Origin of the sequence: Shinella sp. WSC3-e, assembly GCF_945994535.1 — a bacterium.
GTDB classification, from domain to species: domain Bacteria; phylum Pseudomonadota; class Alphaproteobacteria; order Rhizobiales; family Rhizobiaceae; genus Shinella; species Shinella yambaruensis.
The window spans coordinates 562620-674615 of record NZ_OZ000531.1 but is presented as its reverse complement, the minus strand read 5'-3'; the positions used below and the strand labels follow the sequence as shown (position 1 = coordinate 674615).

Below are 111996 nucleotides of genomic sequence, written 5' to 3'. Positions count from 1 at the left end.
ATGGTCTCGCGCTCGTTGTTCGTCACCGTTTCGCCGCCGATGGAAAGGTCGGTCTCGACGGCGTGGGTGAAGATCGCGGCATCGCCGGCGAACTGCACGTTGCGGTCCGTCGAGCGGCAGGCGAGCACGCGGAAACCGTCGCGCTCCTCCCACAGCGTCCATTCGGCTTCGTAGGCGGCGCGGCTTTCGAGGCGGCGGTCGAGATTGTAGAAGAGGAAGCTCGCCTCCTCGGCGAAGGCGGCGAAATAGGCCGTGCGGTCATGCCGCGCGAAGGCGGCGACCAGCGCGTCGGCGGCGGCGAGGACGGCGGATTGCGGTTCGGTCATGCGGGAGGCTTCCTGTCGCTCAGACGATCTTGATGCTGCTGATGAGGGCGGCGATGGGCTCGTGCTGGGCGTTGACGCGCGCCTTCAGCTCTTCCAGCGGCATGGCGTCCACCTTGCAGAACTCGATGAACATCATGTTGAGATTGTTGAAGAACACCTCGCCCATCGCCTTGGCGTCGACGCCGGCCTGGACGACGCCGCGGGCCTGCAATGTCTCCACCAGGCGGATGACCTGTGCGCAGAGCTGGCCGTCGAGCTCGGTATAGCGCCGGGAGAGCGGCGTGTCGGGCTGCTGGATGGAGATCGCCATGGCGGTGCGCCACATCTCCTTGGAGAGATAGTAGAGCGAGTGGTCATAATACTGCTCGATCAGCGTGCGCAGCGCCTCGGCCACGTTCAGCGGCGGGTTGGCGACGATGCGCGCGCCGCCCTCCAGCACCTCCGTCACCTCCATGGCGACGGTGGCGACGAGGATGTCGCCCTTGTTCTGGTAATAGTTGTAGAGTGTGCCGACGGAGACCTCCGCCATCTCGGCGATGTCCTCGATGCGCGCGCTGTCGTAGCCCTCGCGGCGGAACAGCGTGGTCGCGGCTTCGAGGATGCGGCGTGTCCTGTCCGCCTTCTGTTTCGCGCGCAATCCGGCCATGGAACCTCCGTTGGAATCTCCTCAAAAATGAGATTGACTTAAAAAATGAACTCGTTCAATCTTTTTCTCAAGGCACCGCCAATGAGTGTCATCCGCCAGGCCGAAAGCCTGCAGCCAGAGGGAAAGACGATGAAGACAACCGTTTCGGGCGGGCTCGTCCGCCGCATGCTCCTTGCCACCGCAGCCGCCATCACGCTGTCGCCGGCCGGCGCCCTGGCGCAGGACGAGCTGAACGCGCTCGTCTGGTGCGACCACACCGACCCCGCGCTGGTCGAGCCGTTCGAGAAAGCCAACAATGTCAAGGTCAACCTCAAGGAATACGAGGGCACGGGCGCGGCGATCTCGATCATCGAGCAGTCCCGTCCGGGCGACTGGGACGTGCTGGTCATCGACGCCGTCGACGTGCCGCGCGCCATCGACATGGAGATCCTCGGCGAGATGCCGGCCGATCAACTGCCGCTCGGCGACCTCTTCCCTGAAGTGCGCATGGAGGAAACGACCACCAAGGACGGCAAGGTCTACGCCGTCACGGAAAAGTTCGGCTACAACACGATCTCCTACGACAAGACGAAGGTCGATCCCGCCGACATGGACGATCTCTCGGTCATCTGGTCGGAGAAGTACAAGGGCCGCATCGCGCTCTATGACTACTACCTGCCGATGGTTGGCCTCACCGGCGTCGGCATCGGCAAGAAGACGGCGGACCTGACGCAGGGCGACCTGCCGGCGATCAAGGAAAAGCTGTTCGAGATGAAGAAGGTCGCCCGCCAGGTGAGCGACGTCGTCGCCTCGCAGACGGCGCTGGCGACCGGCGAGGTGGACATCGTCGTCGGGGGCGGCGAATGGCTGACGGCCGGCCTTTCGGCGGAAAAGCCGAACCTCGACTGGACGATCCCGAAGCAGGGCGCGCTGCGCTGGGCGCAGTCGATCGGCGTCTTCAAGGATTCCGAAAAGCAGGATCTCGCGCTGAAATTCGTGCAGTACATCGTCAGCCCCGAGGGGCAGGCCCGGCTTGCTACCTCCTCCTGCTACTGGGCGATGCCGGCGAACGCCAAGGCGGGCGAGCACCTGACCGACCAGCAGAAGACGGCGCTGCGCTGGGACAGGCAGCCGGACTACCTGAAGAACTCGCAGCTCTATCCGGTGGCGGACGCCGACATGGATGCGGCGATGCAGGATGTCTGGACGGAGATGCTGCAGCAGTAAGGGCTTGATGGAGCGCAGTCGTCCGCGCCCTCTGGGCGATTGCATTAGGTTCGCCCCTCACCCTAACCCTCTCCCCGCAAGCGGGGAGAGGGGACTTGCCCCACGAACCGGTCATTGGTTGAGGAAGCCAGCGAGGCATATCCCCTTCGCCCCGCTTGCGGGGAGAAGGTGCCGGCAGGCGGATGAGGGGCAGGCAACGAGCGCCTCGCCCAATATAGAGAGCGCGAACGGAGACCGACCCCATGACCGCCTCTGCCCTCGAACGCGCGGAGCGCCGCAAGGCCTGGGTCTTTGCCCTGCCGGCGCTTCTCTGGACGGGCTTCTTCTTCCTCGTGCCCTTCGCCTACATGGCCGCGATCAGCTTCTGGACGCGGCAGGGGCGGGAGATCGTCGCGACCTGGACGCTGGACAACTACATCGCCTTCTTCGAGAAGGCGCATCTCTTCAAGGGGCTGGTCGTCTCGCTGGAGATCACGGCGGCCGTCACCGTCATCTCCGTGCTGCTCGCCTATCCGCTCGCCTGGATCATCGCCGAGCGGGTGCCGAAGAAATGGCAGCGTTTTGCCCTCGTCATGGCGATCCTGCCTTTCTGGACCTCCTATGTCGTGCGCTCCTATTCCTGGCTGCTGGTGCTCTCCAAGGGCGGTGTCGTCAACCAGGCGCTTCTCGCCCTCGGCATCATCGCCGAGCCGCTGGAACTGTCGGCAAACCGTACCGGCACGATCATCGGCTTCGTGCATTTCTTCGTCATGCTGCTGACGCTGACGATCTATGCCAACCTCATCCAGCTTTCGCCGAACTATCGCCGCGCGGCGGCAGACCTTGGCGCGAACGCCTTCCAGACATTCTGGCATGTCGTGCTGCCGCTGACGCTGCCCGGCATCATGGTCGGCGCGTTCCTGACCTTCGTCCTGTGCATCGGCGACTACATCACGCCGCAGATCCTCGGCGGCAACAACGAGCTGGTCCTGCCGCAGGTCATCATGCTGCAGCTCGGCCGGCGGGCGGATTTCCCGATGGCGGCCGCGCTCTCGCTGGTGCTGATGGTCGTCGTCACGCTCGCCTACATCGCCTGCGCGCGCTGGCTGAAGATGGAGAGGACCTGACCATGCGGCATCTCACTACGGCGCTTGCCGCGCTCTATGCCGGCCTTCTCTATCTCTTCATCTTCCTGCCCGTCGTCGTGCTCGTGCTCTTTTCTTTCCAGGACGGCACGCTGCCCGTGCCGCCGCTGAACGGCCTGACGCTGCGCTGGTACGAGGCGGTCTTTTCCGACGGCAAGCTGATGGCCGCCCTCGGCAACTCGCTCGTCGTCGCCGTCGTCTCCTCGGCGATCGCCTGCCTGCTCGGCTTCCTCGCCGCCTATGCCTTCGCGCGCTACACGCTCCCCGCCTCCGCCCTCCTGCGCGGCCTCATCGTCGCGCCGATGACAGTGAGCACGCTGATCATCGGCCTCGGCCTGCTTTCGGTGCTGAACCTCACGGGCCTGCGCCTCTCGCTCGTCACGGTCGGCATCGGCCATGTGGTGATCAACCTGCCGCTCTGCTTTGCCATCATCTATGCCTCGATGGGCGGGCACCAGGTGAACATCGAGCGGGCGGCGCGCGATCTCGGCGCGAGGGACTGGCAGGTCATGCTGCTCGTCACGGCCCCCATGCTGCTGCCGTCGATCCTTGCGGCCTTCTTCCTCTCCGTCACCTTCAGCTGGGACGAGTTCATCGTCGCCTTCCTCCTGTCGCGCTTCGACGTGACGCTGCCGGTCGAGATCTGGAGCATGCTGCGCTCCGGCCTCGATCCCAGGACCAATGCCATCGGCTCCGTCGTCTTCCTCATCTCGGTCGCGTTCCTCATCGTCATGGAACTCGCCGTCTTCCGCAAAACCGGGAAATCCTCATGACCGCCGACGTCTCCATCCGCAATGCCACGAAGGTCTTCGGTGCTTTCCGGGCGCTCGACGACGTCTCGCTCGATATCGCCGCGGGCGAGTTCATCGTGCTGCTCGGCCCCTCCGGCTGCGGCAAGACCACCCTGCTCTCCATCCTCGGCGGCTTCGTCGAACCGACCTCGGGCACGATCGCGATCGGCGGGCGCGACATGACGCACGTCTCCCCCGCGAAACGGCCGACGACCACGATGTTCCAGGACTATGCGCTCTTCCCGCATATGTGCCTGCGCGACAATGTCGGCTTCGGGTTGCGCATGCGCGGCATGGGCAAGGCGGAACGCTACGAGAAGGCGTTTTCCTATCTCGATCTCGTCGGTCTCAGGGCCTCCTCGGCGAAGAAGCCGCACGAACTGTCGGGCGGCCAGCGGCAGCGTGTAGCGCTTGCCCGGGCGCTGGCGGTCGATCCCGACGTGCTGCTGCTCGACGAGCCGCTCGGGGCGCTCGACCTGAAGCTGCGCCGCCAGATGCAGGACGAGCTGAAGGCCATCCAGAAGCGCGTCGGCACGACCTTCGTGCACGTCACCCACGACCAGGAGGAGGCGATGGCGATCGCCGACCGCATCGTCGTGATGAACAAGGGCCGCATCGAGGATGTCGGCACGCCCGCCTCGATCTACATGCGGCCGCGCTCGCTGTTTTCCGCCGGCTTCATGGGCGAGGTGAATTTCCTGCCCGCCAGGATGCGCGGCGCGGCGGCCAACGAGGCGGAAGTGGAAACCGCCCTCGGCCGGGTCGCCCTGCCCGCGTCCGCCTTCGTGTCCGGCGTGCCGGCTGCGGGCCGCGACGTCACGCTCTGCATCCGCCCGGAACATTTCCGCGGTGCCGGTGCGTCGGTGCCGACCGTCTCGCTCGGGCGCGGCCGCATCACCGGCAGCGCCTTCTTCGGCACGCATCACCGCTGCCATGTCGCGGCGGACGGCACGGTGCTCACCGCCCACCTGCCGCAGACCGACAATCCGGAGGTCGGCACGGAGCTTGACCTTCGGCTGAAGGCGGATAGCATCGTCGTGCTTCAGGACGGAGCGGGAGTTTGAGGGTCACATGCAGCGCATCCGCCCGGAGGATTGGTACAGCGTGCGTCGCCTCGACGACGGCGTGACCGCTATAAGCGAGCCCTATATCCAGGAATTCTACCGCTGCAATGTCTGGCATGTGCGCGGCCGCGACCGGGACATGCTGGTCGACAGCGGCATGGGCGTCGTCTCCTTGCGCGAATGGGTGCCGCTCGTCACCGAGCGCGACCTGATCGCCGTGGCGAGCCATACGCATTTCGACCATATCGGCTGCCATCACGAATTCGAGTGCCGGGCCGTGCACGCCGCCGAGGCCGATCTCCTCGCCAGCCCGACACGACAGAACACGCTCGCAGACCCCTATGTCACCGACGAAATCTTCGATGCGCTGCCGCCCGAGCCCTATTGCTCGAAGTGCTATGCGGTGAAGAAGGCGCCGGCGACGCGGATCCTGGAGGACGGCGACGTCATCGATCTCGGCGACCGGCGGTTCGAGGTCATCCACACGCCGGGCCACTCCCCGGGGGGTATTGCGCTCCACGAGAAGGCGACCGAAATTCTCTTCTCGGGCGACATCGTCTACGATGGCCCGCTGATCGAGGATACCTACCATTCCGACGCGGCGGACTATCTCGCCTCGATGGAGCGCCTCCTGACCCTGCCGGTGCGGCTGGTGCATGGCGGCCATTTTCCAAGTTTCGGTGGCGATCGCTACCGCCAGCTCATCCGGGGCTGGCTCGATGAAAAACAGAAGTGACGGGAGAAAAGCATGCTCGACAAGCGCAAGTTCTACATCGACGGCCAGTGGGTGGACCCGCTGAAGCCCAACGACCTTCCGGTGATCAACCCGGCGACGGAACAGCCGATCGCGGTCATCTCCATGGGCACCGCCGCCGATATCGACCGCGCCGTTGCCGCTGCCAAGAAGGCTTTCGCGACCTACAGCCAGACCAGCGTCGAGGAGCGCCTGGCGCTGCTCGAAAAGCTGCTCGAGATCTACAAGCGCCGCTATGAGGAGATGGCGCGCACCATCACGCAGGAGCTCGGCGCGCCGATCACCATGAGCACCGAGCAGCAGGCAGATGTCGGCGTCGGCCACCTGCAGGGCTTCATCGACGGGCTGAAGCGGCTGAAGAGCCGCGAGGTGCTGGCGAACGGCGACGTGGTGCGCCGCGAGCCGATCGGCGTCTGCGGCCTCATCACGCCCTGGAACTGGCCGATCAACCAGATCGCGCTGAAGGTGGTTCCGGCGCTGGCGACGGGCTCGACCTGCGTGCTGAAGCCGTCCGAATTCACCCCGCTCAACGCCCTTCTCTATGCGGAGATGGTGCATGAGGCAGGCTTCCCGGCCGGCACGTTCAACCTCGTCAACGGCGACGGTCCCGAATGCGGCGCGGCGCTTTCCAGGCACAGGGACGTCGACATGATGTCCTTTACCGGCTCCACCCGTGCCGGCATCGCCGTCAGCAAGGACGCGGCCGATACGGTCAAGCGCGTGACGCTGGAGCTCGGCGGCAAGTCGCCGAACCTCGTCTTCGCCGATGCGGACCTCGAAGACCGCGTCGCCGGCAGCGTGCGCGAGTGCTTCAACAATTCCGGCCAGTCCTGCGATGCGCCGACCCGCATGCTGGTCGAGCGCTCGGTCTATGACAAGGTGGTCGAGATCGCCGAGCGTACGGGGAAGGAAGCCAAGGTCGGCAATCCGGAGGAGGAAGGCGAGCATATCGGCCCGCTCGTCTCGCACATCCAGTTCGGCCGCGTGCAGGCGCTGATCGAGGCGGGCGTTGCCGAGGGCGCGCGCGTGCTGGTCGGCGGCCCGGGCAAGCCGGAGGGCTTCGAGACCGGCTACTTCGTCAAGCCGACGATCTTCGCCGACGTCAACAACGACATGCGCATCGCGCGCGAGGAAGTGTTCGGCCCGGTGCTCTCGATCATGCCCTTCGACACGGAAGAAGAGGCGATCGCGATCGCCAACGACACCGCCTACGGCCTTGCCGCCTATCTCCAGACCGGCGATCCGGAGCGCGCCGAGCGCGTCGCCGCCCGCCTTCGCGCCGGCATGGTGCACATCAACGGGGGGCCGCACCGCTACGGCAGCCCGTTCGGCGGCTACAAGCAGTCCGGTAACGGCCGCGAGGGCGGTCTCTTCGGCCTGGAGGATTTCCTCGAGGTGAAGACGGTGCACCGGCCGGACGCGGCCTGAGGCGCGCGGCGGCGCCCACAAAGAAAGACGTCATCCTCGGGCTTGACCCGAGGATCCACCGGCGTGACCGGAGCGTGGATGGTCGGGTCAAGCCCGACCATGACGGAGGAGAGGCTGGGTGAGTATTGCCGGCTGAGAAAGCGGGTGGGCTTTGGCATTGCGGGGTGCCGAAAGGGCGCCGTCTTTTCACATGCCCCAAACTTTTCCTCTAAATTAGCGCTGCCCGTCTGGTTGAAGCGGAGGCGGTCTGATAGCTCGCTGCCACGACTGATATCCGGACCGCCGCCTTGTCGCCGATTACCGCCTCCCCGAAAAGCCGCCTTGCCCTGATCGCCCTCCTCGCCGGCGGGGTCGCCATCGGCGGTTCGCCGATCTTCGTGCGCCTCTCCGAAATCGGGCCGATGGCGACGGCCTTCTGGCGCGTCGCGCTGGCCCTGCTGCCGTTCGTGCTGCTCTGGCGGGCGACGAAGCAGGGCGAGGAGCGGCCGGCGGGGCCGCGCGACCACCTCTTCCTGCTGCTGCCGGGCGTGTTCCTCGCCGCCGACCTTGCCGCCTGGCACCTGTCGCTGCACATGACCTCCGTCGCCAATGCGACGCTCCTGGCCAATCTGGCGCCGGTCTTCGTGACGCTCGGCTCCTGGCTGCTCTTTCGCACGCGCATCACGCCGGTCTTCCTGGCGGGCCTCGGGCTGGCGCTGATCGGCGTGCTCGTCCTGAAGGGCGGGCCGTCGGCGCTCGGCGGCGGGCAACTCGCCGGCGATGCGACGTCCATCGTCGCGGCCTTCTTCTACGCCTGCTACATGCTGTCGCTCGGCCATGTCCGCTCGCGGTTCTCCACGCTGCGCATCATGGTCTGGACGACCCTTTCCGCGGTCATCTGCATCCTGCCTGTCGCATTGTTCTTCGAGGTCGACATGGTGCCCGCCACGCTCTTCGGCTGGGCCATGCTGTTCGGCCTTGCCTTCATCAGCCATGTCGGCGGGCAGGGCCTCGTCACCTATGCGCTCGCCTATCTGCCGACGGCCTTCTCCTCGCTGACGCTGCTGCTGCAGCCGGTCGTCGCCGCCATCCTCGCCTGGATCGTGCTCGCCGAGCCCGTCGGTGCGATGCAGGCGGTCGGCGGGGCGATCGTGCTTGCCGGCATCCTCGTCGCCCGCCGCGGATAGCGTTCGGCCTCCGGCCTGTCCGGCGACCGGATATGGTTAGTGATTGTGCCGCGGCGGCGTCTGGGCGATCCCGCGGAAATCGGCCGCGCCGTCGATGACCGCGCCGTCCGAGAGCTGGGTGACGGTCCTGCGGTAGATCCGCTGCCAGGGCGTCGCATCGGCCGGCACCGGCGGAATGCCGTCCGCCTTGCGCCGTTCGATCTCCGCCGCCTCCACCAGCATGTCGCACCGCCCCTGCGTGAGGTCGATGCGGATGACGTCGCCGGTGCGCAGGAAGGCGAGACCGCCGCCGGCGGCGCTTTCCGGCGAGGCGTTGAGGATCGACGGGCTGTCCGCCGTACCGGACTGGCGCCCGTCGCCGATCGTCGGCAGGCTGGTGATGCCGCGCTTGAGCAGATGGTCCGGCGGCTGCATGTTGACCACCTCGGCCGAGCCCGGCCAGCCGAGCGGCCCCGCGCCGCGGATGACGAGGATGGTGCGCTCGTCAATGCCGAGCGCCGGATCGTTGATGCGCCTGTGGTAGTCCTCCGAGCCGTCGAAGACAACCGCCCTCCCCTCGAAGATGCCCTCGCGGCCCGGCTCGCTCAGGTAGCGCGCGCGGAATTCCTGCGAGATGACCGAGGTCTTCATGATGGCGAAGTCGAAGAGGTTGCCCTTCAGGACGAGGAATCCCGCCCGCTCCCTCAGCGGCTCGCCATAGGGGCGGATGACCTCGCGGTCGCTGGCCGCGCGCCCTTCGAGGTTTTCCGCCATGCTGCGCCCCGTCACGGTCGGACAGTCGCCGTCGAGCTTTCCCGCATCGAGCAGCTCGCGCATGATCGCCGGCACGCCGCCGGCCCGGTGGAAGCGTTCGCCGAGGAAACGGCCGGCCGGCTGCACGTCGGCAAGCAGCGGGATGTCGTAGCCGTGCACCTGCCAGTCCTCGGGTTCCAGCTCCACGCCGGCATGTTTCGCCATCGCCATCAGATGCGGCTGGGCGTTGGTCGAGCCGCCGATGGCCGAGTTGACGCGGATCGCGTTGAGGAAGGCCTTCCGCGTCAGGATCGACGAGGGGCGGATATCCTCCAGCACCAGCTCCACCGCGCGCCGGCCGGTGCGATAGGCCATCTGGCCGCGTTCGCGGTACGCGGCGGGGATGGCCGCGCAGCCGGTCAGCGACATGCCGAGCGCCTCGGCGAGTGCGTTCATCGTCGAGGCGGTGCCCATCGTGTTGCAATGGCCGATGGAGGGTGCCGAGTCCATTGCCGACTGCAGGAATTCCTCCTCGTCGATCGTGCCGGCGGCGAGCTTGCGGCGCGCGCGCCAGATCACCGTGCCGGAGCCGACGAGGTCGCCCTCGTGCCAGCCGTCGAGCATCGGTCCGCCGGAGAGCACGATCGCGGGAATATCGACCGTGGAGGCGGCCATCAGCGCCGAGGGCGTGGTCTTGTCGCAGCCCGTCGTCAGGACGACGCCGTCGAGCGGGTAGCCGTAGAGGATCTCGACGAGGCCGAGATAGGCGAGGTTGCGGTCGAGCGCCGCCGTCGGCCGCTTGCAGTTCTCGAAGATCGGGTGGGTCGGGAATTCGATCGGGATGCCGCCGGCATCGCGGATGCCGTCGCGCACGCGCCGGGCGAGCTCGACATGGTGGCGGTTGCAGGGGGTCAGGTCGCTGCCGCTCTGGGCGATGCCGATCACCGGCTTGCCGGACCGCAGCTCCTCCGGCGTGATGCCGTAGTTCATGAAGCGCTCGAGATAGAGTGCCGCCATGTCGACATGCTCGCGGTTGTCGAACCAGTCCTGAGAGCGCAGCCGCCGTTTGCCCATCTTTTCGTCCGTCATGAAATGAACCTCGCCAAGAATATCGAGGCGCACTCTTCCACCGCCGCCTCGTGCAATCAACCGGCCGGCGATGCAGTGCGTTGCTTTATGCAGCTATCAATATTGCTGACTGGATCGGCCGGGCGGAATGTGTCACAGCCCTTCCATCTCAGTTCCCGGGTTCCCGTCATGACCGACATCACCGCCTCCTCCCCCGCTACGGGCACCGCCCGCCTCGGCGTGCTCCTGATGCTGCTCGGCATGGTGATGTTCTCGCTGAACGACGTGCTCGGCAAATGGCTCGTCGCGACCTATTCCGTCGGCCAGCTCATGCTGATCCGCAGCCTCGCCGCGATGGTGGTGCTCGCGCCGTTCTTCTGGAAGGTCGGCTGGCGCCGGCTAGTGGACGTAGAGCGGCCGAAGCTGCATCTCCTGCGGTCCGGCCTCTTCGCCTTCGAGGCCTCCGGCTTCTACTTCGCCGTCGCCTACATGCCGCTTGCCGACGCCATGACCTACTGGCTCGCCGCGCCGATCTACGTCGCCGCCATGTCGCCGCTTCTGCTCGGCGAAAAGGTGGGCTGGCGGCGCTGGACGGCGATCATCGTCGGCTTCGTCGGCGTGGTGATCGCGCTGGAGCCGTCGAAGGACACGTTCACCCTGCCGGCCCTCATCGCGCTTGCCGGCAGCCTCGCCTTCAGCTTCGCCATGGTGCTCGGCCGCACGCTGCGCGCGGCGCCGGACACGACGCTGGTCTTCTGGCAGGTGGCGGGCGCGGCGATCTTCGCCGGCGTCTGGTGCCTTGCCGACCCGACCGGCTGGGCGCCGGTCAGCGGCGTCGATTTCGGCCTCCTCAGCCTGCTCGGCATCGTGGCGATGAGCGCGCACATGCTGGTCAACCGCTCGCTGAAGCTGGCGGATGCGGCGACCGTCGTGCCGCTGCAATATTCGCTGCTGCTCTGGGCCGTCATCTTCGGCTGGATGTTCTTCGGCGACGCGCCGCGCCCGGCCATGCTGGTCGGCGCCGGCTTCATCGTCGCCTCCGGCCTCTTCATCTTCTTCCGCGAGCAGCATCTGAAGCGCCGCGGCCGCGCCTGAGCGGCCGACCCGTCACAGCGGCAGTTCCGTTGTGTATTTCACGCTCTTCAGCGCGAAATGCGAGGAGGAGTTTGCCACCGCCTCATGCGTCAGGATCGCCTGCATCAGCAATTGTTCGTAATCCCGCACGTCCTTGACCACGACGCGGATCAGGTAATCCCATTCGCCGGACATGGAATAGCATTCCAGCACCTCCTCATGGGTCTGCACGAAACGCTCGAAATCGCGCCGGGCCCCCGGATCGTGCGATTTCATGCGCACCTGGCAGAAGACGTTGAGGCCGCGGCCGATGCGGTCGGGATCGAGCAGCCGCACGGTCGGGCCGAGCACGCCAGCCTCCTCCAGCGCCTTGATGCGCCGCCAGCAGGAGGCGCTGGAAGCGCCCACCTCTTCGGCGAGCGCCGCATGGCTGATGTCGCCCCGCCGCTGCAGCACCTTCAGGATCTTCTTGTCGATGGCGTCAAGCTGAATGGAACTCATCGGAAATCCCATGAATGTGATGGGTATGTTTCATTTCTATCGCAAAAAACCACCTGTTTGAAACGATTTTTCGGCTGAAGCGGCCTATACTTTCCACCATTGTATATCTGCGGGAGGAAACCATGGCGCAGGTCGCACTCAAAACCGTCGTCAGGTCCGCTGCCAGGAATGCGCCGGACGATACCGTCGACTGGAAGCGCGTCGCCTATCTCTTGCATCTGTCGCGCGCGCTGGACGAGATGGAGGAAACCCGTCTCGTGCCGGAAAAGAAGGTGCTCTACCAGTTTTCCGCGCGCGGCCACGACATGGCGCAGATCATGCTCGGCTGCCTGCTGACCGACCGGCATGACGCGACCTGCGGCTATTACCGCTCCCGCCCGCTGCTGCTTTCGCTCGGCGTCGATCCCGCGGATGCGCTCGGTTCCGCCATGGGCCGGGCCGGCGGCTATTCCGACGGGCGCGACATCGGCGTCGTCTTCAACCATCCGAACCGCGACGGCGCCTCCGCCCTGCCGATGTGCGGCGGCGTCGGGGCGCAGTATACGCCGACGGCCGGCTGGGCACAGGCGGTGAAATATTATGCCGAGACGCTGGGCAAGACGGACTACGAACGGAGCATCGCCGTGGTGCTCGGCGGCGACGGCTCGGTCGCCTCGAACGGCTTCTGGTCGGCGCTGACCATCGCCACCACGCAGACCCTGCCGATGCTGTTCTACATCGAGGACAACGGCTACGGCATCTCCGTTCCCTCGACGATCCAGACGCCCGGCGGCAATATCGCGGCCAACCTTTCCGGCTGGCAGAACCTGACGATCTTCGAGGGCGACGGCACCGATCCGGCCGCTGCCGCCCGGCTGACCGCCGCTGCGGTCGAGCATGTGCGCGAGGCGCGCGCGCCGGCGCTGCTGCGCCTTACCGTGCCGCGCCTTCAGGGCCACAGTTTCCAGGATACGCAGGCCTACAAGAGCGAGGCGGTCGTGCGCAGCGAATGGGCGCGGGACCCGCTGCCGCGCCTGAAGGACTATGTCGTGCCGGCCGTGCTCAGCGAGGCGGAATGGGTGGCGGCCGATGCGGATGCAAGAAAGGCGGCGGAAACCGCGCGCATTGCTGCCGAGGCCCGCCCGGCCGCCGTTCCCGAGACGGTGACGCGGCATGTCTTCTTCGAGGGCGAGGTGCAGGTGATGGGCGGGCAGGTGTGCCATGGCTACACGCCGCCGCAAACCACCACGGTGGCGGCATCTGAAGGCCAGCGCATCAACATGGTCACCGCCATCCGCCGCACGCTCGACCACGAGCTTTCGATCAACGAGCGCGTCGTGCTGTTCGGCGAGGATATCGGCCTCAAGGGGGGCGTGCATGCGGTCACGCTCGGCCTCCAGGAAAAGTTCGGCCGCGCGCGGGTGTTCGATACGTCGCTCTCGGAGGAAGGCATTGTCGGCCGGGCGGTGGGCATGGCGCTGGCGGGGCTGATGCCGGTGCCGGAGATCCAGTTCCGCAAATATGCCGAGCCCGCCACCGAGCAGATCAACGATTGCGGCACGATCCGCTGGCGCACCAACAACCGCTTTGCCGCGCCGATGGTGCTGCGCATGCCCGGCGGCTATTTCAAATGCGGCGACCCCTGGCACAGCCAGACGAACGAGGTGGCCTTCGTGCACCAGCCCGGCTGGAAGGTGGCCGTCCCCTCCAATGCCGCCGATGCGGTCGGGCTGCTGCGCACCGGCCTTCGCGGCAACGATCCGGTGATCTTCTTCGAGCACCGCGCCATGCTGGATCATGCCTGGGCGCGGCGGCCCTATCCGGGCGACGATTTCGCGTTGCCCTTCGGCAAGGCGAGTTTCACGCGCCGCGGCGAGGCGATCACGCTTGTCACCTGGGGCGCCATGGTGCATCGCTGCGAGGACGCGGCGGAGGGTGTTTCCGCCGATGTCATCGACCTGCGCACCCTGATGCCTTGGGACAGGGAGGCGGTGCTGTCCTCCGTCCGGCGCACGCGCCGCTGCCTCATCGTGCACGAGGATCTCGGCACCGCCGGCTTCGGCGCGGAGATCGCCGCCGTCGTTGCCGACGAGGCCTTCATGGATCTCGATGCGCCCGTCTCGCGGCTGACGATGCCCGACATTCCGAGCCCGCACAATCCGGTCCTGCTCGACTGGGCGGTGCCCTCGGCGGGGCGGATCCGGGCCAAGATCGATGCCCTGCTGGAGTTCTGAACGATGGCGGGGGTGATGATCGACGTTCTCGCGCCTGTCGAGCAGGAGGGCACCAAGGCGGTCGTGCGCAACTGGCTGAAGGCGGTGGGCGAGAGGGTGGCGCCCGACGATCCGCTCGTGGAGCTCGAAACCGACAAGGTGACGCAGGAGATCCCCGCCCCCGTCGCCGGCATCCTTAGCGAGATCCTGATGCAGGGCGGCGAAAAGGCCGAACCCGGCGCCGTGCTCGGCCGGATCCGGCAGGAAGAGGCTGCAGCCTCCGAGCCCGTTGTCGCTGCCGCCCGGCCGGAACCCAGGAGGATGCCGGCGGCCGCGGCCCATTATTCACCGGCCGTGCGGCGTGCGGCGGAGGAATACGGCATCGACCCCGCGACGGTAGACGGCTCCGGCAAGGGCGGGCGGGTGACGCGGGCCGACATGGATGCCGCGCACGAGGCGGCGCGCGGGGCGCGGCCTTCGCCGGAGCCCGTCACGCCATCCAGGCCGGAGACGACGCCTGTCGAAGGAGGCTCGCGGGCGATCCGGCATTCGCCGATGCGGCTTGCCATCGCCGAGCACATGCAGATGTCCGTCTCCACCACGCCGCATGTCACGGCGGTGTTCGAGGCGGATTTCACCGCCGTCATGCGGCACCGCGAGATGAACCGGCAGGCCTTTGCCGCGTCCGGCGTGCCGCTCTCCTACACGGCCTACATCGTCTCGGCCTGCGTGGCGGCGATGAAGGCGGTGCCGGAGGTCAACAGCCGCTGGTTCGATGACCGCCTTGAGGTGTTCGACGACGTCAATATCGGCATCGGCACGGCGCTCGGCAATGACGGGCTGGTGGTGCCCGTCATCCGCGCGGCGCAGGACCTTTCGCTTTCAGGCATCGCGGCGCGCTTGCAGGACCTCACGGCCCGCGCCCGGGCGAAGACGCTGACGCCGGCCGACATGCGCGGCGGCACCTTCACCATCTCCAACCACGGTGTCTCCGGCTCGCTTCTCGCCACGCCCATCATCATCAACCAGCCGCAATCGGCGATCCTCGGCGTCGGCAAGCTGGAAAAGCGCGTGGTGGTGCGCGAGGTCGACGGCATCGATACGATCCAGATCCGGCCCATGGCCTATGTCTCGCTGACCATCGACCACCGCGCGCTCGACGGCCACCAGACCAATACATGGCTCACCCGCTTCGTCGCGGCGCTGGAAGGCTGGCCGCAATGAATGTTTCCGGCGACTATGACGTGCTGGTGATCGGCGGCGGTCCCGGCGGCTATGCCTGTGCGATCCGCGCTGCGCAACTCGGCCTGAAGGCGGCCTGCGTCGAGGCGCGGCCGACGCTCGGCGGCACCTGCCTCAATGTCGGCTGCATTCCCTCCAAGACGCTGCTGCATGCGACGCATCTGCTGGAGCTCGCCCGCGATGGCCATATGGCCGGCTTCGGCATCGACACCGGGCCGGTCTCCATCGACCTCGCACGGCTGATGGCGCGCAAGGAGGCGACCGTCGCCTCGCTGGCGGGCGGCATCGATTTCCTGTTCCGCAAGAACGGCGTCGCCCGCCTGCCGGGGCGCGCGCGCCTTGCCGGGCCGGGGCGCGTCGATATCGACGGCAGGATGTTCGCCGCGTCGGCGATCGTCATTGCCACGGGCTCGCTGCCGGCGGCGCTGGCCGGCGTGCCGGCGGACAACGAAGCCGGGGTCGTGGTCGATTCGTCCGGCGCGCTGTCCCTCCCCCGCATACCCGAACGGCTCGCCGTCATCGGCGGCGGGGTGATCGGCCTTGAGCTGGGCTCGGTCTGGCGGCGTCTTGGCGCTCAAGTGACGATCGTGGAAGTGGCCGACGGCATCCTGCCCGGCATGGATGCCGATATCCGCGCGACGATGACGCAGCTCCTGGCGCGCCAGGGCATGACGATCCTCGCCTCGACCGCCGTTGCCAGTGCCGATATCCGCGAGGACGGCGCCACCCTGCAGCTGAAGGGGGCGGACGGCAAGGCGTCGGCGCTGGCGGCCGACGTCGTGCTGGTCGCCACGGGGCGGCGGCCGAACACGGGCGATCTCGGGCTGGAGACGGTCGGCATCACCCCGGATGCGGGCGGTTTCATACCGGTCGATGCGTGTGGGCGGACGGGAGCGGACGGGATCCACGCGATCGGCGACGTGACGCGCGGGCCCATGCTGGCCCACCGGGCGGAGGACGAGGGCATCGCCGTTGCCGAGCGGCTCGCCGGCCGGCCCGGCATGGTCAATCCCGCCATCGTCCCGGTGGTCGTCTACACCGATCCGGAGGTGGCTTCCGTCGGCCGGACCGAGCAGATGCTGACGGCGGAGGGGATCGCCTATCACGCCTCGACCTTCCCGATGAGCGCCAACAGCCGGGCGAAGGCGAGCGGCGGCACGGAGGGGTTCGTCAAGCTGCTGGCAGAGGAGGCGAGCGGCGTCGTGCTCGGCGCCCATATGGTCGGGACGATGGCCGGCACGATGATCGCCGAGGTCGCCCAGGCGATGGAGTTCGGCGCGACGGCGGAGGATATCGCCTATACCTGCCACGCCCACCCGACGCACAGCGAGGCGGTCAAGGAGGCCGCCCTCGGCTTTTTCGGAGCGGCCATTCATCGTTGAGCGACGGCGCGGTCCTTGCCGAAAGCGTGCGGCGGCACGGCGAAATTTTCGGGAGGCGATCGCCTTGGTTCGTGATACCGTACGGTCCGCCGACGGGATCGTCGCGTGAAAATCAATCTATACAATCTCTATAGAATGTGATCTTTTTGACCGGTTAAGCCTGTGCGCCCTGAAACGCCAATCCGCGAGGAGCAGACGACATGGGTATGATTTCATCAGCGCTCGACCGTCCGTCGCGAACCGCCGCCGTCATCGGCAGCGAAGACGAGGCGTTGACCGTTGCCGGCACGATTGCCGGCATTTTCGCGAACGGGGATGCGGCGCAGACAGCGCAGGCCCGTCTCGATCTCCTCTCCCGTTCCGGCCTGTTCGGCATCTCCGTGCCGACCGAGCACGGCGGCATCGACGTTTCCAACACCGTGCTCGCGGATGTCTGTGCCGCCGCCGCCGCGCAGTCGACAACGCTGGCCGATATCCTGGCCGCCCATTTCGTGGCGCTGGAGCAGCTGCGCAGCTACGGCACGGACGGCCACCGCTCCGTGGTGTTTTCCGCCGCCCTTGCCGGTGCCCGGCTCTGCCGGGCGACAGCCCGGCGCAACGGGCAGGATGCCGACGCCCTGCCGCTTGCCGCAAGCGGCCTTGCCTGGCGTCTGAGCGGCGAAGCGCTCTGTACGCCCTGCACCCGCCATGCGGACTGGCTGCTCGTGCCGGCGCGTAGCGACGGCGGCCGGATGGCGGGCGTCCTGCTGGCGACGCGCATCGAGGGCCTGCACTATGTCGCCAACAGTTGCGAGCCGGTGGACAGGGCCGCCCCCTCCGCCGAGCACGTTCTCTTCAAGGACGTTGCCGTCGATGCGGACGCGGTGCTGCATCCGCCCGTCGAGGCGGCGGTGCCGCAGTCGCTCGAGCTTCTTCTCGAAGCCGCCCGGCAGCTCGGCGGCGGCCGGCGTGCATTCGAGCGCCGGCTGGCCTCAGACCACGACGATACCCGCGATATCGGGCTGCTGTCCGCCCGTCTCGCCGCCGCGCAGGCCATGATGGCCGAAGCCGGTCGCGCCATCGACGCGGCCCAGATCGGCCTTGCGGACCAGCACCGGACGAACGCCTTCCTCGCCGCCACCGCCGCCCTCGCCGTGGCGCACGAGGCCGCGGGCCATGTGCGCATGGCGGCGGACCGGAACGCGCAGCCGGCAGACTTGCCGCCGTCTCTGGCCGCCGCCCTGCGGGAAAGCGGCAGGCTGCGGCGCCAGGGGCATCCGCATCCGCCGGAGCAGGAAGGCTGAGGCACGTTGCGGAACGGCGTGCGGCGGTTTTGCAGCAGCCCCTCCGTGTGCTCGCGGCTCCCCATGAATCGCGAGACGTCCATCGCCTATGGAGGGAAAGCGCTGCCCCATCCCCTTCTCCCCTGCGAGGAGAAGGTGCCGGCAGGCGGATGAAGGGGGGGCTGAAGGCGCAACCGAACCGTCCGAGCCACCCCCTCATCCGACCCTTCGGGCCACCTTCTCCCCGCGGGGGAGAAGGAAGGAGCGGCAAAGTTGAATTCCATATGCGATTGCCCTCACGGATCGAGGGACGTCGCCCGCGCGATGCGAAAGGCTACCGTTTCGGTATCGTCTGAATGGGCGCCCGATGGCTTGGCACGATCTGGCGGAAGGTTCACCGTCGATGCGAGCGCCGCGAGGAAAAAGTTCCCCGCCCTGCCGCTGCAGCCCGGTCCGGTCGAGGGCGGTGAAAGCGCGCGGTTTATCCGACGCGCTTTTCCAGCTCTTCCTCTTCGATCATCGCGCTGGCACCGGGCACGGCGACGAACTGTTCGAGGGTCATCGTGTCGAGGATGGCGGCGATGGCGTCGCGCACGTCGGTCATGGCGCGGCGGACCTGACAGGCTTCCGGATCGGCGCAGTCCTCGCAGGCTTCATAGGCCGTGCGGCTCGCGCAACGGATCGGCGCCAAGGGACCGTCGAGCACGCGGATGGCGTGGCCGATGCGGATCTCCGACGCGGGATGCGAGAGCGAATAGCCGCCGCCCGGCCCCTTCTTGGAGCGAAGCATGCCGGCATTGCGCAGTTCCAGGAGGATCGTGTCGAGGAACTTCTTCGGAATGTTGTTGCGAAGCGCGATCTCGCTGACGAAAGCGGTTTGGCCAGGCGCCAGCCGGGCCAGGTCCACCAGGGCCTTCAGTCCATATTTTCCCTTTTTCGTCAGCATGTCGGCCTGCTTTCCATCAGCATATGTGCATCACCGGATATGCCCGGCTGCGCGAACGCGCATCGCGTCCCGCTCGGTTTCCGTCCGTCGTCCTCGGGAAGATCGATCGGTTCACCCATGACGGGTGATTCTGGCTCATTCTTGGCACCGAAGTGCGAAAAACATATAAAAACAATGTAATTTATTTATCAGCGTTACGGCAAGGAAATTGGGTATTTTTGCCAAGCGCTTATGCGGTTTTTCCGCCCGGGCGTGCCCATTTGGCACCATTTTTTGCTTCGATGGGCCTTTTCTGCCCGTCCTTCGTTTTGCGGAGCCTTGCGCTGACTTTCGGCGGGCATGCGACTCGTTTCAATCACACTGCCGGAAAACGCAAAACCAATCGCAAAGACGCCGCCAAATTGAGGCGAATATTTCTCTACTAAATTTATTGAATATATAGCCTTGAATCATCGGCCCGCGGCAGATCCCGGGCGACGGATTTTTGAGGAGAGACCCATGAGCACGACCCGCAGAACCCTGCTTGCCGCGACGGCCGCCCTTGCCCTTGCCGCATCCTTCACCACCGCTTTTGCCGAGGAGGTGACGCTGAACATCGGCTACCAGCCGATCGTAGAGCCCTCCCGCGTGCCGCAGGCCGACGGCACCTACGAGAAGGTGACGGGCGCCAAGATCAACTGGCAGAAATTCGACGGCGGCGCCGACGTGATCGCCGCCATCGCGTCGGGCTCGCTGGATATCGGCTATGTCGGCTCCTCGCCGCTGGCCGCCGCCTCCAGCCGCGAGCTGCCGATCGAGACGATCTTCGTCGTCGGCCTCATCAGCGAGGCCGAGGCGCTTGCCGTGAAATCCATCGAGAAGCCGGAGGATCTTGCCGGCAAGAAGATTGCGACGCCTTTCGTCTCCACCGCGCATTACAGCCTGCTGACGGCGCTGAAGCACTGGAAGGTCGATCCCAAGTCGGTGGAAATCCTCAACCTGCGTCCGCCGGAAATCGCGGCCGCCTGGGAGCGCGGCGACATCGACGGCGCCTATGTCTGGGATCCGGTGCTGGCGCAGCTGAAGAAGAGCGGCACGGTGCTCGCCACCTCGGCGGACGTCGCCGAATGGGGCGGCCCGACCTTCGACGCCTGGATCGTCAGCAAGACATTCGCCGAGGCGCATCCGGATGTCGTGACGGCCTTCGTGAAGGTGACGGGCGATGCGACGGCGGCCTATCGCGCCAATCCCGAGGACTGGAACGCCGCCTCGCCGGAAGCCGAGAAGATCGCGCGCCTGACCGGGGCCAAGCAGGACGAGGTGCCGGCGCTCCTCAAGGGCTACATCTTCCCGACGCTGGAAGAGCAGGCCGGCGAGGCGCTGCTCGGCGGCGGCACGGTGAAGGCGGTGGCCGATACGTCGGCCTTCCTGCTGGAGCAGGGCAAGATCCCGGCCGCGCTCTCCGACTACACGCCCTACGTCTCCACCCGCTGGGTGACGGACGCGACGAAGCTCGCCTACTGATCGGGCGAAACAATCCTGCGGCGGAAGGGCCCGGCAGCGTGATCCGCGCTGTCGGGCCATTGCCCGCCAGAGCAATTCCAGCAGAAGTGCGAAGCGGTTTTGCACCCGGAATTGCGGAAAAACAAAAGGTTGGAGTGTTTTCGCGCTTCGGGAAGCGGAACGTTCCAAGTGGCTCCACGCTCCTGGAGGTTTCATGAGCACGCTGACATTCCGCAATGTTTCGCTGCGTTATCCGCCGAGGGCGGGCCGCGCCGGCGCCGGCGAAAAACTGGTCCTCGACGGCATCAACCTGCAGGTCGCCTCGCACGAGCTGGTCGCCGTCATCGGGCGCTCCGGCTCCGGCAAGACGAGCCTGCTCAATCTCGCCGCCGGTTTCCTGGAACCGACCGCCGGCACCATTACCGTGGACGGCGTGCCCGTCGACGGGCCGAGCGCCGACCGCGCGGTCGTCTTCCAGGACGATGCGCTCTATCCCTGGCTCGACGCCAGGGACAATATCGCCCTTCCCTTCAAGCTGAAGGGCGTGCCGCTTGCCGAGCGCCGCGCGCGGGCGGAGCAGCTTCTCGCCCGCGTCGGCCTTGCGGATGCCGGCGACCGGCGCATCTGGGAGCTCTCCGGCGGCATGCGCCAGCGGGTCGGCATTGCGCGGGCGCTGGCCGCCGAACCGCGTTTCCTGTTGCTCGACGAGCCGCTCGGCGCGCTCGACGCCCTCACCCGCACGCGCATGCAGGAGTTCCTGCTGCGCATCAAGGCGGAAAGCGGGGCGGGCGCGCTGCTCATCACGCACAGCATCGAGGAGGCGCTGCTGCTCGGCACGCGCATCGTCGTGCTGTCGCCCAATCCGGGCCGCCTGACCGCCGAGATCGAGGCGGACTTCAATGCCGAAGTGTTGAACGGCGCCTCGGTCGCCGCCGTGAAGGCCTCGCCGATCTTCAAGCGCATGCATGCCGGCCTGACCGGCCTTATCCACGCCTCCGCGGAAGAGGAGATCGCCGCATGACACTTTCGACCGACATCGAGACCCTGCCGCAGGTGGCGGAAAAGGGGGAGGCGGAACGCCCGCTGAAAGCGCGGCCGCTGCCGGTCGCCGTCATCTCGGCCATCACCATCGGCGTGATCATCGCCGCCTGGGGGCTCGCCTCCGCCTATGCCCTCGTCTCGCCGGTCTTCCTGCCCTCGCCGCGCCAGGTCGTGCTCGCCCTCTACAATCTCGTCGTCACGGGCTTCGTCGATGCGACGCTGGCCGAGCATGTCGGCGCCAGCCTCTATCGCATCTTCGGCGCCCTCATCGCCTCCATCCTCATCGGCATTCCTGCCGGCATCGCCATCGGCACAAGCCGTCTCGGCCGCGGCATTCTCGACCCGATCGTGGAATTCCTGCGGCCGCTGCCGCCCCTCGCCTACCTGCCGCTGATCATCATCTGGGTCGGCATCGGCGAAGCCTCGAAGATCACGGTGATCGCGCTTTCCATGCTGCCCTCGATCATCCTGTCGACCTCAGCCGGCGTGCGCGGGGTCTCGAAGGACCATGTCAATGCCGCCCGTTCGCTCGGGGCGAGCCGGCGGCAGGTGCTGCGCGAGGTGGTGCTGCCGAGCGCCGTGCCGTCGATCCTCACCGGCGTGCGCATCGCGCTCGGCGCGGGCTGGACGACGCTGGTGGCGGCCGAACTGGTGGCCGCGACGAGCGGCATCGGCTTCATGATCCAGTCGGCGGCGCAGTTCCTCGTTACCGACATCGTGATCGCCGGCATCGTCGTCATCGCGCTGATCGCCATCCTGCTGGAATATGTCGCCCGGCAGATCGAGCGGCGCCTGGTGCCCTGGGCGGCGCATCGTTGAGGGATCGGGCGAGGCACGAAATCGAGACGGCCGCTTCGTGATTTGGAAGGGGTGCCGCCGGTTTGGTGACATGCATCGCCCCATCCGCCAATCGTCATCCTCGGGCTTGACCCGAGGATCCACGCGTCACGGTACATGTTGAGTTTGTGGCATGGCTCCTCGGGTCAAGCCCGAGGATGACGGAGGAGGACTTGGCCGCCCTCTGGCCTCATCCGCGATGATCGAGACGGGCCGTCAGGCGGTCGCCCAGCCACTGGATGCCGCAGACGAGCACGATCAGCACGGCGACCACAGCCACCATCACCGAGGTCTCGAAGCGCTGGTAGCCGTAGCGGATGGCCAGGTCGCCGAGGCCGCCCGCGCCGATGGCGCCGGCCATGGCGGAGGCGCCGATCAGCGTGACGAGCGTGACGGTGAAGCCCGCGACGATGCCGGGCAGCGCTTCGGGGATCAGCACCTCGCGCACGATGGTCCAGCGGTTGCCGCCCATCGCCCGCACCGCCTCGATCAGGCCGCGATCGACTTCACGCAGGGAAACCTCGGCGATGCGCGCATAGTAGGGCGTCGCGGCGATGGCGAGCGGCACGATGGCCGCCCAGGTGCCGATCGACGTGCCGACGATAAAACGCGTGACCGGAATGAGCGCCACCAGCAGGATGATGAAGGGCACGGAACGGAAACCGTTGATGACGGCGCCCAGCACACGGTTGATCCAGAGGTTTTCCGCAATGCCGCCGCGCGCGGTGGCGACCAGCGCAAGGCCGAGCGGCAGGCCGAAGACGAGCGAGATGACGCCGGAGGCGGCCGTCATGACGACGGTTTCCCACAGCGAGCGGACGAGAAGTTCAAGCATGACCGGCGACATGGCCGAGGACCTCCACCTGCGCGCCGAAGCGCTCTGCCAGGGTTGTGAAACGCGCGGCGGCCTCGGCCGGCACGGCGATGAAGAAACGGCCGACCGCCTGTTCCTGGATATGGTCGACGCCGCCATGGACCAGCCGGTAGCCATCCGGAAGTTCGGCGGAAAGCTGCTGGAAGAGCGGGCCGGTGGCCGCGGGGCCGGCAATGTCGACGCCAAGGATGGCCTCGCCTGTTACGTCCGCGACAAGCTTACGGGTGATATGGGTGGGCAGCTGCGGGCGAATGCCGCTGAGCAGGCTCTTCGTCGTCTGCGCCTGCGGCATCGCGAAGACCTGCCAGACCGGCCCCTCCTCGACGATGCGGCCGGCATCGAGCACCGTCACGCGGTCGGCGATGGAGCGCACCACCTCCATCTCGTGGGTGATGAGCAGGATGGTGAGACCGAGCTTGCGGTTGATGTCCTTCAGCAGCGTGAGGATCGCGCGGGTCGTTTCCGGGTCGAGGGCCGAGGTCGCCTCGTCGGAAAGCAGCAGCGCCGGGCTTGCGGCGAGCGCCCGGGCAATGCCGACGCGCTGCTTCTGGCCGCCGGATAGCTCCGACGGATAGGCCTTCGCCTTGCCCTTGAGGCCGACGAGGTCGATGAGTTCGGCCGCGCGCGCCAGACGCTTCGCCTTCGTCCAGCCCTCGATCTTCAGCGGCAGGGCGACATTCTCCTCGACGGTCTTGGCCGAGAGCAGGTTGAAATGCTGGAAGATCATGCCGATGCGGCGGCGCAGCGGCTGCAGCTCGGCCTCGCCAAGGCCGGTGATCTCGCGGCCTTCGATCGCGATGCTGCCGCTGTCCGGCCGTTCGAGGCCGTTGAGGCAGCGGATGAGCGTCGACTTGCCCGCGCCGCTGCGGCCGATGATGCCGAGGATCTCGCCGCGGCGCACCGTGAGCGAAACGCCGTCCAGCGCCGCGGTCGCGCCGAAGCGGCGGCGCACGTCGGCAAGACGGACGACATCGTCTTCCCGCGCGGCGGCCTCGGCCAGCTGTCTTGTCACATGGGTGTTCATTTGCGGTTCCATTCCGGAAACGGCGAGACAGCCCGCGGCGGCCGGAGGCGCATCGCGAGCTGTCTTGCTGGTTGGATGGCGGCCTTAGTAGGCGCTGATGCCCGTGCCCTTGTAGACCCGGTCGAACTCCGCCTTCACGACATCGTTCTGGTAGGCTTCGACCAGCGGCTTGACCCAGGGCTCGTCCTTCGATTCCTCGCGCACGGCGATGAAGTTGCGGTACGGGTTATCGTCGACCGGCTCCTGCGCGATGCGGTTTTCCGGGGTGAGACCGCTCTTCAGCGCCCAGTCGGTGTTGACGATCGCCGCGTCGAGGTCATCGACCGAGCGACCGACGATGCCGGCATCGAGTTCCTTGATCTCGAGGTTCTTCGGGTTTTCGGCGATGTCGGCGATCGTGGCGAGGATGCCGGTGCCGTCCTTCAGCTTGATCAGGCCTTCGTTCTGGAGAACGCGCAGCGCCCGGCCCTCGTTGGACGGGTCGTTCGGCACGCCGATGGCGGCGCCGTCCGGAAGGTCGGCGACCTTGGCGTGCTTCTTGGAGTAGAGGCCGATCGGCCAGACGGCCGTGTAGCCGACCGGAACGATCTTGTAGCCGTGCTGCTGGACCTGGTTTTCCAGATAGGGAAGATGCTGGAAGGCGTTGGCATCGATCTCGCCGCGGGCAAGCGCCTCGTTCGGCTGGGTATAGTCGTTGAAGACGACCGCCTCGATGGTGAGGCCCTTCTTGGCGGCTTCCGCGATCACGACGCGCCAGACATCCTCGTCCTCGCCGGAGATGATGCCGACCTTCAGCTCCTTCTTGTCCTCGGCAAGGCCGGGTGCGGGAAGCGAGAAGGTGGAGACGGCGGCGGCTGCCACCGCAAGGGCCGCAAGGGCGGCGCGGCGGGTGAAGAGAGTGCTTGCGAGAAGTTTCTTGTTGGTTTTCGACATGCTGGCCTGCTTTCGCGATTGGGAGGATCGGCTGCGAAACATCGCTGTTTCTGCCCGTAAAATCGCAAATGCCGCTTTTGTGGACAACGAATGGCGGTTTGTTGGGCAGGCGGAAACGGAAATTTTCGCTCCGGGAAATCGAGGCGAGGCGGAAAATATTTTCTACTGAAATTGTGAACTATGCCGGATGCCCAACGCAGCCTAGAAGGTCGGCGGCGTGTTGATCCAGATCAGCACGGTTTCGCCGTCGTGGCGGTTGCGCCAGGCGTGGCGGCGGCAGCTTTCGAAATAGAGGCTGTCACCGGGACCTAGATCGTGGAATTCGTGGCCGTCGAGGACCATTTCGATGCGGCCGGAGAGGACGTGGACGAATTCCTCGCCCTCATGCTTGTAGGCGCCGTCGGAGGAGGCGCCGGGCGCGAGCACGAAGCGGTGGCAGTCCATCATGTTGCGCCCGTCGGCCAGCACCTGGATGGTGACGCCGGGAGAGGTCTCGGGCCAGAACTTCCACTCCCCTGCCCGCACGACCGAACGGTTTTCCTGTTCCTCCTCGCCGGAAAGTTTCGAGACGGTCGTGCCGTAATAGTCGGCAAGGTCGTGCAGCACGCGAAAGGTCACGCCCTGCGAGGTGCGCTCGAAGGTGGAGAGCACCGACGTCGCGACGCCGATATCGCCCGCCACCTGGTCGAGCGTCTTGCCGGCGGCATGGCGCAGGCTCCGCAGCTTGCGCCCGACGCCCTGGTGCGCCTCGCCCTCGGAGGACGGAGTATCGTTGGCGGGTTCCTCTGCCTCGAGCGCCTCGCGGATGGCGGCCGGGTTGAGGCCGCGCTCGGTCCTGTACCAGGCAATGCGCTTCAGCCGCGCGACGTCGTCGGCGCTGTACTGGCGATGGCCGGTTTCGGAGCGCCCCGGAACGACGAGGCCCTGCGTTTCCCAAAGCCTGAGCGTGGAGGCCGAAACGCCGGCAAGCCGCGCGGCCTCCGCCACCTTGTAGTGCACCGGTTCTTGCGAACCCATCGCGCCAATCCCTGATTCTGTGTAGTGTTCTCTATAGCATTCCGACGACGGTGGCCGGCTCGAAAAACCGTCGCGTCGCCGCCGTAAAATGCCCGTTGCATTCTTGCAGAAAAAATGTAGGAATTCCACTTGAGACTTGCAGAAAAAATGCAAGTTAATGCGGTTCCGGCAAAGTGCGAGCGTCCGGAACTGCGTGAAAGCTCCATTATCAGAAGCCTCCAGATTCAGGATAGCGCCATGACCGCAACGCCCCTCACAGACCGCAAGAACGCCGCCATCTCGCGCGGCGTCGGCATGACCACGCAGATCTACGCCGACCGTGCGGAGAATGCGGAGATCTGGGACAAGGAAGGCAATCGCTATATCGACTTTGCCGCCGGCATCGCCGTCGTCAACACCGGCCACCGCCATCCGCGCGTCATCGAGGCCGTCAAGAACCAGCTCGACCGTTTCACCCACACCTGCCACCAGGTCGTGCCCTACGAGAACTATGTCGAGCTCGCCGAGCGCCTGAACGCCATCACCCCCGGCAACTTCGCCAAGAAGACGATCTTCGTCACGACCGGCGCGGAAGCTGTCGAGAACGCCGTGAAGATCGCCCGCGCCGCCACCGGCCGGCAGGCCGTCATCGCCTTTTCCGGCGGCTTCCACGGACGCACCTTCATGGGCATGGCGCTGACCGGCAAGGTCGTGCCCTACAAGGTCGGCTTCGGCGCCATGCCGGGCGACGTCTTCCATGCGCCCTTCCCGGTCGAGATGCACGGCACGACCGTCGAGCAGTCGCTCGGCGTGCTGAAGAAGCTCTTTGCCGCCGATGTCGATCCGAACCGCGTCGCGGCGATCATCGTCGAGCCGGTGCAGGGCGAAGGCGGCTTCTATCCGGTTCCCGTCAATTTCATGAAGGCGCTGCGCGAGATCTGCGACCAGCACGGCATCCTGCTCATCGCCGATGAGGTGCAGACCGGCTTTGCCCGCACCGGCAAGCTGTTCGCCATGGAGCACTACGGCATCGCGGCCGACATCATGACCATGGCCAAGGGCCTCGGCGGCGGCTTCCCGATCGCGGCCGTCACCGGCCGCGCGGAGATCATGGACGCGCCCGGCCCGGGCGGCCTCGGCGGCACCTATGCCGGCAGCCCGATCGGCGTTGCGGCGGCTCATGCCGTTCTCGACGTCATCAAGGACGAGGACCTCTGCAACCGCGCCGAAAACCTCGGTGCCCGCCTCAAGCAGCGCCTCGCCTCGCTGCAGGACAAGGTTCCCGAGATCGTCGACATCCGCGGCCCGGGCTTCATGAACGCCGTCGAGTTCAACGACGTTTCGACGAAGCAGCCGAGCGCCGAGTTCGCCAACAAGGTACGCCTGAAGGCCCTCGAAAAAGGCCTGATCCTCTTGACCTGCGGCGTGCACGGCAATGTCATCCGCTTCCTCGCGCCGATCACCATCCAGGACGAGGTGTTCGCCGAAGCGCTCGACATTCTCGAAAGCGCGATGATCGAAGCCCGCGCCGCCTGACCGGCGTCGCGCAACACCGATACACATCCTCCCAAGGCGACACCCGGAGCTCAGCTCCGGGTGAACGGCCTTCCATGTCCGAAAGGAAGGACACCATGGCTTTCTACGATGCGCTCACCCGGCACCTGAAGTCGACCGAATTCCTGCGCGATGCCGGCTATGTCAACGGCAACTGGATCGGCGGCAACGGCGCCGCGACCTTCGACGTCTTCAACCCGGCCACCGGCGAGAAACTCGCGACGCTGCCGGAAATGGGCGCCGGCGAAACGGCCGCGGCCATCGACGCCGCCCATGCGGCGCAGCAGGCCTGGGCCGCCCGCCCGGCCAAGGACCGCAGCACCCTCCTGCGCAAGTGGAACGACCTGATCGTCGCGAACGCGGACGAGCTGGCCGCGATCCTCACCGCCGAAATGGGCAAGCCGCTGCCGGAAGCCAAGGGCGAAATCCTCTACGCCGCCTCCTATGTCGAATGGTATGCGGAAGAGGCTAAGCGCATCAACGGCGAGACGATCCCCGCCCCGTCGATCGACAAGCGCATGCTGGTCATCAAGCAGCCGGTCGGCGTCGTCGGCACGATCACGCCGTGGAACTTCCCGGCCGCGATGATCGCCCGCAAGGTGGCGCCGGCGCTCGCCGTCGGCTGCACGGTGGTCTCCAAGCCGGCCGAGCAGACGCCGCTTTCCGCCATCGCCCTTGCCGTGCTCGCCGAAAAGGCCGGCCTTCCCGCAGGCGTCTTCAACATCATCCTCGGCACGGACGGCCCGGCGATCGGCAAGGAGCTCTGCTACAATCCGAAGGTCCGGAAAATCTCCTTCACGGGCTCGACGGAGGTCGGCCGCATCCTGATGCGCCAGTGCTCCGACCAGATCAAGAAGGTGAGCCTGGAACTCGGCGGCAATGCGCCCTTCATCGTCTTCGACGACGCGAATATCGACGCGGCCGTGGAAGGGGCCATGGCCTCGAAATATCGCAATGCGGGCCAGACCTGCGTGTGCGCCAACCGTCTCTATGTGCAGTCGAACGTCTATGACGTCTTTGCCGAGAAGCTGGCGAAGAAGGTCGCCGAGCTTTCGGTCGGCGACGGCTTCGACAAGGGCACGACCATCGGCCCGCTGATCGAGGAAGCCGCGATCGACAAGGTCGAGGCGCACATCGCCGATGCCGTCTCCAAGGGCGCCTCGGTGGTGGCCGGCGGCAAGCGCGTCGAGGGCAAGGGCACATTCTTCCAGCCGACCGTGCTGAAGAACGTCGCCCGCGGCATGACGGTCGCCCGCGAGGAGACCTTCGGTCCGGTCGCCCCGCTCTTCCGCTTCGATACCGTCGAGGACGTGATCGAGCAGGCGAACGACACCGAATTCGGCCTTGCCGCCTACTTCTTCGCCGGTGACCTCAAGAAGGTCTGGAAGGTGGCGGAAGCGCTGGAATACGGCATGGTCGGCGTCAATACCGGCCTCATCTCCTCCGAGGCCGCGCCCTTCGGCGGCATCAAGCAGTCCGGTCTCGGCCGCGAGGGCTCCGCCCATGGCGCCGACGATTATCTCGAACTGAAATATGTCTGCATGGGCGACGTCGCCTGATGACACCGGATCGCCCCGCGTCAGCGGGGCGGTCCTCATGCGGTCTCGATATCCGTCTGCGGAAAGTCGTCGCCCTTGTAGAGCAGCGGGACGTCGAACTGTCTTGCGCAGGCATAGGCAAAGCAGTCGCCGAAGTTGAGGCTTGCGGGATGGCGGCCCTTGCCGAAACGTTGATGGACGATGACCGCCAGATCCCCCACGCGTCGATCGATTGGCTCGACCGCGATGGAAAGCAGCGTGAGGAAATCTGTGACGAGCTGAAGCGCGTCGGTCGGCGCTATCTGACGTTCACGGGCCAGCGCGAGGGACGTCTCCCAAACCGCCATGGGTGATGTGTACCGGATGTCTGCCTGTTGAAGCCGCGCCAGAAGTGCATCGGCACCCTCTTCTGAAGCCAGGATCGCAACGAGCGCCGACGCATCGACGAACATCAATTGTCCTCATAGAGACTGTCGATGAAGGCCTTGTCCGCGGGCGGCCCTTTCTTGGGATATTTCGCATCCAGGTCGCGAACGAAGGCCTTGGCCTTCTCGACCAGCGTCGGCTCGCTTTCCGCGCGCTGCAATTCATGCACCAGCGCCTGCCGCACCGCCTCGGTCTTGCTGACCTTGCGCAGCGTGGACAGCCGTTCGGCAAGCCGGACGACCTCCTGGTCCTTGACATAGAGCGGCATGGTATATCCTTCCTCGTTCGAAGGTATATATACCACGCCGGCACCTTGCCTGAAAGATCAGGCCGGCTTCACCGCGTCAGGATGCGCGGCCTGGAAGGCCGGGAGGGCGCGGCAGGTTTCGGCGATGCGCCGCACCCGTTCGAGACCCGACAGGTCGACGCCCCAGCGCTCGGCATTGTAGACCTGCGGGACGAGGCAGAAATCCGCCATGGTGAGCGTGTCGCCATGGCAGAAGGCGCCGGTTGCCGGGGCGTCGAGGAGTTTCTCGACAGCGAGAAGACCCTCGCCGATGAATTTCTTCATCCAGTCGACGCGGGTCTCCTCCCCTCCCCCCGTGAGCGTCATGACATGGCCGATGACACCCGTGTTGCAGACGGCGTGGATTTCCATGGCGATGGCATAGGAGAGCGTGCGCACCCGCTGCCGGCCGAGCGGATCGGCGGGCAGGAAACGCGCCTCGGGGCGCGTTTCGGCGAGGTATTCGATGATCGCCAGCGACTGCGTCAGCGTGTGCCCGTCGATCGACAGCGCCGGCACGAGGCCCTGCGGGTTGCGGGCGCGGTGCTCCGGCGACCGTTGCTGTCCGGCCAGAAGGTCGATGGACTTGCGCCGATAGGCAAGACCGAGGCTTTCCAGCGCGATGCGCACGCGATAGCTGGCGGAGGACCGCCAGTAGTCGTAGAGGATGATCTCGTCCTGCACCGGCTCAGTCCTTCTCGTACCGTTCGACGGTCTGCTCGATCGCGCCGAAGATCGAATGGCCCGCCTTGTCCTTCATCTCGATGCGCACGGTGTCGCCGAACTTCATGAAGGGGGTCTTGGGCGCGCCGGACGTGATCGTCTCGATGGTGCGGATTTCGGCGATGCAGGAATAGCCCGCCCCGCCTTCGGCGACCGGCTTGCCGGGGCCGCCGTCGAGCTTGTTGGAAACGGTGCCGGAACCGATGATCGAGCCGGCGACGAGCGGCCGGGTCCTGGCGGCATGGGCAACGAGCTCGGCGAAATCGAAGGTCATGTCGACGCCGGCATCGGCCCTGCCGAAAGGCTTGCCGTTCAGCGAGACGAGGAGCGGCAGGTGCAGCCGGCCGCCGTCCCAGGCCTCGCCCAGTTCGTCGGGCGTGACCGCGACCGGCGAGAAGGCCGAGGAGGGTTTGGACTGGAAGAAGCCGAATCCCTTGGCGAGCTCGCCCGGGATGAGGCCGCGCAGCGAGACGTCGTTGACGAGCATGACGAGCTTGATCGCCTGCCGCGCCTCCTCGACGCTCGCTCCCATCGGCACGTCGTCAACGATGACGGCGATCTCGCCCTCCATGTCGATGCCGAAGGCTTCGTCCGCCGCAAGGATCGGGTCCCGCGGTCCGAGGAAGCTGTCGGAGCCGCCCTGGTACATCAGCGGATCGGTCCAGAAGCTTTCCGGCATCTCGGCATTGCGCGCCTTGCGCACCAGTTCGACATGGTTGACATAGGCCGAGCCGTCCGCCCACTGGTAGGCGCGCGGCAGCGGCGAGGCGGCGTCGTGCTCGTGGAAGCGGGCGGTCGGCTGCGAGCCGGTCTCAAGCCCCTCGGCGACCCTTTCCAGCCGCGGCGCGACGTGTTCCCAGTCATCCAGCGCATCCTGCAGGGTGCGGGCGATGTGCCCCACTTCCGAGCAGCGCGTCAGGTCGCGCGAGACGACGACCAGACGGCCGTCGCGGGTGGAATTTTTCAGTGTCGCAAGCTTCATGCGTCCTACTCCCGATCTTGTTTCCGGCCGTGCGATCGTGTCATCTACCGGCCGCCTGTCTCCACCCTCGTGCGCCGGTCGTGCCGGCGCATCGCATTTCCGAGGAAATCCCGTCTTGAACCGTACGGTGCTGAATTCCCTGCTGCTGGCCGCCGGCTTCATCGGCGCGACGGCCATCATCCTTTATACGATGGGTCAGCCGCTCATCTGCAAGTGCGGATATGTCAAACTCTGGCATGGCGTGGTGATTTCTTCGGAAAACTCGCAGCATCTGTCCGACTGGTACACGCCGAGCCATATTATCCACGGCATCCTGTTCTTCGGCCTCTTCACGCTGATCCTGAGGAAGGCGAGCCTCAACCTCCGGCTTGCCCTTTCGCTGGTGCTGGAATGCGCCTGGGAGATTCTCGAAAACACCGACATGATCATCAATCGCTATCGCGAATCGACGATCTCGCTCGACTATTTCGGCGACAGCGTGATCAATTCGAGCGCGGACATCCTCGCCATGGTGGTCGGCTTCTTCCTCGCCGCGCGCCTGCCCGTCTGGGCCAGCGTCGCGATCATCATCGTCTTCGAGGCGACAACCACCTGGCTCATCCGCGATGGCCTGGCGCTCAACATCCTGATGCTCGTCTGGCCGCTGGAGGCGGTGAAGGCCTGGCAGGGCGGGTGACGTCATTTGATGCCAGGCGTGCCGTCGAACCTGCGCTCCAGCCCATCCCAGCATTCGAGATAGTTGTCCTGCAGGGTCTCCAGCTCGGCCGCGAATCTCGTGAGCTGCTGGGGAAAGCGCGTCTCGAACATGAAGGCCATGGTGTGGTCGAGCTTCACGGGCTTCAGCTCGCTGTTCGAGGCCTTTTCGAAGCCCGTCGCATCCGGCCCGTGCGGCAGCATCATGTTGTGCAGGCTCATGCCGCCGGGCACGAAGCCCTCTTCCTTGGCGTCGTATTGACCATGGATCAACCCCATGAATTCGCTCATGATATTGCGGTGATACCACGGCGGGCGGAAGGTGTGTTCGGCCACCATCCAGCGCGGCGGGAAGATGACGAAATCGATGTTCGCCGTGCCGGCCTCCTCGGTCGGGGCCGTCAGCACGGTGAAGATCGACGGGTCGGGATGGTCGAAGAGGATCGCGCCGACCGGCGAATAGGTCCTGAGGTCGTATTTGAACGGCGTGTAGTTGCCGTGCCAGGCGACGACGTCGAGCGGGGAATGGCCGATCTCGGTGACATAGAACTTGCCGCACCATTTGACGTTGACCCGGCAGGGCGTCTCCTTGTCCTCGTAGGCGGCGACGGGCGTCTTGAAGTCGCGCGGGTTGGCAAGGCAGTTGGCGCCGATCGGCCCGCGGTCCGGCAGGGTGAATTTCGCGCCGTAGTTCTCGCAGACATAGCCGCGCCAGATGTCGCCCTCGCCGATGCGCGAGACCTTGAACATCATGCCGCGCGGGATGAGGCAGATCTCCAGCGGCTCGACATCCATGATGCCCATCTCGGTGAAGATGCGGACGGCGCCGAGCTGCGGCACGACCAGGAGCTCGCCGTCGGCATTGAAGAAGTAGTCGTCCACCATGTCGGCATTGAACGTATAGGCATGCGCGGCCATGCCGACCTGGGTCAGCACGTCGCCGGCCGTCGTCATGGTGCGGATCCCCTCAAGGAAGTTCTGCGTCTCGGCCGGTGCCGGCAGCGGATTCCAGCGCAGCTGGCCGAGCGGCAGGGAATGGTCGTCTAGGCAGGGCGCCGTCTTCCAGTGCGGGTAGCTGGCATTGGAGAAGCGACGGGTGTGGCGCACGCTCGGGCGGATGCGGTAGAGCCAGGAGCGTTCGTTGGTGCCGCGCGGGGCGGTGAAGGGCGAGCCGGAAAGCTGCTCGGCATAAAGGCCGTATTCGCATTTCTGGGGGCTGTTCTGGCCCTGCGGCAGGGCACCGGGGAGCGCTTCCGTCTCGAAGTCGTTGCCGAAGCCCGGCATGTATTTCAGGCTGTTGGCGGCGTGATCCGGCATGGCTAATCCTCCTCCTGCAAGGCGCTTGTCCTCAAGTGGTTGCAGATGTAACTGTCCATTTTGTAACCATCAAGGCATGCCATGGACTTCAAGCTCGAAACATTCCTGCCCTACCGGCTCAACCTCGCGGCCGAGCTGGTCAGCCAGCGCTTTGCCGCGCAATACCGCGCGCGCTATCGCATGACGCGGCCGGAATGGCGGGCGCTCGCCGCGCTCGGCTCCTACGGGCGCATGACGGCGACGGAGATCGGCGCCAATTCCAGCATGCACAAGACGAAGGTGTCGCGGGCCGTACGGGCGCTGGAGGAAAAGCGCTGGCTGAAGCGCAGCGAGGACCTGGACGACCGCCGGATCGAGCATCTGGAGCTGACGCCGGCGGGACGGCGCATCTATGGCGAGATGGTCGTGCTGGCGCACGACTACGAGCGGGACCTTGTCGGGCTTCTGGGAGCCGGCGGCCTGCGGCAACTGGAGGCGGGCCTTGCGGCCATCGAGGCGAAGCTGGCGGTACCGGCACGCCGCCGCGCGCCAAAGGACTGACGATCCATCAATCCCGTGAAACGATCGGGCAGGATCGATTCATATCTTTCGTTGGACGAGGATTCGCGGCTTCGGCAGACTCCTTCCATGCCGAAGATACCCCCTGCCCTGCTGCCCACCTATCGTTTTCGCCGCATCGATGCAGCGCGCAACATGGCACGCTTCTACATGCTGTCGCTGGAGCCGACGCTTTTCGGGGAAGTCGCGGTGCTGTGTCATTGGGGGCGCATCGGCAGCCGCGGCCGGCAGGCGCTGAGCCTCTATCCCACCCTGGTGGAGGCGGAGACGATGCTTGCCCGGCAGGTCGCGCTTCGGCGCAAGCGGGGCTACGTCGAGGCGTAACCGGCACGGTTCGGCAAAGCAGCACGCAAAAGAATGAACTTTCTTGGGTTTTCCCCAGCCGAATCGAGTGACGCCGATAGCCGGCAAATGGTCAATAGGGTAAAGTCCGGTTTATGTGGTGCCAGCCCCGTCCCGCGGCTGGCGCGTTAACCCTTTTTGCCTTGCCCTCGAATCAGAATCGCGTCTAAATGCGTTTTAAACCTGCAAATGGGTTTGAAATCGCATTTTGAGATTCTCGATATGAATATGGCCGCAACGTTCGGACGGGCAATTTCCGAGGTCGATCAACTGATCATCGGACAGGCGCACGAACTGTCAGACAAGCTGAAGCAGCACCGGCTGGAGATGTTTCCTCCCGTCGCACAGAAGAGCCTGCGCCAGTTCCAGCTGAGCGAGGCCGCCCGGTTCCTGGGCGTCACCAGCGGCTACCTGCGCAATCTCTCGCTGGAATCCAAGGGGCCTTTGCCGCAGGTCACGCCCTCCGGCCGCCGGTCCTATTCGGCCGAGCAGTTGCAGGAGATGCGCGAATATCTGGAGCAGAACGGGCGCGGCGGCCAGCGTTACGTGCCGCGCCGGCGCGGCGGCGAGCACCTTCAGGTCATCGCCGTCGTCAACTTCAAGGGCGGCTCCGGCAAGACGACGACGACGGCGCACCTTGCCCAGCATCTCGCGCTCACCGGGCACCGGGTCCTCGCGGTCGATCTCGACCCGCAGGCGAGCCTTTCTGCGGTGCACGGCTTCCAGCCGGAATTCGACGTCAACGAGAACGAGACGCTCTATGGCGCCATCCGCTACGACGACCAGCGGCGGCCGCTGAAGGAGATCATCCGCAAGACGAACTTCCCGGGGCTCGACATCGTGCCGGGCAATCTCGAGCTCATGGAGTTCGAGCACGATACGCCGCGTGTCCTGGCGCAGGGTGACCGGAGCGACTACGGCCGCATCTTCTTCGCGCGGCTCGACGAGGCGTTGTCGTCCGTGGCCGACGACTATGACGTGGTGGTGATCGACTGCCCGCCGCAGCTCGGCTTCCTGACGATGAGCGCGATCTGCGGCGCGACGGCGGTCCTGATCACGGTGCACCCGCAGATGCTGGACGTCATGTCCATGTGCCAGTTCCTGCAGATGCTGGGCGAGGTACTGAACACGCTGAAGAGCGCGGGCGGCAACATGAACCTCGACTGGCTGCGCTACCTCGTCACCCGCTATGACCCGGCCGACGGGCCGCAGACCCAGATGGTCGCCTTCATGCGCTCGCTGTTCAAGCAGCATGTCCTGACCAATCCGATGGTGCGAAGCGTCGCCATCGCCGATGCGGCGCTGACCAACCAGACGCTCTACGAGGTCGACCGGAGCCAGTTCACGCGTGCCACCTATGACCGAGCGCTCGAATCCCTGGAGGCGGTCAATGCGGAGATCGTCGAACTGATCCACAAGGCATGGGGGCGTTGACCATGGCGCGCAAGAACGTTCTTTCCAACCTGATGTCGCCGGCCTCGGAAAAGTTGACGCCGGTAAACCCCGTCAATGACGAGCCGCGCCAGCACGTGACCTACAAGGGCATCGGCGCGCTCGGCGCCGTCACGCGCAGCATCGATGCGCTGGCCGCCAAGGCGGATGCGGCGAAGGAAATCGAGGCGAAGCTGACGGCCGGCGAGGTCGTCATCGAGCTCGAGCCGGACCAGATCGAGGAATCCTTCATCTCCGACCGTCTCGTTCATTCGGACGAGCAGTTCCGCGAACTGGTCGAGGCGATGCGCGTGCGCGGGCAGGATTCGCCGATCCTCGTGCGTCCGCACCCGACGAAGAGCGGCATCTACCAGATCGCCTTCGGCCACCGCCGCGCCAAGGCCGCCCGCCTGCTCGGGCGGCCCGTCCGCGCTGTCGTCAAGGCACTCACCGACCGCGACCATGTCATCGCGCAGGGCCAGGAAAACAGTGCGCGCGCCGATCTTTCCTTCCTCGAACGGGCGACCTTTGCCGGCGAACTGGAGGCGCGCGGCTTCGACCGCGAGACGATCATGGCGGCGCTGAGCGCCGACAAGACGACCGTGTCCAAGATGCTCTCGGTGGTGAACCGCATTCCCAAGGCGGTGCGGGCCGGCATCGGCCCGGCGCTCGCCATCGGCCGCGACCGCTGGCACGAACTGGCAACCCGCTTCGACGCGCCCGAAAACGAGGACAAGGCGGTGGAATTCCTGGCACGCGAGCGGGTGAAGACCCGGGCGCCGGAGGATCGCTTCAACCTCGTCAGCAGCCATCTTGCCCGCAAGGAGGCGCCGGAGGCCGTTGCCAGGCCTGCGCCGGCCGAGTGGGTGCGCAAGGATGGCCCCGTGCGCGCCAGCATCAAGACCACCGGCCGCCAGTACACGATTGCGCTGAAATCCGCGGACGCCGCGGCATTCGGCGCCTACATAACCCAGAACCTGGACCGTCTCTACGAGGCGTTCCGGACGGAAAATGCACAGAAATCAGGAGATTGATCCGCAAAAGAAAAAGGCCCCCTCAACGTTACCGTCGCGGAAGCCCTTCTCATCGTTTAGCAGCCTGAGAATCGCACTTCCCCGAATCACAGTCAAGCCTTTTTGGCGCCGGTTCCGGTGATGGGGTCTCTTTTGCCTGTTGAAAGGTGAAGAGACATGGAGACGGACGGCATAACGACGCCCTTCGGGCGGCGGGCGATGACGCTTGGCATGCTCGCAAGCCAGGCGATCGCAAAGACAGTCCCGCCGGATGCGAGCGTGGACAAGTGGAAACTGTACCGCTGGCTTTGCGAAGCGCGGCCGAAGCTGGGCATCAGCGACCGGGCGCTTTCGGTGCTGAATGCGCTGATGAGCTTCTACCCGAAGGCCGATCTCCTCGGCAGCGACGGGCTGGTGGTGTTTCCCTCCAACGCCCAGCTCTCGCTGCGCACGCATGGCATGGCGGAGACGACGCTGCGCCGGCATCTCGCCGCGCTCGTGGAAAGCGGCCTCCTCACGCGACGCGACAGCCCGAACGGCAAGCGCTACGTGCGGCGCGACCAGCAGGGGTCGATCGACGAGGCCTTCGGCTTTTCGCTGGCCCCGCTGCTCGCCCGTGCCGAGGAAATCGAGCAGCTTGCCGCCGAGGTGGTCGCCGACCGCCTGTTGCTGCAACGGCTGCGCGAACGCGTGACGCTCATGCGCCGAGACATTGCCAAGCTGATCGAGACTGCGCTGGAAGACAGCCTTCCAGGCGACTGGATGCGGTATGAGACGGATTTCCGCGTGCTTGTCACCGCCCTGCCGCGCGTGCCGACGCCGGAAAATCTGACACCGGCCCTTTCTTCCCTCGAAGCGCTGCGTGCGGAAATCGTCAAGCATCTGGAACAACAGATTATTCTGCAAAAACCGGCGGGCAATGCCGGCCAAACTGAGCGGCACAAACAGAATTCAAAACCCGACTCATCTTCTGACTTTGAACCTAGCTTCGAAACGAAGCAGGGTCGCGATGGCGAGACCAGACGGGAAGAGCTGGCTGGGGACGACGGCAGTGGGGATGAAAAGAGGAACGGGCGCTATTCGCAATGGCCCGTGGACCTGCCGACCCCGGCAAAAGGGGTTCATCCACAGCCGGCGAATATTTCGGATGCGCTCAAACCCTATCCGCTGGGCCTTGTGCTGCAAGCCTGCCCGGAAATCGTGGCTTTCGGCCCGGGCGGCGCGATTTCAAGCTGGCGCGATCTGATGACGGCGGCCGTGGTGGTGCGCTCGATGCTGGCGGTCAGCGCCTCGGCCTATGAGAATGCCTGCGCGATCCTCGGGCCGGAGAATGCGGCGACGGTCATCGCCTGCATTCTCGAGCGGGCCGGGCATATCAACTCGGCGGGCGGTTATCTGCGCGACCTCACCCGCCGGGCGGAACGCGGCGAGTTTTCGCTCGGGCCGATGCTGATGGCGCTCGTCCGGGCAAATGAGAAACCGGCGCGGCAGGTGGGGTGACGATGTCATGGCGGCACAGGAAATTCACTTTGGAAACCGGGCATTAACCATGGCCTCCCTAATCATGGGGGAAAGACAAGGAAGCCCGAATCAATGCCCCCAGTTGCCGCGATCCAGCCGCGCCGCCGTTCCGTTGCCAACGAGAATGGACCGGTCGTCCCGTTTCCTGCCGAACGCCGTACGGCGCATGTTCGCCGCTGCGCCGGAGAACTGGACGGCCTGCATGGCGAGGAGGCACGGCTCTATTGGCTGAAGGTATGCCGTGAACTTGCGGTCGAACTGCAGAAGCTCGGATCGAGCGAAAACCAGGCCCGGGCCGCCGTCTTCGCCTTCCAGGACGAGGTGCAGCAGGAACTCATGCGCCTGCACCAGGCCGACGAGGCCTGATTTCAGATAAGCCCGGAAGCCGTTCCGGCAAGGCCGAGCGAGAAGACGCCGAGGCAGACCGCCGCAACGCGGTAGACCAGCTGCGGCGAGAGGACCGGCGCGCGGCCGATAAGACTGCCGAGAACGAGGAAGCTCGTGCCGGCGCCGGCAACCAGGAGGCTGAACAGCCCGATGGCCGGCGCGATCTGCGCGAGCGTACCATGCGGCATGATGACGAGACCGATGATCGGCGCCTTCGGATTGAGAACCGTCGTCAGGAAAACCTGGCCGACCGTCACCGGTGACGACGTGTTGCTGTTCTCCTGAACAGCCGAAACGCGCCAAAGCCGGACGGCGAGGAACAGCACCCACAAAGCGGCCGCAAGGCGGAGAGCATTGGCAAGAGCCGGCCTTCCCTCCAGGAGCGAAGCGGCAATGGTCGCCAGCGGCACGACGACCACGAGATAGCCCGCAAGCTCCCCGACGAGCAGCGGAAGGCTTGACCGGAACCCCCGGGCGGCGGCGCCGACCGTCAGCAATGTATTGGTCGGCCCGGGCGTGAGCAGGAGCGCGAGAATGGCGAAGACGAAAAAGCTGTCCGGCATGAGAATCCCACGGGCAGGAATGGTCTGGTCGGTTCCACCCTAGGGTCTTCCTGCACCGCGGCCTTGATCTCCGTCAAGAGCGGGGCATCTTTCCCGGCGGACGAAGTCCGGGTAAGGATCGTCCCTCAACCATGTGAGGGAGAGGACGATGACGGAGACGATCGCGGACGACATTCGCCGGCTGGAGGAGCAGGAACGTCTTCTTCGGTTCAGCCGGTTCAGCCCGGACGACGCCTGGGCGCTCGGCAACCGGCTGCGCGAAACGGCGCTTGCGCGCGGCGCCGGCATCGCTATCGACATTTCCCTGCGTGACCGGGCGCTGTTCCATTGCGCCCTCCCCGGCACCTCGACAGATAACGCCGAGTGGATCCGTCGCAAGCGCAACACCGTGCTGCGGCTCTGGCATTCCTCCTATCTCGTCGGCCGGCGGCTGGCCCTGTCCGGACGGGACCAGGGGGATGCGCACAATCTTTCCCTCGCCGACTTCGCGGTGCATGGCGGCGGCTTTCCGATCTTCGTCGCCGATCTCGGCTGCGTCGGCGCGGTCACCGTCTCCGGCGTGCCGCAGCGCATCGATCATGCCATCGTCACCGATGCGATCGCCGGCTTCCTGAACATCGACCTTGGCGACAGCCGGTTGCCGGACTAGCGACCCCTCCCCTCCCCTCTAGGAAAGACGCGCCCGGCTCAGTAGGATGGGCCGCGGCCATTCGGCCGCAGGGAAGCGGAGAGGAGCCGTCGTTCCGTGAAATTGCGTCATGCCCTGGCCTTCGTGATCCTGCCGATCCTCGTGGTGCTCACCATCCTGCAAGGCGGCGCGCTGCTGACCCGCAGCTATATGAACGAAGCCTCCTTGCAGGCCGGCACGACGCTTCGTCTTGCGGTTGCAGCGCTCGGCGGGCACCTCAGCCGCTACGAGCCCCTGCCCGCGCTGATCGCCGATCACGACGATATCGAAGCCTTGCTCCAATCGCCGGCCGACCCGGACCTGCACCGAACTGCCAACCAATATCTCAAGGAGATCAATGGCCTGCTGGAGTCGTCCGACATCTATGTCATGACACCGGACGGCAATACGATCGCCGCCAGCAATTACGAAGCGCCCGGCACCTTCATCGGCCAGAATTTCGACTATCGTCCTTATTTCCAGGAGGCGATCGCCGGCCAGCAGGCGCGGTTCTACGCGCTCGGCACGACATCGCTGAAGCGGGGCTACTATTTCTCCTCGCCGGTGGAAGTCGGCGGCACGATCCTTGGCGTCATCGTCTTCAAGGTCGACATCGACACCATCGAGGCCTCATGGCGCGGCGGTGAATACGAGATCTTCGTCGCCGATCCCGAGGGCATCATCTTCATGACGGGGAACGAGACATGGCTCTATAACGGCATTCTCCCGCTCGATGCCCCTCGCCTCGCCCGCACCCAGGCCTCCCGCCGCTATGCCGAGGCCGAATTGAAGCCGCTGCCCGTTGCCGAAAGTGTTTACTACGGTCAACATCTGATGCGGATCGCCAGCGAAGGCGCGACGCGGGAATATCTCCGGCTCTCGCACTACATGCCCGAGGCGGATTGGACCGTGAACGTGCTGCTCGACACGGCCTCGGTGCGCGCGCAGGCCCGCACCACCCTCATCGCCATCCTGCTGTTCATTTGCCTTGCCGGCCTGGGGCTTGCCGTGCTCTGGCAGCGCCGCGCCCGCGTCGTGGAGCGGCTGCGCCTGCAGGAGGAAGCCCGCAACGAGCTGGAGCATCGCGTCGCGGAGCGCACCGCCGACCTCGCCCGCGTCAATGAACAGATCGAGCTCGAAATCGCCGAGCGGCGGCTGACCGAGCAGGAACTGCGCAAGACCCAGGCCGACCTCATCCAGGCCGGAAAGCTTGCCGGCCTCGGCCAGATGTCGGCCGCCCTCTCCCACGAATTCAACCAGCCGCTCGCCGCGGCGAAAACCTATGCGGACAGCGCGGCCCTGCTGATCGATCGCGGCCGCGTGCCGGAGGCGCAGGACAATGTGCGCCGCATCTCCGCCCTCGTCGACCGCATGGCTTCCATAAGCCGCCACTTACGCAATTTCGCCCGCAAGCCGAATGAGAAACTCGGAGCGGTCCCCCTGCCCGACGTCATCGCGGACACGATGGAGATCGTCACTCCGCGGCTGAAGGCGGCGGATGCGGATCTGGCGATCGAGCTCGACGAACAGGCCTTCATCGTCCGTGCCGGCCCGGTCCGCCTGCAGCAGGTGCTTGTCAACATCATCAGCAACGCGGCCGACGCCGTCGAGGGGCTGGATGACCGGCGGATCCGGCTTTCCGCGCGGCGGGAGGGCGACCTGGTCGTCATCGAGGTGCGTGATCACGGGCCCGGCGTCCCGGCCGCAATCGCCGACCGCATCTTCGATCCCTTCTTCACGACCAAGGGCGTGGGCAAGGGACTCGGCTTGGGCCTTTCGATTTCCTACAATATTATCAAGGACTTCGGCGGAAACCTCTCCGTCACGAACCATCCTGACGGTGGCGCCGTCTTCCGCATCGTGCTCGACGTGGCGGCCCGTGCGCAGGAGGCGGCCGAATGAGCGGGCCGCGCATCCTGCTGATCGACGACGAAGAGGAGATGCGGCGGTCCTCGGCGCAGGCCCTGGAGCTGTTCGACCTGACGGTGGATACCTTCGCCAGTGCGGAGCCGGTGCTGGAGCTCATCGGCTATGCTTTCGATGGCGTGGTGGTCAGCGATATCCGCATGCCGGGCATGGACGGCATGACGCTGCTGCAGCGCATCCGCGAGGTGGACCCGGAGGTGCCGGTCATTCTGGTGACCGGGCATGCGGATGTGCAGCTCGCGGTCAGCGCCATGCGGGCCGGCGTCTACGACTTCCTGGAAAAGCCGTTCACGGCGCAGCACCTCGCCGGCATCATCCGCCGTGCGATGGACCGCCGCAGCCTGGTGCTGGAGAACCGCCGCCTGCGCGCGGTCGCCGGCAAGCGGGACGATATCGAGGCCCGGCTGCCGGGGCGGACGCAGGTCATGGTGGACCTGCGCTACAGGCTGCGGGCGATCGGCGCGACGGATGCCGACACGCTCATCATCGGCGAGACCGGCGTGGGCAAGGAGGTGGTGGCGCGCGCGCTGCACGATATCAGCGCCCGGGCGAACCGTCCCTTCATCGCCATCAACTGCGCGGCCCTGCCGGAGAACCTGATCGAGAGCGAGCTTTTCGGCCATGAGGCGGGGGCATTTCCCGGCGCCCTGCGGCCGCGGTTCGGCAAGTTCGAGCACGGGCGCGGCGGCACGATCCTGCTGGACGAGATCGGCTCCATGCCCTTCGACCTGCAGGCGAAGTTCCTGCGCGTGCTGCAGGAACGCGTCATCACCCGCCTCGGCTCCAACGAGCCCGTGCCGCTCGATGTTCGCTTCATCGCGACCAGCAAGGTGGACCTGGCGGCGGAGGTGGCGGCCGGGCGCTTCCGGGCGGACCTCCTCTACAGGCTCAATGTCGCGACGCTGCATGTGCCTTCGCTGGCGCAGCGCCGGGCCGACATCCCCCTGCTCTTCCTCCAGCTTGTGCGCGAGGCGGCGGCGCGTTACGGCCGCAGCGATATCGACGTGCCGCCGGAGTTGACGGCGGACATTGCCGGCCGGAGCTGGCCGGGCAATGTGCGGGAGCTGCGCAATTTCGCCGATCGCCTCGTGCTGGGGCTGGACACGGCGCCGGATGAAGCCGCTCCTGAAGCCGGCCCGCAACGCCTCGCGGACAAGGTCGCGGCCTATGAGCGGGGGCTGATCGCCTCGGCGCTGGCAGCCCACGGCGGTAGCTTGAAGCCGGTTTACGAGCAGCTTGGCGTCTCCCGCAAGACGCTTTACGAGAAGATGCAGAAGTACGGACTGGATAAAAACCTGGGTTCCAGCCTGCTTCAGGACGACTTTTGAGGGGCAGATGGGTGGAATTCCACCCATCGCTGCGCCACTTTGTTCCCGTCTCCACCCATCGAACCGAGTTTACCGCCGTAAACTCGCCCGGAAAGTCCCCTCGCCGCTTGCCGACTCGCGGTCGCGGAGGCCCTTCTAGGCCATCCAGGACCGGCGCGGGAGGAGCCACGCCGGCCGGGCATCTCATCGGGAGGATTTGATGAACACCTTGAAAGCCCTGTTCGGCGTTTCGGCCGCACTCGCCGTATCGCTGCTCGCCACGTCTGCGCTCGGCCAGACCTATCCGGAGCGCACCATCACCATGGTGGTGCCCTTCTCCGCCGGCGGCCCGACCGATACGGTGACCCGCCTCGTCGCCGAAGCCATGTCGAAGAATCTCGGCCAGCAGATCGTCGTCGAGAATGTCGGCGGCGCCGGCGGCACGCTCGGCGCAGGCCGCGTGGCGAGCGCCGACCCGGACGGCTACACGCTGCTGCTCCACCATATCGGCATGGCGACCAGCGCGACGCTCTATCGCAAGCTCGCCTATGACACGCTGAATGCCTTCGAATATGTCGGCCTCGTCACCGACGTGCCGATGACCATCGTCGCCCGCAAGGACCTCGAGCCGACGGACCTCAAGGGCCTGATCGACTACATGAAGGCGAACAAGGACACGGTGACCGTGGCCAATGCCGGCATCGGCGCGGCCTCGCATCTGTGCGGCATGCTCTTGATGAGCGCCATGGAGACGCAGTTCGTCACCGTTCCCTACAAGGGCACCGGCCCGGCGATGACCGACCTGCTCGGCGGACAGGTCGACGTCATGTGCGACCAGACGACCAACACGACGAAGCAGATCCAGGGCGGCACGATCAAGGCCTATGCGGTGACGTCCCCTGCCCGCCTCGACAACCTGCCGGACGTTCCGACGGCGGAAGAAGCCGGCCTGTCCGGCTTCCAGGTCGGCATCTGGCACGGCATCTATGCGCCGAAGGGCACGCCGGCAGACGTGACGGAGCGGCTTTCCAAGTCGCTGCAGGTCGCCCTGAAGGATCCCAACGTCGTCGCCCGCTTTGCCGAGCTCGGCACGGCGCCGTCAGCGGAAGAGGAGGCGACGCCGGCCGCCCTCAAGGCGAAGCTCGAAGGCGAGATCACGCGCTGGAAGCCCGTCATCGAGGCCGCCGGCCAGTACGCTGACTGAGGTCAACCCGTAAATGCCGCACGGCGTTTCCGTCGATAACGGCGGAAGCGGCCTGCCGGCGCACGGACCGGCACATGGCGGCATCGGCTGCCGCCATGTGCCCTGACCGCCCGCGCGGCCGTTCCGGCCGCTGGAAGAGGGGAACCCATGAAACAACTACAGTTCGACAGCACCAATGCGATCTGCGGCCTGACCTTTATCGCGCTCGGCGGCTTCTTTATCTATCAATGCCTTGATCTCGACCTCGGCACGGCCTTCCGCATGGGGCCGGGCTATTTCCCGCTGATCCTCGCCGCGATCCTGACGCTGCTCGGCGTCGTCGTGCTGGTGCAGGCGACGCGGGTGCAGGGCGAGCCCATGGGGCCGCTGGCGCTGCGCGGCATGCTGTTCATCCTGCCGGCTCCCGTCTTCTTCGGGCTGACGGTGCGCGGCCTCGGCTTCGTGCCGTCGCTGTTCTTCGCCGCGCTCATCGCCGCTTTCGCCTCCTCGCGCATGAAGCCGCTCTTGGCGGTGCTGCTGGCCGGGGCGATCACGCTCTTTTCCGTCCTGGTGTTCAGCTACGCCCTCGGGCTGCCGTTCGAGCGCTTCGGCCCCTGGACCCGGCTTTAGGAGGCGCGCATGGATCTTGTCAGCAATCTTGCGCTCGGCTTCTCCACGGCGCTCTCGCCGGAGAACCTTGCCTTCTGCCTCATCGGCGTGCTGCTCGGAACGCTGATCGGCGTTCTGCCCGGCATCGGCGCGACGGCAACCATCGCCATGCTCCTGCCGATCACTTTCAAGCTGGAGCCGGTCTCCTCGCTGATCATGCTCGCCGGCATCTATTACGGCGCGCAATATGGCGGCTCGACCACGGCGATCCTGATCAACATGCCGGGCGAATCCTCGTCCGCCGTGACCGCCATCGACGGCTACCAGATGGCGCGCAAGGGCAGGGCGGGGGCGGCGCTTTCCATTGCCGCGCTCGGCTCCTTCTTCGCCGGCACGGTCTCGACCTTCCTCGTCGCGATCTTCGCCATTCCCCTGACGGCCATCGCGCTCGAATTCGGCGCCGCCGAATATTTCTCGCTGATGGTCGTCGGCCTCGTCTCGTCCATCGCGCTGGCGCATGGCTCGATCGTCAAGGCGCTGGCCATGGTGGCGCTGGGGCTTTTGCTCGGCCTCGTCGGCACGGACATCTATACCGGTACGCCGCGCTTCACCCTCGGCATCCGCGAATATGCCGACGGGCTCAACTTCGTCGCGGTCGCCGTCGGCGTCTTCGGCATCGCCGAGATCCTGCGCAACCTCGAAGGCGAGAAGACGCGCAGCCTGCTGATGGCCAAGGTCTCCGGCCTTTGGCCGACGAAGGACGATTTCCGGCGCATGATGGGACCGGTGCTGCGCGGCACGGCCATCGGCTCGGCGCTCGGCATCCTGCCGGGGGGAGGGGCTATCCTTGCCGCCTTCGCCTCCTACACGGTGGAGAAGCGTGTCTCGGATAACCCCCGGGAGTTCGGCCAGGGTGCGGTCGCCGGTGTCGCGGGGCCGGAATCGGCCAACAATGCGGGCGCGCAGACCTCGTTCATCCCGCTGTTGACGCTCGGCATCCCGGCCAATCCGGTCATGGCGCTGATGGTGGGGGCGATGATCATCCAGGGCATCGTGCCCGGGCCGAATGTCGCGACCGAACAGCCGACGCTGTTCTGGGGCATCATCGCCTCGATGTGGATCGGCAACCTGATGCTCGTTGTGCTGAACCTGCCGCTGATCGGCCTCTGGGTGAAGCTGCTGACGGTGCCCTATTACGTGCTTTTCCCGATCATCATGGCCTTCTGCTCGATCGGCGTCTACAGCGTGAACTCGAATGTCTACGACCTCTATGCGGTCGCGCTGTTCGGCCTCGGCGGTTACCTGCTGGTGAAGCTGCGCTGCGAGCCGGCGCCGCTGCTGCTCGGCTTCGTGCTCGGGCCGCTGCTGGAGGAGAACCTGCGCCGCGCCATGATCCTGTCGCGCGGCGATCCGAGCACCTTCGTCACGCGTCCGATCAGCGCGTTCCTGCTGGCACTGGCGCTGGCGGTCCTCATCATCGTCTTCCTGCCTTCGGTCAAGAAGAAGCGTGAAGAGGTTTTCCAAGAAGAAGACTGAAAACAGGAAAACCTGCGGGGGAGGGGAGGAGCGGCGACGAACTGCTCCTCCCTTTATTTTAGTGATGTTGCATTGCGGCGGAAATCGGGGTAAAACTTGACAAAAAATAGAAGGAATAGTCGCAGGGCAAGATGACGTTCCAGCCGCGCATGCAGAACAGGATCGAGGGCTTCTCCGTCGTCGGCGGTCTCAACCGCCGGCACTGGAACGGCATTGTCGCCGATGTCTGGGACGTGGAATGCGCGGCCCGTGCCGGCGGTTATTATGTCGGGCGGGACCCGCGGCTCTTCATCCTGCTCGACAAGCGGGGACCGGGCGATTCCCGCATCCGCCTGGCACCGGGCGGGGCGGAGTCCGTCGAGGACTGGCGGCATTGCCCGATTGCCTATATCCCCGCGAATTTCGAGCTCTGGGCGGACCTGGCCGATCATCAGTTCCTGCGCCATCTCGATCTGCATTTCGACGTGGAGACGGTCAGCCGGCGGCTGGCGGAGGACCTCGACCCGGAGCGGCTTGCCACCCCGCAGCTGTTCTTCTCCGATAGCCGCCTGCTCTCGCTGGCGCAGCTGATCGCCGCCGAGTGCACCAATCCGCAGCCGCTGCACGATCTCTATGGCGACGGGCTGGCGCTGGCGCTGATCATCGACGTCATGAAGCTCGGCAAGGCGCCGGGCCGCAAGCGCGGCAAGCTGGCCGCCTGGCAGTTGCGCCGCGCGACCGATTTCATTGAAGAAAACTGCTTGCGCAACATCCGCCTCGAGGAGCTTGCCAACCTTATCGGCCTGTCGCAATCCCATTTCAGCCACGCCTTCAAGGCCTCGACCGGCGTCGCGCCCCATCAATGGCAGGTGAATGCCCGCCTGCGTCGTGCCAAGCAATTGCTTTTGCAGGGCAACCATCCTCTGACCGAGATCGCCGCCGAGACCGGATTTGCCGACCAGGCGCATTTCACCCGCGTCTTCCGCAAGAATTTCGGCACGACGCCCGCCCATTGGCAGAAGGCGCAGCTCGCCTGACGCCGGCGAACGGGCGATTGTTCATCGCACGGAAAATTGCCCAAGAACGTACAATTTTCGCGGAATGCGACAAGCCCGATCGTTAAAACTGAGTTAAGCACTCATCTTATTGTTGGAAGGCCGCTCAGGCAGGCGAGCGGGACGAGTGGGGTATGCGCAGATGATGATGAAGTCGAAGAACCAGCGGCGGCTGAGGTTGACGCTTGCGTGCGGCACGGCGGCAATCGGCCTGTTGGCGCCGCTTTCCACGTTCGCACAGGACGCGGAAGGCACGACACGGCTGGAAGAGGTCCGGGTCGAGCAGGGCGATCCCAACGCGGTCGCTGACACCGGTGTCGAACCCGTACGCGGCATCGTCGCAAAATCGACGCGTACCGGCAGCAAGGCGGCGACGGACCTCAACGAGATCCCGCAGTCGGTCTCCGTCGTCGGGCGCGAGCAGATGGACGATCAGAGCCCCCAGAAGATCGATGAGGCGCTGCGCTACGTCGCCGGGGTGAATGCATCCACCTACGGAACCGATTCCGACACCGACTGGCTCTTCATCCGCGGCTTCCAGGCCGAGCAGACCGGCGTCTTCCTCGACGGGCTTTCGCTGTTCCAGACCGGCTTCGGGACGTTCCTCGTCGATCCGTTCTTCCTGGAGCGCATCGAAGTCATCAAGGGACCGAGCTCCGCGCTCTACGGTGGCGCCAATCCGGGCGGCTTCGTCAATTTCGTCAGCAAGCGCCCCACCGATGAGCCGCTGCGTTACGTCGAGACGGGCATCAACAGCTTCGGCAACGGCTATCTGGGCGTGGATTTCAGCGACAAGCTCGGCAGCGACGACGTCCTGCGCTACCGCCTGACCGGGAAGATCTCCGGCGGCGGCTGGGAGACGGACAAGTCGGAGGATTTCCGCGGCACGATCGCGCCCAGCTTCACATGGAAGCCGGATGAGGGAACGAGCCTTACCTTCCTCAGCTCCTACCAGCATATCGACCTGACGCACACCAGCACGGGTTTCCTGCCGTATCTCGGCACGGTCGTCGATGCGCCCGGCGTGGGACGGATCCCGACCGACCTGTTCTACGGCGATAAGAGCCTTGACGAATACGATCGCCAGCAAGCCATGATCGGCTACGAGTTCGAACATACGTTCGACAACAACTGGACGGTTCGCCAGAACCTGCGCTACGCAAGCGTCTCGCTCAAGGAAGACGCGCTCTATGCCAACGGGTGGTCGCTGGCCGATCCCACGAAGCTGGCCCGTTATCGCTTCGCGCATGACACGGATGTCGATATCTTCACGGTCGACAACCAGCTCGAAGGGGAATTTGCGACAGGGGCGCTGGATCACAATCTTCTTCTTGGACTGGACTACCGGTACTACTCGATCGACCAGGCCCAGGCCGTCGGCTTCGGCAACCTGGATCTCGATCCGCTTAACCCGGTTTACGGTGTCGATATTCCGGCGCTCGGAAATCCGTATCTGGATCAGAACCTGCGCCGCGACCAGCTCGGCATTTATGCGCAGGACCAGATCAAGTTCGGCGGCGGGTGGATCGCCACGCTCAACGGCCGTTACGACTTCGTGAAGACCGAGCTTGACGACAATATCAACGCTGCCAACTCCACCGAGAGCGACGAAGGCGAATTCACCTGGCGCGCGGCACTCGCCTATGAATTCGCAAACGGCCTGACGCCCTATGTCAGTTATTCGACCTCGTTCAATCCGACGACCTCGACGGACAATGACGGCAACCTCTTGAAGTCGGAAACGGCAAAGCAGTGGGAAGTCGGCGTCAAGTATCAGCCGGACTTCATGGATGCCCTCATCACGGCCGCCTATTTCGACATCACGCGCGAGAACGTGCCCAGCACGATCACGGTCAACGGCATTCCCCAGACGGCCGCCATCGGCGAGGTGGAGGCCCGCGGCTTCGAAACGTCGATCCAGGCAAATGTCACGGAGGGGCTGAAGCTCATCGGTGCGCTGACCTATCTCGACATGGAAGTCACCAAGGCGACCGGCGGCGCATTCGACGGCACGCCTGCCGGCAACACGCCGATCCAGGTTCCGGAACTGACGGCTTCGCTCTGGGCGGACTATTCGTTCCAGAACGATATGCTTCAGGGCGTGAGCGTTGCAGCGGGCGTACGCCACATCGGCAAGTCCTGGGCGGACCGCGAGAACACGCTCCGCGTTCCTTCCGCCACGCTGGTCGATGCGGCCATCCGCTACGAGAAGGACAACTGGGGTGTCGCGCTGAACGTCTCCAACCTGTTCGACAAGGAATATGTTGCGACCTGCCAGGGCGCGAACTCCTGCGGCTACGGCGCGGGGCGCACGTTCATGCTGAAGGCAAGCACGTCCTTTTGATCCTGCCTGAGGAACAAAGACAAAAAGCGCGTCAGGGCGTCCCTGGCGCGCTTTCCTCATTTTATGTGGTATATCCGTGGCGCTCACAATGGAAAGCGCGCCTAGCGCCAGCCCAGGGCAGGTGCGACGTGTTTCAGGATCGCCTCGATGACATGGGCGTTGTATTCGACGCCCAGCTGGTTCGGTACGGTCAGAAGCAGCGTATCGGCCTCCCGGATCGCCTCGTCGGCGGCAAGCTGCTCGATGAGCTTGTCCGGCTCGTCGGCATAGGAACGGCCGAAGATCGCCCGCGTTCTGTCGTCGATGAAGCCGATCGAATCCGCTTCCTTGCCGCCGCGGCCGAAATAGGCCCGGTCGCGATCGTCGACGAGCGCGAAGATGCTGCGGCTGACCGAAACACGCGGCGTGCGGCTGTGGCCGGCCTCCTTCCAGGCCTCGCGGTAGGCGCGGATCTGCGCGGCCTGCTGGATATGGAACGGCTCGCCCGTCTCGTCGTTCTTCAGCGTCGAGCTCTGCAGGTTCATGCCGAGCTTCGCGGCCCAGACGGCCGTGGCATTCGAGCTCGCGCCCCACCAGATGCGCTCGCGCAGGCCCTCCGAATGAGGTTCGAGGCGCAGGAGGCCGGGCGGGTTGGGGAACATCGGTCGCGGGTTCGGTTGTGCGAAGCCTTCGCCCTTCAGGATGTCCAGGAACACCTCGGCATGCCTTCGGCCCATGTCGGCGTCGTTCATGCCCTCCTGCGGCTGGTAGCCGAAGTAGCGCCAGCCGTCGATGACCTGCTCGGGCGAGCCGCGGCTGATGCCGAGCTGCAGGCGCCCGCCGGAAATGAGGTCCGCGGCGCCGGCATCCTCGGCCATGTAGAGCGGGTTCTCGTAGCGCATGTCGATGACGGCCGTGCCGATCTCGATCGTCTTCGTCTTGGCGCCGGTGGCGGCGAGAAGCGGGAAGGGGGAGGCGAGCTGCCGGGCGAAATGATGCACCCGGAAATAGGCGCCGTCGGCGCCGAGCTCTTCGGCCGCGACGGCAAGGTCGATCGACTGGAGCAGCGTATCGCCGGCCGAGCGGGTCTCGGATTGCGGGGAGGGGGTCCAATGCCCGAAGGAAAGGAAACCGATTTTCTTCATGGATCTTTACCTCGACGCCGGGGCGTCCGTTGGGATGGGTGTCGCCGGCGAAGATGGGGTATCGGACAGGGCTTGGAAAGGTGTGGAACGAGAACGCAGCGTTCACCGTTTGGCGCTTTCACGCCGGTCGAGGCTGCGGCGCGCTATGCCCTGTCGCTTGCACGGACGGTTATTTGGATTTCAGGAAGGATAGCCTTGCCCTCGGCATTCCAAAGAAACTCTCTGCGCCCTGTGCGGTTTTTTGATCGTATGGGTATATAACCGCACGCTGGCGGATCCGTGATGGTTGGGAGCCGCTCCTTGTGGCGCCCCATGTCCCGGCTCTCTTCACGCGGCCGGGCGGATGCAATCGAGGGCATGGCGGGTGAAATTACCGCGTGAACGGGAAGGGGCGTCAGTGGTACTTTTCCCGCTCGCGCACGAGGATCGCCGGTGCGTTCAGCCCGGCGATCGGTTGGTTGACGTCCGCCGGGATGTCGCCGGTCAGCTGGAGATCGAGATAACGCGCGCAGCACACCCGCAGGAAGGACGTGAAGTTGCCGAGGTCGTGGCCTGCGTCGATCGATTCATGATGCAGCCTGGTGATCAGCTGCGTGACGTTCATGCGATCGCGGCGCGCGATCTCCTCGAGCTTCGACCAGAAGAAATTCTCCAGCCGCACGCTCGTCACCATGCCGTCGATCCGCAGCGAACGCGTGGTGCTCTCCCAGAGCCTCGCATCCGCCTTGATGAACAGTTCACACATCCCGGCCTCCCTTGCCTGTCTCCTCAGGCGGCGTCCGTTTGTAGCAGGGACGCGGCGTTCAGCACAGCCATGAACTGGCGCAGCCAGGAGGGGTGCGCCGGCCATGCGGGCGCGGTGACGAGATTGCCGTCCGAGACCGCGTCATCGATCGCGATATCCGCATAGATGCCGCCGGCAAGCTCCACTTCCGGGCGGCAGGCGGGATAGGCCGAGCAGGTGCGGCCCGTGAGGACGCCGGCCGCCGCGAGAAGCTGCGCGCCGTGGCAGATGGCCGCCACCGGCTTGCCGGCCTCGAAGAAGTGCCGCACGGCCTTGATGACATCAGGGTTGAGGCGCAGATATTCGGGCGCCCGGCCGCCGGGGATGACAAGCGCGTCGTAGTCCTCGGCGCGGATGCTGGAGAAGGTGGCGTTGAGCGTGAAATTGTGGCCGCGCTTTTCGGAATAGGTCTGGTCGCCCTCGAAATCATGGATGGCGGTCGCGACCGTCTGGCCTGCATTCTTGCCGGGGCAGGCGGCATGCACGGTATAGCCGCAGGCAAGCAGCGTCTGGAACGGGACCATGGTTTCATAGTCCTCGGTGAAGTCGCCGGTGATCATCAGAATTTTCGAAGCTGGCATCTGTTCCTCCCAAAACCAATGGGAGGAGTTTAGCAAGGACGGCATGCGAGCGGGTACTAAGGGGATACTACAGTGAAAATTCAGGGCAGGCGCCTTCAGACGCCCCTTGCCACCATCGTATAGATCTTGCGGGTCCGCTCGTGGATCGTCCATTCGCCGCGCCAGCCGAGCGGCAGGACGAACATCTCGCCCGGGCCGATCTGACGGCTCGTGCCGTCGCCGTTGTGCAGCGTCACGCGGCCAGAAAGGATATGGCAGATCTCCGCGATCTCGCTGCGGTCGGCGGTGAAGCGGCCGGGCGTGCATTCCCATATGCCGGTTTCCATCTTGCCGTCCGGGCTCGTCCAGAGGGGCAGGGTGGCCTCCTGCTGCTCGCCCTCGATGGAGGTCGGCTTGGGCGCGAAGGCGCCGATGTCGCGCTGGAGGAGGTCGCCGAAGTTTTCGAAGCTGATCATGGTCTGTCCCGTATCTGGCTCAGTGGCCGGTGATGCTGTCGGCGAGCGCCGCGAGTTTGGAGGTGCGCGAGAGGCCGGAAAACTCCCGGTCGTCCGCCATGCGGTAGAGCTGGTACATCGAATGCACGCCGAGCCAGCGGAAGGGCTCCGGCTCCCATTTGCGCACCGTGCGGTTGACCCAGGGCAGGCCGGTCAGTTCCGTCTTGCGGTCCAGCACCAGGTCGCAGAGCGTGCGGCCGGCCAGGTTCGAGCTGGAGACGCCGAGGCCGACATAGCCGCCGGCCCAGCCGATGCCCGTCGTTCGGTCGAAGCCCGCCGTCGTGCACCAGTCGCGCGGCACGCCGAGCACGCCGCACCAGGCATGGTCGATCTTCAGCGCTTTCGTCTGCGGCAGGAGGCGGGTCAGGATGGCATGGAGCGCATCGATCGTCGCCTGCTGCGTCTGGCCGTTGACGTCGGTCGCCGAGCCGTAGCGATAGGGCACGCCGCGTCCGCCCATGGTGATGCGGCCCTCGCGGGTGCGCTGGGCGTAGCAATAGGCATGCGCCGCATCGCCGAGCAGTTCATGGCCTTCCCAGCCGATCTCCTTCCACAATGCGTCCGGCACGGGCTCGGTGACGATCTGCGCGCTGTTCAGTGCCAGCCAGGTGCGCTCGAAGCCGGGCAGGCCGGCGGAAAACCCCTCCGTGGCGCGGATGATTTTTGGCGCACGCACCGTGCCGCGGTCGGTCGTAACGCGGCCCTGTTCGAAGCGGGTGACGGTCGTGCCCTCGCAGATCGACACGCCGAGGCCCTCGACCACCCTGGCGAGGCCGCGTACCAGCTTGGCCGGCTGCACGCGCGCCATGTTGCGGTAGAGCACGGCGCCCTTGAGATCGGCGATGCGGATGCGCTTTGCGGCATCCTCCGCCGAGAGCAGCTGCAGGCGCTCCGGCGGGATCTGCCAGTCGAGGCCGAACCGGTATTCCTCGCGCACCCGTTCGAGCTGGGCCGCATTGGTGGCGACGACGAGCTTGTCGACGCGGATGAGGTCCGCGTCGATGCCTTCGGCCTTGGTGACGCGCTCGACCTCGTCGACCGTGCCCGCCATGGCGTTCTGCAGATCGACGACCGCGCCGCGGCTGGAGGTCTTCTCGTATTTTTCCCGCGACCAGCTGAAGCCGCCGGAAAGCCAGCCGCCGTTGCGCCCGGAGGCGCCGAAGCCGGCGAACTCCCGTTCGAGCACGACGATGTTGAGCGAGGGGTCGGCCTTCTTCAGGTAGTAGGCCGTCCACAGGCCGGTATAGCCCGCGCCGATGATGCAGACATCGGCCTCGCGGTCGCCGGGCAGGGGAGGGCGCTTTTGCGGGATGCCGCCGATATCGGCATACCAGAAGGAAATGTCACCGTTGGTCTTGACGTCCATGGGAAAGGCTTTCGGGGTTCAGGTCAGCGTCACGTCGGCGCTGGCATCATCGGGGAGAAGGGTGAGGTCGGTGGGCAGGAAGGCGATGTCGACGGTATCGCCGATGGCAAAATCGGCCGCGCCGAGGGGGCTGCGCACCACGGCGACCGTTCCGTCCGCCAGCCGCACCTCGTATTTCGAGCCGGAGCCGAGATAGATCGCCTCGGTGACCGTGCCGGAAAGGCGGTTTTCGCCCGTCGCGGCGTCCGCGCCGGGGCGCTTCAGCCCCACGCGCTCAGGCCGGAGCAGGATGACCGGGCGGGCCTCGCCGGGAAGGCGGCCCTGGGCGAAGATCCTCTGGCCGCCGATGGTCATCGTCGTGCCGTCGCCGGCGGTTTCGGCCTTGCCGCGCAGGACGGTGGATTCGCCGATGAAGCGGCCGACGAAGAGCGTCGCGGGATGATCGTAGAGTTCGCGGCCCGTGCCGATCTGCTCGATGCGCCCGCCGTTGAAGACGGCGATGCGGTCGGAGAGGACGAGCGCTTCCTCCTGGTCGTGGGTGACGTAGACGAAGGTGGTGCCGAGCTCGCGGTGGATGCGCTTGATTTCGAGTTGCAGCCATTCGCGCAGCTTCTTGTCGAGCGCGCCGAGCGGTTCGTCCATCAGGAGCAGCGGCGGATCGAAGACGAGGGCGCGGGCGAGCGCCACGCGCTGCTGCTGGCCGCCGGAGAGTTCGTTCGGGTAGCGATGGGCGAAATCGGCCATCTTCACCATGTCGAGGGCGCGTTTCACCCGGCGGTCGCGTTCCTCGCCCCTTATGCCGCGCAGCGTCAGCGGATAGGCGACGTTCCTGCCGACCGTCATGTGCGGGAAGAGGGCGTAGTGCTGGAAGACGACGCCGATGTTGCGCTTGTGCGAGGGCAGGCCGGTGACGCTCCTGCCGCCGATTTCGAGCGTGCCGGAGCTGATGTCGGTGAAGCCGGCGATGAGGTTCAGCGTCGTCGTCTTGCCGGAGCCGGAGGGGCCGAGCAGCGTCATGAACTCGCCGGGGCGGATATGGAGGTCGATGTCGTTGAGGGCGGTGAACGCGCCGTAGCGTTTCGATGCCTTGCGGATTTCGATGGCGGCGCCAGCGGATGCGGTCATGGGTCAGGTCCTTGCGCGGCGCATGCCGAGAAGCAGGCCGGCGATGATGATGAGCGAGGTCGCGAGGAAGAGCAGCGTGCCGACGGCCGCGACGGTCGGGTCGGCGTCGCGGGTGATAGAGGTGTAGATCTGCACCGGCAGCGTCTTGAGATAGGGGCTGGTGATGAACAGCGCCACGATGATCTCGTCGAACGAGGTGATGAAGGCGAAGAGTGCGCCGGAGAGGATGCCGGGCAGGATGAGCGGCAGCGTCACGGTGCGGAAGACGGTCAGCCGGCCGGCGCCGAGGCTGGCGGCGGCGGTTTCGAGCCGCCGGTCGAAGACTTCGAGGCTTGCCTGCACGGCGATCAGCACGAAGGGAATGGCGAGCATGGTGTGCGCCAGCACGAAGCCGGTGACCGTGCCCACCAGATGCGTATCGAGGTAGACCGCGTAGATGCCGATCGCCAGCACCACGCCCGGCACGACCATCGGCGTGATGAGGAGGGCGCGCAGCAGGCCGCCGGTGCGCGCCGCCGCGCGGGAGACGCCGAAGGCGGCGAGCGTGCCGACCACCGTCGCCACCACCGCGACGATCAGCGCGATGATCAGCGAATTGGAAAAGCTCGTCGTCCAGTCGGGATTGCGGAAGAAGTTGTCGTACCATTGCCAGGAGAAGCCGACCGGCGGGAAGGCGAGCGACTTGTTGCCGTTGAACGACATCGGGATGACGACCAGTGTCGGCGCTAAGAGCAGCACCGCGACGAGCAGGCAGAACAGGCCGAGGACGACGCGGGGGAAGGAGGGCATTTTTACGCCTCCCTGCGGGTCGAGGAATGTTTCTGGCGCATCAGCGGGGCGGCGATGGCGAGAAGCACGAAGGTTGCGACGAGGAGAACGACGCCCATCGCGCCGCCGCGGCCCCAGTTGAGCAGGCTCAGCACCTGGTTCTGCACCAGCGAGGAGAGCAGGATGCTGCGCGGCCCGCCGAGCAGGGCCGGCGTGATGTAGAAGCCGAGCGACAGGATGAAGACGATGATCGCGCCGGCATAGACGCCGGGCAGCGACAGCGGCACGTAGATCTGCAGGAAGGCTCTCCAGGGTTTCGCGCCGAGGCTGCGGGCGGCCTGGAGCAGGCGCGTGTCGATGCCCTTCATCACGGAATAGATCGGCAGGATCATGAAGGGCAGCAGCACCTGCGTCATGCCGATGACGACGCCGGGGAGCGTGCGGATCAGCTTGACCGGGGGGAGGCCGAGGCCGCGCAGGAACGAGTTGATGACGCCGGAATCCTGCAGCAGGATGACCCAGGCGAGCGTGCGCACCACGCCGCTCAGCCAGAAGGGCACGAGAACGCAAAGGATGAGCGCCAGCCGCAGGTTCCTGCCGACGATGGTCATGGCATAGGCGTAGGGGTAGGCGCAGATGAGCGAGACGAGCGTCACCCAGGCGGCGACGACGAAGGTGCGTTGCAGGACGGTGCGGTTTACCGCGGACTGGAAGAACCAGACGTAGTTGTCGAGGCCGGGGGCGGGATCGGTGAAGCTGCGCACCACGACGATCGCCAGCGGATAGGCAAGCGCGAGGAGCAGCACCAGCACGGCGGGAGCGGCGAGCCAAACCGCACCGCGAGGTCGCCATCGCGTGAGGAGAGCGGGCCTGTCAGGCATGTCGGTCACGGTCGTCTCCTGTGGTTCGGTTGGGTTCTGGCATTTGCGCAGGGCGTCGCATTTGGAATTCGCCGTTGCCACGTTCCCTTCTCCCCCGCGGGGAGAAGGTGCCGGCAGGCGGATGAGGGGGAGGTCGAAGGCGCAAAAGATCGAAATGATCTATCCGCACAACCCCCTCATCCGACCCTTCGGGCCACCTTCTCCCCGCGGGGGAGAAGGGAGAAACGGCGACGTCGAATTTCATATGCGGTTGCCCTAGCCTACGGCGGGAGACCAGAGGGGAAAGGGACAGGAAGGCGACGTCTTGCCTTCCCTTCCCCTTTTCGGAAGACGCCTCAATTGCCGGAAAGCAGTGCGTTCCACTTCTCGGCGGCGAGGTCGAAATTCTTCACCCAGAACGGGATGTTCTGCTGGTAGCCCTGCGCGATGCGCTCGGGCGTCGAGGTGAGGAACGACGCGGTGATCTCGTCGACCTGCGGTTTGGCGTCCATGTGGATCGGCGTGTAGGAGGTCTTCTCGGTCAGGATCTCCTGCGAACGCTGGCCGAGATAGGCGTTGAGCAGCGCATAGGCCGCATCCGTGTCCTTGACGCCGACCGGGATGGTCATCTGGTCCATGACGACCAGCCAGTCCTGCCAGACGGGGGTATAGGCCGCGCCGTTCTTCGCGGCGGTCATCGCGCGGCCGGTCCACATCATGATCATGTCGGCCTCGCCGGATTCGGCGAGCTGCTGGGATTCGGCGCCGGTCTTCCAGTAGATCGTGTCGGGGCCGAGGTCGCGCAGCTTCTGGATGCCCTTCTCGATGTCGTCCGGCGTCATCGCCTTCGGGTCGCCGCCCGTCGCCTTGAAGGCCTGCTCGATCAGGCCGCCGGTCGGATCGCCGCTGCCGTCGATGGCGCGCGAGCCCGGGAATTTCTCCGTATCGAAGAAGTCCACCCAGTTCTGCGGCGGATTGTCCTTGTAGGTCTCGGTCTTGTACATGAAGATGACGCCATAGTTCATTGCCGGGACCGAGCACTCGCCGACCTGTCCGGGCGGGATTTTCGAGACGTCGAGCTTGGAGAAGTCGAGCTTCTGGAACAGCGTGCCGCAATGGACGTAGGGCGGCAGGTCGGCGGTGTCGACCACATCCCAGGTGACGTTGCCGGCATCGACCTGCGCCTTCAGCTTGGCGATCTCCGTCGGGCCGTCATTGAGCAGCGTCACGCCGGATTTCTCCACGAATTCCTGGAGGGCGGCCACCTGGCCGTCCTGGTAGATGCCGCCGTAGGAGACGAAGGTCAGCGTCTTGCCCTTGAGCGAGCCTTCCTCCACCGCGCCGGCGACCGGCTTTTCCTGTGCGAATACCGGCAAGGCCAGGGCGCACGTCATCGTCAGGGCGAAAGCCCCCGCAAATTTTTTCATCATCGATACTCCCAGTAGCGCTCGCGTGCGTTGTTCCTGCCGCGGTTACGAGCCCGCCCGTGGCAGGTATTTGTCGAGGTCGTCGGCGACGCTGGTCGGCGGCGCGATCATCCACAGGACTTCGGCCGGTTCCGCGCCGATATTCACGGTCTTGTGCGGAACCGAGGTCGGATATTCGATGCTGTCGCCGGCCGACAGCACATGGCGCTCCTCGCCGAGCGTGAGTTCCACCTCACCGCGCAGGACGAAGAAGAGTTCATGCGAATCCCCGTGGCTGTAGGGTTTTTCCCCCGTCGAGCCGCCCGGATCGAATTCGCCGATATAGACTTCCATGTCGCGGATCGGCCGCCGCGACAACAGCATCTTTCGATAGCCCTCGGCCGGCGGCAGCGCCGGGCGTTCATGCTTGCGCAGCACGCGTCCGACAGGCGGGGCCGCTTCCTCGAAGAGGTCCGTCAGGCTGATGCCGAGCGCGCCGGCAATGCGCATCAGCGTGCTGATATTGACCCCGCTGAGCCCGCGTTCCAGCTGGCTCAGGAAGCTTGCGGTCGTGCCGGTGGCCTCGCCCAGCGTGCGCAAAGACATGCGGCGGGCGGTGCGGAAGGCCTTCACCTTCTCGCCGACGGCAGCCTGATTCTTCGTCGCAACCGCGATGTCGTCCATGGCCTCGCTCCCTCACTTAACAAGGTATTAAGTGAACGACATTTTGGCAACCGCTAAAATCGACGGGCGACGATTTTTCTGTGGCCGTGCCGGATCCGTCTCCGGCAAGCTGAGGGCGCCTTACAGGGCGGTGCCCACCTTCAGCCCGTCATAGACCGCTTCTTCCGCGGTGCGTGGCGCCAGACAGTCGCCGATGAGATGAACCTCCGGCACCAGCCCGGCAAGCATCGCCCGCAGTTCGTCCGCCGGCGTATGCCCGAGACAGAGCACGAGCGTATCGATGCCTTCGAAGACGATCGGCTGCTCGCTGACGGTGTGTTGCAGGTAGACGGTGCCGCTGTCGCAGCCGTAGAGCCGGGCATAGGGCGTGATGCCGACACCCTTCCTGTGCAGTTCGGCGGCGATGTTGTCGCGCACGTAGAGCGGCAGCAGCTCGCCGGGATGGGTGCCGTTGACGGCGAGCTCGACGCTGCAGCCGTTGTCGACGAGCAACTCGGCGATGCCGGGGCCGATCCAGTCGCAGCGCCAGTCGGCGACGACGACGCGGCCGCCGGTCTTGACCTCCCGGCGCAGCACCTGCCAGGCATCGACCACCTGGACGCTGTCGTCGGCGGGGATTTCGGGCATGTAGGGCGTGGCACCGGTCGCGAGCACGACGGCATCGGGCTTTTCGCGCTCGACCAAGGCCGCATCGACGCGAACGCCCTTGACCACGCGCACCTGCGCCAGTTCCAGTTCACGCGAAAGATTGGTGATGATGCCGCCGAATTCGGCGCGGCGCGGCAATTGCTGGGCGAGCAGCGCCTGGCCGCCGAGCTGGTTCGCGGCTTCATAGAGCGTGACCTGATGGCCGCGGGCGGCGGCGATCGCGGCCGCCTTCATGCCGCCCGGCCCGCCGCCGATCACCATGACCTTCTTCGGTGCGGCCGCCGACACCAGCGTGCCGAAGGCCAGCTCGCGGCCGGTCTCCGGGTGCTGGATGCAGGAGATCGGCACGCCGCGGTGAAAGTGGCCGATGCAGGCCTGGTTGCAGGCGATGCAGGCGCGGATGTCGTCGGTGCGGCCCTCCTCGGCCTTTGCCGGCATCTCGGGATCGCAGATCAGCGCGCGCGTCATGCCGCAGACATCGGCCGCGCCCGCGGCGATGACCGCCTCGGCCTCGTGCGGCTGGTTGATGCGGCCGGCGACGAAGACCGGCACCTTCAGCGCTTGGCGGAAGCGGGCGGCGTCGCTGGAAAGGTAGGCGTTGCGATAGGCCATGGGCGGCACGATATGCACCGCGCCGCCGAGCGAGGCGGAGGTGCCGGCCGTGACGTTGACATAGTCGACCAGCGGTTCGAGCAGGCGACAGCCCTCCAGCGCCTCATCGGGCGTCAGGCCGTTCTCGTCGCGGTCCCCGGCACTGATGCGCAGGCCGACGACGAAATCCTCCGATGTCGCCGCACGGATCGCCTTCAGCGCTTCCGCGGCAAAACGCAGCCGGTTCTCCAGCGATCCGCCATAGCCGTCCGTCCGCCGGTTGACGCGCGGGTTCAGGAACTGGGCCGGCAGGTAGCCGTGGCTCGCCACCAGTTCCACGCCGTCGACACCGGCTTCATGCATGCGCCGGGCCGCCGCGCCGTAGCCGGCGACGATCTCGTCGATCATCGCCTGGTCGAGCGCGCGCGGCATCACGCGAAACCGCTCGTTGGGCGTGACGGAGGGCGCATAGGCGACCGTCAGCAGCCCGTCGCCGCCTTCCATGATCTCCCGGCCCGGATGGAAGAGCTGCGAGAAGAGCGCACAGCCATGGGCATGGCAGGTCTCCGCCAGCCTGCGGTAGCCGTCGATGCAGCCGTCGTCCGTCGCCATCAGCATATGCGAGGTGTAGCGGGCCGTCTCGTGCACGCCGGCCACCTGGCTGACGATGAGGCCGACGCCGCCCTTCGCCCGCGCCGCGTGATAGGCGATAAGGGCCTCGTTGACGCGCCCGTCCGTCGGCAGCGTCGTGTCGTGGCCGGTCGACATGATGCGGTTCTTCAGCCGCACGCCGCGGATCGTGAGGGGCTGGAACAGGTGCGGGAAGGCGGCGGGCGCGCTCATGCGGCGCTCCCGGTGTTGCGACAGTGGCGCATGGTATGCACGATCCCGATCATTCAGTCCTCCCATCCCGAGCGAGCGAAACGAGGTGCTTATATTTTATTCAAAGTAAAAAATCGACGAATTTTTTTACTGAAGGCAAAATATGTTGCCATGAGGCGCATTCTGGACAACCTTGTGAGCCGATGCGCCGGCGCGGCGCGGGAAGGAAGGCGGCGATGGTGGACGAGAACGTTTCGGGGGCGCATGGCGGCGGGGCCGCGGCCGGCGAGGATCCGGTGCTCGGCGAGCGCATCCGCGGCCTGCGCAAGCGGCGCGGGATGACGCTCGCCCAGCTGGCCGAAAGCTGCGACCTCTCGACCGGCTATATCAGCCAGATCGAACGCAACCTTGCCTATCCGTCCATTCCCGCGCTGGTCGGCATCGCCCGCAGCCTGGGAGTCACCGTGCAGTGGTTCTTCGGCGGCGCGGCGCCGGTGCCGCAGGCCGAGCAGGGCTATGTCATCCGCCACGGCAATCGCCTGCGCATCCAGTATGACGGCGGCATCGTCGACGAGCTGCTGACGCCGAAGATGAGCCTTCAGGTCGAGATGATCCACACGCGCCTGCCGTCGGGCAGCGAGAGCGCGGAGAGCTATAGCCATGCCGGCGATGCCGTGGGGATCGTCATGGCCGGCGAGCTGGAAATATGGGTGGGCGCGCGGCACTTCCACCTGCGCGAGGGCGACAGCTTCTCCTACTCCGCCGGCGAGCCGCATCGCTATCGCAATCCGGGAAGCCGCGATGCCGTCGTGCTCTGGGCGATCAGCCCGCCCAGCTTTTGACGTCAGCGCACGGTTTCGATTTCCCGGAGCAGCCAGTCGCGGAACCGGGCGAGGGCGGGGTTTGCCTCCATGCTCTCCTTCGGGCAGATGAACTTGTAGGATTCCTCCGGCTGGAAGGTTTCTTCCGAAAGCACGCACAGGGTGCCACGCGCAATGTCCGCCTCGACGAAGGCGCGGTGCGAGAAGCCGATGCCATGGCCGGAGCGCGCGGCGGCAAGCAGCGTGTGCTGGTCGTCGAAGAACAGGTTGGCGTTCGTCTGCGTTTCCTGCAGGTTGTTGTGGGTCAGCCAGTTCTTCCAGTCATCGGCATTGCGATAGTGCAGGCGCGCGACGCTGCGGCTGAAGAGCAGGTCGCTGGCCTGTTTCACGCTGGCGAGCATCGCCGGGCTGCACACCGGGACGAGGCGCTCGCGCAGCACCTCGACGGCGTAGTCTCCCGCCGGCGGATGGATGCAGTACTTGATCTGTGCGTCCTCGCGCTCGACCGCGCCGCTGCGCGCCTCCAGATTGCTGAGATGGAGCTGGATGCCGGGATTCTGCTCCAGGAAGCCGGCCATGCGGGGCACCAGCACCTCCATGGCGAAGAAGGGGCCGGTGCGGATGCGCAGGACCTTCGTCTCCGTCTCCTGGCCGATGAGCGAGAGCACATTGGCGACATCATCGAAGGCGCGGGCGCAGGCGTCGAGCAGCAGGCTGCCTTCCGCGGTGAGGCTGACGCCGCGCGAATTGCGCTCCAAGAGGCGCCGGCCGAGCCGTTCCTCGAGCTGCTTGACCTGATGGCTGACGGCGCCCTGGCTGACGGAGAGCTCGCTCGCCGCCGCCGTGAAGCTCCGGTGATGGCCCACGGCCTCGAAGGCGCGCAGCGCGCGCAGATTGGCCAAGTGTCGCCGATGGTGCCGGTCTGTCATCGAACCATGAGGAAAACTAATGATTGGGAATATATCTTTTGCATTGTTGCGCCGCCGGCTCAACGGTAATCCTACACGGGCAGAACGAAACCGACCGGATGCATCGTTCACCAAGACCCAGGAAATTCAGGTTATTTCTTTTGCCTTGGCGTTTTGCGCCGGAGGGCGGGGCTGTGGGCGAGGCAAGCCGGCGACACAAACACGATGAGGGAACGATGATGAGAAAAATGGCGCTCCATGCGTGCACGGCGGCCGCGATCATCCTGTCGGGAGTGGCGTCGGCCGCGGCCGAGACGATCCGCATGGGCGCGGAGGGGGCCTATCCGCCCTTCAACTACGTCGCCGAGGACGGCCAGCTCAAGGGCTTCGACATCGATATCGGCAATGCGATCTGCGCCGAGCTGAAGGCCGAATGCGAATGGAGCACCAACGAGTGGGACGGCATCATACCGGCGCTCCAGGCCGGCAAGTTCGATATCATCGCCTCCTCCATGGCGATCACCAAGGCGCGCATGGAGCAGGTGAGCTTTTCCGATCCCTACTATTTCAACGCCATGCGTTTCGTCGCCCTGAAGGAGCTGAACCTCCATGAGGTCAAGCCCGATGCCGTCAAGGACCTGGTGATCGGCACGCAATCCGGCTCGATCGCCACCGACATGCTGAAGGACTTCTTCCCGGACAACGAGGTCAAGCTTTATCCGACGCTCGGCGAAGCCTTCCTCGACATGAAGACCAGCCGCCTCGATCTCCTGGTCGAATCGAAGATCGCCATCGCCGACTGGCTGGCTGATGGCGAGGATTGTTGTGTCTTCGTCGGGGAGGAGTTCCTGCAGGACGGTACGCTCGGTGCGGGCCTCGCCTTCCGCAAGGATGACGATGCCCTGCGCGAGCGGGTGAATGCCGCCCTTGCCGAACTGGTGCGCAACGGCACCTATGAGACGATCCGCAAGACGTATTTCGACTTCGACATCCGCGAGAAGCCGAAGAATGCGAGCGCGCTCTTCGGCGGATAACCGGCTCTGACGGGACGAGGTCCGCCAGCGGGCCTCGTCCGCCGTCGCTGCCTGCCCGGATCGGGGCACGATCCGCTCTCTTATCTCTTTCATTGCCCGCCCGGCGAGGGCGGGAAGGATATTCATGTCCTATCGTGTCGCCATCATCGAGTTCATCAACGAATCCAACACCTTCACGCGGAAGCGGACCGGGATCGACGATTTCCATGCCTCGCATTATTTCAAGGGCGGCGAGATCCCGCTGAATTTCGAGGGTACGGGATCGGAAGTGGGCGGGGCGATCGAGGTTGCGCGTGCGAGGGGCTGGACGCCGGTCTACATCGTCGCCGCCCATGCCGAGCCGAACGGCATCATCCTTGAAGCGGCACGGGCGGAGATCACGCAGGAATGCCTGCGCCGGCTGAAGGAAAGCGGACCGTTCGACGGGATCTTCGTGGCGCTGCACGGTGCGATGGTGACGGAGACGGACGAGGACGGCGACTGCCAGTTCCTGCGCGAAATCCGTGCGGTGGCCGGGTATGCGGTGCCGGTCGCCATCACGCTGGACCTGCACGCCAATGTCTTCGACGAGCTGGCCGATCTCGCGCAGATCTCCGTCTCCTTCCGCACCTATCCGCATATCGACATGCGGGAGGTCGGCGTCGAGGCCTGCGACCTGCTGCACCGGGCGATGGCCGGCGAGATCGCGCCGAAGCTCGCCATCCGCCGCCCGCCCATGCTGCTCGGCTGCGACGACGGGCGCACGACGGACAACGGGCCGATGTGCCGCCTCCTGGAAAGGGCCGCGGCGGAAGCGGCCGCGCCGGGCATGCTCGCCGTCTCGATCAATGCCGGCTTCACCGATGCCGATGTCTGGGCCGCCGGGCCGAGCGTCGTCGTCACCTATGACAGCGCCATTGTGCCCGATACGGCGGCCGAGGGCGTCGGCGAAAGGCTCTGCGCGGCCATCTGGTCCTTCCGCAACGAATGGACGCAGCCGGTGCCGCTGGCCGAATGCATCGCGGCGCTGAAGGCCGCCGATCCCAGGGACGGCATCGTCGTGGTGGCGGATTTTTCCGACAATCCCGGGTCGGGCGCCTACAGCGACTGCACGGCGCTGATCGCCGCCATGCTGGAGGCGCGGCTCACCAATGCCGCGGCCGGGGCGCTGCTCGATCCGGAAGCGGTGCGCGAGATCGCGGCGGCCGGCGTCGGGGCCGAGGTCACGGTGACGATCGGCGGGCGCACGGATCCGGCGGTCGGCGGCGGTCCCCTGACGGTGACCGGCACGGTGATGGCGGTTACCGACGGCAGGTTCGTCTTCGAGGGGCCGATGTTCACCGGCCTGCCCGGCACCTGCGGCAGGAGCGTTTGCCTGCGCGTCGGCGGGCTCGACATCATGATCGTTTCCGAGCGCATGCAGATGCTGGACAAGAACATCTTCCGCGCCGTCGGCATCGAGCCGACCGAAAGGGCGATCCTCGCGGTGAAATCCATGCAGCACTTCAAGGGCGCGTTCGGGCCGATCGCCGCGCGCATGATCGTGACGGATGCCGGCGGGCTGAGTTCGCCGGATCTTGCACGCCGGACCTATACGCGTCTTCGCCGTCCGGTTTTTCCGCTGGATTCTGAAGGCCTTGCGGTGACGGGGACAATCTGAGCCCCCGGCCATCCGCCGGTGGCCCGCGTCGGCTGGGGTGCAAGCGAAGACTGTTTTCCACCGGCAGGAAACAGCGGCAATTGACAATGTTTTAAACTGTGCTAATGTGATTAAACGTTTAATCACATCGGTGAGCAGCCGTGAAGCCTTCGCGACCCAACCTTTCGGAACTGGCGCGCCACCTCGGGGTGTCGATCGCGACGGTATCGAATGCACTGTCGGGCAAGGGGCGCCTGTCGCCGGAACTCGCAAGGCGCATCCGCGATGCGGCGGATAAGCTCGGCTATGTGCCGAGTCAGGCGGGCAGGGCGCTACGCACCGGCCGCAGCGGCGTGCTCGGCCTCGTCCTGCCCGATATCGGCAATCCGCTCTATCCGGAGATCGCGCAGGAAATCGAGCGCGTGGCGACGGGGGCGGGCTACGGCGTGCTGATCGCCAATTCGCGCGACGAGATCGCCGCGCAGGACAAGGCGATCTTCCAGCTCATCGAGCGCGGCGTCGACGGCATCGTCATCGTTCCCCGCCGCGGCACGACGGTGCCGGAAACGCGCTGCCCCATCGCCATCATCGACACGCCGACGACGCCGCGCAACACCGTCTCGGCGGACCATTTCGCCGGCGGCGCCGAGGTCGCCGGCCACCTTGCGGCGCTCGGGCACGGCAAGGTCCTTCTGATCGGCGACGATCCGAGCTCGAATGTGCAGAACGCCCGCATCAGCGGCATGCACTCGAAGCTGTCGGGCGTCGAGACGGAAACCATCTGGATCGTCGAACTCGAGGCCCGGCACGGCAAGGGCTGCGCGCTCGGGCTCGCGGACTGGCGCAAGCGCGGCTTTACCGCCTTCGCCTGCGTTTCCGATCCCCATGCGCTGCGCGCGCTCACGGAGCTGCAATCGGCCGGCATCGCCATTCCGGCGGCGGCCAGCATCACCGGATTCGACAATCTGCAATGGTCGTCCTTCATCTCGCCGCCGCTGACGACCGTGAAGATGAACATGCCGGAAATCGCGACGCTGGCGCTCGATGCGCTGGTCGAGGCGATCCAGTCCCGCGAGACCTCGGACGACACGCCGAGCCCGCCCGTCACCGCTCGAAAGGCCGCCGTGCCGATGGAGCTTGTCATCCGCCGTTCCAGTGGTCCCGCGCCATCTGCCGGTTTTTCCCAGGAGGAGTCCAAGCATGCATAAGAAAGTACTGGCCGCCAGCGTCTTCTGGCTCATGAGCGGTGCGCTCGCATCCGCCGAGGAGCAGACGCTGACCATTTCCGTCTATGGCTTCGTCCAGGAGGAATTCACCGAAGCGCTCTACAAGCCCTTCGAGGCGGAATGCGGCTGCAAGCTGGTCGTGGAAACCGGCAACAGCATCGAACGCCTTGCCAAGCTCGAAGCCAACAAGGATGCCCCGGTCATCGACATGGCCGTCTTCTCGCTCGCCGACGCGCTTTCCGCCGCGCGCAAGGGCCTGACCGACAAGATCGATACGGCGAAGCTCTCCAACTACGACAAGCTCTACGATTTCGCCAAGGACCCGAACGGCGACGGCATGAGCGTCGGCTACACCATCTACAAGACCGGCATCGCCTATCGCACCGACAAGATGACGGTCGAATCCTGGGCGGACCTGCTGAAGGACGAATATGCCGATCACGTCGCCCTGCCGAACATCACCACCAACCAGGGCGGGCCGGTGCTGAACATGATCGGCAAGGCGCTCAGCAAGGACTCGCCCGACCTCAAGGACGCCATGGCCGCCGTCGGCGAGAAGCGCGACGCGTTCGTCACCTTCTACGTCAAGAGCTCGCAGCTCGTGCAGCTCATGCAGCAGGAAGAGATCTGGGCCGCGCCGATGGGCCACTTCTCCTGGGCCGGCATTTCCAAGCTGGACCTGCCGATCGGCTGGGCCGCCACCAAGGAAGGCGACGCGGGCGACATGAACGCCATGGTGCTCGTCAAGGGCTCGAAGAACCAGGAACTGGCGCTGAAGTTCATGGACTTCTGGCTCTCGACGCCGATGCAGACGAAGATCGCCGAAATGCTGATCGACAGCCCGGCGAACAAGGAAGTCGTGGTCGCGCCGGAAATCGCCGAGAAGCTTACCTACGGCGCCGACGTCGCCAACAAGCTGACCTTCCTGCCGGCCGCGACGACCCTCGACTACCGCGAGAAGTGGCTCGCCGAGTGGAACACGGCGGTCGCGCAGTAAAGGCGTCCTGAACCGAAGGCGATCGCATTAAATTGCCCCTCACCCTAACCCTCTCCCCGCAAGCGGGGAGAGGGGACTTGCCCCACGAACCGTTGAGGAACTGGGGAAACCGGTACGGCATATCTCCTTCGCCCCGCCTGCGGGGAGAAGGTGACCGGCAGGCCGGATGAGGGGCAATCTCCACATGCGATCGTTCCTGCGCTTCCCACCACCCCGAACGCTGCCCCCTTTCGGCAGGAGCACGCATGTTTCAAAATCGCGCTGAAGCCCTGGCGCTGGCCTTGCCGGCCGCCGTCTTCGCCACCGTCATCTTCCTGGTGCCGGTCGTCATCGTGCTGGCAGAGGGCTTCCGCAGCCCGGCCGGCTGGACGCTTTCCGCCTACACCAACTTCTTCTCCGAGCCGCTGAACCGGCTCGTGCTGGTGCGCACGTTCAAGCTCGGCATCGCTGTGACCGTGGTGTCCGCCATCATCGGCTATGCCGCCGCCTTCGCCATCGTCAATCTCAGCGCGTCCGGCAAGGGCCGCATGATCGGCCTCATCTCGCTGCCGCTGATGATCTCGCCGGTCGCGCGCACCTATGCCTGGATCGTCATCCTCGGCCGCACCGGCATCGTCAACCAGGCGCTGCAGGCCGTCGGCCTCAGCGACGAGCCGATCCGCCTGCTCTTCACCGAGACGGCGGTCTTCATCGGCCTCCTGCAGCTCTTCCTGCCGCTGATGATCCTGTCGCTGATCAGCGCGCTGGAAAACATGCCGAAGGATGCCATCCTCGCCGCCCGTGTGCTCGGCGCCAACTGGTTCCAGGTGTTCTGGAAGGTCATCCTGCCCTTGACGCGCGAAGGCCTCGTCGTCGGCGGCACCCTGGTCTTCACCGGCTCGCTGACGGCCTATATCACGCCTGCCATCCTCGGCGGCTCCAAGGTGCTGATGCTGGAGACGCTGCTCTTCCAGCGCGTCACCGTCGCCAACGATTTCGTCTCCGCAAGCGTCATCGCCTTCATCCTGATCGCCATGTGCTTTGCCGCGAACCTTCTCCTGAAACGGCTCGCCACCGCGAGGAACAAGCGATGAACCGCACGCTTTCCTTCTCCATCCTCACCGCGCTGATCGTCTTCCTGATCGGCCCGTTCCTGATCATCGTCGCCGCCTCGCTTTCGGCCGGCGATACGCTCGCCTTCCCGCCGCAGGGCCTGTCGCTGCGATGGATCGTCAAGGTCTTCACCGTCGAGAGCTTCCGCGACAGCTTCATCATGTCGATGATCCTTGCGGTCGGCGGCACCTTCGTCGCGCTCCTGCTCGGCGTGCCGGCGGCCTATGCGCTGTCGCGCTACAAGCTGCCCTTCGGCGAGGTGGTGAGCACCGTCGTCACCCTGCCGATCATCGTGCCGGGCATCATCGTGGGCCTCGCGCTCCTGCGCTACCTCGTCGTGCCCTTCAGCTTCTCGATCGGGGTCGCGCTGTTCCTTGCCCATACGGCCCTCGTGCTGCCCTATACGGTGCGCGTCGTCTCCTCTTCCTTCAACAACCTGCGCTCCGACATGGAGGAGGCGGCGGTGCTGCTCGGCGCCACCCGTCTCGGCGCGTTCTTCATGGTGGTGCTGCCGAATATCCGGGCGGGCATCCTTGCCGCCTTCATCCTCGGCTTCGTGACGAGCTTCAACCAGGTGCCCGTCTCGCTGTTCCTCTCGGGGCCCGGCGTGCGCACGCTGCCCATCGACATGCTCTCCTACATGGAAACCACCTACGATCCCTCCGTTGCTGCGCTGTCGGCGCTTCTCGCCCTGATGTCGATCGGCATCGTCTTCCTCGCAGAACGCTTCCTTGGATTCTCCCGCTATGTCTGATCGCGCCTTCCTCTCGCTTGAAAACCTGACGCTCTCCTACGGCAACTCGATCGCCGTCGATAAATTCAACCTGGATATCAGAAAGGGCGAGCTCGTCGCCTTCCTCGGCCCCTCCGGCTGCGGCAAGACGACGACCATGCGCTCGATCGCCGGCCTTCTCACGCCGACCTCCGGCCGCATCACGCTCGACGGCACGGACATCACCCGCGTCTCCGCCAACAAGCGCAATGTCGGGCTGGTCTTCCAGTCCTACGCGCTCTTCCCGCACCTGACGGTCTTCGAGAACGTCGCCTTCGGCCTGCGTTTGAAGCGCATGCCGGCCGCCGATATCGAGGCGCGCGTCACCGCCGGCTTGAAATCCGTCGGCCTTTCCGCCTTCTCCGGCCGCAAGCCCGCCGAACTCTCCGGCGGCCAGCAGCAGCGCGTGGCGCTCGCCCGCTCCATGGTGATGGAGCCGAAGGTGCTCTTGCTCGACGAACCGCTCTCCAACCTCGATGCGCGCCTGCGCGTCGAGATGCGCGCCGAACTGCAGCGCGTGCAGAAGGAGACCGGCGTCACCATGATCTTCGTCACCCACGACCAGGCCGAGGCCCTGTCGCTCGCCGACCGCATCGTGGTCATGCGCGAGGGCCTGATCGAGCAGATCGGCACGCCGGAGGAGATCTACAACACTCCCGTCTCCTCCTTCGTCGCCGATTTCGTCGGCTTCGAGAACGTGTTCGCGCTGAAGGACGGCAAGCTCGCCACCCCCGCCGGCGCGGTCGCCCTCCACGAGACACTGCCCCGGAACGCCGCCGGCTTCGCCTGGCGTCCCGCCGGCGTGGCGCTGGATACGGGCCCGTTCAAGGGCCGGGTGAAGAGCGTCTCCTTCACCGGGAATCTGCGCGAATACCTGCTCGACACGCCGCTCGGACCCATCACCGCCGAGGTCAGCGCCGCGCTGCCGGTCCATGAACTCGGCACGGAACTTTCCTTCGACCTGCCGCTGAAGGCGGCCGCGCCGCTCCAGCGCTTCGCGTGACCGCCATGGGCGTCTGGATCGATACGGATATGGGTTTCGACGACATCGCCGCCATCCTCGTGGTGGCGCACGCGAAGGAGCCCATCGACGGCGTTTCGCTGGTCTTCGGCAATTCCGGTTTTGCGCGGGTGCGCCAGAACGCGGCCTCGGCGGCCGCCGCCTTCGGCTGGACCTTTCCCATCCACGACGGCCGCGCCCTACCGGTCCTGGGCCGTCTCGAAACCGCGGAAAACATCCTCTCCGAAGCCGGCATGCTGACCGCCGGCCGCAGCCTGCCCGCCGCCCCGTTGTTGCCGGAAAGCGATGCCTTCACCGCCCTCTGCCATTGGCTGGAGACGGCGCAAAGCCCGCGCCGCATCCTCGCCCTCGGCCCGCTCACCAACATCGCCGCCCTGGCGCTCGCGCGGCCGGACCTTGCGAAGAAGATCGGCGATCTCACCTGGATGGGCGGCGGCGTCACCGCCGGCAACCACACGGCCTCTGCCGAATTCAATGCGTTCGCCGACCCGGAAGCGCTCGCCATCGTGCTCGCCCATGGCCTGCCGCTCCGCATGGTCGATCTCGACCTCTGCCGCAAGGTCATCGCCTATCTGGACGACGTCGCGCCCGTCCGTGCCGCGGGTGGCCGGAATGCCGAGCTGCTGGCCGACCTTCTCGCCGGATACATCTCCATAGGGACGAGCCGCGGCCGCCCCGGCATGGCGATCTACGATCCGTGCGCCGCTGTCGTTTTCGTGCGGCCGGAGGCCGTGACCTTCACCGCGGCCCGCATCGACGCGGAGCTTTCCGGCGCGCTGACCCGGGGCCGCACCGTGGTGGATGTCCGTGCACCCGAGGAAAGGCGCAACGCCGCCTTCGCCTCCGATATCGACGTGGACGCTGCCCGTGCCCTCATCCTCGGCGCGCTGATCGCGGAGGCGCGGCGATGACCGGCCGGACCGACGCCCGCGATCTCGACGACGAAACCTTGAGGGAAAACGCCGTCGCGGCCGCCCGTGGCGACCGCCCCTTCGACATCCTTATCCGTGGCGGCATGCTGGTCGACATGGTGACGGGCGAGCAACGTCCCGCCGATATCGGTCTCGTCGGCCCGCTGATCGCCAGCGTCCATGCGCCGGATGCCCGCCGGGATGCCGCGGAAACGATCGATGCCGTCGGGCTTTTCGTCTCGCCCGGCCTCATCGACACGCATATGCATGTCGAAAGCTCGATGATCACGCCCGCCCGCTATGCCGCGGCGATCCTGCCGCGCGGCGTCACGACGCTCGTCTGGGATCCGCACGAGCTCGGCAATGTGCACGGCGTCGCCGGCGTCGACTGGGCGGCGGAGGCGGCGCGCGTGCTGGCGCAGCGCCATGTGCTGCTCGCGCCCTCCTGCGTGCCGTCGGCGCCGGGCCTGGAACTGGCCGGCGCCGATCTTCCGGCCGAAACCATCGCCGCGCTGCTCGCCCGCCCGGAGATCGGCGGCATCGCCGAGGTCATGGACATGCGCGCCGTCATCGAGGGGCGGGCGCGCATGAGCGCCATCCTCGCCGCCGGCCGCCGCTCCGGCAAGCCGATCCACGGCCATGCCCGCAGCCTGGAAGGCGCCGACCTGCAGGCCTTCGTCACGTCGGGCATCAGCTCCGATCACGAGATCGTCTCGGGCGAGGACCTCCTGCAGAAGCTGCGTGCCGGCCTCACCATCGAGCTGCGCGGCTCGCACGATCACCTGCTGCCCGAATGCGTCGCCGCCCTCAATGTGCTGCCGCAATTCCCGCAGACGGTGACGCTGTGCACCGACGACGTCTTCCCGGACGATCTTTTCCATGCCGGCGGCCTCGACGACGTGGTGCGCCGCCTCGTGCGCTACGGAATGAAGCCGGAATCGGCTCTGCAGGCCGCAACGCTGAACGCCGCCCGCCGCATCGGCCGCACCGACCTCGGCCTCATCGCCCCCGGCCGCCGCGCCGACATCGTGCTTTTCCGGGACCTTGCCGATTTCCACGCGAAACTGGTCTTTTGCAGCGGCCGTCTCGTCGCCCGCGATGGTGCGCTCATCGAAGCGGCGGAGGAAGTCGATGCGGCGCCGCTCCGCGGCTCCATGCATCTCTCGCCGCTTGCGGAAAATGATTTCCGCATTCCCTGCGCGGGCAGCGAGGCGACCGTCGCCGTCATCGCAAGACCGCGCTTCACCGAATGGGCCGAGGCCGTCGCACGGGTCGAGAACGGTTTCGTCGTCCCCCCCGTCGGCACCACGCTCATCGCCGTGGCGCACCGGCACGGCAAGGCGGATGCGCGCCCGCGTGTCGGCTTCCTCTCGGGCTGGGGCGAATGGCGCGGCGCGCTTGCCACCACCGTCTCGCATGACAGCCACAACCTTACGGTCTTCGGCGGCAATGCGCGGGACATGGCCGTCGCCGCCAATGCGGTGATCGCGGCTGGTGGCGGCATGGCCGTCGCGGCCGATGGGAGGGTTTTGGCGCTGCTCGCGCTGCCGCTTTCCGGCCTGATCTCGGATGCGCCGCTCGAGGATGTGGCCGGCGCCTTCTCGGCGCTGCGCGCCGCGGCAGACGGCATCGTCGACTGGCAGCCGCCCTATCTGGTGTTCAAGGCCGTCTTCGGCGCGACGCTCGCCTGCAATGCCGGCCCGCACCAGACCGACCGCGGCATTGCCGACGGCACGACCGGCGCGCTGCTCGAAAGCCCGGTCCTGAGCATCCGGGGCCTCTCGTGAGCACGCCTGCCAACGCCATCGTCCCATCGGCCAGCACCGGCCTGCTGCTGCCGGCGGTCTTCGTGCCGCTCTGGTCGAGCGGCTTCGTGCTGGCGCGGCTCGTCGCGCCCCATGCGGAGCCGCTGACCTTCCTTGCCGTGCGCTTCTTTCTCGCCTTCCTGGCGCTTGCCGCCATCGCGCTCTGGAAGGGCGCGGCCTGGCCGCGCTCGCGTCTTGAATGGCGGCAGGCGCTGATGGCCGGCGTGCTGATCCACGGCGTCTATCTCGGCGGTGTCTTCTGGTCGGTGGCGAACGGCCTGCCGACGGCGATCTCTGCGCTGATGGCGGGCATGCAGCCGCTGCTCGTGACGCTTCTTGCGGGGCGGGTGCTCGGCGAGCGCATGTCGCGGCGCGGCGCCATCGGCATCGTCATCGGTGCCGTCGGCACGCTGGTCACGCTGGCGCCGAAGCTCGGCGCGACGGATGCCGGCGGCATCCCCCTCGTGCCGCTTCTCGTCTGCCTTGCCGGGGTTCTTGCCATCACCACCGGCTCCATTCTGGTGAAACGCACGAAGATCACCGCCGATCCGCTGACCAACACGGCCGTGCAATATATCGGCGCGCTGGTTCCGACGGCCGTCCTCGTGCCCTTCGTCGGCGGCCCGGGCTTCGATGCGACGGCGGTGCCATTGTGGATCGGCCTTGCCTGGTCGGTCTTCGGCATGTCGCTCGGGGCGATCCTCCTGCTCCTGCACATGATCCGCCGCGGGGCGCTGTCGAAAGTGTCCTCGCTCTTCTTCCTCGTGCCCGGCGTCTCGGCCCTGATGGCCTGGATCGGTTTCGGCGAAAGCCTGACCATCGTCCAGATCGCCGGTCTTTCCATCGCGACGCTCGGCGTCTCCCTCGCCAGCCGCGGCTAAACCGACAGGAACCACCATGACCCTTGCCGAGATGATCGCCGCCAGCAATGCGCCCGCCGTGCTCGTGCGCCGCGACCTGCATCGCCATCCGGAAACCGCCTTCCTCGAATACCGCACGGCCTCGCGCATCGCTGCCTATCTCGATCATCTCGGTTTTGCCGTGCGCACCGGCCGCGAGGTGATGGACTACGACGCGGTCATCGATCCGCCGTCGGCCGGGCAGGTGGCGGATGCGAGGCGGGCGGCGCTTGCCGCGGGCGGGGACCCCGCCTGGATGGAGCGCATGCCGGACGGCCTGACGGGCGTCGTCGCCGACTACCGTTTTGGCGAAGGTCCCGTCGTCGCCTTCCGCTTCGACATGGATGCCCTGCCGGTCAGCGAGACCGAGGCGGCGGAGCACCGGCCGAACGCGGAGGACTACCGTTCCCGCTTTGCCGGGCGCATGCATGCCTGCGGCCATGACGGGCATGTCGGCATCGGCCTTGCCCTTGCCCGACGGCTCAGCCGGGAAAAGGGGCTTTCCGGCACCCTGCGCCTGATCTTCCAGCCGGCCGAGGAGAGTGCGCGCGGCGCCGCGCCCATGGTGGCGGGCGGCGCGGTCGAAGGGGTCGATCATCTCTTCGTCGGTCATCTCGGCTGCCTGCTGCCCTCCGGCAAGATCGGCGCCAGCGCCGTCGGCTTCCTGTTCTCGAGCCGCTTCGTCGTCACGTTCCGCGGCGCCGTTGCCCATGCGGCGATGGGCCCGCAGGAGGGGCGCAACGCGCTGCTGGCGGGCGCCGCGGCAGCGCTTGGCCTGCACGGCGTTTCGCGTTTTGCCGGTGCAGAGACCTTCGTCAATGTCGGTATGCTCACCGCCGGCACGGCCTTCAACATCGTTGCCGATACCTGCGAGATGCTGGTGGAGGTGCGGGCCGACGACCGTGCGGCGCATGACTACATGGTCGAGCGGCTGCACGCGGTCATCGAGGGTGCCGCCGCCATGCAGCAGTGCGACGTGGAGATCGTGCGCAAGAGCCATATGCCCGGCAACGAGAACAGCCGGGACGCCGCCGAGCTCATCGCCGCGGTCGCCCGGGGCCTGCCCGGCGTAACCGAGGTGCTGCCGGAATGGTCGATCGGCGGCGGCGACGATGCCTGCCTGATGATCCGCCGCGTGCGGGAGAACGGCGGTTCGGCCGCCTATTGCATCATCGGCAGCGACATTCCTGCCGTGCACCACGCCGCCGATTTCGATATCGACGAGGCGTCGCTGGAAACCGGCGTGGCGCTGTTCGCGGGCGTCGCACAGCGGCTGCTGGGGACGCAGGGCGGCCGGTAGCATGTCGCATCAGCGCCCGGCAGCCGGACGGGGCGAATAAGGGACCGTGCCCCGCAAATGGGGCACGGCCGTTGGGCTCAGCCCGCCACTAGGAACCAGGAGCGACGCGCCTGCATTAGCCCCGCGGCATAGATGGAGAAGGCGAGGACCGCGGTCGCCGGCGCCGAGAGCTCCGCATAGGTGCCACCCCAGACATGCAGCGCGATGCCGACCGCTGCGGCGATGAACCAGGCGCTGATGCCGAGCGGGTTGAAGGCCGGCACATGGCTGGAGCGGTATTCGATGGCAGGCCCCACCAGCGTGCTGTAGCGGTCGATCAGGATATGCGCCATGGCGACGGCGACCCAGGCGACGACGAAGATGCCCTGGTAGGCGAGGGCCTGGAGCAGGTAGGCGAAGACGTCGGCCAGCATCAGGAGATAGACGATGACGCCGACCGCGATCGCCCAGCCAACGCGTCCGAAGGGCAGGCGGCCGAAGAGTTGCACCAGCGCTTCGAGGTTGACGGCGGCAAGGTAGTAGTTCGCCGTGTTGATGCGCGTCTGGGTGACCCAGACGAAGGCGAGGCCCCAGATGCCCATGAGCTTCAGGAGCGCCAGCAGCACGCTGACCTCCGAGAGTGCGCCGAGATCCGGCACGGTGCCGATCATGAACATGCCGAAAAGCCCGCTGACCAGGAAGGCGACGGCATAGAAGGGCGTGCCGAAGTTGAACCAGGCATGATAGCCGGCGTCCTCCTGCCGGCCGAAGCGGGCATAGTCGAAGGTGAACATCATCAGCACCCAGACGCCCATGTAATAGACGAAGCAGGACCACCAGCCGCCGGCCGGCGCGCCGGTTTCCGGGCCGAGGTTCAGCCACTTGTCGCTGTAGCCGTATTCGCCGATGGCGAGCGCGACGGCGACGATCAGGCCGAGGATGTAGAAGGGCAGCAGCACGCCGTTGAACTTGTCGAGCCAGGTCTGGATGCTGCCGAAGATCAGAGGCACGCTGTAGAGCACGACGATCAGGGCTGCGAGCGGATAGGAGATCGACGGCAGCACGGTGTTGATGCCGACGGCGATGACCGAGCCCTCGAAGACGGCGTAGTAGATCGCCGTGGCGCAGAAGATCAGCGTTGCCAGCCCCGCCCCGACATTGCCGAAGAGGACGCGCGAGAACAGCGCCACGGAAAGCCCCGTGCGGATGGCGAAGCGGCTCAGCACCGCATTGACGACGCCATAGGCGACGACCGACAGCACGATGCCGATGATGGCGTTGCGCGTGCCGAAATTCAGCGCCATCGCCGCGCCGACGACGATATAGAAGACGGCGCTGCACACCGCCCACCAGGCCATGGTCAAGGCGCCCCTGGGCATACGGGCATGCGGCGGCACCGCCACGTTGGAAAAATCCGAATTGTCGGCTTCGGTGGCCGATAGGTTGCCTGCCATCTTGTTCCCCTCGATTGTTGCAGGTGATGCGGCCCTGCCGGTGGCGGCGGGGCCATTGGCTCAGGTGCGCGTCAGCAGGTAGCTGCCGCTTTCATGCAGCACGCTCGTCCAGCCGGGCTCGATGACGATGGTCGTCGTCACCTCCTCGATGATCGCCGGCCCCGCGATGCGGGCGCCCGCGCCAAGTTTCGCGCCGTCATAGATCGGCGTGGAGATCGCCTTGCCGGACTGGTCGAAGATCGCCTCGCGGTAGCCCTTGAGCGCCGCCTTCGCATCGCCGCCTTCGGCGAGTTTCGGCGGGCGGACCTTCTCGATGAGGCCGTAGACGGTGGATTCGAGGTTCACGACCTCGACCGCGCTGTGGCGTTCGGCATAGGTGTAGAGTTCCTCGTGGCGGGCGTGGAAGGCGTCCTTGACCTTTTCGATGGTCGTCTCGTCGATCGGGAACGTGCCGATATCGACCGTGCATTCATGCACCTGGCCGACATAGCGCATGTCGATGGAGCGCTTGATGGCGATCGCGTCGTCGGCAAAACCGTCCGCCTTCAGATGCGCGACGCCCTTCTCCTCGATCTCGCGGAACAGGCTGTCGATGCGCGGGTAGGCGCTCGCATTGTCGAGGCGCACCGGGGCGGGAGCCATGTAGTTGTATTTGACGTCGGAGATGATCTGGCCGAAGGCGCAGAGGCCGGAGGCAAGTTTCGGCAGGATGATCGTGTCGATGCCCATCTCGCCCGCCAGCGCCGTGATATGCGCCGCCGTCGCCCCGCCCGCGCCGACCAGCACGAAATCGCGCGGATCATAGCCGCGCTCGACGGAGACGCGGCGGATGCCGTTGACCATGCTGTTGTTGATGATGGCGAACATGCCGTAGGCCGCCTGCTCGACGGAGATGCCGAGCGGTTCTGCAACGCGCGCCACCGCCGCGCGCGCCTTCTCGATATCGAGCGGCAGCTTGCCGCCGAGCAGGCCCTCCGGGTTGAGGTAGCCGAGCACGAGATTGGCATCCGAGGTGGTCGGCTCCGTGCCGCCGCGGCCGTAGCAGGCGGGGCCGGGCTCGGAGCCTGCCGATTGCGGACCGACCTGCAAGAGGCCGAGCGGATCGATCCAGCCGATGGAGCCGCCGCCTGCGCCCAGCGTCTCGACCTGGATCATCGGCACGCCGATGCGGTAGCGCAGGAAGTCGATGTTCTTGTTGAGGTTGGTCTGGCCGTTGCGGGTGAGCGTGATGTCGAAGGAGGTGCCGCCCATGTCGACGGTGATGACGTTCTTGTGGTCGAAGGGCGCACCGGCATAGAGCCCCGCCTGCGGCGCGGAGGCCGGGCCGGAATTGATGGCGTAGACGGAGCGGTCGGTCATCACCTGGCCGACCGCAAGCCCTCCGTTCGACTGGAAGTAGCGCACCGGCTGCTTGGCGCCGAGCGTGCGGAAATAGGCGTCGACGGCGGCGACGTAGCGGCGCATGACGGGGGCGAGATAGGCGTTGGTGACGGCTGTGGAGGTGCGGGTGTATTCGCGCACCTGCGGGTAAAGCTCGCCGCCGACGGTGAGGATGGCCTCCGGCATCATTTCGCGCACGATTTCCGCCGCGCGCCGTTCGTGGCTCGGGTCGAGCACCGACCAGACGAAGGAAATGGCGACGGTCTCGACACCCTCCTTCAGGAACAGGCGGCAGGCCTCGCGTACGTCCTCCTCGTGCAGCGGGGTGCGTACCGAGCCGTCGGACAGGATGCGCTCGCGCACGCCGCGTCGGAGATAGCGCGGCACGAGCATGGTCGCGGCCGGATAATCCGGGTCGTATCGGAAACCGTCCTCCTTGTGGCCGTTGCGGATCTCGATGGAATCCTCATGGCCGGCGGTGCAGATCAGCCCCGTCTTGCCGCCGCGATGGGTGATCAGCGCGTTCAGGCCGACGGTCGTGCCGTTGATGCAGAGGTCGCAGCTCGCAATGATCTCCTCGATCGGCTTCCTGAGATCGGCGGCGATGAGGCCGAGGCCGTTCTCGATGGCCTTCGTCGGGTCGGTGGGCGTGGAGAGCGCCTTGAACAGCTTGACCTCCCCGCTGGCGCGGTCGGCGATGACGAAGTCGGTGAAGGTGCCGCCGGCGTCGATACCGAGACGGTAGGAATGCATGGTCATGTCTGGTCTTCCTTTATTCACTGGCGCGCAGCCGCGCGGTCTCGGCGACGTCGACGGCGAGGGTTTGCGGGTTGGCGATGGCGACGCCGTAATCGGCGCGCGCGCCTTCGATGGAGACGAGGCCGTTGCGCACGTCCCACACGACCTTCTCAACCGGCCGCTCGAAGGGATTGCCGTAGCCTCCGCCGCCCGGGTTGAGGTTGGTGATGGTCTCGCCCGGCTTGATGGTCTCAATGATGTTCTTGCGCTCCACCTCGACCTTGCCGCCGCGGCGCAGCTCCACGCGGCCGACCTTGGTGTCGAGCATCGCCGATCTTGCGCCGGCCGCGCCCATCGCCGGAATGCGCCGGCCTTCGCCGAAACCGATGCACAGCATGTCGCCGTTGAGCGGTTCCACCTCCCAGGCGGTGCCGGAGCCGCCGCGGAATTTTCCCGCTCCGCCGGAATCGGTCATCAGCGAATAGCGGTGGATGACGATGGGGTAGGAATATTCCAGCAGTTCGACGTCGCCGGAGGTGAGCGCACCGAAGCAGCATTCCGGGCCGACGGCATGCCAGCCGTCCTGCTTGGGCGTCGCGCCGCCGCCGGAGATGATGGTGGCGAGCACCATGGTGACGAATTCCTCGTTGGTGCGGGAATCGCGGCCGGCGATGTTGAGGCCGTTGGCGTGGCCCCAGGAGGCGGAGACCTTCGAAGGCATGGCCTTTTCGAAGGCGAGGCGCACGGCGTCGGTCAGCGTCTCCATCGGCGTCGTCGTGCAGTTCATGTGCGGGGCGGGTTCCTGCGCATTGCAGAGCGTGCCCTTCGGCCCGAAATCGAGGCTGACGCAGCGATAGAGGCCTTCGTTGTAGGGTGGTGGCAGGGCGGCGAACATCATCAGGCCGAGATAGACGCCGGAATGGGAGTTGCCTTCGTAGGAATTGATGAAATAGGGGACCTGCGGCGGGCTGGCGATCGCGATGTGGCAGCTGTCGCCCGTGACCGTCACCGTCGCCTTGATCTCGAAATCCCCGAAACCGTGGCCGGCATCCTCCAGGATGGCTGAGCCCTCGTAGGTGCCGTCGGGCACGGTCGCGATCAGCGCGCGCATGTGCCGGTCGGCCATGTCGAGCAAGGTGTCGACGCAGGCGTCGACCTGCTCCTTGCCGTATTTGTCGAGCATGGCGATGAGGTTGCGCTCGCCGACCTGGCAGGCGCCGATCAGCGCCCGGAAGTCGCCCTCCTGGTCGCGGCGGGCGCGCATGTTGGTGAGGATCATGTTGAGCACGTCGTTGCGCGGCGTGCCGCGGTCCCAGATCTTGACCGGCGGAATGCGCAGGCACTCGGCGTAGATCTCGGTGGCGTTGGGGTTGTAGCCGGCGGGAACAGGCCCGCCGATGTCGGTGAGATGCCCCTTGCAGACGGTCCAGTAGACGAGCTCGCCCTTGTAGAAGACCGGCTTGTACATGCAGGTGTCGATGGCGTGGCTGCCGCCGAAGGCCGGGTCGTTGTGCAGGAACAGGTCGCCCTCGTGGATGTCGTCGCCGAAGAAGGCGGCGACCGCCTTCATGGCGGGGATGAGCGAGCCGAGATGGATCGGGATGTCCTGGCCCTGCAGGATCATCTCCGGCCGGGCGTTGAACAGCGCCGTCGAATAATCGTGCGCCAGGTTGAAGACCGACGAGCGCGCCGTCTTTTCGAGCGCGAGCGTCATTTCGCGCTGGGTCGTCTCGAGCATGCCGCGCACGACCGAAAGGGTGATCGGGTCTACCTTTGAAGTCTGGGTATGGTTCATCGTGTTCACGCTGGTTGAGGGCGAGAACCGACGGCCTGGAAACCGTTGGAAGTGCTGATGTGACTGTTCCCTTGAGCCGCCGGTATCTGTCGCACCGTTGAAGCCGGGGTCAATCTAGGCAGAGTTTTCCGCTCCGGTCTTTGCAGCGCGGGAACGACGAATTGCGCGCGGGCGCACAAGCTGTCATTTTCGTTGCCTGGCGAAAATCATGTGCGTACCTTTGTTCGAAGAGGGCAAGCCGCATGAAGACGAGCATCACCACAAGCGCGACACGCGCGCCGGACCGCAGCCGCCACTGGCACGAGGCCATCGCCTCGGCCTATTTTCCGCTCGACCTGCGCTTTCGTGACGCCGACCGGTTTTCCGGCGACCTGACGACCTGGCAGTTCGGCGACGTCTCGATCTCGCGCCTCACATCAGACGCCTTGCAGTACCATCGCCTGCCGCATCACTTCCGCGCCGCGCGCGACGAGGAATTCCTGGTCACGGTGCCGGCCAAGGCGGAAGTGTTCTTTTCCCAGTGCGGCAAGGACATCAAGTGCCCGCCCGGCGGCTTCTTCCTGGAGCGCAGCAGCGAGCCCTACCAGTTCAGCCATGCCGAGCCGGCGGACATGTGGGTGCTGAAGGTGGAGGCCGATGCGCTGGCCGGCCGCATGCGCGCGCCGGACCGCTTCTGCACCCTGCAATTCGAGGCGAACAACGGGGCCGGCGGCCTCTTCACCGACATGCTGCATCTCCTGCCCGCCCGTTTCGACGGCATGACGCAGGAGGCGCGCGTGACCGTCGGCCGCCAGCTCGTCGATCTGCTCGTGCTGGCGATCAAGGCGGACGACCGGGTGCTGACTTCGGGCAATTCCACCGTGCGCGGCGCGCATCTCGCCCGCATCGAGGCCTATATGCGCGCCAATCTCCAGGATTTCCGCCTCGACCCGGAGCGCATCGCGCGGGCCTGCGGCATTTCCACCCGCTACCTGCACGAACTGTTCCGCGATACGGGCCAGACGGTTCGCAGCTGGATCCGCGACCAGAGGCTGATGGCTTGCCGGGAAGCGCTGGAAGATCCGGGCAATTTCCAGACGGCTGCGGAGATCGCCTATCGCTGGGGTTTCGGCGACCAGACGCAGTTCTCCCGCGTCTTCAAGGCCGAGTTCGGCGTGCCGCCGGGCGAATTCCGCGAGAAGGCCCGGGCCGGCCAGCAGGGTGCCGCGGGGCCGGCCAAGTCCGCGCTTTCATAGGAACCCGGTGGGCAAGCGTCTGCCGGGCCGGCGGCTTACCCGCCTGCAAGGCGGTCGATGCAGGCCCGTACGCGCGAAACGCCCTCGACGATGTTGGCGCGCGGGATCGAGGAATAGCCCATGCGGAAATAGCGGCAGGGCCTGTCGCTCTCCGGAAAGAACGGCGAGCCGGATTCGACGAGCACGCCGTCCTGGCGCAGTTCGTGCACCAGCCGGTCGGCGTCCAGCCCTTCCGGCCCCTCCATCCAGAAGGACGTGCCGCCGAAGGCGGAGGACCCGGCGATCGTCAGTCCCTCCCGCCGCAGCGCCTCGGCCATGAGGACGTGGCGCTTGTGGTATTCCGTGCGCATGCGGTGCAGCACGGCGTCGTAATGGCCGAGCGCGAGGAAATAGGCGCTGGTGCGTTGCAGGTGGCCGGGCGGATGGCGCAGCATCAGGGAGCGGAGCGCGCGCGCCTCGCGGATGAACGAGGCGGGCGCGACGAGGTAGCCCAGCCGCAGGCCGGGAAACAGCGATTTCGAGAAGCTGCCGATATAGAGCACGCGCCCGGTGGAATCGAAGGCCTTCAGCGCCGGCGAGGGCGGGGCAAGATAGCTGATCTCGAACTCGTAGTCGTCCTCGACGATGACGAAGTCCTTTTCCGCCGCGGCCTGCAGCAGCCGCGTGCGCCGGTCGATCGGCATGGTCGCGCCCGTTGGCGAATGGTGGCTCGGCGTGACGAAGACCGCGTCGGTATCCTCCGGCAGGTCGTCCGGCGGCAGGCCCTCGCCGTCGACGTCGACGGTCGTGACCCTGGCGCCGCTGAGCAGCAGCGAGGCGCTGATATCGGGGTGGCAGGGGTTTTCGCAGACCGCCCTGGACCCCTTGTCCAGGATCAGGCGGGTGACGATCCACAAGGCGTTCTGCGCGCCGACGGTGATGAGGACCTCGTCCGGGTTCGCATGGATGCCCCGCCGGGGCAGGGTGCGCGAGCAGATGTAGTTGACGAGCCTGACATCGTCGGCAGCGGCGAAATCGCTTGCCATCAGGATGAAATCCTCGCGCGCCAGCGCCCGGCGGGCGCAATCGCGCCAGGCGTTGAGGTCGAACAGCGACGGGTCCATCTGGCCATAGAGGAAGGGATAGGGGTAGCGCCGCCAGTCGAGCGGTTTCGACACCTGGCGTACGACCGCAAACCCCATCTTCATCTTCCCCGCCCAGTCCACCGGGGCTGAACCGGACGACGGACGGTCGTTTTCCAGGCCCTTGCCCGGCGGATTGCTCGCGATGCGGTAGGAGCTGCGGTTCGCGGCCTCCACATAGCCCTGCGACACCAGCTCCTGATAGGCGAGCGTTATCGTGATGCGCGAGATATGGAGGTAGTCGGCGAGCTTGCGGGTCGAGGGCAGGTGCGCGCCGGGCTGGACGCGGCCCGCAAGCACGGCGGAGACCACGGTTTCCCGCAACTGTGCCTGCAGGCCCAGCCCGCTCTCCCGGTCGATGAAGAAGATCGTCTCGGAAACGTTGGTGCGCATGGCGTCCGTGCTGCGGGGAGGCAATCTGGATTTATTCAACTTCCAAACTGGATATAACGCAAGCGGGGTGCCGCATTTATCACTTTTGTCAAGAAGACCGGGGCAACCGGCTCAAGCACCAATCGATGAGGAGAACGATGATGCTTTTCAAGAATTTCAATCGCCTGGCCACCACTGCCGGCCTTCTGGCAGGCCTTCTTGCGTCAGGCGCCGCTTACGCACAAACCAGTCTGGTCGTCGGCTATCAGCAGATCGTCGGCCCGTTCGTCGCCGCCATCGCCGATGGCCGCTTCGACGCGGCCGCCAAGGAGGCGGGTTATACGATCGACTGGCGCCAGTTCTCGTCGGCCGGTGACATCACGACGGCGCTCGCCTCGGGCGACGTGCCGATCGGCGTGATCGGCTCGACCGGCACGGCGGCGGCGGCCACGCGCGGCGTCGAGCTCCAGCTTTTCTGGATCCTCGACAATATCGGCAAGTCCGAGGCGCTGGTCGCCCGTGACGGCTCGGGCATCGAGACGCCGGCGGATCTCAAGGGCAAGAAGGTCGCCGTGCCCTTCGTCTCGACCTCGCATTTCCACCTGCTCGTCGGCATGAACAAGGTGTGGAACATCGATCCGCGCGAGGTGGAGATCCTCAACCTGAAGCCGCCGCAGATCGTCGCGGCCTGGCAGCGCGGCGATATCGACGCCGCCTATGTCTGGCCGCCGGCCCTGTCGGAAATCCTGAAGACCGGCAAGGTGATCTCCGATTCCGAGGTCATCGGCGCTGCCAGCGTGCCGACCTTCGACGGGCTGGTGGTCGATAAGGCCTGGGCCGCGGAGAACCCCAAGCTGATGGAGGCCTTCACCAGGGTTCTTGCCGAATCCTACGCCGACTACAATGCCAACAAGGCCGCCTGGACGGTGGATTCGCCGCAGGTGCAGGGTATCGTCAAGCTCATCGGCGGCGACGGTCCGAGCACGGTGGAGGCGCTGGAGCTGCTCTCCTTCCCGAACGCGGACGAGCAGGCCTCGGACACATGGCTCGGCGGCGGGGCGACCCGCGCGCTTACCGAGAGCGCGAAGTTCCTCGTCGAGCAGAAGCAGATCGGCAAGTCGCTGGACGACTATGCGCCCTACGTGAATGGGAGCTTCGCCGAGGCGGCTGCGAAATAGCATAGTCTTGCCGCTTGCACCGGCCGCCTTTCGCGGCCGGTGTGTCCACCAGACCCGTGACCGAGGTGCAGGGAGGCATTTCTCATGGAAACACTCAGCGTCAGGAACATCAGTCTGACCTATCCGGGCTTGTACTCGGACCAGGCGGTGATCGCCCTGAAAGACGTCAACCTTACCATCAAGAGCGGAGATTTCGTCGTCGCGCTCGGCGCTTCGGGCTGCGGGAAGACCACGCTGCTCAACCTCATGGCGGGCTTCATGGCCCCCTCGGAAGGCGATATCTCGCTCGGCAACCACCGGGTCAACGGGCCGGGCGCCGAGCGCGGCGTGGTCTTCCAGAAGCATGCGCTGCTGCCCTGGCTCAACGTCATCGAGAACACCGAATTCGGCCTGAAGCTGCGCGGCGTCGACAAGGCGACGCGGCGGGAGATCGCGACCAAGAACCTTGCCCTCGTCGGCCTGCAGGATTTCCACCGCCACATGATCTATCACCTGTCGGGCGGCATGCAGCAGCGCGTCGGCATCGCGCGGGCGCTGACCTGCGACCCCGCCATGCTTCTGATGGACGAGCCGATGGCGGCACTCGACGCGCTGACGCGCGAAACTATCCAGGAACTCCTGCTGGAGGTCTGGCAACTCACCAACAAGATGTTCTTCTTCATCACGCACAGCGTCGAGGAGGCGCTGTTCCTCGGCTCGCGGCTGATCGTCATGTCGCCGCGCCCCGGCCGCATCACCCATACCTACGAACTCGACTTCAACCGCCGCTTCCTTGCCGAAGGCAATGCCCGCGCGATCAAGTCGAGCCCGGAATTCATCCGCATGCGCGAGGAAGTGCTCGGCATCATCTACGGCGACGAACGTGCGTCCGGCAACCCGGAGGTGGCCCATGCTTGACAGAGTGACACGCGCCAAGCCCGCCAAGGCCGGCAAGATCTTCGGCGCCCCGGGCGATGGCAGCAGCGGCCTGATCAGCTTCGTGACGGCGGCCGTGCTCGTCGCACTGTGGTTCCTCGTGACGGAATCCGGCTGGGTCAAGCCGCTCTTCCTGCCCTCGCCGCTCTCGGTCTGGGAGAAGTTCTGGCTGGCGATGACGGAAGGGGTCTCGAACTCCACGCTGATGCAGCACACGATGGCCAGTATCGGCCGCGTCTTCGGCGCCTTCCTGCTGGCCCTGGTCACGGCGGTGCCGATCGGCATCCTGATGGGCGTCAACCGCTTCGTGCGCGGCCTCTTCGATCCCATCATCGAGTTCTACCGCCCGCTGCCGCCGCTCGCCTACCTGCCGCTCGTCATCATCTGGCTCGGCATCGGCGAGTTCCCGAAGGTGTTTCTGATCTATCTGGCGATCTTCGCGCCGATGGCGATCGCCGCGAGGGCCGGGGTGCGTTCGGTCTCGACGGAGCAAATCCACGCCGCCTATGCGATGGGCGCCACCCGCGGCCAGGTCATCGGCCAGGTGATCATGAAGGCGGCCCTGCCGGAGATCTTCACCGGCATGCGCATCGGCATCGGCGTCGGCTGGACGACGCTGGTGGCCGCCGAAATGGTCGCCGCGAACCGCGGTCTCGGCTTCATGGTGCTGAACGCCGCCGAAAACCTCGAAAGCGATACGGTGATCATGGGCATCTTCATCATCGGCCTCTTCGCCTTCGCCTTCGATCTCCTGATCCGCTACCTCAAAAAGACACTGATCCCCTGGAAGGGGCGCATCTAACCGGCGGCGGACAGCCCGACACTCCAACGACCCGGCCCCGACGGCCCTTGAAGACGGTCTTTCCCGTCTCCGGCGGAGCCATGCCTTGCGACAAGCCAGAGGACTGCCCAATGACACTCAGCGCAACCGATCTCAAAACCCTGTTCGACGCCTTCAACCGGCATGACATCGATGGGGTCATGCACTTCTTCGCCGAGGACTGCGTGTTCAACGCGGTCGGTGGCCCGGACGTCCACGGCAACCGCATCGAGGGCGCCAGGGCGATCGCCGACGCTTTCAGCGGCGTCTGGACGGCGATGCCGGATGCCGAATGGGCCGGTCACAGCCATTTTACGGCCGGCGACCGGGGTGTCTCCGAATGGACCTTCCGCGGCACGGCGGCCGACGGCAGCCGCATCGAGGCGGAAGGCTGCGACCTCTTCACCTTCGCGAACGGCAAGATCGTCCGCAAGCAGGCTTTCCGGAAGAACCGGCCGGTCCTGCAACCCCGGTACTGAACGCTCGGAGCACGGCCATGCAATTGCGCACCATTCCTCCCAAGACCGGCAGGGCGCCGTTCGATCCCGCCTATGATCCGGAAACGGCTCCGACCCCGGGCACCGGCAAGGACTACGCGCCGACCTACTGGATCGGCACGGCCGGCCCCGAGCCGGAGGACGACGGCCCCGTCACGCGCGACATGGACGTCGATGTCGCGATCATCGGCTCCGGCTATACCGGCCTTTCCTGCGCCATCCATCTCGCCCGCGAGCACGGCATCAAGGCGACGGTGCTGGAGGCCAACGGGGTTGCCTGGGGATGCAGCACCCGCAATGGCGGGCAGGCGCAGATTTCCGCCGGCCGCCTGAAGCGCTCGCAATGGATCGCCCGCTGGGGCGTCGACGTCGCCCGCAGGATGCATGCGGAAATCGCCGAGGGGTTCGACCTGTTCCGGTCGCTGGTCCGTGAACCCGGGATCGACTGCGACCCGCAGGACGGCGGCCATCTCTATATCGCCCATCGCGACAAGGTGCTGCCGGCGCTGGAAAGCGAGGTCCGCGTCCTCAACGAGACCTTCGGCTATCGCGCCCGCATGGTCTCGCGCGGGGAGATCCACAGCGATTTCGTGCGCGATGCGGAGGCGCGCGGCGCCATGTACGAGCCGGACGGCATGGGCATCCACGCCGCAAAGCTGGCCTTCGGCTATCTCCGCCTGGCGCGGCGGCTCGGCGCGAGGGTGCACACGTCGAGCCCGGTGCTCGACTGCACGGTGAAGGGCGGCGTGCATTATCTTCGCACGCCCGGTGGCACGGTGCGCGCCCGCGCCGTCTGCATCGCCACGGCCGGCTACACGTCCCCCGGCATGAACGTGCTGACCCGGCGCCGACTGATGCCGATCCTGTCGAACTCGGTCGTCACCCGGCCGCTGACGGAGAGCGAGCAGCAGGCGCTGAACTTCAGGGCGCGCATTCCGCTCACCGACACGCGCACGCTCCGCCACTATTACCGCATGCTGCCGGACGGCCGGGTGCAGATCGGCAGCCGCAGCGCCATCACCGGGCGCGACGCTGCAAACCCGAAACACCTCGCGCTGCTGCTCGACGGGCTCTACCGCAAGTTCCCGATCCTGCGCGGCATCGGGATCGATTATTCCTGGTGGGGCTGGGTGGATGTCAGCCACGACATGATGCCCCGCATCTTCCAGCCGGACCCCGCGCAGAAACTGTTCTACGCCATGGGCTATGGCGGCAACGGCGTCATGTATTCGGCGCAGGCCGGACGCCGCATGGCGCAAATGGTCGCCGGCAAGGGTGCCGGCCTCGACCTTCCCATCTTCACCTCGCCGCTGCCGAGCCACGGGCTCCTGACGCCGTTCCGTAGGCTCGGCCAGTGGGGCATGTACCGCTGGTACTACCTGCGCGACGAAATCCTCTAACCCATTGAAACCAATTCCGAAGGAAAGGAAGCAGCCATGAAAATGACCACCGAGGAAGCCTTCGTCAAAGTCCTCCAGATGCATGGGCTCGAACATGCCTTCGGCATCATCGGCTCGGCCATGATGCCGGTGTCGGACCTGTTTCCCAAGGCCGGCATCACATTCTGGGACTGCGCGCACGAGACCAATGCCGGCATGATGGCCGATGGCTTCAGCCGCGCGACGGGCACCATGTCGATCGCCATCGGCCAGAACGGCCCCGGCGTCACCGGCTTCATCACGGCCATCAAGACCGCCTACTGGAACCACACGCCGTTGCTGATGGTGACGCCCCAGGCCGCCAACAAGACGATCGGCCAGGGCGGCTTCCAGGAAGTCGACCAGATGGCGATGTTCAAGGAGATGGTCTGCTACCAGGAGGAGGTGCGTGATCCCTCGCGCATTCCCGAAGTGCTGAACCGCGTCATCGAGAAGGCCTGGCGCGGCTGTGCCCCGGCGCAGATCAACATCCCGCGCGACTACTGGACCCAGGTGATCGACGTCGATCTGCCGGCCATCGTGCGCTTCGAGCGCCCGGCCGGCGGCCCGCAGGCGATCGCCGAAGCGGCAAGGTTGCTGTCGGAGGCGAAGTTCCCGGTCATCCTCAACGGGGCAGGCGTCGTCATCGGCGGGGCGATCGGCGCGTCGATGAAGCTCGCCGAACGGCTCGATGCGCCGGTCTGCTGCGGCTACCAGCACAACGACGCCTTCCCGGGTAGCCATCGCCTCGCGGTCGGCCCGCTCGGCTACAACGGCTCGAAGGCGGCGATGGAACTGATCTCGAAGGCCGACGTCGTGCTGGCGCTCGGCACGCGCCTCAATCCCTTCTCCACCCTGCCGGGCTACGGCATCGACTACTGGCCGAAGGATGCCGCGATCATCCAGGTCGACATCAACGCCGACCGCATCGGCCTCACCAAGAAGGTGACGGTCGGCATCTGCGGCGACGCGAAACAGGTCGCCGGCCAGATCTTGGAACAGCTCTCCCCCTCCGCCGGCGATGCCGGCCGTGAGGAACGCAAGGCGGCGATCCACCAGACCCGCTCGGCCTGGCAGCAGCAGCTCTCCTCGATGGACCACGAGGACGACGATGTCGGCACGGAATGGAACGAGAGCGCCCGCAACCGCGAGCCGAACCGCATGTCGCCGCGCCAGGCCTGGCGGGCGATCCAGGCGGCGCTGCCGAAGGAGGCGATCATCTCCACCGACATCGGCAACAATTGCGCGATCGGCAATGCCTATCCGACCTTCGAACAGGGACGGAAATATCTCGCGCCCGGGATGTTCGGCCCCTGCGGCTACGGTTTCCCGTCGATCGTCGGCGCCAAGATCGGCTGCCCGGACGTGCCGGTCGTCGGCTTCGCCGGCGACGGCGCCTTCGGCATCTCGATGAACGAGATGGGCTCGATCGGCCGCGAGGGCTGGCCGGCGATCACCATGGTGATCTTCCGCAACTACCAGTGGGGCGCGGAAAAGCGCAACACGACGCTGTGGTACGCCAACAACTTCGTCGGCACGGAGCTCAACCCCAATCTCAGCTACGCCAAGGTGGCCGAGGGCTGCGGGCTGAAGGGCGTCGCCGTCGATACGCCGGCGGCCCTCACCGAGGCGCTGGCGAATGCCATCGCCGACCAGAAGAACGGCGTGACGACCTTCGTCGAGGTCATCCTCAACCAGGAACTCGGCGAACCCTTCCGCCGCGACGCCATGAAGAAGCCGGTGCCGGTCGCCGGCATCGACCGCGCCGACATGCGCCCGCAGAAGCGGGCCTGATCGCCCCATGATCCATGTCCCGCCCGGGAAATCCGGGCGGGTGAGGTTTCCGCAAGCGAACGGAACGACATCATGACCTTCGCCGCCTCCGTCCAAGACCGTTTCCGCGGCATGCCCTCCGGCTTTGCCGCCTACTGGCCGGGCTTTGCCGTCACCGCTGCCGTGGCCGTCGCCGCGCAGTTCCTCTCCGATCACTACGGCGCACCGGCCATGCTGATGGCGCTCCTGCTCGGCATTGCCTTCCATTTCCTCTCGGAAGAGGGGCGCTGCGTCGCCGGCATCGATTTTTGCGCCAAGCATGTGCTGCGCATCGGCGTCGCGCTGCTCGGCATGCGCATCAGCGTCGATCTCCTGATCGGACTCGGCGCCGGCACCATCCTGCTGCTCGTCTCGGCGCTCGTCGCCACCATCGGCTTCGGCCTGCTTGCGGCGAAATTGCTCGGCCGCGGCTGGCGGCTTGCCTTGCTCACCAGCGGATCCGTCGCGATTTGCGGCGCTTCCGCGGCGATGGCGATCGCCGCCGTGCTGCCGAAGAACGAGTTCTCCGAGCGCAACCTGATCTTCACCGTGCTCTCCGTCACCGTGCTCTCGACGCTCGCCATGATCGCCTATCCGATCATCGCCCAGACCATGGGGCTCGACGCGCGGGCGACCGGCATCTTCTTCGGTGGCACGATCCATGACGTGGCGCAGGTCGTCGGTGCCGGCTTTTCCGTCTCGCCGGAAGCGGGGGAGACGGCGACGCTGGTCAAGCTGATCCGCGTCACCATGCTGGCGCCGGTCGTGCTGTTCTATTCGCTCTCGCTGCGCAGCGTGCCGCAGCTGGAAGGCGAGGCGGGAAAACGCCCGCCGCTCTTGCCCGGCTTCGTCGTCGCCTTCCTGGTCTTCGCCGCGCTCAACTCCTTCGGCCTCGTTCCCGAACTGGTCGCGACGGCCGGCATGGAGACCTCGCGCTGGGCGCTGCTTGCCGGCATCGTCGCCGTCGGCATGCGCACGTCGCTGCGCCGGGTGCTGGATGTCGGCGGCGATGCCGTCGCGCTCATCGTTGCCGAGACCGTCTTCATCGCCCTCTTCATCCTCGTCGGCATTCACTATCTGGGACACGCCTGATGAAACCGCTCGACCGCATTCTCGAAGCCGCGAAAGCCGCGCCGCGCCACATCGTGCTCGCCGAGGGGGAGGATCCGCGCGTCGTCGAGGCGGCCTTGCGCGCCGTGCGCGCCGGCATTGCCGCGATCACGCTCGTCGGCAATCGGAAAACCGTCGAAGAGCGGCTGGCGGCGGCCGGCGCCGGGACGGAGGAGATCCGCATCGAGGACCCGGCATCGTCCGCGCTCACGCCGCGTCTTGCCGCCGCCTATCACGCGCTCCGCAGGAGCAAGGGCGTGGACGAAGCGGCGGCGGCCGCGGCGGTGCGCACGCCACTCGTCTTCGCCGCCATGATGGTGCGCGAGGATGAGGCGGACGGCACGGTGGGCGGGGCGGTCGCGACCACCGCCGATACGGTGCGTGCCGCGCTCCAGACCATCGGCCGCGCGCCCGGTGTCGGCCTGGTGTCGAGTTTCTTCCTGATGATGCTGTGCGCCTCGCACCATGTGAAGAAGGGTGCTTTCGTCTTTGCCGATTGCGGCCTCGTAGTCGATCCCGATGCCGCGGGCCTTGCCGATATCGCCGTCAGCTCGGCGCGCTCCTTCGAGGCGCTGGCCGGCAAGCCGGCGAAGGTGGCGATGCTTTCCTTCTCGACGGCCGGCAGCGCCGCGCATGAGCGCGTCTCCAAGGTGGTGGAGGCAACGCGGCTCGCGCAGGAAACCGCGCCCGGCCTCGTCATCGACGGCGAATTGCAGTTCGATACCGCCTTCGTCGAGGCCGTCAGCGCCGCCAAGGCGCCGCGGTCGGCCCTCAACGGCGGGGCCAATGTCTTCGTCTTCCCGAACCTCGATGCCGCCAATATTGGCTACAAGATCGCCCAGCGCATCGGCGGTGCCACCGCCATCGGCCCGATCCTGCAGGGCCTTGCCAAGCCCGCCAACGACCTCTCGCGCGGCTGCAATGCCGACGACGTCTTCCACATGATCGCCGTCACGGTGGTGCAGGCCGGTTCCAGCCCGTGACGCGCCGGGCGGATGCCTTCGTCCCAGCGCGTCGCCATTACGCTGACCCTCATCGACGAGCCGACCGCAGCGCTCGGCGTCGCGGCCGAATTTCCAGGCGCGAGAAAATGGACTTTCGGGCTGGCGGCGCCATATTCGACAGGTATCGCGGATGCTACAAGGGAGAACGGGAAATGACGATGACTTCGCAGGACGTCGCCGCCGTCCTTGGTCCGGTCGATCAAACGCTCGTGACCGAGGTCGTTGCGACGGGAGCCACGCAAGCCGAGCTTGCCGAGGCATGGGCGTGGATCAACAATGACGAGGCCTTCATGGGAGAGGGCCGGCATCTGCCGTCGGGCAGGGTGGCCATGCTCGTCGATCTGCTGTCTTCCGACGAGGAGGAGGAAGACGAATAGCGTGGCCGGCGGGAAGAAGGCCCGCCGTCAGGTGTTTTCGCGCTCCCAGTACCATGCGGCGTAGATGCGCTTGCGGTCGTGTTCGCGGCCCTTGAGGAAGGCGCGGACGAGCCGGACGTCCTCCCGCTCGCAGGCGACCCATACGAAGGTGTCGCCGTCGACGGCGGAAAGTGCTTCTATCGTCGTCCGCGCGAGCACGTTTCTGGCGCCCGCGGCATAGGTCGTGCGATGCAGCCAGCGCACGTCGAGCGTTCCGGCGGTGGGCAGCGGCTGTTCCTCCGCGGCATCCGCCACCTCGATGATCGCCTGCATGCGGGTGCCTGCCGGAACTTCGGCGGCGATGCGGGCGATGGCGGGCAGGGCGCTTTCGTCGCCGGCAAGGAAGATGGTCCCGGCCTGCGGCAGGTCACCGCCGCCGGGGCCGAGCAGGGCGAGCCTGTCCCCCGGCTGCGCATCGCGGGCGAAATCGGCGCCGGGCGTCGGAACGCCGGGCACGGGATGCTGGAGAAAGTCGATCCAGAGTTCGCCGCGCTCGGCGTCGACGGCGTGGATCGTGTAGACGCGCACGAGAAGCGCGTCCTCGCCTTCCGGCCAGGCGATGCGGCCGTCGTCGCGCAATCCCGGCCAGACCGGCGCCCGGCCTTTCGGCGGAACGAGCAGGCGCACATGCATGCCGCCGCCGATGAAGGGGTTGACGTCCGCGCAGGCGAAGACGACGCGCCGCATATGCGGCGTCACGTCCTCGGCGGAGACGACCGTCACCTCATGGAGATTGGCGAGCCGCGTGCGCGTCGCCGGCTCGGACCAGGTGAGCTCCAGCGGGTCCTCGCCGGCGAAATAGAAGAGATGCTCGGCGATGACCGTGCGGCTCATCTGGAGCGCCCCGTCGCTCGGGCAGGCGAGGTCGATGAAGAGCCGGCCGCCGTCGAGGCGCATATGGGCGACGCCGATCTCGCTTGTCAGCGTCGCGGCGTTTTCCGTGCGTCGCACCTCGGCATGTTCGACGAAATGTTCGCACACCTCGTCGAGCATCTTGGGCGCATCCTTCGGCAGCGCGACACCGGTGAGCTTGAATTCCGGGAGGGCGTTCATAGGGGCTCCTTGATGGCTGGGGCGATCATGCGGTGACGGCCGATCGGCAGCATGGTCGGGCGGCCCGAGGTCGGGTCGGTGATGATGCGGCTTTCGAGGCCGAAAACCTGCCGCACATGGTCTTCGGTCAGCACGGCCTCCGGCGGGCCGGCGACATGCAGCCGGCCCTTCGCCATCGCGACGAGATGGTCGGCGTAGCGGGCGGCGAGGTTGAGGTCGTGCAGCACCATGACGATGGTCGTGCCGCGCGTCTGGTTGAGATCGGTCAAAAGGTCCAGCACCTCGATCTGGTGGCTGATGTCGAGGAAGGTGGTCGGTTCGTCGAGCAACAGGAGGTCCGTCTGCTGGGCGAGCGCCATGGCGATCCAGACGCGCTGGCGCTGGCCGCCGGAAAGCTCGTCGATCGGCCGTTCCGAAAGATCGTCGGTCTTCGTTGCCGCAAGCGCGGCGGCCACCGCTTCGTCGTCCTCGCGCGTCCAGCGGGAGAAGACGCCCTGGTGCGGATGCCGCCCGCGGCTGACGAGGTCGGCGACGGTGATGCCCTCTGGCGCGATCGGCGATTGCGGCAGGAGGCCGAGCGTGCGGGCAAGGTCACGCGAGGGGATGCGGTGGATCGACTTGCCGTCGAGCAGCACCTGGCCCTTCCTGGCCGGCAGCAGGCGCGACAGGGTGCGCAGCAGCGTGGACTTGCCGCAGGCGTTCGCCCCGACGATGACGGTGATCCTGCCCGGCGGCACGGCAAGATCCAGCCCGTCGAGGATGAGGGTTTCGCCATAGCCGGCCGAAAGGCCGCTGGCGAGGAGGGTGTGCGGTTTCATAGGGAACCTCCGGACCGGTTGACGCGCACGATCAGGAAAATCAGGTAGGGCGCGCCGAGCGCGCCGGTGACGACGCCGACGGGATAGCGGCTCGGCAGCAGGAACTGGCCGCAGTAATCCCCGACCAGCACCAGCGCCGCGCCGGTGAGCGCGGCGGGAACGAGCAGCGAACCGTTGTTGCCGACGATACGGGCGGCGATCGGCCCGGAGAGGAAGGCGACGAAGGCGATCGGCCCCGAAATGGCGGTGGCGCTTGCGATCATGCCGACGGCGGCGATGATGATCAGCACGCGGGTGCGGCCGACCCGGACGCCGAGCGCGGCGGCCGTGTCGTCGCCGAGCCGCAGGGCTTCGAGATCGCGGGCGCGGGAGAGCAGCAGGCCGCCGAAGAGGGCGAGCGCGACGAGGAGCGGCAGGGTCTGGCCGAGCTGCGCGCCGTTGACGCTGCCGGTCAGCCAGCGCAGGGCTTCCTGCAGGGTCCAGGCGGGGGCGGTGGAGAGGATGTAGGCGATGACGCTCTCCAGCATGGCCGAGACGCCGATGCCGACGAGGATGAGCCGCGTGCCGGCAACGCCGTTGCGGAAGGAGAGGGCGTAGACCAGGAGCGCCACGCCGAGCCCGGCGGAAACGGCGAGGATCGACACGATCGGCCCCGAGAGGCCGAGCACGACGATCGCGAACACCGCCGCGGCGCTCGCGCCCCAGCTGATGCCGATGATGTCGGGGCTGGCCAGCGGGTTGCGCAGCATGATCTGGAAGGCGACGCCGCCGAGGCCGAAGCTGAGGCCGGCGAGGATGGCGAGGATGGCGCGCGGCAGCCGGAGCTGGCCGACCGTGAAGGCGACGCCCGGCACGTCCTCGCCCATCAGCGTGCGAAGAATGTCCCGCGGCGGGGTGAAGGACTGGCCGAGCAGCAGGGTCAGCACGAAGGTCGCGGCGACCAGCACAAGGAGGAGGCCGATGACGAGCCGATGCCGTCGGGCGCGGCGGCGGCGGTTCAGGACGATGGAATCGACGAGGGGCGCAAGCATGGTCAAAGGTCCCGCACCCGCTGGCGGCGAACGATCCAGATGAAGAACGGCGCGCCGAGAAGGGCCGTCACGATGCCGACGTCGAGTTCGGCCGGCCGCGCCACGATGCGCCCGACGATATCGGCGGCGATCAGCAGGCAGGCACCGCCGAGGGCGGAAAAGGGCAGCAGCCAGCGATGGTCGCTGCCGGTCAGAAGACGGGCGAGATGCGGTACGACAAGGCCGAGGAAGCCGATCGGCCCGCAGACCGCCGTCGTCGCGCCGCACAGCAGGATCGCGCCGAAGGCGGCGACGGCGCGGGTCGTTGCGACGTGTTCGCCGAGGCCGGCGGCGAGCTCGTCGCCGAGCGCGAGCGCGTTCAGCTTGCGGGCGGAGAGGAGGCTGATGACGAAGCCGGCCGCAAGGAACGGCAGGATCGGATAGATCCGCTCGAAGGTCGCTCCGCCGACGCCGCCGATCTGCCAGGCACGCACGCCGCCGGCGATGTCGGCTCGCGGCAGCACGACCGCGATGACCAGCGAGGAGAAGGCGACGGACGTCGCGGCGCCGGCAAGCGCCAGTTTCAGCGGCGTCGCGCCGCCGCGTCCGAGCGAGCCGATGACGTAGACGAAGATCGCTGCCGCCCCCGCGCCGAGGATGGCGGTGACGATATAGGCATGGGCGGTTTCGATGTGGAACCACGCGACGCCGACCACCACCGCGAGCGATGCGCCCATGTTGACGCCCAGGATACCGGGATCGGCAAGCGGATTGCGCGTGACGCCTTGCATGATCGCGCCGGCGAGGCCGAGCGCCGCCCCGGCGAGAAGCGCCAGGAACGTGCGGGGAATGCGCATCGCCACTGCCGCCTCGCCGATCGTCTCGACCTTGCCGCCGAGCGCCGAGGTAATATCGCCGAGGCCAACGTCCCGCGTGCCGATCGCGACGGACAGCGCGACGAGCACGAGGAGTGCGGCGGCGACCAGCAGTAGCCACAGGGAGCGCAGCCGGCGGAGGCGCCCGGCGGGCGCCGGCACGCTGCGCGCCGTGGCGGCGTCAGGCCTCATTTCGCCTTCCCGGCGGCTTCGGCAAGAAGCGCGACATAGTCCTTCAGCACCCAGGAGATCGACAGCGGCGTCGGGTTGGCCGCGGTGCCGACCGGGTCGCGGCCGAGCATGACGAGCGCATCCTTGCTGACGGCCGGCATGCGCGAGAGCAGGAGATCGGCCTTCACGGCGTCGAGCAGCGGCATGCCGCCATAGCTAACCACGATATCGACATCGTCGAAGGCGTCGACCTGTTCGGCGCTGACGCTGGCGGCGAACTGCCCCGGCTTCGTTGCAGCCAGCACGCTTTTCGGGGAGATGAGCCCGAGATCGCCGAAGAATTTTATGCGCGTGTCGTTGGCGGTGTAGAAATTCACGGTGCTGAGGTCGGTCGCATCGAGATGCGTGACGAAGATCGCCGACTTGCCCTTGAGGACCGGGTAGCCCGCGACCGTATCGGCGATCTCCTTCTCGATGCGCACGATCAGCGCCTCGCCGTCCTTCGCCATGCCGAGCCCGGTGCTGTTGAGCCGGATCATCTCGCGCCAGTCGGTCGACCAGGCCGATTGCGGATAGGCGACGACGGGGGCGATCTGGCTCAGCGTCTCGTAATCCGCCTGGCTGAGGCCGGAATAGGCGGCAAGGATGACGTCCGGCCTTGTGGCGGCGACAGCCTCGAAATCGATGCCGTCGCCTTCGTCGAACAGGACGGGTTTTTCGCCGCCGAGTTCCTTCAGCTTCTCCGCCACCCAGGGCAGCAGGCCGTCGCCGTCGTCGTCGCCGAAATTGGCCGCGGCAAAGCCGACAGGCACGACGCCGAGCGCCAGCGGCACTTCATGGTTCGCCCAGGCGACCGTCGCCACGCGCTCCGGCTTCCTGGCGATCGTCGTCGTTCCGAAGGCATGTTCTATGACGATCGGATAGGTGGTTTCGTCCGCGGCCCGCACTGTCGTCACGATCCAGAGGCAGGCGGCGAGAAGGATCAGGGGAAAGCGCGAAAGCCGCGACATTGGCGAAACCCTCCAGGGCGTTTAAAGTGGAGTTTCCGTTTCAGGTTCATCGGGCGGCGTCAAGGCGAACGCGTACCTTGCGGCGGGAGAGCGGCGAAGTTTCCGGGGTTTCGTACAAAACCATGGAAATCTACAATACTGGATAATACGTCTCAAGTTATTGCCGATTTCCAAGGGACAGTCGCATCGACCTGAGGGGGTTCTGGATGCGCGGGGTTTATCCTTGTTCCGGCTGGTGTCCGGCATGGCCTGCCGTGCGCCGGCGAGCGCAACTTCAATTTCTGGAACACGATGATGGACATCAAGACGACCGGCGCCGCCAATCGACAGCCTCTCACCCGCTTGAGGACCGCGGTCCTTCTTGGCTGCACCGCGCTCGTCGCCCTTGCGCCTTCCGTTTCGTTAGCCCAGCAGGCGGAGGCGGGCTCCACCACGGTTCTCGAGACGATCACCGTCGATGGCGACGGCTCCGCCGCGGGCGTCGACAATGATGCCAAGTCGATCGTCGCGAAGAAGACGACCGCGGGCGGGCGGATGGCGACGGAGATCCTGAACACGCCGGCGACGGTTTCCGTCATCACGGCCAAGGAAATCCAGCTGCGCGGCGCCGAGACCGTCGAGGAAGTGCTGCAATATACGGCCGGCGTCACCACGGACTTCTATGGTTCGGATGACCGCTACGATTTCTTCAAGATCCGCGGCTTCGACGCGACGACCTACCGCGACGGGCTCATTCTCGGCCGTCCCTTCGGCGGCGTGCGGGAGGAGGCCTATGCCTTCGAACGGGTCGAGGTGCTGAAGGGCGCGAACTCCACGACCTTCGGCGTCTCCGATCCCGGCGGCGCCGTGAACTATGTGACGAAGCGTCCGAGAAGCGAGAAATTCGGCGAGGCCTATGTCACCGGCGGCTCGTTCGGCCGCAAGGAAGTGGGCTTCGACTTCGGCGATAACCTGACGGCCGACGACACGCTTTCCTATCGCTTCACCGGCAAGCTGCGCGATGCGGACGCGGAATACGACCACTCGCGGGACGACGAGAAGTTCTTCATGGGCGGGCTCACCTGGCGTCCGACGGACGCGACCAGCCTCACCATCGTCTACGATCATCTGAACAAGGACGGCGTGCCCGGCAGCGGCGGCCATCCGGTCGGCACGGATTTCGACCGCAGCCGCTTCTTCGGCGAACCGGACTACAATTATCGCGGTACGAACCGCGACACGGTCAGCGTGATGTTCGATCATGATTTCGGCTCGGGCCTGACCTTCGGCGCGAATGCACGCTACAGCAAGTCCGACACCGATTTCGGCTACGCCTATATTTCCGCGACGCCGACGGACGGCTCGACGACGGCGTCGCGTGCCTTCTTCGGCAACGAGGCCACGAACCGGCAGTTCATCATCGACGCGCATCTGCAATACGAGGCGAGTTTCGACGCGGTGGGCAGCCGCACCCTGGTCGGCGTCGAATACAACGACATGAAGGGCGACAACGGCACCTGGTGGGGGCCGGCGCCCGGCATCGACTGGACGAACCCGACCTATACGGGTCGGCCCACCGACCTGCCGCTGATCGCCAGCACGCGCAGCGACCAGACGGGCAAGGCGCTCTATATCCAGCAGGAACTGACCTTCTGGGACAAGTTCATCGTCACGGCGGGCCTTCGAAACGACTGGCTCGACCTCAGCGAGACGAACAGGCTGACGGGCGTGGAGAGCGAGGGCGACTTCAGCGAGCTGACGAAGCGCATCGGCCTCACCTATCGCGTCACCGACGAGATCGCGCCCTTCGTCAGCTATGCCGAATCCGTCGCGGCGCCCTCCATTGGCATCGAGCCGGAGCGCGGCGAACAGATCGAGCTTGGGGTGAAATACCAGCCGAACGCCTTCCCGGCGCTCATCACGGCCTCGATCTACGACCTGACGAAGAACAACATCACGCGCACCAACCCGGCGACGAACCTGCAGGAGACGATCGGCGAGGTGCGGGTGCGGGGCTTCGATCTTGAGGCGAAGGCGGAGCTGACGCCGAACTGGAGCCTGACGGCCGGCTACTCCTATCTCGACGCCGAGATCGTCGAGAACGGCACGGCCGGCAACGAAGGCAACCGGCCCTACCATGTGCCCAAGCATACCGCCTCGCTCTGGGTCAACTACCTGCTCGAAGGCGACGGCAAGCGCGGCGACATGACCTTCGGCCTCGGAGGCCGCTATACCGGTTCCTACTACTTCAACGACGCGAACACGGTGAAGACGGGCAGCAACTTCGTCGTCGACGCGGCCTTCACCTACAAGGTGTTCGAGAACACCTCCCTCGAAGTGAACGTCTCCAACCTCTTCGACCGCAAGCATGTCGATTACGGCGGCTTCGGCGCAGACTTCTACAATCCGGGCCGCTCGATCTCGGCGACGCTGCGCCAGACCTGGTGAAACAGGTCAGCGGCCCTGCTGCACCCGCCGCCAGGCGGCGGGTGTCTCGCCGGCGATCTGCCGGAAAGCCTTGGTGAGGTGCGCCTGATCGGAAAAGCCGAGCTGGGCGGCGATGTCGGCGATGGTCAGCTCGCTTTCGACCAGCAGTTTCTGCGCAAGGTCGATGCGCTTGCCGAGCTGCCACTGCAGCGGCGTCTTGCCGGTCGTCTGCTTGAAGACATTGGCGAACCAGCTCTCCGAGAGGCCGACCGTCTCGGCCATTTCCGCGACGGTCAGCCGGCCGTCGCTGCGGGCGTTGACGCGGGCGACCAGCCGGTTCATCTGCGCCTGGGTGAGCCGGCCGTTCTGCAGCTCGCCGCCGAGGTCCTGGATGTCGAGCAGGCCGCTGACGATCGTGCCGACCAGGCTCTCGGCATAGAGCGCGTGTTTCGCCGGGTTCGACACTTCGTCGACCAGGAGGCCTGCCAGCGTCTCGATCGCCCCGACATCCTGGATCTCCACCGGCCGGCGCAAGGCGGCGAGTGCCGCCGACGTGCCGACCGCGGGCGACAGGAAGCGCAGCATGCGGTCCTTGTGGAGGTGCAGGTCGAGATGGGAGAAGCGGTGCGCGGAGGTGAAGCTCGTCCAGAGCGGCACGCCGGCCGGCACGTAGACGGCCCGGGTCATCGGGCGGGAATGCTCGATCATGCCGCCTTCGCGGTTGGTCATCTTGATGTGCGGCGACACGTCGTTGAAGAAGATCACGATGCGCGGATCGGGCGAAAGGTAGTAGCCTCGCGCGCCGGAATAGCCCTCCGCATCCCAGAAGACGCCCACCAGCCCATCGAGGCTGCGCCATTTCACCGGCGCGAGCACCTTGATGCCTTCTGTATGGCAGGTCATTGCGTGCTGGTAGTTCACCGTTCAAAGCCACCCATGTTCGAGCAGTCCTCGCATGTCTCCATGCGTTTGGGTCAGGCGGAGCGCGACGACCCCGCTGCTGGGCGCGCTATGCCCCTTAAAAAAGATGATTAAAACTATCATGTTTTTTTGGCAGGGCAAGACGCCAAGGCAGCGGTCGGGCTGCCAAAGCCGTTTGCGCGCTTGAAACATGCTTAGAGCAGAATGCAGGGGCGGGCAATGACGATGCCCGGCCGGGTGAACCATCCGCAACGGCAGCGCAAATTTGAGGTGGGCCATGACGCTGGCCCATTTGCCTTGCGCCTTGTGCGCCCGGTTGTGGATGCCGGTGCGGCGGTCGAGTTCATTCGCATCGATATTGAAAGTTTGTCTGCCCCCATCAATCGCGATGCTGTGTAAGGTTTTCCCAATCGGACCGGAGGGTTGGCCGCTGTGGCCATGTGCCGGTTCTGCCGTGCCCTGGGGAAAACCATGGATCTTGAAAAGATCAAGACGCTTCTCGATTTCGTCGGTCGCTCGCGTATCTCGGAACTGACGGTCAGTGAAGCAGGCACGACGGTCGTCATTCGGAACGCTTCGCAGACGGCGGCGGCCGATCGTGTGCCTGGGGTGCTGGAACCGCAGGCTTCGTCCGCCTCCACCTCGGCAGAGCCGGCCGAGAAAAACGATGAGGAGGATGCGCGGATCGTGCGTTCGGCCATGGCCGGCGTCCTCCATCAGGCCGCGAATCCCGGTGCTGCGCCGCTGATCGCCGTCGGCGACGCGGTCGGGGCGGGCCAGCCGCTCTGTATCGTCGAGGCGATGAAGGTCTTCACCACGGTGAGTGCGCCCTTCGGAGGAAAGGTCAAGCGCATCTTTTTCGAAGACGGGCAGGATGTCGGCTTCGGCGATCCGCTCGTGGAGATCGTCTGATGGGCGCGCCCTTCACCTCCGTTCTCATCGCCAATCGCGGCGAGATCGCCGTACGCGTCGAGCGTGCCTGCCTGGAGCTCGGGCTGCGGCCGGTCCTCATCGCTTCCGAGGCGGACAGGGCGGGCCGCGCCAGGCCGGACGAGGGCGGGCCGCTGGCCATCGGGCCCTCCGCGCCGTCGCGCAGCTATCTCAACCAGGCGGCGATTCTGCTCGCAGCCCGTGTGACAGGCGCCGAGGCGGTCCATCCGGGCTACGGGTTCCTGTCGGAAAATGCCGACTTCGCCGAGGCGGTGGAAGCGGCGGGGCTCATCTTCATCGGCCCGCCGGCTTCCGCGATCCGCATCATGGGCGACAAGATCGCCGCCAAGCGGGCGATGATGGCGGCCGGCGTGCCCTGCGTGCCGGGGCCGGGCGAACCGTTGCCGGAGCGTGTCGAGGCGGTGCGGGCGATTGCCGGGGAGATCGGCTATCCGGTCATCATCAAGGCTGCCGGCGGGGGAGGCGGACGGGGCATGCGCGTCGTGCGCGAGAGCGCCGAGGTGGCCGATGCCGTCGCCATCACCCGCGAGGAAGCGCGGCGCGCCTTCGGCAGGCCCGAGCTCTACATGGAGAAATTCCTGGAGCATCCGCGCCACGTCGAATTCCAGGTGCTCTGCGACAATCACGGCAATGCCGTCTGGGTCGGCCATCGCGACTGCTCCGTCCAGCGCCGCCACCAGAAGGTGGTGGAGGAAGCGCCGGCGCCGGGCATCGCGCCCGAGCTTGCCGAGCGGATCGGCGCGCGCTGCGCGGAGGCCTGCCGGCAGATCGGCTATCGCGGCGTCGGCACCTTCGAGTTCCTCTACGAGAACGGCGAGTTCTATTTCATCGAGATGAACACCCGCCTGCAGGTCGAACATCCCGTCACCGAGATGACGGCGGGCGTCGATCTCGTGCACGAGCAGCTGCGCGTGGCGCAGGGCGCGGTGCTGGAGGCAAGCCGCTTTGCCGGCACGGCGCGCGGCCATGCCTTCGAGTGCCGCGTCAATGCCGAGGACCCCGAAACCTTCGTCGCCGCGCCGGGGCGCATCACCGCGGTGCGCTTCCCGAGCGGTCCGGGCATCCGCGTCGATACGCATGTCTCCGCAGGATATCGCGTTTCGCCCTATTACGATTCGCTGATCGCCAAGGTGATCGTCCATGCGCCGACCCGTGAAGATGCCGTCCGCCGCATGCAGGTGGCCCTGTCCCAGACCCGCATCGAAGGCATCGCGACCAATCTTCCGCTGCACGAACGGATCTTTGCCGATCCCGATTTCGTGCGCGGCTGCGTCGATATCCATCATCTTGAAAAGCGGCTGAGGGAGGAACCCCGTGGCGAGGCGTGACCGCTCGACGGGTCGGAACACGATCGGCGATCTCTCCGATCCCGCCCTTATCTCCACCTTGGCCGGCTGGCTGGAAGGCTCCGGCGCGAACGCGCTTGAAATCGTCACGCCGGATGGCGGCGGGCTGAAGATCGTTCTTGCTGCCGGCGCGCGCGCCGTGCGCATCGCCGAAACTGTGCCCGAAGCGCCGGCGGTTCGCCCGGAAGGCCATGCCGTCAGGGCGCCGATGGCGGGCCTCTTCCGCGACAGGCATCCCGCCGCTATGGAGACCGGGCCGCTTGCCGGCGCGGGCAGGGCGCTCGAAGCCGGCGCCATTGCCGGCTTTGTCGAGGTCGGCCCGGTATTGTTGCCGGTGATCGCCTCCAAGGCCGGGATGGTCGGCGAAATCCATGCCCGTGCCGACGGCCTGATCGGCTACGGCGACGCCGTCCTGACGATGGAGCCTTCCCGATGAGCTTTCAGCAAGCCGCACCCGCGTCCATCGTGCCGGATACGGACGAACTGGCAAGAATCTCCTTCATCGGCACGCGCGCCTTCCTCATCGAGGCGCCCGGCGCCTTCGACCTGCCGACCCAGCGGCGCATCTGGGCGCTCTCCCATGCGCTCGAAACCCGTCCGGAGGTAGCCGAGATCGTGCCGGGCATGACGAACCTGCTGGTCATCCTCAAGGAGACGCCGGAAACGCCGGAGGCGGTCGTCCATGCGTTGCAGGAGGAATGGCGGCGTGCGCGGGGCGTCGATCTTGCGGGCCGCGAAATCGAGATCGCCGTCACTTATGGCGGCGAGCATGCGGGCGACCTGCCGGCCTTGTGCGACCTTTCGGGCCTTTCCGACCGGGAGGTGGTGCGCATCCACCATGAGGGTACCTACCGTGTCTTCGCGCTCGGCAGCGCGCCGGGCTTCGGCTACCTGCACGGGCTCGATCCGCGCATCCACATGCCGCGCAAGACCGTGCCATCGCTCCACATGGCGCGCGGCTCGGTGACCATCGGCGGCATGCAGACGGGCGTTGCCGTGCTGACCGGGCCGAACGGCTGGAATTCCATCGGCTTTGCCGAGCTCCAGATGTTCGATCCCATGGCCGCGGCCCCGGCGGTCATGGCCCCCGGCGATACCGTGCGTTTCCGCCCCGAAAGGATCGAGCTGTGATCGAGATCGTCGCAACGGGACCGTTGAACACGGTCCAGGACCTCGGCCGGCCCGGTTACCGCAACATCGGCGTCACGGCCTCAGGTGCAATGGACCCGCTCGCGCTCAGGATCGGCAATGTGCTTCTCGGCAACGCGCCCGGCGCAGCCGGCATCGAAGTGCAGACCTTTCCCTTCCGGGTGCGCTTTTCGGAGGGCGGTGCTTTTGCCATCACCGGCGCGGACTGCCGCGCGACGCTCGATGGCGTGCCGCTGCCGCCCTGGTGGACGGCCGGGGCGGCGCCGGGCCAGATGCTGGAGCTCTTCCCGCCGCTGAAGGATGCGCGGGCCTATCTCTGCCTTGCCGGCGGGGTGGCTGTGGCACCGGTCATGGGCTCGCGCAGCACGTCGCTGCGCGGCGGCTTCGGCGGGCTTCAGGGCCGGGTGCTTGCAACGGGCGACCATGTCGCGACGGACAGGGCCGCCGATGGCTTCCTGCCCAAGGGCGGCTTCGGGGTCGTGCCGCCGGCAGTGGCGCTGAAGGATGCCTTCCCCGTCGCGGAGGGCGGTGCATTGCTCATTCGTGCGTTGCCTGCCGGCGAGCATGATCTGTTCGGCGCGGACGCGCAGCGCTTCTGGCGCCAGGTGTGGAAGATTTCCGCGCGCAGCGACCGCACCGGCTATCGGCTGAGCGGCGACCCGATCCATCCCACCGAGGTGGTGGAGATGCGCTCGCACGGCGTCGTGCCCGGCGTCATCCAGGTGCCGCCGGCGGGCGAACCCATCGTCCAGATGAGCGACGCCAACACGGCGGGCGGCTATCCCAAGATCGCGGGCGTCATCGAAGCCGACCTGTGGCGGCTCGGGCAGGCGCGCATCGGCTCGCTGCTGCGCTTCGTCCCGGCGACGCATGCGGAAGCAAGGGCCGCGGAACGGGCGCTCGCGGCCTATATCGCAGATGTGCACAAGACTGCCCGGCTGGTGCGCCAGGCGCTTGCAGGCATGGCTTAGGAGATAAACATGCAGGTCGACCTCAATTCCGACATGGGCGAGGGCTTCGGCCCCTACCGGCTCTGCGACGACGCGGCGATGATGGGTGTCGTCACCTCCGCCAACATCGCCTGCGGCTTCCATGCCGGCGATCCCGACACGATGGTGCGCATGGTTCGTCTGGCACGGGAAAGGGGCGTCGATGTCGGTGCCCATCCCGGCCTGCCGGATCGCCAGGGATTCGGCCGCCGGGAACTGCCTTTCGGGCCGGACGAGCTGCGCCAGCAGATGCTCTATCAGCTCGGTGCGCTGACCGCGATCGCCAAGGCCGAGGGCGTCACGGTCTCCCATGTCAGCTTCCATGCGGCCATGGGAAACATGGTCAACCGCGACCCGGCGCTCGCCGCCGCGATGATGCAGGCGATCCGCATGGTCGATGACGACCTCATCGTCTTCGCCACGGCGGGCAGCGTGATCGAGGGCGCGGCCATCGAGGCCGGGCTGAAGACGCTGACCCTCTTCCTCGCCGACCGCGCCTATGACGCGAAAGGCGCACTCGTGCCGCGCGGCCAGCCCGGCGCGCTCGTCAAGGACGAGGCTTCGGTTCGCGCCCGCGTGCGGCAATTCCTCCTTCATGGCACCGTCACGGCCATCGACGGGACCGTCATCCCCATGCGGGCGCGGTCCATCCTCGTCCACAGCGATACGCCCGGCTCGCTCGAGCTTGCCCGCACCGTGCGCAGCGAAATCGAGGCGGCCGGCGGCACTATAACGCCCGTCTCGAAGCTTCTGCGCTGATCTTTTCTCCGCTCCATCGAAAGCAACTGCCATGCCCGCCATTGCCGACCGTCTGAAGAACGTTTCCGTCTCCGCCTCCGCCGCCATGACCCAGCGCGCCCGCGACCTCGCGGCCAAGGGTGTCAGGGTCATCAGCCTGTCCTCCGGCGAGCCAGATTTCGCGACCCCCGCCAACGCCATCGAGGCGGGCCATGCCGCGGCGCTGGCCGGCGATACGAAGTACCCGCCGCTCGACGGCACGCCGGCGCTGCGCCAGGCGATTTCCCGCAAGTTCAAGCGGGACAACAATCTCGACTACGACCCCTCGGAGATCGTCGTTGCCGGCGGCGGCAAGCAGATCATCTTCAACGCCGTCATGGCCACCTGCAATCCGGGTGACGAAGTCGTCATCCCGTCGCCCTCCTGGATTAGCTACGCGGATATCGTGAAATTTTCCGGCGGCGTGCCGGTGCCGGTCGACTGCCCGCAGCAGAACGGCTTCAAGCTGCGCGCCGAGGACCTTGACGCCGCGATCACGCCGCGCACCAAATGGCTGTTCCTCAATTTTCCGAACAATCCGACGGGCGCCGCCTGCTCGCGGGCGGAAATGAAGGCCATCGCCGAGGTGATGCTGAAGCACCCGCATGTCTGGATCATGACCGACGACATGTACGAGCACCTGATCTATGACGGCTTCGAGTTCTGCACCATCGCCGAGGTGGAGCCGCTGCTGAAGGATCGCGTGCTGACGGTCAACGGCGCGTCCAAGGCCTATGCGATGACCGGCTGGCGCCTCGGCTTCTGCGGCGGGCCGAAGGATCTCATCAGGGCGATCAGCAATGTCAACGGCCAGAACAGCGGCGGCACCTCGACCATCACGCAGGCTGCCGTCGCGGCCGTGCTCGACGGGCCGCAGGATCTCCTGAAGGAGCGGGCGGCGATCTACAAGACACGGCGCGACTTCGTCGTGGAACGGCTCGGCGAGATCGAGGGCATCCGCTGCCACAAGCCGGAAGGGGCCTTCTACGTCTTCCCGAACATCGCCGAACTCATCGGCAGGACGAGCAAGGGCGGGCGCAGGATCGAGACGGACACGGATTTCGTGCTGGCCCTGCTCGACGAGCACCACGTCACGACCGTGCAGGGCGCGGCCTATGGCATGAGCCCGTTCTTCCGCATCTCCTATGCCACCGGCATGGAGCAGCTCGACGAGGCCTGCGGGCGCATCGCGGAATTCTGCAGGGGTCTGCGCTAACCCTGGCTCTTGAGGCGTGCGGTCAGCTCCATGAGGATCGACCGCACCGCCAGGGCGGGCTCGGAGAGTTCGCTCTGGTCGGAAACGCACAGGGAAAGCGTCTCCTCAATCCGCGGCGTCAACACGCGCGAGACGATCGGCTCGGAGGATTCGGCGACGATGCGCTCGGCAATGGCGCGCGGCATGATCGTTGCCCCGACGCCCCGGCTGACGGCACGGCCCAGCGTGCGCACGATCTCCACTTCCGCCACGACGTTCAGCGACAGGCGGCCGCGGGTGAAGGCGAGGTCGATGGCGCGGCGCACGAAATTGTAGGGCGGCGGCAGAAGGAGGGGGAGGTCGTTCAGCGCGCTCACCGGCAGCGGCGTTTCGCCCGGTTCCATGCCGAAATCGCTGTGGGCGACGAGATGGAATTCCTCCGTGAAGACCGGCTCGAAACGCACGCCCTTGATCGGCCCGGTGCCGTGGATCAACGCCATTTCCAGCCGGCCGTTCATGATCATCTGGCTGTAGGTCTGGCCGACGCTTTCGGTAAGGTGCAGGAGGATGCCGGGATGGCGTTTGCGCGTTTCGGTGAGAAGATCGACGGAGAGCGTCGCCGCGCTCGAAAACGGCACCAGGCCGACCGAGACGCGCCCGACCAGCGTGGAGCCGGCCGCCGTCACGTCCGCCTGCGCCTGGTCCATCTGGCGCAGGATGATCTGGGCATGGCGATAGACCGCCTTGCCCGCCTCCGTCATGGAGACGCCCTGCTGGCTGCGGATCAGGAGCTTCTGGCGGAAATGATCCTCCAGCGCGGCAAGCTGCTGGCTGAGCGCGGGTTGGGCGATGTGCAGCACGTCGGCGGCGCGCGTGATGCTGCCGGTATCGACGATGACAATGAAGGATCTGAGACGCCTGATATCCATATGCCGAGCCTGTGACGAATGGTGCCGCATGTTACAGGCCCGAGGGGCGGGAGCAAGCCCATAAGGCTTCCTTATCCATCCAGATTCAAACGGTCTTATCCAGAGCCGGAAAGCTTCGCTACTCTCGCTTTCAACAACAGGGGAACCACAATGTCCTTTTCCGACTACAGAACCGCGCTCGTGACCGGTGCTTCCTCCGGGATCGGCGCTGCGGTCGTCGAACGGCTCCGTCGCGAGGGCCTCGAAGTGCATGCCGTCGCCCGCAGCGCGGGTGCCCTGCAGGACCTTGCCGCGCGCACGGGCTGCATTTCCCATGCCATCGACGTCACGGACCGCGCGGCGCTCGCAAGGCTCTGCGGCGAGGTCGAGTTCGACATCCTCGTCAACAATGCCGGCGTCGACCGGCCGAAGAAATTCCTGGAGGCGGAGGATGGCGACATCGACCTTCTCGTCGACGTCAACCTGCGTGCCGTCCTCCACCTCTGCCGGCTGATCGCTCCCGGCATGGCGGCGCGCGACCGCGGCCATGTCGTCAACATCACCTCGATCGCCGGCAACTACAATTTCGGCGGCAATTCCATCTATCACGCCACCAAGGCCGGCGTCGCCATGCTCTCCAACCAGCTGCGCCTCGACACCTTCGGCAAGCGCGTGCGGGTGACGGAGATCTGCCCCGGCCGTGTGGCGACCGACATCTTCAACCATGTGCATGGCGACGATCCGTCGATCCGCGAGCGCTTCATCGACGGCTTCGAGCTGCCCCAGGCTTCCGACATCGCCGATGCCATCGCCTTCGCCATCGCCGCCCCCGTCGCCGTCAATATCGGCCATATGGAAATCACCCCGACGCTCCAGGTGATGGGGGGACTCCAGACAGCCCGCCCGCAGGAGCGCCAGCCGTGAAGGGCTTCGACCTCACCGCCATCCTCGGCAACCCCGAATACATGGCCATGCTGGCGCACGGCATCGAGATGACCTTCATCATCGCGATCTGCTCGTGGCTGCTGGCGATGAGCCTTGCGCTCGTGCTGCTCGCTATCCGCTTCTCGCCGGGCCGCATCGGCAATTCGATCGTGGCGGCTTACGTTTCCTATCACCGCAACGTGCCGACGCTGGTGCAGCTCATGCTCTGGTATTTCGGCATTTTCACGATCCTGCCCTCGGCCTTGTCCGACTGGCTGACGGCCCATTCGGCGGAAATGATCTTCGCGATCGTCGGCCTCGGCCTCTGCCAGGCGGCCTATTTCAGCGAGGACCTGCGCTCCGGCCTGCGCTCGATCAGCCCCGGCCAGATGGAAGCGGCCCGCGCGCTCGGCCACGGCTATATCTCGGCCATGCGTAACGTGCTGATCCCGCAGGGGGGGCGCAACGCGCTGCCGGCGCTCGTCAACCACAGTGTCTCGCTGTTCAAGAATTCGAGCCTTGCGATCGTCATCGGCGCGCCGGAGCTCAGCCATGCGGTCAAGGAGATCGAGAACCTCTCCTTCCGCACCTTCGAGATCTACCTGATCGGCACGGTCCTCTACCTCGTCTTCTCCCTGATCATCATGGCCGGGGGAGCCTGGCTCACCTGGCGCGCAGACCCGCTGAACGGAGCCGCACGATGATCCACGACATCATAGCCATCATCGACGAATACTGGCTGCTGCTCCTCATCGGCCAATATCCGAACGGTCCGCTCGGCGGCCTTGCCAACACGCTGATCCTCTCGGCGCTCAGCATCGTCATCGCCTTCCCCTTCGCCATCCTGCTCGCCTTTGCGCGGCTTTCGAAATACCGCGTGCTGCACTGGCCGGTCACGGTCCTGGTCTATGTGACGCGCGGCGTGCCGCTGCTGATGCTGGTGCTGTGGAGCTATTTCCTCGTGCCGCTGCTGACCGGCGCGGACGTGCCGAGCTTCCTGACCATGCTGACGACGCTGGTCGTCTACCAGGGGGCGTTCCTCAGCGAGATCATCCGCGCCGGCATCGTGGCGCTCGGACCGGGGCAGATGGATGCGGCCCGTGCCCTCGGCCACGGCTGGTTCGGCGCCATGCGCTACGTCATCCTGCCGCAGGCGCTCTACAACATGATCCCGAGCATGCTGTCGACCTTCGTCGCGACCATCAAGGACACGACGCTCGGCTATGTCATCAACGTGCCGGACCTCACCTTCGCCGCCAGCCAGGTCAACAACCAACTGCTCACCCAGCCCTTCCAGGTCTTCCTGATCCTCGCGCTCACCTACTACGTGATCTGCTGGTCGCTGACCGCGCTCACCAATGTCGTGGAGCGGCGCATCACCCGCCGCCGCGCCGGCCTCGCCGCCCCGCGGCGCCAGCTTTCCCTGACCACCAACGCCACGGAGCAGCCATGACCGCTTCAGTATCCGCCCCCGCGAAGGATCAGACGATCCGGCTTGCCGATGTCCGCAAGAGCTATGGAGACTTCGACGTGCTGAAGGGCATCGACGCCACGGTCTCGCGCGGCGAGGTGGTCGTCATCTGCGGCCCCTCCGGCTCGGGAAAATCGACGCTCATCCGCACCGTCAACCGGCTGGAGGAGATCAACAGCGGCTCGATCTTCTTCGAGGGCCAGGATATCCACGCGCCGCTCAAGGGCCGCGAGCTGAACCGCCTGCGCAGCCGTATCGGCTTCGTCTTCCAGAGCTTCAACCTCTTCCCGCACCTGTCGGCGGTCGACAATGTCGCCATGTCGCCGATCCGGGTGAAGGGCGTGCCCGCGGCCGAGGCGCATGAGAAGGCGTTGAAGCTGCTCGACCGGGTGGGCCTGCGCGAAAAGGCCAATTCCTATCCCGCGCAGCTTTCCGGCGGCCAGCAGCAGCGCGTCGCCATCGCCCGGGCGCTCGCCATGGAGCCGCCCGTCATGCTCTTCGACGAGCCGACCAGCGCGCTCGATCCGGAAATGGTCGGCGAGGTGCTGAGCGTCATGAAGTCGCTGGCGGCGGAAGGCATGACCATGATGTGCGTGACGCACGAAATGGGCTTTGCCCGCGACGTCGCCGACCGCATCTGGTTCATCGACGGCGGCCGGATCATCGAGACGGCGACGCCGGACGAATTCTTCAAGAACCCGAAGCATCCCCGCGCGCAGCGCTTCCTCGCGGACCTGCGCCACTAATACCAAGCAACGAAGGAGAACAGCCAATGACGTATCAGCATCTCATCCTCGCAGCGACCGTCGCGGCCGCCGCGCTTGCCGGCCCTGCCAGGGCCGATCAGCTCGACGACATCCTCGCCAACAAGACGCTGCGCTGCGCGACCTTCGCCGACGTGCCGCCTTTTGCCGCGCCGGATACGCAGACCCGCGAAATGGTCGGCTTCGACGTCGACCTGTGCGGCGCCATTGCCCGTGAACTCGGCGTGAAGGCCGAGATCAAGCCGGTTTCGGTGGAGGCCCGCGTGCCGGAGGTCAAGCTCGGCCGCGTCGACATCACCGTTGCGAACCTCGCCTATACCCAGAGC

107 protein-coding genes (2 of these 107 running past the window's edge) are annotated in these 111996 nt (G+C 66.3%); 69 read left to right on the top strand and 38 right to left on the bottom strand.

Annotation, left to right across the window (positions count from 1 at the left end; genetic code table 11):
• Nucleotides 1-326, bottom strand: partial view of a YybH family protein gene (locus tag AABF56_RS26305; protein WP_272808106.1) — the 5' portion only. 67 nt of this gene lie to the left of the window's left edge; the window shows 326 of its 393 coding nt (coding positions 1-326); its start codon is at nt 324-326; the stop codon falls past the left edge of the window.
• Nucleotides 327-345: 19 nt separating this feature from the next.
• Entirely contained in the window at nt 346-972 is a 627-nt protein-coding gene (locus tag AABF56_RS26300; RefSeq protein ID WP_244766130.1) for a TetR/AcrR family transcriptional regulator, read from the bottom strand.
• 129 nt (nt 973-1101) lie between these two features.
• Here AABF56_RS26300 and AABF56_RS26295 point away from each other — a divergent pair, with 129 nt between their 5' ends.
• The 7 genes from AABF56_RS26295 to AABF56_RS26260 all read left to right on the top strand — a co-directional run bounded on the left by AABF56_RS26295 (nt 1102) and on the right by AABF56_RS26260 (nt 8505).
• Nucleotides 1102-2178, top strand: a complete 1077-nt coding sequence (locus tag AABF56_RS26295; RefSeq protein WP_443021184.1) for an ABC transporter substrate-binding protein — start codon at nt 1102-1104, stop codon at nt 2176-2178.
• 242 nt (nt 2179-2420) lie between these two features.
• Nucleotides 2421-3284 (top strand): ABC transporter permease, encoded by an 864-nt coding sequence (locus AABF56_RS26290; RefSeq protein ID WP_272808107.1) that lies wholly within the window; start codon nt 2421-2423, stop codon nt 3282-3284.
• 2 nt (nt 3285-3286) lie between these two features.
• On the top strand, nt 3287-4075 hold the full coding sequence (locus tag AABF56_RS26285) for an ABC transporter permease (protein WP_206362236.1): 789 nt from the start codon (nt 3287-3289) through the stop codon (nt 4073-4075).
• The gene (locus AABF56_RS37800; RefSeq protein ID WP_353851138.1) at nt 4072-5157 is read left to right on the top strand and encodes an ABC transporter ATP-binding protein; all 1086 of its coding nucleotides are present in this window, start codon (nt 4072-4074) and stop codon (nt 5155-5157) included. The genes AABF56_RS26285 and AABF56_RS37800 overlap by 4 nt, the downstream gene beginning before the upstream one ends.
• Before the next feature lie 7 nt (nt 5158-5164).
• Nucleotides 5165-5893: an MBL fold metallo-hydrolase gene (locus tag AABF56_RS26270; protein ID WP_272808108.1), complete on the top strand. Its 729-nt coding sequence runs from the start codon at nt 5165-5167 to the stop codon at nt 5891-5893.
• 12 nt (nt 5894-5905) lie between these two features.
• Nucleotides 5906-7339 (top strand): aldehyde dehydrogenase family protein, encoded by a 1434-nt coding sequence (locus tag AABF56_RS26265; protein ID WP_272808109.1) that lies wholly within the window; start codon nt 5906-5908, stop codon nt 7337-7339.
• A gap of 272 nt (nt 7340-7611) precedes the next feature.
• Complete coding sequence (locus tag AABF56_RS26260; RefSeq protein ID WP_443021193.1) at nt 7612-8505, top strand: DMT family transporter; 894 nt, start codon at nt 7612-7614, stop codon at nt 8503-8505.
• Between the two features lie 36 nt (nt 8506-8541).
• Here the strand turns inward: AABF56_RS26260 and AABF56_RS26255 are convergent, their stop codons facing one another.
• The gene (locus AABF56_RS26255) at nt 8542-10326 is read right to left on the bottom strand and encodes an IlvD/Edd family dehydratase (protein WP_272808111.1); all 1785 of its coding nucleotides are present in this window, start codon (nt 10324-10326) and stop codon (nt 8542-8544) included.
• A 168-nt stretch (nt 10327-10494) separates the two neighbouring features.
• Between AABF56_RS26255 and AABF56_RS26250 the strand changes: the two genes are divergently transcribed.
• Complete coding sequence (locus AABF56_RS26250) at nt 10495-11400, top strand: DMT family transporter (RefSeq protein WP_272808112.1); 906 nt, start codon at nt 10495-10497, stop codon at nt 11398-11400.
• Between the two features lie 12 nt (nt 11401-11412).
• Here the strand turns inward: AABF56_RS26250 and AABF56_RS26245 are convergent, their stop codons facing one another.
• Entirely contained in the window at nt 11413-11880 is a 468-nt protein-coding gene (locus tag AABF56_RS26245) for an Lrp/AsnC family transcriptional regulator (protein ID WP_272808113.1), read from the bottom strand.
• Between the two features lie 122 nt (nt 11881-12002).
• On the opposite strand from AABF56_RS26245, the gene AABF56_RS26240 reads away from it, so the two are divergent.
• The 4 genes from AABF56_RS26240 to AABF56_RS26225 all read left to right on the top strand — a co-directional run bounded on the left by AABF56_RS26240 (nt 12003) and on the right by AABF56_RS26225 (nt 17979).
• A complete protein-coding gene (locus tag AABF56_RS26240) occupies nt 12003-14093 on the top strand; it encodes a transketolase C-terminal domain-containing protein (protein WP_272808114.1) in 2091 nt (696 codons plus the stop codon).
• 15 nt (nt 14094-14108) lie between these two features.
• Nucleotides 14109-15296 carry a dihydrolipoamide acetyltransferase family protein gene (locus AABF56_RS26235; protein WP_272808115.1) on the top strand — a complete coding sequence of 396 codons (1188 nt, stop codon included), beginning with the start codon at nt 14109-14111 and terminating at the stop codon, nt 15294-15296.
• Nucleotides 15293-16696, top strand: a complete 1404-nt coding sequence (lpdA, locus tag AABF56_RS26230) for a dihydrolipoyl dehydrogenase (RefSeq protein ID WP_272808116.1) — start codon at nt 15293-15295, stop codon at nt 16694-16696. Before AABF56_RS26235 ends, lpdA begins: the two co-directional genes overlap by 4 nt.
• Before the next feature lie 200 nt (nt 16697-16896).
• Nucleotides 16897-17979: an acyl-CoA dehydrogenase family protein gene (locus tag AABF56_RS26225; RefSeq protein ID WP_272808117.1), complete on the top strand. Its 1083-nt coding sequence runs from the start codon at nt 16897-16899 to the stop codon at nt 17977-17979.
• Nucleotides 17980-18439: 460 nt separating this feature from the next.
• Here the strand turns inward: AABF56_RS26225 and AABF56_RS26220 are convergent, their stop codons facing one another.
• Nucleotides 18440-18904 carry an RrF2 family transcriptional regulator gene (locus AABF56_RS26220; RefSeq protein WP_244766143.1) on the bottom strand — a complete coding sequence of 155 codons (465 nt, stop codon included), beginning with the start codon at nt 18902-18904 and terminating at the stop codon, nt 18440-18442.
• A 498-nt stretch (nt 18905-19402) separates the two neighbouring features.
• Here AABF56_RS26220 and tauA (AABF56_RS26215) point away from each other — a divergent pair, with 498 nt between their 5' ends.
• The 3 genes from tauA (AABF56_RS26215) (at nt 19403) to AABF56_RS26205 (ending at nt 22246) form a co-directional block, all read left to right on the top strand.
• Nucleotides 19403-20407, top strand: coding sequence for a taurine ABC transporter substrate-binding protein (tauA, locus tag AABF56_RS26215; RefSeq protein WP_272808118.1), 1005 nt, complete (start codon nt 19403-19405; stop codon nt 20405-20407).
• 193 nt (nt 20408-20600) lie between these two features.
• A complete protein-coding gene (locus tag AABF56_RS26210; RefSeq protein WP_272808119.1) occupies nt 20601-21407 on the top strand; it encodes a taurine ABC transporter ATP-binding protein in 807 nt (268 codons plus the stop codon).
• Nucleotides 21404-22246, top strand: coding sequence for an ABC transporter permease subunit (locus AABF56_RS26205; protein ID WP_272808120.1), 843 nt, complete (start codon nt 21404-21406; stop codon nt 22244-22246). Before AABF56_RS26210 ends, AABF56_RS26205 begins: the two co-directional genes overlap by 4 nt.
• A 208-nt stretch (nt 22247-22454) precedes the next feature.
• On the opposite strand, the gene AABF56_RS26200 is transcribed toward AABF56_RS26205, so the two are convergent.
• From AABF56_RS26200 to AABF56_RS26190, 3 genes are all read right to left on the bottom strand, one after another.
• A complete protein-coding gene (locus AABF56_RS26200; protein WP_064332778.1) occupies nt 22455-23111 on the bottom strand; it encodes a methionine ABC transporter permease in 657 nt (218 codons plus the stop codon).
• Nucleotides 23092-24162 carry a methionine ABC transporter ATP-binding protein gene (locus tag AABF56_RS26195; protein WP_272808121.1) on the bottom strand — a complete coding sequence of 357 codons (1071 nt, stop codon included), beginning with the start codon at nt 24160-24162 and terminating at the stop codon, nt 23092-23094. Before AABF56_RS26195 ends, AABF56_RS26200 begins: the two co-directional genes overlap by 20 nt.
• A gap of 84 nt (nt 24163-24246) precedes the next feature.
• Nucleotides 24247-25095, bottom strand: a complete 849-nt coding sequence (locus AABF56_RS26190) for a MetQ/NlpA family ABC transporter substrate-binding protein (RefSeq protein ID WP_272808122.1) — start codon at nt 25093-25095, stop codon at nt 24247-24249.
• On the opposite strand from AABF56_RS26190, the gene AABF56_RS26185 reads away from it, so the two are divergent.
• On the top strand, nt 25079-25264 hold the full coding sequence (locus tag AABF56_RS26185) for a hypothetical protein (protein ID WP_244766149.1): 186 nt from the start codon (nt 25079-25081) through the stop codon (nt 25262-25264). The genes AABF56_RS26190 and AABF56_RS26185 overlap by 17 nt on opposite strands.
• 32 nt (nt 25265-25296) lie before the next feature.
• On the opposite strand, the gene AABF56_RS26180 is transcribed toward AABF56_RS26185, so the two are convergent.
• Nucleotides 25297-26112: a MerR family transcriptional regulator gene (locus AABF56_RS26180; protein WP_244766150.1), complete on the bottom strand. Its 816-nt coding sequence runs from the start codon at nt 26110-26112 to the stop codon at nt 25297-25299.
• 237 nt (nt 26113-26349) lie between these two features.
• On the opposite strand from AABF56_RS26180, the gene AABF56_RS26175 reads away from it, so the two are divergent.
• Together AABF56_RS26175 and AABF56_RS26170 are read left to right on the top strand one after the other, a co-directional pair.
• The gene (locus AABF56_RS26175) at nt 26350-27627 is read left to right on the top strand and encodes a 4-aminobutyrate--2-oxoglutarate transaminase (RefSeq protein ID WP_272808123.1); all 1278 of its coding nucleotides are present in this window, start codon (nt 26350-26352) and stop codon (nt 27625-27627) included.
• 95 nt (nt 27628-27722) lie between these two features.
• Nucleotides 27723-29204 carry an NAD-dependent succinate-semialdehyde dehydrogenase gene (locus AABF56_RS26170; protein ID WP_272808124.1) on the top strand — a complete coding sequence of 494 codons (1482 nt, stop codon included), beginning with the start codon at nt 27723-27725 and terminating at the stop codon, nt 29202-29204.
• 35 nt (nt 29205-29239) lie between these two features.
• Here the strand turns inward: AABF56_RS26170 and AABF56_RS26165 are convergent, their stop codons facing one another.
• The 4 genes from AABF56_RS26165 to AABF56_RS26150 are packed head-to-tail and all read right to left on the bottom strand — an operon-like array spanning nt 29240 to nt 31600.
• Nucleotides 29240-29635, bottom strand: coding sequence for a type II toxin-antitoxin system VapC family toxin (locus AABF56_RS26165; protein WP_272808125.1), 396 nt, complete (start codon nt 29633-29635; stop codon nt 29240-29242).
• Nucleotides 29635-29877 carry a type II toxin-antitoxin system VapB family antitoxin gene (locus AABF56_RS26160; protein ID WP_272808126.1) on the bottom strand — a complete coding sequence of 81 codons (243 nt, stop codon included), beginning with the start codon at nt 29875-29877 and terminating at the stop codon, nt 29635-29637. Before AABF56_RS26160 ends, AABF56_RS26165 begins: the two co-directional genes overlap by 1 nt.
• A 57-nt stretch (nt 29878-29934) precedes the next feature.
• On the bottom strand, nt 29935-30579 hold the full coding sequence (gene maiA / locus AABF56_RS26155) for a maleylacetoacetate isomerase (RefSeq protein WP_272808127.1): 645 nt from the start codon (nt 30577-30579) through the stop codon (nt 29935-29937).
• Between the two features lie 4 nt (nt 30580-30583).
• On the bottom strand, nt 30584-31600 hold the full coding sequence (locus AABF56_RS26150; RefSeq protein ID WP_272808128.1) for a fumarylacetoacetate hydrolase family protein: 1017 nt from the start codon (nt 31598-31600) through the stop codon (nt 30584-30586).
• 115 nt (nt 31601-31715) lie between these two features.
• Here AABF56_RS26150 and AABF56_RS26145 point away from each other — a divergent pair, with 115 nt between their 5' ends.
• On the top strand, nt 31716-32276 hold the full coding sequence (locus tag AABF56_RS26145; RefSeq protein WP_338341914.1) for a DUF2585 domain-containing protein: 561 nt from the start codon (nt 31716-31718) through the stop codon (nt 32274-32276).
• A 2-nt stretch (nt 32277-32278) separates the two neighbouring features.
• On the opposite strand, the gene hmgA is transcribed toward AABF56_RS26145, so the two are convergent.
• The gene (gene hmgA, locus AABF56_RS26140) at nt 32279-33610 is read right to left on the bottom strand and encodes a homogentisate 1,2-dioxygenase (protein ID WP_272808129.1); all 1332 of its coding nucleotides are present in this window, start codon (nt 33608-33610) and stop codon (nt 32279-32281) included.
• A gap of 81 nt (nt 33611-33691) precedes the next feature.
• Between hmgA and AABF56_RS26135 the strand changes: the two genes are divergently transcribed.
• The 6 genes from AABF56_RS26135 (at nt 33692) to AABF56_RS26110 (ending at nt 38841) form a co-directional block, all read left to right on the top strand.
• Complete coding sequence (locus AABF56_RS26135) at nt 33692-34150, top strand: MarR family winged helix-turn-helix transcriptional regulator (protein WP_272808130.1); 459 nt, start codon at nt 33692-33694, stop codon at nt 34148-34150.
• Nucleotides 34151-34237: 87 nt separating this feature from the next.
• Nucleotides 34238-34492, top strand: a complete 255-nt coding sequence (locus AABF56_RS26130; protein WP_272808131.1) for a WGR domain-containing protein — start codon at nt 34238-34240, stop codon at nt 34490-34492.
• 246 nt (nt 34493-34738) lie between these two features.
• Nucleotides 34739-35944, top strand: coding sequence for a plasmid partitioning protein RepA (repA, locus tag AABF56_RS26125; protein WP_398430787.1), 1206 nt, complete (start codon nt 34739-34741; stop codon nt 35942-35944).
• Between the two features lie 2 nt (nt 35945-35946).
• Nucleotides 35947-36975 (top strand): plasmid partitioning protein RepB, encoded by a 1029-nt coding sequence (repB, locus tag AABF56_RS26120; protein ID WP_244766161.1) that lies wholly within the window; start codon nt 35947-35949, stop codon nt 36973-36975.
• Nucleotides 36976-37131: 156 nt separating this feature from the next.
• A complete protein-coding gene (gene repC, locus AABF56_RS26115) occupies nt 37132-38454 on the top strand; it encodes a plasmid replication protein RepC (protein ID WP_272807549.1) in 1323 nt (440 codons plus the stop codon).
• Nucleotides 38455-38547: 93 nt separating this feature from the next.
• Nucleotides 38548-38841 carry a DUF6074 family protein gene (locus AABF56_RS26110; RefSeq protein WP_272807550.1) on the top strand — a complete coding sequence of 98 codons (294 nt, stop codon included), beginning with the start codon at nt 38548-38550 and terminating at the stop codon, nt 38839-38841.
• Nucleotides 38842-38843: 2 nt separating this feature from the next.
• On the opposite strand, the gene AABF56_RS26105 is transcribed toward AABF56_RS26110, so the two are convergent.
• Nucleotides 38844-39425 (bottom strand): LysE family translocator, encoded by a 582-nt coding sequence (locus AABF56_RS26105; protein WP_272807551.1) that lies wholly within the window; start codon nt 39423-39425, stop codon nt 38844-38846.
• A gap of 148 nt (nt 39426-39573) precedes the next feature.
• Here AABF56_RS26105 and AABF56_RS26100 point away from each other — a divergent pair, with 148 nt between their 5' ends.
• The 8 genes from AABF56_RS26100 to AABF56_RS26065 all read left to right on the top strand — a co-directional run bounded on the left by AABF56_RS26100 (nt 39574) and on the right by AABF56_RS26065 (nt 50031).
• A complete protein-coding gene (locus AABF56_RS26100; RefSeq protein WP_272807552.1) occupies nt 39574-40074 on the top strand; it encodes a heme-degrading domain-containing protein in 501 nt (166 codons plus the stop codon).
• Between the two features lie 96 nt (nt 40075-40170).
• Nucleotides 40171-41994: a sensor histidine kinase gene (locus AABF56_RS26095; protein WP_443021168.1), complete on the top strand. Its 1824-nt coding sequence runs from the start codon at nt 40171-40173 to the stop codon at nt 41992-41994.
• The gene (locus tag AABF56_RS26090) at nt 41991-43346 is read left to right on the top strand and encodes a sigma-54-dependent transcriptional regulator (RefSeq protein ID WP_272807553.1); all 1356 of its coding nucleotides are present in this window, start codon (nt 41991-41993) and stop codon (nt 43344-43346) included. The genes AABF56_RS26095 and AABF56_RS26090 overlap by 4 nt, the downstream gene beginning before the upstream one ends.
• 199 nt (nt 43347-43545) lie before the next feature.
• Nucleotides 43546-44529 carry a tripartite tricarboxylate transporter substrate-binding protein gene (locus AABF56_RS26085; protein WP_272807554.1) on the top strand — a complete coding sequence of 328 codons (984 nt, stop codon included), beginning with the start codon at nt 43546-43548 and terminating at the stop codon, nt 44527-44529.
• 147 nt (nt 44530-44676) lie between these two features.
• A complete protein-coding gene (locus AABF56_RS26080; RefSeq protein ID WP_272807555.1) occupies nt 44677-45138 on the top strand; it encodes a tripartite tricarboxylate transporter TctB family protein in 462 nt (153 codons plus the stop codon).
• Nucleotides 45139-45147: 9 nt separating this feature from the next.
• Nucleotides 45148-46653, top strand: coding sequence for a tripartite tricarboxylate transporter permease (locus tag AABF56_RS26075; protein WP_272807556.1), 1506 nt, complete (start codon nt 45148-45150; stop codon nt 46651-46653).
• 131 nt (nt 46654-46784) lie between these two features.
• Complete coding sequence (locus tag AABF56_RS26070; protein WP_244766170.1) at nt 46785-47669, top strand: AraC family transcriptional regulator; 885 nt, start codon at nt 46785-46787, stop codon at nt 47667-47669.
• Between the two features lie 166 nt (nt 47670-47835).
• Nucleotides 47836-50031: a TonB-dependent siderophore receptor gene (locus AABF56_RS26065; RefSeq protein ID WP_425314243.1), complete on the top strand. Its 2196-nt coding sequence runs from the start codon at nt 47836-47838 to the stop codon at nt 50029-50031.
• A 101-nt stretch (nt 50032-50132) separates the two neighbouring features.
• Here the strand turns inward: AABF56_RS26065 and AABF56_RS26060 are convergent, their stop codons facing one another.
• The 11 genes from AABF56_RS26060 to AABF56_RS26010 all read right to left on the bottom strand — a co-directional run bounded on the left by AABF56_RS26060 (nt 50133) and on the right by AABF56_RS26010 (nt 61305).
• A complete protein-coding gene (locus tag AABF56_RS26060) occupies nt 50133-51155 on the bottom strand; it encodes an LLM class flavin-dependent oxidoreductase (RefSeq protein WP_272807557.1) in 1023 nt (340 codons plus the stop codon).
• Between the two features lie 394 nt (nt 51156-51549).
• Nucleotides 51550-51900 carry a ribbon-helix-helix domain-containing protein gene (locus AABF56_RS26055; RefSeq protein WP_244766173.1) on the bottom strand — a complete coding sequence of 117 codons (351 nt, stop codon included), beginning with the start codon at nt 51898-51900 and terminating at the stop codon, nt 51550-51552.
• Nucleotides 51901-51923: 23 nt separating this feature from the next.
• Complete coding sequence (locus tag AABF56_RS26050; RefSeq protein WP_244766174.1) at nt 51924-52520, bottom strand: DJ-1/PfpI family protein; 597 nt, start codon at nt 52518-52520, stop codon at nt 51924-51926.
• A gap of 95 nt (nt 52521-52615) precedes the next feature.
• Nucleotides 52616-52975, bottom strand: a complete 360-nt coding sequence (locus AABF56_RS26045) for a cupin domain-containing protein (RefSeq protein ID WP_272807558.1) — start codon at nt 52973-52975, stop codon at nt 52616-52618.
• Nucleotides 52976-52994: 19 nt separating this feature from the next.
• Nucleotides 52995-54380 carry an NAD(P)/FAD-dependent oxidoreductase gene (locus tag AABF56_RS26040; protein ID WP_272807559.1) on the bottom strand — a complete coding sequence of 462 codons (1386 nt, stop codon included), beginning with the start codon at nt 54378-54380 and terminating at the stop codon, nt 52995-52997.
• A gap of 18 nt (nt 54381-54398) precedes the next feature.
• A complete protein-coding gene (locus AABF56_RS26035) occupies nt 54399-55505 on the bottom strand; it encodes an ABC transporter ATP-binding protein (protein ID WP_272807560.1) in 1107 nt (368 codons plus the stop codon).
• A gap of 3 nt (nt 55506-55508) precedes the next feature.
• Entirely contained in the window at nt 55509-56294 is a 786-nt protein-coding gene (locus tag AABF56_RS26030; protein WP_272807561.1) for an ABC transporter permease, read from the bottom strand.
• A 2-nt stretch (nt 56295-56296) separates the two neighbouring features.
• The gene (locus tag AABF56_RS26025; RefSeq protein ID WP_272808133.1) at nt 56297-57154 is read right to left on the bottom strand and encodes an ABC transporter permease; all 858 of its coding nucleotides are present in this window, start codon (nt 57152-57154) and stop codon (nt 56297-56299) included.
• Between the two features lie 335 nt (nt 57155-57489).
• Nucleotides 57490-58563: an extracellular solute-binding protein gene (locus AABF56_RS26020; protein ID WP_443021169.1), complete on the bottom strand. Its 1074-nt coding sequence runs from the start codon at nt 58561-58563 to the stop codon at nt 57490-57492.
• Between the two features lie 42 nt (nt 58564-58605).
• Complete coding sequence (locus tag AABF56_RS26015; RefSeq protein ID WP_064332806.1) at nt 58606-59223, bottom strand: helix-turn-helix domain-containing protein; 618 nt, start codon at nt 59221-59223, stop codon at nt 58606-58608.
• Between the two features lie 120 nt (nt 59224-59343).
• Entirely contained in the window at nt 59344-61305 is a 1962-nt protein-coding gene (locus AABF56_RS26010) for an oxidoreductase (protein ID WP_272807562.1), read from the bottom strand.
• A gap of 215 nt (nt 61306-61520) precedes the next feature.
• Here AABF56_RS26010 and AABF56_RS26005 point away from each other — a divergent pair, with 215 nt between their 5' ends.
• Nucleotides 61521-62126 (top strand): helix-turn-helix domain-containing protein, encoded by a 606-nt coding sequence (locus tag AABF56_RS26005; protein ID WP_272807563.1) that lies wholly within the window; start codon nt 61521-61523, stop codon nt 62124-62126.
• Nucleotides 62127-62128: 2 nt separating this feature from the next.
• Here AABF56_RS26005 and AABF56_RS26000 read toward each other — a convergent pair whose 3' ends face one another.
• Nucleotides 62129-63007 (bottom strand): LysR family transcriptional regulator, encoded by an 879-nt coding sequence (locus tag AABF56_RS26000; RefSeq protein WP_272807564.1) that lies wholly within the window; start codon nt 63005-63007, stop codon nt 62129-62131.
• 242 nt (nt 63008-63249) lie between these two features.
• Here AABF56_RS26000 and AABF56_RS25995 point away from each other — a divergent pair, with 242 nt between their 5' ends.
• The 11 genes from AABF56_RS25995 (at nt 63250) to AABF56_RS25945 (ending at nt 75688) form a co-directional block, all read left to right on the top strand.
• Complete coding sequence (locus AABF56_RS25995) at nt 63250-64047, top strand: transporter substrate-binding domain-containing protein (protein WP_272807565.1); 798 nt, start codon at nt 63250-63252, stop codon at nt 64045-64047.
• Nucleotides 64048-64171: 124 nt separating this feature from the next.
• Nucleotides 64172-65686 carry a M81 family metallopeptidase gene (locus AABF56_RS25990; RefSeq protein ID WP_272807566.1) on the top strand — a complete coding sequence of 505 codons (1515 nt, stop codon included), beginning with the start codon at nt 64172-64174 and terminating at the stop codon, nt 65684-65686.
• 140 nt (nt 65687-65826) lie between these two features.
• A complete protein-coding gene (locus tag AABF56_RS25985) occupies nt 65827-66873 on the top strand; it encodes a LacI family DNA-binding transcriptional regulator (protein WP_272807567.1) in 1047 nt (348 codons plus the stop codon).
• The gene (locus tag AABF56_RS25980) at nt 66866-67888 is read left to right on the top strand and encodes an ABC transporter substrate-binding protein (RefSeq protein ID WP_272807568.1); all 1023 of its coding nucleotides are present in this window, start codon (nt 66866-66868) and stop codon (nt 67886-67888) included. Before AABF56_RS25985 ends, AABF56_RS25980 begins: the two co-directional genes overlap by 8 nt.
• A 245-nt stretch (nt 67889-68133) precedes the next feature.
• On the top strand, nt 68134-68961 hold the full coding sequence (locus tag AABF56_RS25975) for an ABC transporter permease (protein WP_272807569.1): 828 nt from the start codon (nt 68134-68136) through the stop codon (nt 68959-68961).
• A complete protein-coding gene (locus tag AABF56_RS25970; protein ID WP_064332814.1) occupies nt 68958-69734 on the top strand; it encodes an ABC transporter permease in 777 nt (258 codons plus the stop codon). The genes AABF56_RS25975 and AABF56_RS25970 overlap by 4 nt, the downstream gene beginning before the upstream one ends.
• The gene (locus tag AABF56_RS25965) at nt 69727-70755 is read left to right on the top strand and encodes an ABC transporter ATP-binding protein (RefSeq protein WP_272807570.1); all 1029 of its coding nucleotides are present in this window, start codon (nt 69727-69729) and stop codon (nt 70753-70755) included. Before AABF56_RS25970 ends, AABF56_RS25965 begins: the two co-directional genes overlap by 8 nt.
• A 5-nt stretch (nt 70756-70760) precedes the next feature.
• Complete coding sequence (locus AABF56_RS25960) at nt 70761-71684, top strand: nucleoside hydrolase (protein WP_272807571.1); 924 nt, start codon at nt 70761-70763, stop codon at nt 71682-71684.
• The gene (locus AABF56_RS25955) at nt 71681-73471 is read left to right on the top strand and encodes an adenine deaminase (protein ID WP_272807572.1); all 1791 of its coding nucleotides are present in this window, start codon (nt 71681-71683) and stop codon (nt 73469-73471) included. Before AABF56_RS25960 ends, AABF56_RS25955 begins: the two co-directional genes overlap by 4 nt.
• Entirely contained in the window at nt 73468-74370 is a 903-nt protein-coding gene (locus tag AABF56_RS25950) for a DMT family transporter (RefSeq protein ID WP_272807573.1), read from the top strand. Before AABF56_RS25955 ends, AABF56_RS25950 begins: the two co-directional genes overlap by 4 nt.
• Nucleotides 74371-74386: 16 nt before the next feature.
• On the top strand, nt 74387-75688 hold the full coding sequence (locus AABF56_RS25945; protein ID WP_272807574.1) for an amidohydrolase: 1302 nt from the start codon (nt 74387-74389) through the stop codon (nt 75686-75688).
• 77 nt (nt 75689-75765) lie between these two features.
• Here the strand turns inward: AABF56_RS25945 and AABF56_RS25940 are convergent, their stop codons facing one another.
• The 3 genes from AABF56_RS25940 to capB are packed head-to-tail and all read right to left on the bottom strand — an operon-like array spanning nt 75766 to nt 81034.
• The gene (locus AABF56_RS25940; RefSeq protein ID WP_272807575.1) at nt 75766-77121 is read right to left on the bottom strand and encodes a purine-cytosine permease family protein; all 1356 of its coding nucleotides are present in this window, start codon (nt 77119-77121) and stop codon (nt 75766-75768) included.
• Nucleotides 77122-77181: 60 nt separating this feature from the next.
• Nucleotides 77182-79260 (bottom strand): caprolactamase subunit alpha, encoded by a 2079-nt coding sequence (gene capA, locus AABF56_RS25935; RefSeq protein WP_272807576.1) that lies wholly within the window; start codon nt 79258-79260, stop codon nt 77182-77184.
• 13 nt (nt 79261-79273) lie between these two features.
• Nucleotides 79274-81034 carry a caprolactamase subunit beta gene (gene capB, locus AABF56_RS25930; protein ID WP_272807577.1) on the bottom strand — a complete coding sequence of 587 codons (1761 nt, stop codon included), beginning with the start codon at nt 81032-81034 and terminating at the stop codon, nt 79274-79276.
• A gap of 242 nt (nt 81035-81276) precedes the next feature.
• Between capB and AABF56_RS25925 the strand changes: the two genes are divergently transcribed.
• The gene (locus tag AABF56_RS25925) at nt 81277-82269 is read left to right on the top strand and encodes an AraC-like ligand-binding domain-containing protein (RefSeq protein WP_244766195.1); all 993 of its coding nucleotides are present in this window, start codon (nt 81277-81279) and stop codon (nt 82267-82269) included.
• 35 nt (nt 82270-82304) lie between these two features.
• Here the strand turns inward: AABF56_RS25925 and pdxR are convergent, their stop codons facing one another.
• On the bottom strand, nt 82305-83783 hold the full coding sequence (pdxR, locus tag AABF56_RS25920) for a MocR-like pyridoxine biosynthesis transcription factor PdxR (RefSeq protein WP_272807578.1): 1479 nt from the start codon (nt 83781-83783) through the stop codon (nt 82305-82307).
• A gap of 137 nt (nt 83784-83920) precedes the next feature.
• Here pdxR and tauA (AABF56_RS25915) point away from each other — a divergent pair, with 137 nt between their 5' ends.
• The 9 genes from tauA (AABF56_RS25915) to AABF56_RS25875 all read left to right on the top strand — a co-directional run bounded on the left by tauA (AABF56_RS25915) (nt 83921) and on the right by AABF56_RS25875 (nt 92893).
• Nucleotides 83921-84940: a taurine ABC transporter substrate-binding protein gene (tauA, locus tag AABF56_RS25915; protein ID WP_272807579.1), complete on the top strand. Its 1020-nt coding sequence runs from the start codon at nt 83921-83923 to the stop codon at nt 84938-84940.
• Between the two features lie 84 nt (nt 84941-85024).
• A complete protein-coding gene (locus tag AABF56_RS25910) occupies nt 85025-85837 on the top strand; it encodes a taurine ABC transporter ATP-binding protein (protein ID WP_272807580.1) in 813 nt (270 codons plus the stop codon).
• A complete protein-coding gene (locus AABF56_RS25905; protein ID WP_272807581.1) occupies nt 85830-86657 on the top strand; it encodes an ABC transporter permease subunit in 828 nt (275 codons plus the stop codon). Before AABF56_RS25910 ends, AABF56_RS25905 begins: the two co-directional genes overlap by 8 nt.
• A gap of 110 nt (nt 86658-86767) precedes the next feature.
• Complete coding sequence (locus AABF56_RS25900; RefSeq protein ID WP_272807582.1) at nt 86768-87154, top strand: nuclear transport factor 2 family protein; 387 nt, start codon at nt 86768-86770, stop codon at nt 87152-87154.
• A gap of 17 nt (nt 87155-87171) precedes the next feature.
• Nucleotides 87172-88572, top strand: a complete 1401-nt coding sequence (locus tag AABF56_RS25895; protein ID WP_272807583.1) for an NAD(P)/FAD-dependent oxidoreductase — start codon at nt 87172-87174, stop codon at nt 88570-88572.
• A gap of 36 nt (nt 88573-88608) precedes the next feature.
• Complete coding sequence (xsc, locus tag AABF56_RS25890) at nt 88609-90384, top strand: sulfoacetaldehyde acetyltransferase (protein ID WP_272807584.1); 1776 nt, start codon at nt 88609-88611, stop codon at nt 90382-90384.
• Between the two features lie 72 nt (nt 90385-90456).
• On the top strand, nt 90457-91494 hold the full coding sequence (locus AABF56_RS25885; protein WP_443021170.1) for a YeiH family protein: 1038 nt from the start codon (nt 90457-90459) through the stop codon (nt 91492-91494).
• On the top strand, nt 91494-92495 hold the full coding sequence (gene pta / locus AABF56_RS25880; RefSeq protein ID WP_272807585.1) for a phosphate acetyltransferase: 1002 nt from the start codon (nt 91494-91496) through the stop codon (nt 92493-92495). Before AABF56_RS25885 ends, pta begins: the two co-directional genes overlap by 1 nt.
• A gap of 173 nt (nt 92496-92668) precedes the next feature.
• Nucleotides 92669-92893: a hypothetical protein gene (locus AABF56_RS25875; RefSeq protein WP_244766205.1), complete on the top strand. Its 225-nt coding sequence runs from the start codon at nt 92669-92671 to the stop codon at nt 92891-92893.
• A 27-nt stretch (nt 92894-92920) separates the two neighbouring features.
• Here AABF56_RS25875 and AABF56_RS25870 read toward each other — a convergent pair whose 3' ends face one another.
• From AABF56_RS25870 to AABF56_RS25850, 5 genes are read right to left on the bottom strand one after another with little or no spacing between them, the layout of a single operon-like run.
• Nucleotides 92921-93985, bottom strand: a complete 1065-nt coding sequence (locus tag AABF56_RS25870; RefSeq protein WP_272807586.1) for a DUF2218 domain-containing protein — start codon at nt 93983-93985, stop codon at nt 92921-92923.
• Nucleotides 93982-94803 carry an ABC transporter ATP-binding protein gene (locus AABF56_RS25865; protein WP_272807587.1) on the bottom strand — a complete coding sequence of 274 codons (822 nt, stop codon included), beginning with the start codon at nt 94801-94803 and terminating at the stop codon, nt 93982-93984. The genes AABF56_RS25870 and AABF56_RS25865 overlap by 4 nt, the downstream gene beginning before the upstream one ends.
• Nucleotides 94800-95834 carry a FecCD family ABC transporter permease gene (locus AABF56_RS25860; protein ID WP_272807588.1) on the bottom strand — a complete coding sequence of 345 codons (1035 nt, stop codon included), beginning with the start codon at nt 95832-95834 and terminating at the stop codon, nt 94800-94802. The genes AABF56_RS25865 and AABF56_RS25860 overlap by 4 nt, the downstream gene beginning before the upstream one ends.
• 2 nt (nt 95835-95836) lie before the next feature.
• Complete coding sequence (locus tag AABF56_RS25855) at nt 95837-96880, bottom strand: FecCD family ABC transporter permease (RefSeq protein WP_272807589.1); 1044 nt, start codon at nt 96878-96880, stop codon at nt 95837-95839.
• Complete coding sequence (locus AABF56_RS25850; protein WP_272807590.1) at nt 96877-97869, bottom strand: iron-siderophore ABC transporter substrate-binding protein; 993 nt, start codon at nt 97867-97869, stop codon at nt 96877-96879. Before AABF56_RS25850 ends, AABF56_RS25855 begins: the two co-directional genes overlap by 4 nt.
• Before the next feature lie 294 nt (nt 97870-98163).
• On the opposite strand from AABF56_RS25850, the gene AABF56_RS25845 reads away from it, so the two are divergent.
• The gene (locus AABF56_RS25845) at nt 98164-100296 is read left to right on the top strand and encodes a TonB-dependent siderophore receptor (protein WP_272807591.1); all 2133 of its coding nucleotides are present in this window, start codon (nt 98164-98166) and stop codon (nt 100294-100296) included.
• Nucleotides 100297-100302: 6 nt separating this feature from the next.
• Here AABF56_RS25845 and AABF56_RS25840 read toward each other — a convergent pair whose 3' ends face one another.
• On the bottom strand, nt 100303-101196 hold the full coding sequence (locus tag AABF56_RS25840) for a helix-turn-helix domain-containing protein (protein ID WP_272807592.1): 894 nt from the start codon (nt 101194-101196) through the stop codon (nt 100303-100305).
• A gap of 219 nt (nt 101197-101415) precedes the next feature.
• On the opposite strand from AABF56_RS25840, the gene AABF56_RS25835 reads away from it, so the two are divergent.
• From AABF56_RS25835 to AABF56_RS25800, 8 genes are all read left to right on the top strand, one after another.
• The gene (locus AABF56_RS25835; RefSeq protein WP_272807593.1) at nt 101416-101595 is read left to right on the top strand and encodes a hypothetical protein; all 180 of its coding nucleotides are present in this window, start codon (nt 101416-101418) and stop codon (nt 101593-101595) included.
• Nucleotides 101596-101667: 72 nt separating this feature from the next.
• Nucleotides 101668-102108, top strand: coding sequence for an acetyl-CoA carboxylase biotin carboxyl carrier protein (locus tag AABF56_RS25830; RefSeq protein ID WP_272807594.1), 441 nt, complete (start codon nt 101668-101670; stop codon nt 102106-102108).
• Nucleotides 102108-103475 (top strand): acetyl-CoA carboxylase biotin carboxylase subunit, encoded by a 1368-nt coding sequence (locus AABF56_RS25825; protein ID WP_272807595.1) that lies wholly within the window; start codon nt 102108-102110, stop codon nt 103473-103475. Before AABF56_RS25830 ends, AABF56_RS25825 begins: the two co-directional genes overlap by 1 nt.
• A complete protein-coding gene (locus AABF56_RS25820) occupies nt 103462-103929 on the top strand; it encodes a hypothetical protein (protein WP_272807596.1) in 468 nt (155 codons plus the stop codon). Before AABF56_RS25825 ends, AABF56_RS25820 begins: the two co-directional genes overlap by 14 nt.
• A complete protein-coding gene (pxpB, locus tag AABF56_RS25815; protein WP_272807597.1) occupies nt 103926-104624 on the top strand; it encodes a 5-oxoprolinase subunit PxpB in 699 nt (232 codons plus the stop codon). The genes AABF56_RS25820 and pxpB overlap by 4 nt, the downstream gene beginning before the upstream one ends.
• Nucleotides 104621-105613, top strand: a complete 993-nt coding sequence (locus AABF56_RS25810) for a 5-oxoprolinase subunit C family protein (protein ID WP_272807598.1) — start codon at nt 104621-104623, stop codon at nt 105611-105613. The genes pxpB and AABF56_RS25810 overlap by 4 nt, the downstream gene beginning before the upstream one ends.
• A gap of 9 nt (nt 105614-105622) precedes the next feature.
• Nucleotides 105623-106390 (top strand): LamB/YcsF family protein, encoded by a 768-nt coding sequence (locus AABF56_RS25805; RefSeq protein ID WP_272807599.1) that lies wholly within the window; start codon nt 105623-105625, stop codon nt 106388-106390.
• 31 nt (nt 106391-106421) lie between these two features.
• Nucleotides 106422-107624 (top strand): pyridoxal phosphate-dependent aminotransferase, encoded by a 1203-nt coding sequence (locus AABF56_RS25800; RefSeq protein ID WP_272807600.1) that lies wholly within the window; start codon nt 106422-106424, stop codon nt 107622-107624.
• Here AABF56_RS25800 and nac read toward each other — a convergent pair.
• Entirely contained in the window at nt 107621-108532 is a 912-nt protein-coding gene (gene nac / locus AABF56_RS25795; protein WP_244766220.1) for a nitrogen assimilation transcriptional regulator NAC, read from the bottom strand. The genes AABF56_RS25800 and nac overlap by 4 nt on opposite strands.
• 150 nt (nt 108533-108682) lie before the next feature.
• Between nac and AABF56_RS25790 the strand changes: the two genes are divergently transcribed.
• The 5 genes in view from AABF56_RS25790 to AABF56_RS25770 are tightly spaced (at most 26 nt apart) and all read left to right on the top strand, a layout consistent with a single transcriptional unit that may run on beyond the window.
• On the top strand, nt 108683-109435 hold the full coding sequence (locus AABF56_RS25790) for an SDR family oxidoreductase (protein WP_244766221.1): 753 nt from the start codon (nt 108683-108685) through the stop codon (nt 109433-109435).
• Entirely contained in the window at nt 109432-110139 is a 708-nt protein-coding gene (locus AABF56_RS25785) for an amino acid ABC transporter permease (protein ID WP_272807601.1), read from the top strand. Before AABF56_RS25790 ends, AABF56_RS25785 begins: the two co-directional genes overlap by 4 nt.
• Nucleotides 110136-110888 (top strand): amino acid ABC transporter permease, encoded by a 753-nt coding sequence (locus AABF56_RS25780; RefSeq protein WP_272807602.1) that lies wholly within the window; start codon nt 110136-110138, stop codon nt 110886-110888. The genes AABF56_RS25785 and AABF56_RS25780 overlap by 4 nt, the downstream gene beginning before the upstream one ends.
• Nucleotides 110885-111652 carry an amino acid ABC transporter ATP-binding protein gene (locus tag AABF56_RS25775; RefSeq protein ID WP_244766224.1) on the top strand — a complete coding sequence of 256 codons (768 nt, stop codon included), beginning with the start codon at nt 110885-110887 and terminating at the stop codon, nt 111650-111652. Before AABF56_RS25780 ends, AABF56_RS25775 begins: the two co-directional genes overlap by 4 nt.
• 26 nt (nt 111653-111678) lie before the next feature.
• Nucleotides 111679-111996 carry the 5' end (the start) of an ABC transporter substrate-binding protein gene (locus AABF56_RS25770; protein WP_244766225.1) on the top strand. 519 nt of this gene lie beyond the right edge of the window, so only the first 318 of its 837 coding nucleotides appear in the window; it begins with the start codon at nt 111679-111681; its stop codon lies beyond the right edge, outside the window.

What these genes read in the sequence shown, in the direction of transcription:
- AABF56_RS26300 (WP_244766130.1), bottom strand. Translation starts at nt 972, where the DNA reads ATGGCCGGATTGCGCGCGAAACAGAAGGCGGACAGGACACGCCGCATC.
- AABF56_RS26295 (WP_443021184.1), top strand. Translation starts at nt 1,102, where the DNA reads ATGAAGACAACCGTTTCGGGCGGGCTCGTCCGCCGCATGCTCCTTGCC.
- AABF56_RS26290 (WP_272808107.1), top strand. Translation starts at nt 2,421, where the DNA reads ATGACCGCCTCTGCCCTCGAACGCGCGGAGCGCCGCAAGGCCTGGGTC.
- AABF56_RS26285 (WP_206362236.1), top strand. Translation starts at nt 3,287, where the DNA reads ATGCGGCATCTCACTACGGCGCTTGCCGCGCTCTATGCCGGCCTTCTC.
- AABF56_RS37800 (WP_353851138.1), top strand. Translation starts at nt 4,072, where the DNA reads ATGACCGCCGACGTCTCCATCCGCAATGCCACGAAGGTCTTCGGTGCT.
- AABF56_RS26270 (WP_272808108.1), top strand. Translation starts at nt 5,165, where the DNA reads ATGCAGCGCATCCGCCCGGAGGATTGGTACAGCGTGCGTCGCCTCGAC.
- AABF56_RS26265 (WP_272808109.1), top strand. Translation starts at nt 5,906, where the DNA reads ATGCTCGACAAGCGCAAGTTCTACATCGACGGCCAGTGGGTGGACCCG.
- AABF56_RS26255 (WP_272808111.1), bottom strand. Translation starts at nt 10,326, where the DNA reads ATGACGGACGAAAAGATGGGCAAACGGCGGCTGCGCTCTCAGGACTGG.
- AABF56_RS26250 (WP_272808112.1), top strand. Translation starts at nt 10,495, where the DNA reads ATGACCGACATCACCGCCTCCTCCCCCGCTACGGGCACCGCCCGCCTC.
- AABF56_RS26245 (WP_272808113.1), bottom strand. Translation starts at nt 11,880, where the DNA reads ATGAGTTCCATTCAGCTTGACGCCATCGACAAGAAGATCCTGAAGGTG.
- AABF56_RS26240 (WP_272808114.1), top strand. Translation starts at nt 12,003, where the DNA reads ATGGCGCAGGTCGCACTCAAAACCGTCGTCAGGTCCGCTGCCAGGAAT.
- AABF56_RS26235 (WP_272808115.1), top strand. Translation starts at nt 14,109, where the DNA reads ATGATCGACGTTCTCGCGCCTGTCGAGCAGGAGGGCACCAAGGCGGTC.
- lpdA (WP_272808116.1), top strand. Translation starts at nt 15,293, where the DNA reads ATGAATGTTTCCGGCGACTATGACGTGCTGGTGATCGGCGGCGGTCCC.
- AABF56_RS26225 (WP_272808117.1), top strand. Translation starts at nt 16,897, where the DNA reads ATGGGTATGATTTCATCAGCGCTCGACCGTCCGTCGCGAACCGCCGCC.
- AABF56_RS26220 (WP_244766143.1), bottom strand. Translation starts at nt 18,904, where the DNA reads ATGCTGACGAAAAAGGGAAAATATGGACTGAAGGCCCTGGTGGACCTG.
- tauA (WP_272808118.1), top strand. Translation starts at nt 19,403, where the DNA reads ATGAGCACGACCCGCAGAACCCTGCTTGCCGCGACGGCCGCCCTTGCC.
- AABF56_RS26210 (WP_272808119.1), top strand. Translation starts at nt 20,601, where the DNA reads ATGAGCACGCTGACATTCCGCAATGTTTCGCTGCGTTATCCGCCGAGG.
- AABF56_RS26205 (WP_272808120.1), top strand. Translation starts at nt 21,404, where the DNA reads ATGACACTTTCGACCGACATCGAGACCCTGCCGCAGGTGGCGGAAAAG.
- AABF56_RS26200 (WP_064332778.1), bottom strand. Translation starts at nt 23,111, where the DNA reads ATGTCGCCGGTCATGCTTGAACTTCTCGTCCGCTCGCTGTGGGAAACC.
- AABF56_RS26195 (WP_272808121.1), bottom strand. Translation starts at nt 24,162, where the DNA reads ATGAACACCCATGTGACAAGACAGCTGGCCGAGGCCGCCGCGCGGGAA.
- AABF56_RS26190 (WP_272808122.1), bottom strand. Translation starts at nt 25,095, where the DNA reads ATGTCGAAAACCAACAAGAAACTTCTCGCAAGCACTCTCTTCACCCGC.
- AABF56_RS26180 (WP_244766150.1), bottom strand. Translation starts at nt 26,112, where the DNA reads ATGGGTTCGCAAGAACCGGTGCACTACAAGGTGGCGGAGGCCGCGCGG.
- AABF56_RS26175 (WP_272808123.1), top strand. Translation starts at nt 26,350, where the DNA reads ATGACCGCAACGCCCCTCACAGACCGCAAGAACGCCGCCATCTCGCGC.
- AABF56_RS26170 (WP_272808124.1), top strand. Translation starts at nt 27,723, where the DNA reads ATGGCTTTCTACGATGCGCTCACCCGGCACCTGAAGTCGACCGAATTC.
- AABF56_RS26165 (WP_272808125.1), bottom strand. Translation starts at nt 29,635, where the DNA reads ATGTTCGTCGATGCGTCGGCGCTCGTTGCGATCCTGGCTTCAGAAGAG.
- AABF56_RS26160 (WP_272808126.1), bottom strand. Translation starts at nt 29,877, where the DNA reads ATGCCGCTCTATGTCAAGGACCAGGAGGTCGTCCGGCTTGCCGAACGG.
- AABF56_RS26150 (WP_272808128.1), bottom strand. Translation starts at nt 31,600, where the DNA reads ATGAAGCTTGCGACACTGAAAAATTCCACCCGCGACGGCCGTCTGGTC.
- hmgA (WP_272808129.1), bottom strand. Translation starts at nt 33,610, where the DNA reads ATGCCGGATCACGCCGCCAACAGCCTGAAATACATGCCGGGCTTCGGC.
- AABF56_RS26135 (WP_272808130.1), top strand. Translation starts at nt 33,692, where the DNA reads ATGGACTTCAAGCTCGAAACATTCCTGCCCTACCGGCTCAACCTCGCG.
- AABF56_RS26130 (WP_272808131.1), top strand. Translation starts at nt 34,238, where the DNA reads ATGCCGAAGATACCCCCTGCCCTGCTGCCCACCTATCGTTTTCGCCGC.
- repA (WP_398430787.1), top strand. Translation starts at nt 34,739, where the DNA reads ATGGCCGCAACGTTCGGACGGGCAATTTCCGAGGTCGATCAACTGATC.
- repB (WP_244766161.1), top strand. Translation starts at nt 35,947, where the DNA reads ATGGCGCGCAAGAACGTTCTTTCCAACCTGATGTCGCCGGCCTCGGAA.
- repC (WP_272807549.1), top strand. Translation starts at nt 37,132, where the DNA reads ATGGAGACGGACGGCATAACGACGCCCTTCGGGCGGCGGGCGATGACG.
- AABF56_RS26110 (WP_272807550.1), top strand. Translation starts at nt 38,548, where the DNA reads ATGCCCCCAGTTGCCGCGATCCAGCCGCGCCGCCGTTCCGTTGCCAAC.
- AABF56_RS26105 (WP_272807551.1), bottom strand. Translation starts at nt 39,425, where the DNA reads ATGCCGGACAGCTTTTTCGTCTTCGCCATTCTCGCGCTCCTGCTCACG.
- AABF56_RS26100 (WP_272807552.1), top strand. Translation starts at nt 39,574, where the DNA reads ATGACGGAGACGATCGCGGACGACATTCGCCGGCTGGAGGAGCAGGAA.
- AABF56_RS26090 (WP_272807553.1), top strand. Translation starts at nt 41,991, where the DNA reads ATGAGCGGGCCGCGCATCCTGCTGATCGACGACGAAGAGGAGATGCGG.
- AABF56_RS26085 (WP_272807554.1), top strand. Translation starts at nt 43,546, where the DNA reads ATGAACACCTTGAAAGCCCTGTTCGGCGTTTCGGCCGCACTCGCCGTA.
- AABF56_RS26080 (WP_272807555.1), top strand. Translation starts at nt 44,677, where the DNA reads ATGAAACAACTACAGTTCGACAGCACCAATGCGATCTGCGGCCTGACC.
- AABF56_RS26075 (WP_272807556.1), top strand. Translation starts at nt 45,148, where the DNA reads ATGGATCTTGTCAGCAATCTTGCGCTCGGCTTCTCCACGGCGCTCTCG.
- AABF56_RS26070 (WP_244766170.1), top strand. Translation starts at nt 46,785, where the DNA reads ATGACGTTCCAGCCGCGCATGCAGAACAGGATCGAGGGCTTCTCCGTC.
- AABF56_RS26065 (WP_425314243.1), top strand. Translation starts at nt 47,836, where the DNA reads ATGAAGTCGAAGAACCAGCGGCGGCTGAGGTTGACGCTTGCGTGCGGC.
- AABF56_RS26060 (WP_272807557.1), bottom strand. Translation starts at nt 51,155, where the DNA reads ATGAAGAAAATCGGTTTCCTTTCCTTCGGGCATTGGACCCCCTCCCCG.
- AABF56_RS26055 (WP_244766173.1), bottom strand. Translation starts at nt 51,900, where the DNA reads ATGTGTGAACTGTTCATCAAGGCGGATGCGAGGCTCTGGGAGAGCACC.
- AABF56_RS26050 (WP_244766174.1), bottom strand. Translation starts at nt 52,520, where the DNA reads ATGCCAGCTTCGAAAATTCTGATGATCACCGGCGACTTCACCGAGGAC.
- AABF56_RS26045 (WP_272807558.1), bottom strand. Translation starts at nt 52,975, where the DNA reads ATGATCAGCTTCGAAAACTTCGGCGACCTCCTCCAGCGCGACATCGGC.
- AABF56_RS26040 (WP_272807559.1), bottom strand. Translation starts at nt 54,380, where the DNA reads ATGGACGTCAAGACCAACGGTGACATTTCCTTCTGGTATGCCGATATC.
- AABF56_RS26035 (WP_272807560.1), bottom strand. Translation starts at nt 55,505, where the DNA reads ATGACCGCATCCGCTGGCGCCGCCATCGAAATCCGCAAGGCATCGAAA.
- AABF56_RS26030 (WP_272807561.1), bottom strand. Translation starts at nt 56,294, where the DNA reads ATGCCCTCCTTCCCCCGCGTCGTCCTCGGCCTGTTCTGCCTGCTCGTC.
- AABF56_RS26025 (WP_272808133.1), bottom strand. Translation starts at nt 57,154, where the DNA reads ATGCCTGACAGGCCCGCTCTCCTCACGCGATGGCGACCTCGCGGTGCG.
- AABF56_RS26020 (WP_443021169.1), bottom strand. Translation starts at nt 58,563, where the DNA reads ATGATGAAAAAATTTGCGGGGGCTTTCGCCCTGACGATGACGTGCGCC.
- AABF56_RS26015 (WP_064332806.1), bottom strand. Translation starts at nt 59,223, where the DNA reads ATGGACGACATCGCGGTTGCGACGAAGAATCAGGCTGCCGTCGGCGAG.
- AABF56_RS26010 (WP_272807562.1), bottom strand. Translation starts at nt 61,305, where the DNA reads ATGAGCGCGCCCGCCGCCTTCCCGCACCTGTTCCAGCCCCTCACGATC.
- AABF56_RS26005 (WP_272807563.1), top strand. Translation starts at nt 61,521, where the DNA reads ATGGTGGACGAGAACGTTTCGGGGGCGCATGGCGGCGGGGCCGCGGCC.
- AABF56_RS25995 (WP_272807565.1), top strand. Translation starts at nt 63,250, where the DNA reads ATGATGAGAAAAATGGCGCTCCATGCGTGCACGGCGGCCGCGATCATC.
- AABF56_RS25990 (WP_272807566.1), top strand. Translation starts at nt 64,172, where the DNA reads ATGTCCTATCGTGTCGCCATCATCGAGTTCATCAACGAATCCAACACC.
- AABF56_RS25980 (WP_272807568.1), top strand. Translation starts at nt 66,866, where the DNA reads ATGCATAAGAAAGTACTGGCCGCCAGCGTCTTCTGGCTCATGAGCGGT.
- AABF56_RS25975 (WP_272807569.1), top strand. Translation starts at nt 68,134, where the DNA reads ATGTTTCAAAATCGCGCTGAAGCCCTGGCGCTGGCCTTGCCGGCCGCC.
- AABF56_RS25970 (WP_064332814.1), top strand. Translation starts at nt 68,958, where the DNA reads ATGAACCGCACGCTTTCCTTCTCCATCCTCACCGCGCTGATCGTCTTC.
- AABF56_RS25965 (WP_272807570.1), top strand. Translation starts at nt 69,727, where the DNA reads ATGTCTGATCGCGCCTTCCTCTCGCTTGAAAACCTGACGCTCTCCTAC.
- AABF56_RS25960 (WP_272807571.1), top strand. Translation starts at nt 70,761, where the DNA reads ATGGGCGTCTGGATCGATACGGATATGGGTTTCGACGACATCGCCGCC.
- AABF56_RS25955 (WP_272807572.1), top strand. Translation starts at nt 71,681, where the DNA reads ATGACCGGCCGGACCGACGCCCGCGATCTCGACGACGAAACCTTGAGG.
- AABF56_RS25945 (WP_272807574.1), top strand. Translation starts at nt 74,387, where the DNA reads ATGACCCTTGCCGAGATGATCGCCGCCAGCAATGCGCCCGCCGTGCTC.
- AABF56_RS25940 (WP_272807575.1), bottom strand. Translation starts at nt 77,121, where the DNA reads ATGGCAGGCAACCTATCGGCCACCGAAGCCGACAATTCGGATTTTTCC.
- capA (WP_272807576.1), bottom strand. Translation starts at nt 79,260, where the DNA reads ATGACCATGCATTCCTACCGTCTCGGTATCGACGCCGGCGGCACCTTC.
- capB (WP_272807577.1), bottom strand. Translation starts at nt 81,034, where the DNA reads ATGAACCATACCCAGACTTCAAAGGTAGACCCGATCACCCTTTCGGTC.
- AABF56_RS25925 (WP_244766195.1), top strand. Translation starts at nt 81,277, where the DNA reads ATGAAGACGAGCATCACCACAAGCGCGACACGCGCGCCGGACCGCAGC.
- pdxR (WP_272807578.1), bottom strand. Translation starts at nt 83,783, where the DNA reads ATGCGCACCAACGTTTCCGAGACGATCTTCTTCATCGACCGGGAGAGC.
- tauA (WP_272807579.1), top strand. Translation starts at nt 83,921, where the DNA reads ATGATGCTTTTCAAGAATTTCAATCGCCTGGCCACCACTGCCGGCCTT.
- AABF56_RS25910 (WP_272807580.1), top strand. Translation starts at nt 85,025, where the DNA reads ATGGAAACACTCAGCGTCAGGAACATCAGTCTGACCTATCCGGGCTTG.
- AABF56_RS25905 (WP_272807581.1), top strand. Translation starts at nt 85,830, where the DNA reads ATGCTTGACAGAGTGACACGCGCCAAGCCCGCCAAGGCCGGCAAGATC.
- AABF56_RS25900 (WP_272807582.1), top strand. Translation starts at nt 86,768, where the DNA reads ATGACACTCAGCGCAACCGATCTCAAAACCCTGTTCGACGCCTTCAAC.
- AABF56_RS25895 (WP_272807583.1), top strand. Translation starts at nt 87,172, where the DNA reads ATGCAATTGCGCACCATTCCTCCCAAGACCGGCAGGGCGCCGTTCGAT.
- xsc (WP_272807584.1), top strand. Translation starts at nt 88,609, where the DNA reads ATGAAAATGACCACCGAGGAAGCCTTCGTCAAAGTCCTCCAGATGCAT.
- AABF56_RS25885 (WP_443021170.1), top strand. Translation starts at nt 90,457, where the DNA reads ATGACCTTCGCCGCCTCCGTCCAAGACCGTTTCCGCGGCATGCCCTCC.
- pta (WP_272807585.1), top strand. Translation starts at nt 91,494, where the DNA reads ATGAAACCGCTCGACCGCATTCTCGAAGCCGCGAAAGCCGCGCCGCGC.
- AABF56_RS25875 (WP_244766205.1), top strand. Translation starts at nt 92,669, where the DNA reads ATGACGATGACTTCGCAGGACGTCGCCGCCGTCCTTGGTCCGGTCGAT.
- AABF56_RS25870 (WP_272807586.1), bottom strand. Translation starts at nt 93,985, where the DNA reads ATGAACGCCCTCCCGGAATTCAAGCTCACCGGTGTCGCGCTGCCGAAG.
- AABF56_RS25865 (WP_272807587.1), bottom strand. Translation starts at nt 94,803, where the DNA reads ATGAAACCGCACACCCTCCTCGCCAGCGGCCTTTCGGCCGGCTATGGC.
- AABF56_RS25860 (WP_272807588.1), bottom strand. Translation starts at nt 95,834, where the DNA reads ATGCTTGCGCCCCTCGTCGATTCCATCGTCCTGAACCGCCGCCGCCGC.
- AABF56_RS25855 (WP_272807589.1), bottom strand. Translation starts at nt 96,880, where the DNA reads ATGAGGCCTGACGCCGCCACGGCGCGCAGCGTGCCGGCGCCCGCCGGG.
- AABF56_RS25850 (WP_272807590.1), bottom strand. Translation starts at nt 97,869, where the DNA reads ATGTCGCGGCTTTCGCGCTTTCCCCTGATCCTTCTCGCCGCCTGCCTC.
- AABF56_RS25845 (WP_272807591.1), top strand. Translation starts at nt 98,164, where the DNA reads ATGGACATCAAGACGACCGGCGCCGCCAATCGACAGCCTCTCACCCGC.
- AABF56_RS25835 (WP_272807593.1), top strand. Translation starts at nt 101,416, where the DNA reads ATGACGATGCCCGGCCGGGTGAACCATCCGCAACGGCAGCGCAAATTT.
- AABF56_RS25830 (WP_272807594.1), top strand. Translation starts at nt 101,668, where the DNA reads ATGGATCTTGAAAAGATCAAGACGCTTCTCGATTTCGTCGGTCGCTCG.
- AABF56_RS25825 (WP_272807595.1), top strand. Translation starts at nt 102,108, where the DNA reads ATGGGCGCGCCCTTCACCTCCGTTCTCATCGCCAATCGCGGCGAGATC.
- pxpB (WP_272807597.1), top strand. Translation starts at nt 103,926, where the DNA reads ATGAGCTTTCAGCAAGCCGCACCCGCGTCCATCGTGCCGGATACGGAC.
- AABF56_RS25805 (WP_272807599.1), top strand. Translation starts at nt 105,623, where the DNA reads ATGCAGGTCGACCTCAATTCCGACATGGGCGAGGGCTTCGGCCCCTAC.
- AABF56_RS25800 (WP_272807600.1), top strand. Translation starts at nt 106,422, where the DNA reads ATGCCCGCCATTGCCGACCGTCTGAAGAACGTTTCCGTCTCCGCCTCC.
- nac (WP_244766220.1), bottom strand. Translation starts at nt 108,532, where the DNA reads ATGGATATCAGGCGTCTCAGATCCTTCATTGTCATCGTCGATACCGGC.
- AABF56_RS25790 (WP_244766221.1), top strand. Translation starts at nt 108,683, where the DNA reads ATGTCCTTTTCCGACTACAGAACCGCGCTCGTGACCGGTGCTTCCTCC.
- AABF56_RS25780 (WP_272807602.1), top strand. Translation starts at nt 110,136, where the DNA reads ATGATCCACGACATCATAGCCATCATCGACGAATACTGGCTGCTGCTC.
- AABF56_RS25775 (WP_244766224.1), top strand. Translation starts at nt 110,885, where the DNA reads ATGACCGCTTCAGTATCCGCCCCCGCGAAGGATCAGACGATCCGGCTT.